Genomic DNA, 115343 nt, shown 5'->3' with positions numbered 1-115343 from the left:
AGCGTCGATTCCGGTCAATATGGCTCACCGCGGCCGCGTTGGCCGCCGCGCTGAGCATCGTCTCCGCGGCACCGGCCCACGCCGTCGCCAACGGCGTCGACGTACCGAACGGGAGATACCAGTTCGCGGTCAAGCTGACCATGACCGGCATCCCCACCGCCGACGGCGGACGCCGCAACAGCGCCTGCTCCGGCGCGCTGATCCACCGCCAGTGGATCGTCACCGCCGGTCACTGCTTCCGGGACCTGGCCGGCGTACGGGTGGAGCGCACCGTCGCCGACCAGACGCTCGCCACCATCGGGCGGGCCAACATGTCCTCCCCGATCGGCGAGCAGGCGCAGGTTGTCGCGGTGCGCCAACGCCCCGACCGGGACCTGGCACTGGTCAAACTCGACCGTCCGATCACCACCATCGGATCGGTCCCGCTGAGCCACCGGCTGCCCCAGGCCGGCGACGTGGTCCGGCTCGCCGGGTTCGGCTCCACCCAGGGCACCAACCCGGTTCCGTCCGACCAGTTGCGGACCGGCCAGTTCACCGTCACCTCGGTCGTCGAGCCGACGGTCGGCATGACCGGCCTGGCCCCGTTCCCCGACACCAGCGCCTGCGCGTACGACTCGGGCGCCCCCTACTTCAGCGAGGACCGGCGACTCAAGCCCACCCTCGTCTCGATCGAGAGCGGCGGCCCGACCTGCCCGCACGCGCTGGAGGAGACCACCGTCCGGATCGACAACATCACCGACTGGATCCGGAACATCACCGGCCACGAATACAGCTGAGCACCCGATCCCGCTGATCGCCGGTTGTCCGGTCGGATCGATCGCCGGATGGATCGGATCCGGGCAACCAGCGGTCGGGGTCAGAAGTAGGTCGGGTAGAGGTTCCCGGTCGGCCAGGCGGTCACCTTGGCCGAGGCGGCCCAGAGCAGGGAATCGATGTCGTCGTAGGACAGGGCCGACGCGTCGTCGCGCTGGTTGAACAGCACCGCCCAACTCCGCCCCTGGTACGTCCGGACCACCAGCGAGTACGTCCCCGGCAGGCTGCCGGTGTGCCAGGTGTTGCGGCCGGTGCCGCCGGTGGTGACCGGGCGGACCCGCCAGCCCAGCCCGTAGTACCAGCCGGACGGGTTGACCCCGATCCCGGCGGGCGTCGCCCAGACCCGCCCCAGCGAGGTGCTGTTGAGCACCGGACCGGCGGCGTCGAAGGCCGACGCCCAGCGCACCAGGTCCACCGCCGAGGCGATCCAGCCGCCGTTGGCGTCCTGCAACCGCATGCTGAATGTCCCGTACGGCGCGGCGACGGTGGCGCCGGTTCCGTTCAGCACCGTCGGGCCGGTGTACTGGGAGCGGTAGTGCACCTCACCGCTGTGCGGGGCGATGCTCCAGCCCTGTGCCATCCGGCTGATGCCGAGCGGGGCGAACAGCTTCTGCTGCACGTACGTGGCGTAGGGCAGACCGCTGACCGCCTCGATCACCCGTCCGGCCAACTGGTAGCCGAAGTTGCTGTAGGCGACGGTCGTACCGGGGTCGTGTTGCAGCGGCTGGCCGGACATGTAGCGGATCACGTCGGCCGGGTACAACTCCATCGGTACGCCCAGCGCCTGCGAGATCGTCCGGTCGGCGAAGTTCGGGTCGAACGCCAGCGTTCGGTCCCACCCGCCGGTGTGCTGGAGCAGGTGCCAGAGCGTCACCCTCGACAGCCGGGGATCGGCGGTCCGCCCGGCCGGCGGGGTGAGGTCGAGCAGCGAGGCGACCGGGGTGCCCAGCGCCACGGCACCGTCCTGGGCCAGCCGGGCCAGGGCGGCGGCGGTCACCGACTTCGACAGGCTGGCGATCCGGAACAGCGAGGTCGGCGCGACGGTCTGGGCCGGGTCGTCGCTGTAGCTGTAGCCGCGGGCGAGCACCAGGCGCCCCTGGTGGGTGACGGCCAACTGGCCGGCGGAGATGTTCCGCGCCTGCATGAAGCTCTTCATCGTGTCGTCGAAGCTCTTCAGCGCGGTCACCGTCGTACCGCTGGTCTTCCAGGTCGGTGCGGCGGCCCGGACGGGCGCCGCGGCCAGGGCCCCGCCGGTCAGCGTCCCGGCACCTGCCGCTCCGATCAGCCGGCCGAAGGTCCGCCGGTCCACCCGTGTACCCCGCATGCCCGTCCTCCCCGTGAACGTCGAGCCCTGAACGTCGCGCCGTGGTCATCGGGCCGCGATCGTCGCGCCGCAACCATCGACCAGGGTCAGGGTAACGGAGAGACGAATTTTCGTCCGCCGGGCCGGGGACTACGGTGTGGGCCGTGGATCTCACCGTCATCCTCGGCCCGATGAAGAGCGGAAAGTCGCTCGAACTGGTCAGTCTGCTCTCGCCGTTGCAGTACACCAACGTCCGGCACCGGATCTACCAGAGCGCCCGGCACGTGCGCGACGTCGGTGTCGTCTCCCGCAGCGGCGCCGCGCTGGCCACGGTGAAGACCACCTCGCTCACCGCCGCGCTGGCCGAGGAGGTGGAGGTGGTCGGCATCGACGAGGTGCACATGTTCACCCTCGCCGACATGACCGTGGTCCGGACCCTGCTGGGGCGCGGCACCCGGGTCGTGGCGGCCGGCATCGACCTGGACCACCGGGGGGAGATGTTCGCCCCCGTACGGGCGCTGCTCGAACTCGGTCCGGCGACGGTGACCTACCGGCGGGCGGTGTGTGACATCTGCCGGCACTTCACCGCCGTCTACACGCAGGTGCTCGAACACGGCGAGCCGATGATCCGGGTGCTCCCGCCGTCCACCGCCCTGCCCGACGACGGGACCTACACCTACGAGGCACGCTGCCGGGACTGTGTCGTACTGCCGGTCGGTGTCGCGGTCCCGACCGCCGCCTGACGGCCGACGGGCACCCGCACCGACCCTGGTCCGTCTACGGTAGACACCTTCCGACTCGCCGCCCGGCGTCCGGCGCGGCGCATCCGACCGGCACCGGCAACGCATCGGCAACGATGATTGCCGGTTCATGGCATGGTGGTTACTGTCGCGCCCACCACCGGAGGTGAGGTCCACGTTACGGCTGCACGAACTCGTCGTCGCGCCGCACACCACACCGGTCTCGGTCCGGGTCGAACCCGGCGGGCTCGTGGCCGTGGTCGCGCCGCCGCCGATCGGCACCGCGCTGGCCCGGGTGGTGGCGGGCCTGGCCGCACCGCTGGACGGGCGGATCTGGGTCGGCACGCGAGACGTCACCGACCTGCCGCCGGCCCGGCGCCAGATCGGGTACGTGCCGGCCGGCTCGGCGCTGCTGCCGCACCTCACTGTCCGGCGCAACATCGAGTACGGCCAGCTCCGCCGGGTACGGGTACGCGCCGTCGCCGACGACTGGGTGGCGACCGTGATCGACCGGCTGGAACTGCGCCCCACCCTGGACCTGCTGCCGCACCTGCTCTCCGACGCGCAACGGTTCCGGGTGGCGACCGCCCGTGCCGCCGCCTGCCTGCCCGAGGTGCTGGTGATCGACCTGCCCGGCCCGGCCGGCGGCACCGACCGACTCGGTGAACTGCTGCCCCGGCTGTCCGCGCCGACCGACCGGGGCTTCGCCACCCTGGTCTGCTCCGCCGACCCGGCCGTACTCGACGAGATCCCGGACCGGGTGACCGTCGGGGTGACCGGGGCACCGGCACCGGCGACCGGATGACCGGGACCGGGCGGTTGACCCGCCGTACGCTGCTGCGCGCCGGCGCGGCCACCGTCACCGCGACCGCCGCCACCGGCTGTGCCGAGCCGGACCGGGCGATCCAGGTGGCGGTGGTGTGGAACGCCGAGGAGCTGGACCACTTCCGCGAGGTACTGGCCGGCTACCCGCGTCCGGTCCAGCTGATCAGCGCCGGGGACGACCTCGACGCCTTCCTCCGGGCCCGGCACCTCGCCGGCACCAGCCCGGACGTGGCGATCCTGCCCCGACCCGGACTCGTCCGCGAGTACGCCCGGCTCGGCTGGCTGGCCGCCCTCGACGCGCACGGCCCCACCACCCCGCCCGCCGGTACCCCGCCGAACCTGCACGACCGGCTGCGCGACGACAACCGGCAGTACGGCGTCTGGGTGAAGCTCGCCCACAAGTCGCTGTTCTGGCACCTGCCCGAGCCGGCCTTCGACCCGCCGGAAACCTGGGAGAAGCTGGTGGAGCTGACCACGGGGCTCGGCCGGGAGGCGATCCGCTCCGGCGGTCCGGCGCCCCTGGCGATCGGCGCCGCCGACGGTTGGGTGCTCACCGACTGGTTCGAGAACGTACTGGCCGACATCGCCTCCGGCGCCACGTACGACGCGCTGGCCGGCGACACCCCGAACTGGCGTGGCCCCGAGGTACGCGAGGCGCTGGATCGGCTGGCCGGGCTGTGGAGCATCCCCGGCGCGTTCCCCGGTGGCGGCCGGCGGGCCCTGCTCACCCAGTTCGCCGAATCCGTGATCCAGGTGATGACCACCCGGAAGGCGCTGCTGGTGTTCGAGTCCGACTTCGTCGAGGGGGTGGCCACGACGTTCCGGCCGGACGTGACCCCCGCCTGGATCCCGTTCCCACGCGGACCGAACCGGACCACCCACCCGCTGGTCGTCGGCGGCGACGCCGCGGTGGTGTTCAAGGCGTCCCGGTACGGCGACGAACTGGTGCGCTGGCTGGTCGAGCCGAACAGCTTCGCGCCCTGGCTCGACCGGGGCGGCTACCTCTCCCCCAACCTCGACCTCGCGCCCGACCCCGGCCGCGACCAGCTCCGGCGCAAGCTCGCCGCCCAGATCTCCGCCGCCCGCGACAACCTGCGCTTCGACCTGTCCGACCAGTTGCCCGGCTCGTTCACCGGCTCCGACGGCGTCGGCATCTGGCGGATCATGCAGGACTTCTTCAGCGACGTCACCGGCGACCGGCTCGAAGGCGCCGTGGGCCGGGCCACCGACGCGCTCGCCGGCGCCGCCCGGACAGCCAGGATCGGCCGATGAGCGAACCCCGGATCCTCGGCGAGATCGCCGTACTCGACGACGTCGGGCCACCCCGGCGCGGCCGGGCGTACCCGACCGCCGGCGGTACCTCGGCGCTGCTGCTGGCCCCGGCGGTGCTGCTGCTCGGCGCACTGGTGGTCTGGCCGGTGCTGCGAACCGTGCAGGGCAGCCTCTACGCCGCCGACGGCCGGTTCGTCGGGCTGGACCACTACCGCACCGCGCTCGGCGGGCCCGATGCCTGGCCGGTGGTCGGCCGTACGGTGCTCTGGGCGCTGGTGGTGCCGGCGGTGGTCACCGCCCTGGGCTACCTGCTGGCCGCCGCGTCCCGCCGCTCCCAGGAGGGTCGCCTGGCCGGGCTCATCCTGGTGCTGCCGATCGCGATCCCGCTGGTCGTGACCGGGGTGACGTTCCGGCTCCTCTACGACCCCGAGCCGGACCGTGGCATGGCCACCCTGCTCGCCGCCCGGCTGCTCGGCCGCAGCGCCGACGAGGCACCACAGTTCCTCGGCCCGACCCTGGCGACGATCGCGCTGATGTCGGCCTTCGTCTGGGCCTGGGTGGGGCTCGCCGTGCTGGTCTTCCGGGCCGCACTGGACGCCGTACCGCCGAGCCTGGCCGACGCCGTACGCGCCTACGGCGGCAACCGCCGGCACGTGTTCTGGGACGCCCAGTGGCGCCCGCTGCTGCTGCGTACGGTCGCGGTGGTCTTCGCCCTGGTCGCGCTCGGCACGGCCCGTACCTTCGACCTGATCCTGGTCATGCTCCCCGGCTCGGTACGCGACGACGCGTCCGTGCTCGCGGTCCAGGTCTGGCAGACCTCGCTCGGTACGACCAGCGGCCCCGGCGCCGCCCTCGGGGTGGTGTGGCTGGTCTCGGTGGCGATCGGCATGTTCGTCGCCGCCGGATTCGTCCGGCAGTCCTGGCCGCCACCGCGCCGCTCCGACCGGCCCGAACCCGCCGCGCCCCCGGCCCCGTCCGGACGCCTGTTCCGGCTGGTGGCCGTCGGTGCCGCGATCGCCTGGCTGGTGCCGCCGGTGGTACTGGTCGCGACCTCGCTGCACGACCAGGTCGACGCCGCCACCCGGGGCTGGTGGGCCGCACCGGTGCGCTGGGGCTCGTACCGGGACCTGTTGGGCAGTGCCGAACTGCACCGTGCGCTCGGCTTCACCCTGGTCCTGGCGACCGTGGTGACCCTGGCGGTGCTGGTGATCGGGCTGCTGGCCGCGTACCCGTTGGCCTGGCTGACCGGGCCGAGCGCCCAGCTCACCGGCCTGCTGCTGATGGCCGCCGCGATCGTACCGGTCCAGGTGATCTCCGGGCCGATCAACGAGGTGCTCGGCTTGGCGCTGTCCACCGGCACCACCCGGGGGCTGGCGCTGGTGCACATCGCCCTCGGCCTGCCATTCGCGATACTGGTGCTGCGCAACGCGTTCGCCGACCTCCCCGCCGACGAACTGCGCCGGGTCCGGGTCGGCGGCCGGCGCTGGTGGCACATGCTGTGGCGGCTGACCCGGCTCAACCTCCCCGCGGTGGTCGCGATCGGCGTGCTGGAGTTCGTCCAGGTCTGGAACGACCTGGTGGTCGGCCTGCTGTTCAGTGGCCCGGACGCGGCACCGCTGGGCATGTTCCTGCACGGCCAGACCCGGCAGTTCCTGTCGAACAGCGGCACCCTGGCCGCCGGCTCGGTGATCACCTCGATCCTGCCCGTGCTGCTGGTCGTCCTCAGCCGCCGCCACCTGGTCGCGGGACTGGTCTCCGGCGGTGTCCGGTGACACCGCCCGCCTCGCCCGAGGGTGGCCCCGGCCGTCCGGCCCGCTGGCCGGCGCTGCTCGCCATCGGCACCCTGGTCGGCGGTGTGCTGGTCAACATCGCCAGTAACGAACTGTCCGTCCTGGCCCGACAGGTGCTCGGTCCGGCGAGCATCGCGGTCACGGCGGTGGCCGCCGTCGCCTTCGTACTGTTCGAGGTTCGTCGGCGGCGGGCCGAACGGCTGGTCGGCCCCGACACCGGCGCCGGTTCGTCGGGCGGGGCACCGACGCTGCCGTATCTGACCGGGTTCACCGGACGGGCCGAACAGGTCGGTGCGATCGTCGGCGCGGTCAAGCGGGAACACGCCGTCGCGGTGGTGGGCCGGCGGGCGGTCGGCACCTCCTTCTGCGCCGTCCAGGCGGCGAACGTGTTTCGGGACGACTACCCCGACGGCCAGTTCTACCTGGACCTGCGGGCCGGCGGCCGGCGCCGGACGACCCGGAGCACGCTGACCGCGCTGGCCCGGATCCTCGGCACCACCGCACCTCGGTCGGGTCGGCCGGGCGACCTGCTCCGGGCCGCCGACGCGCTGCGCGGCCACCTCGACGGCAAGCGGATCCTGCTGGTGCTCGACAACGTGGACGATCCGGCGCAGGTGTGGCCGCTGCTGCCGCCGACCGCGCGGACCTGCCGGCTGCTGCTGGTCGGGGCACCGGCGCTGGCCAATCTCGGCGGGGTGGTCGCGCACCGGCTCACCGAACCGGACCCCGACGACGCGGTGGCGCTGTTCGCCGCCGCCGCCGGGAACACACACGGGCCGCGGGCCCGCCGACCCGATCCGCGTACGGACCTCGCCGTCCGGGAGATCGTCGAACTCTGCGGCCGGCAGCCGCGAACCATCTGGACGCTCGGCTCCCAGGCGGCCCGACACGGTTGGCCCTCCACCGAACTGCTGAAGACACTGCGCCGGGCCGCCGAGGCACCGCCGCACCAGCATCTGCCGTACTCACCGGCAGTGAGCCTGCTGACCGAGCGGGACACCGCGTACGCGGCCCTGTCCGGTGGGGCCAGGCGGCTGTACCGGCTGATGTCGCTCAGCCCGGTGGCCCTGGACCGGCCGACGATCGCGGCGCTGGCCCGGCGCGGCCGGCACCGGGTCGCCGCCCTGCTCGACGAGCTGGCCGGCGGGTTCGTGGTGGGTGCGCCCGGCGACCGGTACGAGATCCGCCCCCTGCTCACCGGCTACGCCCGACTGCACCTGCGCAACAGCGAACCGGGCTGGCGGCGTACCACCGCCCAGGCCCGGCTGGCCCGACACCTGGCCCGCCGCGCGGAACGGCACGCCGCGAGCCTGGCCGTGACCTCCTCGCTGGCCGGTCGGGACCAGCCGCTGCCGCTGGACGACCCGGCCGGCTGGTTCGAGCTGAACCAGGAACTGCTGCTGGCGACCGTACGGGTGCCGGCCGGTGCGGCACAGACCCTGCCCCGCTGGGTACGCCGCTGGTGGTTCCGGGTAGCGGTCGCCCTCTGCGGCTGGTACGCCCACGAGGAACGGCTCGACGAGTGGGCCGCCGTGTGCCGGATGGTGCTGGACACCCCGACCGCCGACGACCGGCCGGAAATCGCCGGGTGGGCGCACAACGAGCTCGGGGTGCTCCGGCGCCGCCAGCACGACCCGCAGGGTGCCGCCGTCGCCCTCACCCTCGCGGTCGCCGAACGCGGCCGGCGCGGCACCGCCCAGGCCCGGATGAACCTGGGACTGGCCCTGCTCGACCTGGGTCAGCTCGACGACGCGATCGAACACCTCGAACTGTCCCGGCGGCACCGCTCGACCGTCGACCGAGCCGGACACGCGCTCACCGACCTCGGGCTCGGTGCCGCCCACCTGGCCCGGGACGAGCCGGAAACCGCGCACCACCACCTGGTCCGCGCCGCCAACACGTTCCGGTCGATCGGCGAGATGCGCGGGTACGCCGCCGCCCTGACCAACCTCGTCCTGGTCCACGGCCGGCTCGGCGAACATCTCGACGCGGCCCAGGCGTGGCGGGCGGCGCTGCGCGAGTACGACACCACCACCACCGACCTCGGCGCCCGCGCCACCGCCCTGCTCAACGCGGGTGCCACCCTGATGACCACCACCCCGGCGCGGGCCGGTCAGGCGTACGAACTGCTCGGCGAGAGCCGGCGGTTGCGCGAACAGTGGCGTCCCACCGCCGGGCTCGGCCGGACCCTGCTCTACCTCGGCGACGCGGCGTACGCCCTCGGTCGCACCGACGAGGCGCGCCGGCACTGGGCCGACGCGGCGGGGGTGTGCGAGGCGGTCGACGATCCCGCCGGGCTGGCCGCGGCCGACGCCCGCCCGCTCGTCGGAGGACCGCCGTAGCCCGGTTCGACAACTCAGGTGGCTGCGTTGATCAGGGGTGCGGGTCGGACCCGGCTCGCAGCGCGGTCACGAAGCCGGACCAGGCCGACCCACCGAAGGCGAGCACCGGCCCACCGCGGTCCTTGGTGTCCCGTACGTCCACGACACCGTCGACGAACCGCACCTCGACGCAGCTCGCGTTGTCCGAGCTGTAGGAAGACTTGAACCAGTCCTGGCCAGGGGCATCGTCGCTGGAAGTCATGTCATCTCCTTGGCGATTTGCCGAATCAAGGCGAGCGAGTCACCCGAGCTTAGCGTCCGCTCCAGCGTCTCCGCGAAGGTCACCGCGTAGTCCGTGACGCGCACGGACTGGTCGATGATGTCGATAGAGGTCAGGATCTCCTGCCAGACCAGGTCGGTGAGTCGAGGTGACGGGAAGGACAACACCTGGAACGGGCCACCGAGTGCGGGATGTGCGCCGGCGGAGAACGGCATGATCCTGACCTGGATTTGTTTCGGCCTCTCGCTGATCAGCCGCGCCAGGTAGTCGAGCTGCTCGCGCATCACTGTCGGTCCACCCACTTGCTGGCGGAGCACACCTTCACTCAACACGGCAGTGATACGGATTGCCGGATCGGTGTCGAGGCGAGCCCGACGTGCCATCCTCGCGGCGACCCGCCGCTCCACCTCGGTGAGACGGATAACCGTTGTACCGCCCCGGATGACCGCCCGCGCGTACTCCTCGGTTTGCAGCAGACCGGGCACGACCTCCGTGCTGTAACACCGGATGTGGTCGGCGCCGGATTCGTAGCCGAGGAAGCGGAGGAACTCGGCGGGGAAGAGTTGTGAGTAGTCGTGCCACCAGCCTCGTCGGGTGGCACCCACCCGCAGCTTCTCCAGCTCGGCGGCATCGTCGGCCTCCAGCTCGTAGACCTCGACGAGTTGCGCCAGACGATGAGCCGGCAGTTTGACCCGGCCCGCCTCCACTCCCGACACGTACGCCTGGATGATACCGACGGCGCGGCCAGCCGCGACCGCGGTCAAGCCGATCTCCTCGCGGCGCTGGCGCAGACGCATGCCCAGCTCCCAGGCATCGACTATGGGCGACGACTCGGCTTTCAACGGTGATCTACGCGTCTTTGATGACCTTGGCGAAGCGACCGGCACGACAATGACCCTCCAGCTCCTGGCTTTCGACCGACACGACGAGTATCTATTGCGATTGGGTTGATATCAAGCTCTTTGGCCGCCATTCTGTAGGCGTTGAACCAATAACATGATCAATTGGGGAGCAGCAATGCTTGGTGATGGGAAGTGGACCTACCAGGAGCCCGACGTACGGCATGCGTTCTCCCCGTGCCGGGTGGTCGAGGCCGGGACGGCCGACGAGCGGTACGACCTGCTCGGCGTGATCGAGGTCAGGCCCGACCGTCGCGATCCGGAGAAGTTGGGCGAGCGGTTGCGCCACTGGGCGCTGACCACCCTCACGGCGGGCGGGTACGGATTCGGTCGTTACTACGCCGCATTGGGCACCCTGGACGAGCATGGCGAACCACACCTGGCCACCACACACGTGGACATCGACTGGTCGGGCAGCGCGGTCCTGGTCCCCGCGTCGATTCAGCCCACCGCCAGCGACAGCGACTGAACCGGCATCGGCCCAGTCGCCACGGGCGCCCCGAGAGGCTCCAGCCACAGCCACGATCGATTCCACCACCGTCCGGTGTGGACATTCGGAATTCAGCCTTGCTTCGGGTAAATTCCCGCCCCGACGTACTACGGGTCCATCCGGCCGGACGGACCCGTAGAAACACGGATTTTCAACGCATGGCGGAACCGTCGGCGTCGACGCACCCGCCCGGTACGGTCGGCGCCGGCCAGCCTTCATCCCGTAGGTTTGATCGATCATGCCGATCGAGAGATCACTCTCTCGACAGGTGGCGAATCACTATCGACATTGCTATCGATCGATGTCTGGTAGGAGAAGTAGCGTATTGTGGATCGACGGCTCACACTCGGTCAACGGGGAGACACTGAATGAGTCTGCGACTCCTTGGTCCGGTGGAACTGATAAGTGGTGACCGGTCGGTGAACCTGGGAGGAGCGCGCCAGCGCATCGTCCTGGCGGTGCTGGGTCTCAACGCCAACCGCGTGGTCCCGGTGGACCAGCTCATCGACGCGGTCTGGGGCGCGGTCCCGCCCACCACCGCCCGCAGCCAGATCCAGATCTGCATCTCCATCCTGCGCCGTCTGTTCGACGAAGCCGGTCGTCCCAAAGCGATCAGCACCCGCCCGCCGGGCTACCTCCTCCAGTCCGACAGCGCGGAAGTGGACAGCCTCCGCTTCGCCGCGCTGGTCGCCGAGGCCCGACGACAGGTTGACGCGGGCGCGAAAGCCGAGGCCGCCGACACCCTGCGCACGGCGCTCGCCCTGTGGCGCGGCGCCGCCCTCGCCGGCGTGCCCAGCGAGCAGGTCCAGCGGGCCGCCACCGTACTGGAGGACCAGCGACTCGCGGCCATCGAGGAGCGCATCCAGCTCGACCTGGAACTGGGCGCGCACCAGAAGGTGGTCAGCGAGTTACAGGGCCTGGTCGGAGAACACCCGCTCCGCGAGCGACTGCACGCCTTCCTCATGCTCGCGCTCTACCGGTGCGGCCGGCAGGCCGACGCGCTCAAGGCGGCACGCCAGGCCCGGGAGGTGCTCACCGAGGAACTCGGGCTGGACCCGGGTGAGGAACTCCAACGCCTGGAGCGGGCCATCCTGCAACGCGATCCAGCACTCGGTGTCACCGACGAACGACCGCCGGCAGCCCCACCGCCGGCGGCTCCGAAGTGGAGCCCGCCACAGCCGCGTACGTCGATGGTGGTCCTCCCCCACCAGCTTCCGGCGAGCATCACCGACTTCGTCGGCCGGGAGCAGCAGCTCGACCAGATCCGCCGGCTGCTCGGCCCAGAGCCAGACGGCGACCAGGCGTTCCGGGGCATGCCGATCGTGGTCATCTCCGGCATGGGCGGAGTCGGCAAGTCCAGCCTCGCCGTCCGCGCCGCCCACGAACTCAGCGCCCGCTACCCCGATGGGCAGCTCTACGCCGACATGCGCTCCTGGGACCGGCAGGACCACACCGCCAAGCTGCTCGCCCGGTTTCTCCGCGCCCTCGGCGTGACCGGGTCGGCCATCCCCGACGGAATCGAGGAACGCGGCGAGCTGTACCGCAGCATGCTCTCCGGCAAACGACTGCTCTTGGTCCTCGACGACGTCCCGCCCGATGTGCAGGTGCTGCCCCTGCTGCCGGGCAGCTCCTCCTGCGCGGTCGTGATCACCAGCCGGGTACGCCTCACCGGCCTGCCCGGCGCGCGCCAGGTCGACCTGGACGTCTTCGACCTGTCGCAGTCGCTGGAGATGCTGACCGCGATGATCGGACGGGACCGGATCGACGCCGGCCAGGACGACGCCGCCGAACTGGCGAACCTGTGCGGCGGCCTGCCGCTGGCACTGCGGATCACCGGCGCCCGGCTGACCTCCCGACCGCACTGGCGGCTCGGTGGGCTGGTGCACCGGCTACGGGACGAGGCGCGTCGACTGGACGAGTTCGCCCACCACGGGCTGGAACTGCGCTCCAACATCGAGCTGGCGTACCAGGCCCTGGACGACGCGGCGCAACGACTGTTCCGGCTCTGCTCGGTAATGCGGGCCCCGGACTTCCCGAGCTGGACCGCGGCGGCCCTGCTGGACAGCAGCGCGCTTGAGGCCGAGGACATCCTGGAAAGCCTGGTCGACGCCCAGCTCGTCGACATCGTGCAGTACCCGGACGCCTCGCCGCGCTACCGCCTGCACGACCTGATCCGGGTGTACGCGGCCGAGAAGCTGCACGAGGTGGAGCCGGAGCGGGAGCACCTCGCGGCGCTGAACCGGGTCCTGAGCGGCTGGTTGGCCCTCGCCGAGGAGGCGCACCGCAGCGATTACGGCGGCAACTACACCACCCTGCACGGCACCGCGCCCCGGTGGACCATGGACCCGGCCGACGCCCGCAGGCACATCGGCGACCCGGCGGACTGGTGGGAGGCCGAACGGCGGGCGCTGATCGTCGCCGTCCGGCAGTCCGCCGACGCCGGCCTGGCGGAACTCTGCTGGGATCTCGCGCTGACCGCGGTCAGCCTCTTCGAATCCAAGGGGTACTTCGACGACTGGCAGGAGTGCGCCAACACGGCGTACGCCGCCGCCGAGCGGGCCGGCAACCGGCTCGGCCTGGCGGCGATGCGCTACTCGCTGGGCACCCTGCACATGTTCCAGACCCGACTCGCCGAGGCCGACGACTGCTTCTCCACCGCGCTGAGGATCTTCGCCGAGGTGGGGAGCGAGCACGGCCGTGCCCTGGTGCTGCGCAACGCGGCGCACATCGACAGCCTGCGCGGGGACACCCCGTCGATGCTGACGAAGTACGGCCAGTCGCTGGAGATCATGCGCCGGGTCGGCGACCGGATCGGCGAGGCGCACATCATGCGCAGCCTGGCCCGGCACCGGATGGACGACGGTGACCACCACGGGGCGATCGAACTGCTCGACCAGGCCCTGACCATCTGCCGGGAGACCGGCTGCCTACGGGTCGAGGCCCAGGTGGTGCACCGGTTCGCCGAGGTCTACCTGGCCACCGACCAGATCGATCTGGCCCGACAGTCGCTGCACCGGGTGCTGCGCATCGTCCGGGACACCGGCGACCGGATCGGCGAGACCCACGCCCTGTACGGCCTGGGCATGCTCCGGTACCGCGAGGGACGGCCGGAAAACGCCGAGATGATCCTCGTCCACACCCTGGACCGGTCCCGCCGGCTCGGCGAGCGGCTGATCGAGGCACGGTCCCGGTACTCCCTCGGCGAGATCGCCCTGGCGACCGGCCGGATCACCGTCGGGGTGGGCCACCTGCGCGAGGCCCGCGAGCTGTTCCGGCAGCTCGGCTCGACCGTCTGGCACGAGCGGGCCAGTTCGCTGCTGGCCGAGGCGGATCTGCTCTCCGCCGGCCCGATCCCCGAAGACGGCACCGGCACCGGCCGTCAGGTCCCGCTCCCGGCCTAGCCGCACGGCAACCCTCCGCCCCGCGGTGGGGCGGGCGCACCGGCACCGCCCCCCACCCGGAACACGACGCGGTCCCGGCGTCACCCCCCGTCGGGGTGACGCCGGGACCGAAGGGCCGAGGCCGGGTCGTCAGGGGGTGTCGCGGACGCAGACCCCCAGCGTGACGCTCCAGTGCGTATCCGCGGGGCACACCACGGTGGCCAGCGTGAGGTCCTGCCCCGCGCCGCCGGCGATGGCGGCGCCGATGCTGACGGTCGCGGCGAGCACGGCCGCGGCGAGCACGGACTTGACGGCGGTGGCGGCGGTGAGCTTGCGGGTGACGGACATCTTTGTTCCCTCCGTGGTGTGTTCTCCGCTGTGGCGGTGTGCCATCACCAGACCGTCCGGCGCTATCGAGCCGGCCTCCGATCGCCTTCCGAGATCCGGTGCGGGTCGATAGCCCTTCAAAGGCGGCCCGATAGGGACGGCGGCCATCGTCTGGATCGCAGACGAACAGGACCACCGGAGGGAACGTCCCATGGACAGCGTCACGCCCCGCTCATGCACCGACCACTTCTGGAACACCGACGCGGTGGACCCGGTCGACACGGTGGCCGAGCGGCTGATGACCAGCGGGACATCCACCCTGCCGGCGGAGATCTGGGACCTGGTCGGGTGCCTGCGGGCCACCGACCCGATGGCCCGGGACCGGGCGGTGTACCGGGCCGCGGTGCTGGCCGCCCTGGCGGCCCGCTACCTGCTCGGTCCGGGGGTGGTCACCGCCTCGGTGATCGGCACCGGGCTCGCCGCCCAGTTGCAAACCGTGATCTTCGCCCGGCACGTGCCGTGCGTCAGCCACGTCTCGGTGTTCCTCACCGACACCCCGACAGCGCCCGCAGCGGCGCCGGAAACGGCACCAGAAAGGGCGATGGGGACGGTGTCGGGGACGACGGGACGACGGCGGGACGACGGCGGGACGGACCTGTTCCGGCCGGTCTTCGACCCGCGGGTGGTTGACGAACTGGACCTGGCCGGCATCGTACTGGTCGGTGCCGCCTCGCCCGCGGAGTCTGCCTTCGGGGCGAACCTCGTGGTCGTCGGACCGGCCGGGTCTGCCGCCGGGTCGGACAGCGGGGTCCGCCGGCCGGGCGCACCGATCCACCTCGCGAAGGGCGCGTTGCTGGTCAACGCCTCCGGCCGCGACCTGCCACCGGCCCTGGCCGACCAGGTCGGTCAGGTGTTCGTCGACGACCTCACCCTGGTCGAGACGGCCGCCGACCACGGCCTGGCGCGACCGGCGAACGCCCGCCTCCAGCCGCAGCCCCGCTACCGGCTCGTCGGCGACCTGCGTGAGGTGGTGCTCGGTAGGCACGTCGGACGGACCGACCAGGAGCAGGTGCTGCTCGTCGAGCTACTGAGCAGCGCCGTGCCGGCACGCTGCTGACCGGCATTCGTACCTCGCTGCCCAGCACGCGGACCAGGGCAGCGCCAGCACCGCGGTGACCCGCCACGGTGATCCACCCCTGCAACCGCCGCCCGGCTGTACTGCCGGCGGCTTGAGAGAAGGGAACCCACATGGCCCACGAGGCCGAGATCCGGCAGTTCATCGTCACCGCGTTCGCCCCCGACATTCCCGCCGACCAGCTCCCGGACCACCTGGACCTGCTCGACAGCGGGGTCGTCGACAGCCTCGGGCTGTTGCGCCTCATCGCCTGGGTCGGCGACCGCTACGACATCCCGGTCGAGGACCAGAACATCTCGCCCGTCCAGTTCAGCTCGGTGGCCGCGATCGCCGCCTTCGTCCGGGACACGCACAGCCTCGTCTGATCCGCCACCCCGCGCCCACCACGCCGCATGTCCCGTCCCGGATACGCAGCAACGCAGAACTCCGTGACCAAGCCAGCAGGCTACAGAAGGGAAACGATCATGATCGTCAAGACCAGGTCCCAGGTTCCCGCCGTCGACTGGGGCAACGGCACCAGCTTCCGGCTACTCGTCGAGGGCGACAACATGGGCTTCGCCATCGCCCACACCGTCGTCGCCGCCGGCTCCAAGTCGCCGCTGCACTACCGCAACCACCTTGAGGCCTGCTACTGCGTCTCCGGCCGCGGTCAGGTGATCGCCGGTGGCGTCACCCACGCCATCGAGCCCGGCGTCCTCTACGCCCTCGACCAGCACGACGAGCACTTCCTGATCGCCGATCCGGAACAGGACATGGAGCTGATCAGCGTGTTCAACCCGCCGCTGCGCGGCGACGAGCGGCACAACTTCGACGCGAACGGGTTCTCCGAGTACTAAACCGCCTCCGGCGCGGGCGGGTGCCCACCCCGCCCGCGCCGGAGGGGCCCGCCCCTCCCGTCCGGCACGCAGTCAAAGGGAGCACGACATGAACGAGTACTTCTCACTTTCCGCCGAGGTCGCCGACGCGCTGGCGTCCGGTCGACCCGTGGTGGCCCTGGAATCCTCGGGCGTCGTCCACGGCCTGAGCTACCCGCTCAACCTGGAGACCGCTCTGGACATGGACAAGGCGATCCGGGCCAACGGCGCGGTACCGGCCCGGACCGGAATCGTCGACGGTCGGTTCGTCGTCGGCATGTCCGAGGAGCAGGTAGCGCTGTTCGCCACCACGAAGGACATCCCGAAGGTCAGCACCCGGGACATCGGCCCGGCCCTGGCCGGCCGCGGTCACGGCGGGACCACCGTCTCGGCCAGCATGGTCGCCGCCGACCAGGTCGGCATCGACGTGTTCGCGGTGGCCGGGATCGGCGGTGTGCACTTCGGCGCCGAGCGGAGCTTCGACATCTCGGCGGACCTGGTCGAGTTCACCCGGCACCGGATCGCCGTCGTCTGCGCCGGCGCGAAGTCACTGCTGGACCCGGCGCTGACCATGGAGTACCTGGAAACCCTCGGCGTGCCGGTGGTCGGCTACCGGTGCGACGACTTCCCGGCGTACTACAGCGTCTCCAGCGGCGTACGCAACCCGCGTCGGCTCGATGACCTGGGCGAGCTGGCCGAGGCGATCCGACTGCACTGGGCGCTCGGCAACGACGGCGGGTTCCTGGTCACCCACCCGATCGACGAGCTGGACGCGCTGCCCTCGGAGGAGATCTACGCGCTGGTCCGCGAGGTCCAGGCCGAGGCGGAGGCGGCCGGGGTGCAGGGGCCGGCGATGACCCCGTACATCCTGAGTCGGGTGTCGGTGGCGACCTCGGGTCGGACCGCCGCAGCGAACCGGTCGGTGCTCCTGTCCACCAGCGCCCTCGCCGCCGAGGTCGCCGTCGCGCTGCGGGAGCCGTCGTGACCACCGCGATCCTCTTCGACGTCGACGGCACCCTGGTCGACACGCCGGGCGGGATGACCACGGTGCTGCGCATGGTCGTCGCCGAGCACGGCCGCAGCGCCACCGACAACCAACTACGCCGTACGGTCGGTCGCCCGCTGACCGCGTCGTTCGCCACCCTGCTCGGGTTGCCCGTCGACCACCGCGAGGTGGACCGGGCCGCGAACCGGGCCCGTGAGCTGTTCACCGAGACGGTCATCCCGTCCGCCAGCCGCCTGGTCTTCCCCGGCGTACCCGAACTGCTCGCCGCCCTGCGCGACCACGGTCATCCGCTGGCGGTGGTCACCAGCAAGGTACGCCCCAGCGCCATCGAGCTGCTGACCGCGACCGGGCTGCTCGACGCGTTCGACACGCTCGCCTGCCACGGCATGGCCGAGCGCGGCAAGCCGCACCCCGACCTGGCGCTGCTGGCCGCCGACGCGCTCGGCGTGCCGCCCGCCCACTGCGTCGTCGTCGGCGACGCGCTGGACGACATCCGGATGGCCAACGCCGCCGGTATGACCTCGTTCGGTGTCACCACCGGCGTGTCCAGCCGGGCCGAACTCCTGCTCGCCGGTGCCCGCGCGGTCTACGGCGGACCGGCCACGCTCGGCCCGGCGCTGCTCCCAGACGAACCCGCTTTCCGTCCCGTCCCGCTCGACCTCGGCCAAAGGTGATCCGACCATGACCAACCCCACCCGATCCACACCGGCACCCGGCAGGTCGGCGTCCCCCGCCGCCACCCTGACCATTCTCGCGATCGCCCAGTTCCTGATCGCCCTCGACTACTCCATCGTCTACATCGCCCTGCCTCGCATCGGCGCCGAGTTCGACCTGACCGAGAGCTCCATCCAGTGGGTGGTGAGCGGGTACGCGGTGTTCTTCGCGGGCTTCCTCGTCGTCGGCGGGCGGGCCTCCGACCGGTTCGGGCCCCGGAACCTGTTCATCGTGGCGATGGCGGCGTTCGGGATCGCCGCGCTCGCCGGCGGCCTGGCCACCGCCCCCGCATTGCTGCTGGTGGCCCGCGCGTTGCAGGGCATCGCCGCCGCCGCCCTCCAGCCGGCGGTCATCTCCCTGATCAACACCTCGTTCGCCGCCGGTCCGGCCCGCAACCGGGCGCTCGGCGTCTGGGGTACGGTCGGCGCGTCCGGCCTGGCCGCCGGGGTGGTCGTCGGCGGGCTGCTGAGCACCGCTTCCTGGCGCTGGGTCTTCCTGATCAACCTGCCGCTCGCGCTGATCTGCGCGATGGGCGCGCCCCGGCTGCTGCCCCGGATGCGTCCGCCGACCACCGGACACGGTCAGCTCAACGTGCCCAGCGCGATCCTGTGCACCGGCACCGTGCTCTCCACCGCGCTCGCCCTGACCTGGGCATCCAGCCACGGCTGGACGGACGGCGGCACGCTGGCCGCGTTCGCCACCGCCGCCGCCCTGCTGATCGGCTTCGTCCTGCGGGAACGGCACAGCACCCAGCCGCTGGTCGACCCGCTGCTGCGACGTACCCGGTCACTCCTGGTCGGCTGCGGGGCCACCGCGCTGTACATGGCCAGTGTCGGTAACCAGTTCTTCGTGCTCACCCTGCTGCTCCAGCAGCTTCGCGGGTACGGCCCGATCGCGGCCGGCATGGCGTTCCTGCCGATGGCGGTGGCGATCGCGGTCGCGAACTCGGTGGCGGCCCGGATCGTCGCCGCGCTCGGCGTCCGGCTGGCCCTGACCCTGGCCTTCGTCGGCAACGCGGCCGGTCTGCTGTTGCTGGCCATTCAGGTCCAGGGCGACAACTACGTGCTGCACCTGCTGCCCGGCCTGCTGATCACCGGTTTCGCGCACGGCGTCACGTACGTGTCGATGTTCATCGCCGGCACCGCCGACGTGGAGGACCGCAACCAGGGTGTCGGCAGCGCCCTGATGACCACTGCCCAGTACATGGCCGGCGCCCTCGGGATCGCCGTGCTGGTGCTGGTACTCGGCACCGACCCGGACGCGGGCAGCTTCGGCGCCGCCTTCGTCGCCACCGCCCTGGCCGCCGCCGCCGGCGCGGTCCTGGTCTGGTTCGGCCTGCACCGGCGCGGCAGCACCGGCAGCACCGGCAGCACCCCGGCAACCGGCGACACACCGGCGACCGGCAGCACCCAGACGATCGGCGGCACCCCGGCGACCGGCGACACACCGGCGACGGGCAACACGCCGGATCGGTCGGGCGCGGCCGATCGACGCGGTGCCGGGACGCTCGACCGGCCGGCGCACGTCGTGGCCGCCGGCCCCGAGCGGAGCCGATCGTGAGGGCCTCGGCCTGGGTCGCCCAGCTCGGCGTACTGGTGGTGCACAACGACCCGGTGGTGGAGGCGGAACTGTGGAGCCGAGCCCCGGCCGGGGTCACCGTGCACACCGCCCGGTTCGAGAGCCCGACCAGCGCCGGCGAGGAGTACACCGAGGAGACCTGGCAGCGCCTGATCGCCCAGCCGGACATTCGGCGCGGCCTGGTCCAGCTCGGCCAGATGGATCTGACCGCGATCTGCCTCTGCTTCGCCTCGGCGAGCTTCTTCGGCGGCCTGGAGTTCGACGCCGGTTTTGTCGCCGCCGCGACCGAGCTGGCCGACGGCACCCCGGTCTACACCGCCGGGCAGGCGATCCGGACCGGGCTGACCGAGATGGGCGTACGCCGCCCGCTGGTGCTGGTGCCGCCGTGGTTCACCGCGCCGACCTTCGCCGCCACCCAGCGGTACCTGGCCTCGGGCGGGTTCGAGGTCGCCGGCCTGCTGCACTACCGGCTCGACACCGACTGGGACTCGGTGGAGCGGCACCGGATCTTCGACCGGGGTGGGCGGTGGATGGTCGACCCGGACGAGGTGTGCCGGCAGGTCGCCGCCCGCTTCCCGGCGGACGCCGACGGGGTGCTGATTCCCGGCAGCGGCTTCCGCTCCTGGGACGCGGTGGCCCCGCTGGAGCGGCGGCTCGGTGTTCCGGTGGTCACCTCCAACCAGGCCTGCCTGCGCCGGCTGCTCACCGTCGCCGGTCTCGACGAGACGGTGCCGGGCGGCGGTCGCCTGGTCGACGCCGGCACCTGACTCCACCCGCCCCACGCTCTGATCCCACCCGATCCACGCTCTGATCCCCCCGACCCACGCTCTGATCCCCCCGACCCACGCGCTGGGCCCTCCCCGAGCCCCCGCGCGCTCGACTCTGCCCGCATTTCACCGTCGCGACACGAACGGCAGGAGAGACATCGTGCCCACCAGATCGTTCTGCACCGACTTCACCGAACAGTCCCTTATGAGACCCGACGCCCCGGCCCTGTCCTGGGCTGGCCGGGAGGTCAGCTACCGGGAGCTGGCGGACCGGGTACGGGACGCCGGGGAGGCGCTCGCCGCCCTCGCACCCGACCCGGAACTGCCGCTCTGCATCCCCGCGGTCAAGTCCCCGGAGACCATCGCACTACTGATCGCCGCGTTCGCGGCGGACCGCCGGGTACTGCTGCCCTCGTCGTCCCTGGGCGCGGACGCGCTCGCCCGGCTCTGCGCCGAGGTTGGCTGCGCCCAGGTGCTGGCCGCCTCCGCCGACGGCGTGACGGTACGGGCCAGCGGGGCGCAGGGCCGCCCCCTGCCCGGTGCCGGCCTGCTGCTCACCACCTCCGGCTCGACCGGCACGCCGAAGGTGGTCGACCTGACCGCCGAGGGTGTGGACGCGTTCCTGACCTGGGCGGCGCAGACCTTCGGCATCGGGCCCGACGCCCGGGTGCTCAACTACGCACCGCTGAACTTCGACCTGTGCCTGCTGGACGTCTGGGCCGCACTGGCCGCCGGGGCCTGCGTCGAGCTGCCGGACCCGGAGCGGGCCGTCGAGGGGGCCTGGCTGGCGGCGCTCTGCCGGGACCGGACGCCGACCGTGATCCAGGCCGTCCCGCTTTTCTTCCGGTTGGTCACCGAGACCGGCGGCCGGTTCCCGGGGGTTCGCGACGTCCTGTTCACCGGGGACGTGGTACCGCTGTCCCTGCTGGAGCGAGTGATCGAGGCGTTCCCGAACGCCCGGCTCTGGAACGTCTACGGCTGCACCGAGACCAACGACAGTTTCCTCTACCGGGTCGAACCGGCCGAGGTGTACGCGGAAGGCGTCATCCCGATCGGCCGCCCGATCGACGGCGTGGCGGTGTCCATGGTGGACCCCGACGGCGCCGAGGTGACCGGCGCGGGAGCCGGCGAGCTGGTGGTCCGTACCCCGTTTCGGGCCAGGGGCTACCTGGACTCCCGGCTGGACGACCAGCGCTGGCGGGACGGCTGGTTCCGCACCGGCGACCTGGTCCGGCGGGACGCCTCCGGACTGTTCTTCCTCACCGGCCGCAACGACCACCAGGTCAAGGTCCGCGGGGTCCGGACCAACCTGCAAGAGGTGGAGCAGGTGGTGCTCGCCCACCCGGAGGTGCTGGAGGCGGCCGTGGTCGCCGTTGCGGACCCGAACGCCGGCAACGTCCTGCACGCGGTGGTCCGCCGCGCGGCGGCTTCCGAGATCAACGGGCTGCACCTGCGGCTGCACTGCGCCGCCGCGCTGCCCCGCACCGCCATCCCCGGCGCGTTCGAGCTGGTCGACGAGGCGCTGCCGCGTACGTCCACCGGGAAGGTCGACCGCAACGCGCTACGCGAGCGCCGCAGCCTGGCCCTGGCCGCCTCGACCGAGCGGAGTTGACACCATGATCACTTGGAGCGAGGAACAGCGTGAGCTGCGCGCCCTGGCCGAGGAGTTGGGCCTGGCGGCGGGCGAGGGGCATCTCGAACGTGACGCGGACCGCGAGTTCGGCAGCGCGGCATGGAAGCTGATCCGGGAGACCGGGCTGCTCGGCCTGCCGTTCGACGAGCGCTGGGGCGGTCTCGGCCGCGACCTGCTCACCACCATGTACGTCCTTGAGGGGCTCGGCTACGCCTGCCGCGACGGCGGATTCAGCTTCTCCGTCTCGACCCACATCGTGAGCACCGGCGTCCCCCTGCAACGCTTCGGCTCGGCATCGCTCAAGGACCGCTACCTGAGCCGGGTCAGCGACGGCTCGATCATCGGGGCGCACGCGATCAGCGAGCCGTCCGGCGGCTCGGACGTGATGGCGATGCGCACCACCGCCGTACGCGACGGCGACGAGTACGTGCTCAACGGCAGCAAGGCGTTCGTCACCAACGGACCGATCGCCGACGTGATCGTGGTCTACGCGCTGACCGGCAAGCGGGGCAGCCCGGCCGCCCTGACCGCGTTCCTGGTGGACCGGGACACCCCCGGGCTGGTGGTGGGGCCGCCGGTGTCGAAGATGGGGCTGAGCACCTCCCCCTTCTCCGAGCTGTTCTTCGACGACTGCCGGGTTCCGGCGGCGAACGTCGTCGGCTCGCCCGGCGCTGGTTTCCTGGTCATGGACCACGTCATGAAGTGGGAGATCCTCTGCTCGTTCGTGATCAACCTCGGTGAGATGCAGCACCGGTTGGCGCGCTCGATCGACTACGCCCGGTCGCGGGTGCAGTTCGGCCAGAAGATCGGCGCCTTCCAGTCGGTGTCGAACCGGATCGCCGACATGCACATCGCGGTGGAGACCGCCCGCAAGTGGCTCTACGACACCGCGCAGCGACACAGCAGCGGCGAGAACGTCACGATCGACATCGCCGCCAGCAAGCTGATCACCAGCGAAAGCAACATCAACACCGCGCTGGCCGCCGTCCAGATCTTCGGCGGGTACGGCTACACCAGCGAGTACGGCCTGGAAAAGGACCTGCGCAACGCGGTCGCCGGAACCATCTACTCCGGCACGTCCGACGTCCAGCGCCAGCGAATCGCCAAAATGCTCGGCCTCTGACCCTCGCCCCCAACCCCTCCGGAGGACACCCCATGTCTGCGCGCGTCATCGACAGCACCCTGCTCGACCCCACCGAGTTCCTCGACCACGACTCCGACATCGTCCGCGACTTCGTCGCCCGGACGCTGCCCGACGGCGGTGCGGGAATGACCCCGACCGAGCGGGCGATCGCCCTCTACTACGCCGTCCGCGACGGCATCCACTACGAGGTGTACGGGGCGGACCTGTCCCGCCACGGCCTGAAGGCCAGCTCGACGATCACTCGGGGAATGGGCTTCTGCGTGCACAAGTCCATCGTGTACGCGGCCGCGGTGCGCGCGGTGGGCGTACCGAGCCGGATCTACTACGGCGACGTACGCAATCACCTCGCCTCGCCACGGCTGGAAGAGCTGATGGGCGGCCAGATCTTCACCTTCCACAGCCTGACCACGGTTTTCCTGGAGGACAGGTGGGTCCGGGCGACCCCGGTCTTCAACAAGATGCTCTGCCGGCTCTACAAGATCAAACCGTTGGAGTTCGACGGGCGGACCGACTCGATGTACCACCCGTACGACGACGAGGGTCAGCGGCACATGGAGTTCCTCCGGGAGCACGGCGATTTCGACGACGTCCCGTACGACATGGTCGTCGACGGCATCCGCGCCAACCACCCGAAGCTCTTCGCCAGCCAGCACACCACCGCTCGGGGATCCCTGGTGACCGACGCGACGCCCCAGGGAGGTGTGTGATGAGCCCACTGACCCCACCGAGCCCGACACCCCTCGGCCGGTACGTCCCGATCCGTCTGGGCGAAGTCGACCTGGAGTTGGTCGTACCGGCGTTCAACGAGGCCGCCCGGCTGCCCGCCACCCTCGCCGAGGTGACCGAGTTCCTGGCCGCGCAGCGCTGGCGGTCCCGGGTGGTGGTGGTCGACAACGGCAGTGCCGACGACACCGCCACCATCGTCGACGCGCGGGACTGGAACGCCGAGGTGGTCGTCGTCGGGTGCTCCCGGCCCGGCAAGGGCGCGGCGGTCCGCCGGGGCATCGCCGGCAGCATGGCCCGGTTCGTCGGATTCATCGACGCCGACCTGTCCACCCCGGTGCCGACGCTGACCCGCGCGATGGCCGAGCTGGAGGCGGGCGCGGCGGCGGCGATAGCGTCCCGGCACGCTCCCGGTGCCGAACTGGCCCACCCGCAGCCGGCCACCCGCCGGCTCGGCGGCGCGGTGTTCCGGGCGCTCGCCCGGCAACTTGTCCCCGGCGTGCACGACACCCAGTGCGGCTTCAAGATTTTCAATCGGGTCACCGTGCAGTGGGCACTGGAGCACTGCCAGGTCAACGGGTTCGCCTTCGACGTGGAGCTGCTGCGGCAGATCCGCCGGGCCGGGGGACGGATCGCCGAGGTCCCGGTCACCTGGACCGACGACGAACGGTCCACGTTCCGCCCTCTGCGCGACGGCCGGGCCGCCTTCGTCGACCTGTTCCGCCTGTACCGGGCCGACCTGCTCGCCGCCAGGGCGGGTACCCGGTGAGCGCGCCCCGGCCGGTCCCGACCGGTCGCCGGGTCCTGGTGGTCAGCCGGTACGACGTGGGGCATCCCCGGGCCGGCGACCCGGAACGGTACCTGCACGAGATCACCCGCCGGTGGGTGGCCGACGGTGCCGAGGTCACCTGGGTGGCGACCCGATCCCCGGACGCACCCGCCGACGAAACCCTCGACGGGGTACGGCTCCGGCGCGGCGGCAGTGCGCTCGGCACCGCCGCCCGGTTGGTCCGCGGCGGTCATCGCTTCGACGCGGTGCTGGACGCCACCGGCGGATCGACCATCGCGCTTCCGCTGCTCACCGGACGGCCCGTGCCGGTGGTCGAGGTGGTGCACCGGGTACCGCAACGGACCGCCGGCCGGCGCAGCCGGCTGCTCGCCGCGGCGGCACGCGGGTGGAGCCGGTCGAACCGGTCAGTGGTGGCACTTTCCCCCTCGGCCCGGCACGACCTGCGTCGCCGCCACCGTCTCCAGGGACCGATCTTCATAGTTCCGCCCGGCGCGCCGACACCCGTACCGGTCGAGGCCGGGCAACGGGCCGACGCACCGACCATCGTGGTCGACGTCGACCTGGTCGCCGAGGAGCGGACCGAGCTGTTGCTCGGGGCGCTGCCGGCGGTCGTCGCCGCCCTGCCCGACCTACGCGTCGAGATCCTCGGCGACGGGCCGGAACTGGCCCGGCTACGTCGGCTCGCCGACACCGCGCGACTGGCCGGGACGGTAACCCTGCACGGCCGGGTCACCGACGACGACCGGGACCGATGGCTGCGCCGCGCCTGGCTGACCGTTGCCACCGCCGACGGGCCGGGGTGCCGGACCCGGCTGCTCAACGCCGCCGCGTACGGGATACCGAGTGTGGTGCTACAGGCACCCGGCGCGCGGGAGTTCCTGCGCACCGGCCACACCGGACACCTCGTCGAAACTCCCGACCACCTGCCCGCCATGCTGGTCGGTCAGCTGACCGCGCTGGGCGACGACGAGGTCGCCCGGCGGGTCGCCCGAGCGTGCCGGAGCTGGGCCGACCGGTTCACCTGGGAGCGCAGTGCCGCGCTGCTCGCCGGCGTGGTCGAGCATCAGATCCGGGCGGTCGGGTACGACCCGGCCCGACGCCGGTCGGCCCGATCCGACATCGCCACCCTGGTCCGGTTGCCGGCTGGCGGGTCGGTACCGGCCGGCGCACTGCGCCCGACCGACGAGGTGGTGGCGGCGAACGGGCAGGTCAACCTCCTGCTCAACGGCTGCGACGAGTTCGACGCGCTCGGCGTACTGGCCCGCCTCGGCGTGACCGGGGCCCAGCTGCACCTGGCCGGACACGACGACCTGCTGATCGGCCCGCACCCGCTCCCACCGGTCCTGACCGGCCTACCCACCCGCCGCGCACTCGCACTCGCACTCGACAGGAGCTGAACCATGCAGACAGCAGATATCCGAGCCGAGCGCCCGAGCCGCAGACTCACCATCGCCACGGTGGCGGCGGTGGTGGTCAGCGCGTTGGCGTTGGCCGTGCTCGCCGAGGCGATCTTCACTCGGGATCCGTACTGGGCGCTGCGCTGGACCGTGGACCTCAAGGTCTACCTGGCCAGCGGCGAGGCGATCCGCGACGGTACCTCGCTCTACGACGTGGCGATCCAGAACCCGATGTACGGGCCGATGCCCTATCTCTACCCACCGTTGACCGCGATCCTGTTCTTCGTACCCCTGTCTCTGCTGCCGATCGGTGCGGCGAGCCTGGTGTGGAACACCGCGTCACTGATCGCCCTGGGCGCGGTCGCCTGGCTGTCGCTGGGCATCGCCGGGGTCCGTACCCCCCGTACGCGCGCCGTCCTGACCCTGGTCGTCCTGCTCCTGGCCACCTGGCTACTACCGGTCCGGATCCAGCTCATCGCCGGCCAGATCAACATGTTCCTGCTGCTGCTGGTGCTGCTGGACTTCCGCGGCTACACCGGCCGCTGGCGCGGGGTGGGCATCGGTATCGCCGCCGGCCTGAAGGTCACCCCGCTGATCTTCATCGGCTACCTGGTGGTGACCCGGCAATGGCGGACGGCCGGCACCGCGCTGGCCGCCTTCCTCGGCACTGTGCTCGCCGGGTTCGTCCTGATGCCGGCGGACGCGGTGCGGTACTGGGGTGGCCTGGTGCTGCACTCGTCGCGGGCCGGCGGGGTCTGGGACACCCCGAACCAGTCCGTTGCCGGGGCCCTGTCCCGAGGGGTGTCCGGTACCCAGTTCGCGTCCTGGTGGCTGGTGGTGTTGGCGGTCCTGGCCCTGTTCGGCCTGGCGGTGGCCCACCACGTGCACCGACACGGCTCGGACTTTCTCGGCTTCTCGGCAGCCGCCATCACCGGCCTGCTGGTCTCGCCGGTGAGCTGGGAGCACCACTGGGTGTACGTGATCCCGTTGCTGGTCTTCCTGGCCGTCCGGGCGTACCAGACCCGCTCCGCCGGTCTGGCGGTGGCGACGGCGGTGCTGGTCACGGTGTTCTCGGTGCGGATCTTCTCACTGCTGGGCATCGAAGAGTCGCCGCCGTCCCCGATGGCCCTGGCCGGCTGGGAGCAGGTGATCGCCGCGCTGTTCCCGCTGACCGGGCTGCTGCTGCTCCTGGCCGCCCCACTCTGGGTACGTCGCAACGCCCCGGTCCCGGCAACGCGGCCCGCCACCCGGCTGCCGCTGCGCGAGCCGGTGCACGCCCTGGCGGACTGAGCCGGTACGAAGGTGCGGGGGACGACGCGTCCGGCGTCGTCCCCCGCACCACGCCGTCCGTACGCGTGGGGCGGGGCCGGCGCCGGTCGCATTCCCCCGGGTGACCGGTCATCCCGATGTGGAGGAGGCGCCGGGTCGGGCCGGACCGGTGCTCAGCCGGCCGGCGGTGGCGCGGTGCTGTCCCGAACGACCAGCTCGGTGGGGAGCAGAATGTGCTCCGCGGTGGCCGACCGGCCGCGACGGGTCTCCTCGACAGACCGGCTGAGCGCCGCCGCCGCCACCCGCCCCTTGGCCTGGACATCCTGCCGGACGGTGGTCAGGGCGGGTCGGATCTGCGTCGCCAGCGGATTGTCGTCGAAGCCGACCACCGACAGCTCGTCGGGGACGCGGATACCGAGGTCCTCGGCGGCCTGGATGGTGCCGTAGGCCACCGCGTCGGAGAAGCAGAGTATCGCGGTGGGGCGGTCCGGACGGTCGAGCAGCAGTCGGGCACCAGCCTTCGCCTGCTCCAGGTTGGCCCCGCCCTGGCGGGCCATCAGTGGGGTGATGCCGGCCGCGTCGAGTGCGTCACGCCAGCCGAGCAGCCGCTCTTTCGAGGCGTGCCCGTCGACCTTGACGTCCTCCGGAGCGATGAGCCCGTGCGTGCCGTGCAGGCCGGACAGCAACAGCCCGATCTTCCGGTGACCGAGGTCGACGAGGTGCTGGGCGGCGGCGCGGGCGCCGGAGCGGTCGTCCACATTGACCGCCGGGATGCCCGCGACCGGTTCCTGGTCGACATAGACCAGCGGGAGCCGGCGGCGGGAGAGGTACTGGACCGCGGTTGACGTCGGGTCACAGGAATAGATCAGCGCACCGTCGATCGCGACATCACGGGCGGGAATGACCTCGCCGTCGTCGGACGAGGTCAGCAGGGTCAGCGCGAGCCCGGTCGGGCCGAGCTCCTCGGCTATCGCGCCGAGGAAGCTGGTGGCGACGAGGTCGGTGAAGGCGAAGCGGAGCGAGGAGGTCAACACGATCCCGACGGCACCGGTGGTGCCCCTGGCCAGTGCCCGGCCGGCGGGATCGGGGCCGACATAGCCAATTTCCTGGGCGGCGGCAAGAATGCGCTCGCGAAGTGCCGCGGAAAGTTGGTCGGGCTTGGAGAAGGCATTCGACACGGTCATTCGACTCACCCCGACGCGGTCGGCGATCGTCTGCAATGTCACCCGTGGTGCCACGTAACCACCAGTCGCTAGATCTGCTTCCGCCGCCGGCGACCCGGAGGGCGGGGCACCGGCGGCGGTCGGGTCGGATCAGGCAAGGCGTGGGCCGACCAGGGCGGCGGACGCCGGTTGCTCATCGAGTGCTCCAGCGTATCAAACGGCGGGCCGGGCCGGCCTGATCACGTGGGCGGCGCGGGTGAGGCCCTTGGTCAGCGCCGCACGGACGACCCGGGTGCGCTGCGGCTTCTCGACGTGCGGAACGACCGGGGCGTTCGGCCGGGCGCTGTTGAACTCGTAGTCGACGCCATTGACGGCGCTCACGAAGGCGGCGGGCATTTCCATGGCGATCTCCTGACTGTCCGGTGCTTTCTTCTGTACCGATACAGTAGCGAGAACCTTCTGTACCGGTCAAGAGGTTTCCTTGACCGGTACAGAAGATTTTTTCCACGCCCCGAGCACAGCGTCGCCGCAGGCCGTTACGACCGGCCCGCCGCCCCATGGCCGACACCCGGCCGGTGGCCACCCCGCCGCGTGGGTGCCACCGGACGTTCAGTGGAATCACGTGCGCCAGATGTCAGCGGCGGAGAGTTGGGCGGAGGCGAACTCACACCCGTCGAGGACGCCACTGAACAGCTCCGCCCTGCGCGCCTTCAACACCATGACCTTCTCCTCGATGGTGTCCCCGCCAACCATCCGCGGTACGCCATTCACGTTGCGGGTCTGGCCGATCCGGTGGACCCGTCGACGGCCTGGGCCTCGGTTGCCGGGTCCCACCACGGGTTGAGCAGGATGCAGTAGAGCGGTCACGGGTGGACCCGTCGAGATAGGACCATCGGACGCGATGTGGTGCGGGGCCGCGCCAGCGACCTCGTTCGGGGTGCGGCGAGCAGCCATCCTGTGGGAGGTTGTGATACAAAACAGGCCGGTTGCCTGGTCGAAGATCACTTGACCAGGCTGCCGGCCTGCCGTACGTAGGGTGGAGCCGAGGGGACTCGAACCCCTGACCCCCACACTGCCAGTGTGGTGCGCTACCAGCTGCGCCACGGCCCCCTACTTGCCGGCCCGATCTCTCGGGCACTCGCGATATATTACACACGCCCGGCCGCCAGGTCATATCCGAGGGGGTCGCCGCCGAGAACCCGCCCCCGACCAGCTAGTTCAGCGCCACGTCCGGCGGGAAGTGGGCCACCGCGGCCATCATGCCGCCCTGGCGGCGCAGCACCATCGGCCACAGATCGTCCGGCCGGTCCACGAACGCGTCGCCGGGCAGGGCGTCCAGGACGAACCAGGAGCCGCTCTCGATCTCCGCCTCCAGTTGTCCCGGCGACCAGCCGGAGTAGCCGGCGAAGACCCGGATGCCGGAGACCGCGTCGCCGATCCGCTCCGGGTCGACCGAGAGGTCCACCGTGCCGACCGCGCCGGAAACCTGGTGGAAGCCCTTCACACGGCGTACCGGGGTGCGCATCCGGGCCAGGCAGATCGCCGACTCCGGTTGCACCGGCCCACCCTCGAACAGAACGGCCGGTTCGCCGGCCAGGCTGCCCCAGGCGCCGAGCACGTCGGCGACCGGGACCTCGGTGGCGCGGTTGAGCACCACCCCGAGGGCGCCGCCGGGCTCGTGCGCGACCAGCAACACCACCGTACGGTCGAAGTTGGGATCCTTCAGTGACGGGGTCGCGACCAGCAGTTGCCCGGTCATCGACGCCATGGCGCGCCCCCCGATCGCCTGGCCCTCACCCTGTACGCCGGACATCTGCTACTCGGGGGCGCAGTCACGGGAGGGACCGAACACCGTCGGCCATACCGGATCCACACCGTCAAACGCGACCATGCGCGCAGTCAACGCCATGCCTCGCACCATAGCTTGCACGACTGTCGCTGGCTAAGGTCTGGACGGCCAGTGCGAGTTGAGCAATTGGCAATATGCCAGGCCGTCCGGATCATCCAAGTACGCCCGGCTCCCCTGTCGACAGCCGGGAACCGGTGGGCGGCCGGGGCTACCGGACGGCGGGGCGGCCGGGGATGGCAGGGTAGGCCCCGTGAGTGCACACGCAGAGCTTGCCGTCATCGGAGGCTCCGGCCTCTACGCCCTCCTCGACGGGGCTACCGAGCACACCGTGCAGACCCCGTACGGCGCTCCCTCCGACCCGATCACGATTGCCGAGATAGCCGGCCGACCGGTGGCCTTCCTGCCCCGGCACGGGCGCGATCACCGGCATCCGCCGCACCGGATCCCGTACCGGGCCAACCTGTGGGCGCTGCGCTCGCTCGGCGTACGGCAGATCCTCGCCCCATGCGCGGTCGGCGGCCTGCGGCCGGAACTGGGACCGGGTGCGTTCGTGGTCCCGGACCAGCTCGTCGACCGGACCAGCGGCCGGGAGCAGACGTTCTACGACACCGGTGCGGTGCACGTGTCGTTCGCCGACCCGTACTGCCCGGACGGGCGGCGGACGGTGCTGACCACGGCGCAGCGGCAGGGCATCGAGGTGGGTGACGGCGGCACGATGGTGGTGGTCGAGGGTCCGCGCTTCTCGACCCGGGCCGAGTCGCGCTGGTATACCTCCATCGGCGGCTCGGTGATCAACATGACCGGGCATCCGGAGGCCGTACTCGCCCGTGAGCTGGCCCTCTGCTACACCTCGATCGCCCTGGTCACCGATCTGGACGCCGGGGTGGAGGGCGGCGGGGGCGTGACCCAGGAGGAGGTGTTCCGGGTCTTCGGGGAGAACACCGAACGGTTGCGGGAACTGCTGCTCGACGCGGTCGCCACCCTGCCGCTGGAGCGCTCCTGCGCCTGCGCGCACAGCCTGGACGGGATCACCCTACCGATCGAACTGCCCTGATCCGCCGGCGGCAGGGAGACCGCCGGCGGATCAGGACGCGCCGCGCGAGCGCGGCTGCCCGGACCGGGCCGCCGAGGAGGATCAGCGGGCCGTGGTCAGGATCAGCGGCCGCCCGGAGACGGCGTCGAGCACGGTACGGGCGGCCAGCGGTGCCTCCAGGGTCACCGTGACCGGTTGCAGCAGCAGTTGTTCGGTGCACATGCCGTCGGAGCGGACCGCCGTACCGCCGACCAGCACCAGGTCGCCCTGTTCCCGTACGAGTGGGGTGATCTCTTTGTCGCAGGCGCCGACGCCGAGCCGGTAGGTGAGCCCGAGCCCGTCGACCCCGACCATGTCCTGCGCGCCCACCAGACCCTCGGCCGGGGTGCCCGCCGGTACGGCCGGTTCCGGTACGGCCCCGGTCGCGCTCGGCGCGACGGCCACCCGGGCGATCCGGGCGCCGATCTCGTCGACCGTGAACAGCCAGGCCGGCACCGTCGCCTCGCCCCGGCTGGTCCGGATGGTGGTGGTGCCCGGTTCGACCCTGGTGACGGTGAGCGGGGTGCAGGCGGTCGTCGCCGGCCCGCTGACCGACCCGTCCGGCCCGGTTCCGGCCGGGGCCGGCGGCGGTTGCGCCGGCTGGTCGGGGCACGGCGGCGGGTCGCCCTGGTCGAGCTGGCGGTACGCGTCGGCGGCACTCACCAGCGGCACGGTGAGCGTGCCGTCCGGGAAGGTGATCGTCCCGTCCGCCGGTACGGCCGCCGGCAGCGCGACCCGCTCCCGGTACCAGCCGGCGGCGAACGCCTGTTTCGTGTCGTCACCGAACCTGGCCCCGGCCGGTACCACGGTCGGATCCTGCAACGGGACGTACCCGCCGCGCCAGTCCGGGGCCGACTGCGTCTGCCAGGCCGTCGCGACCTCGGTCGCCCGCTGCTGGAACGCGTCCTCCCGGCTTTCGGGCGGCGCGGAACCGGTGGACGGGTCCGACTGCGCGCACGCGGCGAGGGTCACCATCATCGCCAGGCCCAGCGGGGCGGAGGAACGTCGCATATCGATCAGACGTCGCCGGACACTGTCGGGTTCCGTACACCGGGTCCCCGGCCGGCGCCGGATCGGTCAGTTCGGGCGGCCGATGTCGGTGCCGTACGCCCGGTAGACCAGGTCCGCTCCGCGCTGCCGGTGCCGGGACAACCGGCCCAGCAGGTCCCCGGCCGAACCGCGCAGCTCCTCGGTGGTCGCCTCCGGCAGTGCTGCCCGCCGCTGCAACGCGGCGAGTACGGCGGCCACGTCGGCATGCTCGCGCAGCAACGCGTGTACGGTCCGGGCCAGCCGGGGTGCCCGGTCGAGCAGTTCGGCGTAGAGCCCGGACCGGCCCTCGGTCAGCCTGACGTGCTCGGTGAACTCGCCGCGCAGCCCGTCGAGCCGCAGACCGAAGCGCGGTCGCCACTGCGGGTCGCCGGCCGGACCGGCCAGGGCCTGTTCGAAGGCGTGGATCTCGCGCAGCAGCGTGACCCGGTGCCGTCGCGCCGCCCGCAGGGCGGCCGGGTCGTCGATCGGGAACGCCGCCACCGGGTGCTGGATCGGGCCGGTCACCATGACGCACCTCCGTGAGCGCCTACCGCCTGAGCTGATGGTGAGTCCAGGACCCCGCCGGTGTCCAGCCCCAAAGTTGCCCTATCCGCCCCAACCCGGACCGGATCAGGCGGGCAGGCAGGTGGGTGGGCAGGCAGGTGGGTGGGCAGGCAGGTGGGTGGGCGGAAACGACTCTGCGCCCCGGTCCGGGGACCGGGGCGCAGATCGCTGGTGGAGGTGCCGGGAATCGAACCCGGGTCCTTCGTCGGATTGTCAGGACTTCTCCGAGCGCAGCTCGCTATGCCTCTACTCGGCCCCACCGATCACGCGAGCGAGTTGGTGTGACGGGCCCAGTCGCTGATTAATCTCGCCGCACGAACCCCGCGACCGGGTTCGCTTGGCCAGCCTTCTAGCTGATGCCGGCAGACTGGGACGAAGGCACTCCCAGGCCGACAGACTTGCTACTCGCCTCAGGCGGCGAGAGCGAAGTCAGCGCGATTTTGCTTGGCGCTTATTGGTTTCCGACGACCGATTCTCGAGACGACGTCGGCTTCCTCGGCTCGCTTCCCCTGACGCAGCGTACGAAGTCGAAACCAGTCACCCCCTAGACGGGGCCACCTGACGTGGCAGCCACACCAACCTTAACGCCTCGCGCCAGCGAGTTGATTCCGGATCCCCGCCCCGGCGCGTCTGCCCAGGTCAGGTCAGTCCATGCCCTTGCCACGGCGACCGGCCACCTTCGCGATCTCGCGGTCGGCGTCCCGCTTGGCCAGGTCCTGGCGCTTGTCGTACGACTTCTTACCCCGGGCGAGGCCGATCTCCACCTTCGCCCAGCCGTCGTTGAAGTAGACCGACAGCGGGACCAGGGTCAGGCCGGTCTCCTTCAGCTTGCCGAGCAGCCGGTTGATCTCGATCCGGTTGAGCAGCAGCTTGCGGGTCCGGCGCGGCTCGTGGTTGGTCCAGGTGCCCTGGGTGTACTCCGGGATGTGCATCCCGTGCAGGAACAGCTCGCCGCTGCGTTCCTGGGCGAAGGCGTCGACCAGCGACGCACGTCCCGCCCGCAGCGACTTGACCTCGGTGCCGGTCAACGCCATGCCCGCCTCGTACGTGTCGAGGATGGCATAGTCGTGGCGCGCCTTCCGGTTGGAGGCGACAACCTTGCGCCCCTTCTCCCGTGGCATCCGCGCCACCCCTTTCCGCTGTTCGACGGCCGCCGGACTGGCGTTGACGACCGCGCAGAATGCTACCCCGTGCACGAGGGCCCCCGGTTAGCGCTTTTCGCGCCACCGGGAGCCCTCGTGTCCGACTGTCCGACTCGTACCCGGAACCGACGGATCCGCCGCCGATCGCCGTACCGGAAGTTAGACCCGCAGGTAGAAGCGGAGGGTGACCCAGGCGGTGACCGCGCTGATCAGCGACCCGGCGCCGGCCATCAGCGGCAGCATCAGCAGCACCCGGCTCCACTCGATCGGGGTGAGCAGGTCGGTCAGGTCCCGCAGCGAGCCGTCCAGCAGGAAGACCTTGCCCAGGACCAGCGCGCCGAAGCCGATGAGGGAGCCGATGAGACCGGCCACCACCGCCTCAAGCACGAACGGTGCCTGGATGAACCAGTTGGAGGCACCGACGAGCTTCATGACCGCGACCTCACGCCGCTTGCTGTACGCGGCGACCTGGATCGTGTTCCCGACCAGGAGCAGCGCGGCGATCGCCATGATCGTGGCGGCCACCAGGCCCATCTTCTGCACCGCGCTGAGGATGTTGAAGATCTTGTCGAGAAGTCGCCGCTGGTCGACGATCTCGTCGACCCCCTCGGTGTCCTTGTACTTCTCGTAGACCGCCTGGTATTCCTCCGGGTTCTTCAGCTTCACCCGGAACGACTCGGGAAGCTGTTCCGGCTTGACCGCGTTCACCAGGTCCGGTGCGTCCTGGAACATGGTCCGGAACTTGTTGTAGGCGTCCTCACCCGACTCGAAGATGACCTCCTCCACGAGCGGGTCGCTCTTCAACTCGCCCTCAAGGCCCAGCCGCTGCTCGTCCGGGACGTCGACCTTCAGGAAGATCGCGACTTCGATCTTGTCGTAGTAGAAGTTCTTCATGGTGTCGACCTGGAGGTACATCAGGCCACTGGCGCCCAGCATCGTCAACGACACGGCCATCGTAATGATCATCGCGATGGTCATCGTCACGTTGCGCCACAGTCCGACCAACACCTCGGACAGGACGTATTTCACGCGCATCGGGGGTTCCTTCCGGATCTCCGCAGAGGGTCGTTCGTCGTCAGGTCAGGGCCGGTACGGCCGTCCGAGCGCCGGGGCTCAGCCGTAGACGCCACGGGCCTGGTCGCGCACGATGCGACCACTCTCGATCTCGATAACGCGGCGGCGCATCTGGTTGACGATGTTGGAGTCGTGGGTGACCATCACGACCGTGGTACCGGTGCGGTTGATCCGGTCCAGCAGACGCATGATCTCGATGGACGTGTCCGGGTCGAGGTTTCCGGTGGGCTCGTCGGCCAGCAGGATCAACGGCCGGTTCACGAACGCCCGCGCCACCGCCACCCGCTGCTGCTCGCCACCGGACAGTTCGTGCGGGTAGCGGTGCTCCTTGCCGCCGAGGCCGACCAGTTCCAACACCTCGGGCACGACCCGACGGGCGACCGCCTTGGTCTTGCCGATGACCTCAAGGGCGAAGGCCACGTTCTCGTACGCGGTGCGGTTGGGCAGCAGCCGGAAATCCTGGAAGACGCAGCCGATCGAGCGCCGGAAGTTCGGGATCTTCCAGGAGCGCATCCCGGTGACGTCGCGGCTGTTGACCACGACCTTCCCCTTACTGGGAGTCACCTCGTGCAGCAGCAGCTTGATGATCGTCGACTTGCCGGATCCGGAGGGACCGATGAAGAAGACGAACTCACCCTTCTCGATCGAGACCGACACGTCGTCGAGCGATGGCCGGGACGCCTTCGGGTACGTCTTCGTCACTTGCTCAAGCTGAATCACGGGTCGTGAGTCTACGCGGTGTAACGAAAAGTCCAAGCCCCACGGGCCCTCAATCGGCCCGCAATGTCGGAAAGGAGTGGCCCGCCGCCGACGCGCCGTGCGTCTCGGCGGGCCATCGCTCAGGCCGCCTCGCCGGCCAGCTGACGCTGCTTGCGCCAGCGGATCCCGGCTTCGATGAAGCCGTCCAGCTCGCCGTCGAAGACCGCGGTCGGATTGCCGGTCTCCTGCTCAGTTCGCAGATCCTTCACCATCTGATAAGGGTGCAGCACGTAGGAGCGCATCTGGTCGCCCCAGGAGCCGGCCGCGTCGGTCTTCAGACCGGCCAGTCGAGCCTGCTCCTCCTGGCGCTTGCGCTCCAGTAGCCGTGACTGCAAGACCCGCATCGCGGAGGCCTTGTTCTGGAGTTGGGACTTCTCGTTCTGACACGTGACCACGATGCCGGTGGGGATGTGTGTGATCCGTACCGCAGAGTCGGTCGTGTTCACGCTCTGTCCACCTGGCCCGGACGACCGGTACACGTCGACCCGGATCTCGTTCTCCGCGATGTCGATGTGGTCGGTCTGCTCGGTCACCGGTAGCACCTCGACACCGGCGAAGCTGGTCTGCCGCCGCCCCTGGTTGTCGAACGGGCTGATTCGGACCAGTCGATGGGTGCCCGACTCAACACTCAGAGTGCCGTACGCGTACGGGAACTTGACCGCGAAGGTGGCCGACTTCAGCCCCGCCTCCTCGGCGTACGAGGTTTCGTAGACCTCGGTCGGGTACCCGTGCCGCTCCGCCCAACGCAGATACATGCGCAGCAGCATCTCGGCGAAGTCGGCCGCGTCCACCCCGCCCGCACCGGCCCGGATCGCGACCAGCGCCTGACGCGAGTCGTACTCACCGGAGAGCAGGGTGCGGACCTCCATCTCCTGGATGGCCTTGCCGAGCCCGCCGATCTCGGTCTCGACCTCGCCGAGCACACCGGGGTCGTCCTCCGCCTCGGCCAGCTCCAGCAGGACGTAGGCGTCGTCGAGGCGGCTGCGCAGGCTGCCCAGCCGCTCGATCTCGCTGTTGACGTAGGAGAGCTGGGAGGTGACCTCCTGGGCCTTGACCTGGTCGTCCCACAGGTCGGGCGCGGAGGCCGCCTCTTCGAGCTTGACCTTGTCCTGGCGCAGCCGGTCGACATCGAGGACTGCCTCGATGCTGCGGAGCGTGGCATCGAGGTCTTTGAGCTGGTCGGCGTAATCGGCAGCGGTCACAACCGTCAACAATAGCGACCGTCAGCGCAACCGGCCCACTCCCAGGGCAACCGCTTCCCGTACGAGATCAACTGGCCGGTGCCGTCTTCAGCCAGGACAGGGCCGCCTTGTGGTATTGGACGGCGAACTCCAGCGCCGCGGCGCCGTACGAGTCACCGGCCTTCTTGGCGTCCTTGGCCTGCTCCCTGGCCATCGCGAGGGCTTCGGTGTGGTACTCGTTCGCCCCGCTGTAGAGGTTGCGCAGCTGGTTCGCCGAGTGCTGCTCGCCGAAGGCGACCCGCAGCGCGGTCGGGTTGCGCACCGTGTCGCGCCCCGGCACGTCGGTCAGCCAGCGGGAGAAGGTGCGCTTTCCGGCCGCCGTGATCGCGTACGGCTGGCTGGAGCGCGGTCCGGGCTTGCCGAGCCGGACGAGTCCCTGGTCAGCGAGGACCGGCAGCTCCCGGTAGACCTGGCTCCGGGTCATCGACCAGTACGGCATCAGCCGTCGTTCGGCGGCGGCCATCAACTGGCCGCCGGTCATTGGTCCTTCGTGGAGCAGCCCGAGCAGGGCTGCCGCCGTTGGGTTGATTCCTGAATCCGCCATGCCCTTTACGCTGCCACTTTGGCGCCGTCGCGTCTAGGATTTGGCATGATCTGCGGCAGGTTGTACTCCACTGTGCACTGTCCGTGGCAGACTGTCCAGTGAGGATGCTCGATATCCTCACCGATTCGCACCCCCTCACGCACCCCACCACCCCACACGCCCCACCACTCCGCCGGCACCCCACCCACCCGAGCACCCACGCTGCCGCGTAGAGTACGCCACAATTCCGGCATTCCGCACAATCTTCCAACAACTCCCCGAAAGACCTCCTCCCCCTCCTCCCTCTCCCTCCCCCTCTCCCCCTCCCTCCCCCCTCACCCCTCTCCCGCGCCGATCTAGGGCAAATACGTGTGATTGGAGATCAACAAGCACGTATTTGCCCTAGATCGCGGACGGGAGGGGCGGGAGGGGGGCGGGGTATCAGGGGGGAGGGAGGGAGGGAGGGAGGGTTTAGTGCATGTGGGGGTAGCGGTGGTCGGTGGCGGGGACGAAGGTTTCCTTGATGGTGCGGGGGGAGATCCAGCGGGCCAGGTTGAGCCAGGAGCCGGCCTTGTCGTTGGTGCCGCTGGCGCGGGCGCCGCCGAAGGGCTGCTGGCCGACGACGGCACCGGTCGGCTTGTCGTTGAGGTAGAAGTTGCCGGCGGCGTACCGCAGCGCCTCGCTGGCCCAGTCCAGCACCCGGCGGTCGGTGGCGAAGATCGAACCCGTCAACGCGTACGGGGCGACCGACTCGGCCTGGGCCACCACGTCCTCGAACCGGGCGTCGTCGAACACGTGCACGCCGAGGATCGGGCCGAAGTACTCGGTGGTGAAGACCTCGTGCCCCGGATCGTCGCACTCCAGCAGGGTGGGGCGGACGAAGTAGCCGACCGAGTCGTCGGCCGTGCCACCGGCCAGCACCCGGCAACTGTCGGCATTGGAGATCATGTCCAGGGCGGTGGTGTGCCGGGCGAACGCCTTCGCGTCGATCACCGCGCCGCCGAAGTTGGCGAAGTCGGTGACGTCGCCGTACGTCAGTGACTCGACCGTGGCCGCGAGCCGGTCCCGCAGGCCGCCGTCCCACAGCGACCGGGGCACGTACGCCCGCGACGCCGCCGAGCACTTCTGCCCCTGGTACTCGTAGGCGCCCCGGACCAGCGCGGTGTGCAGGGCGTCGACGTCAGCGCTGCTGTGCGCGATGACGAAGTCCTTGCCGCCGGTCTCGCCGACCAGTCGCGGGTAGCCTCGGTAGCCGGCGAGGTTCTCCCCCACCGTCTTCCAGAGCTGCTGGAAGACCTTGGTCGAGCCGGTGAAGTGGATGCCGGCGAGGTCCGGGTCGGCGAGGACCACCTCGGAGACCTCGACACCGTGCCCGGTGACCAGGTTGATCACGCCCGGCGGCAGGCCGGCGGCCTCGAACAGTTGCATGGTGAAGTGGGCCGCGAACTGCTGGGTCGGCGCCGGCTTCCAGACCACCGTGTTGCCGAGCAGCGCCGGGGCGGCCGGCAGGTTCGCCGCGATCGCGGTGAAGTTGAACGGGGTGACCGCGTAGACGAAGCCCTCCAGCGGCCGGTGGTCGAACTGGTTCCACACCCCGGCCGACGAGTTCGGCTGCTCGGCCAGGAGGTTGCGGGCGAAGTGCACGTTGAACCGGAGGAAGTCGATCAGCTCACAGGCGGCGTCGATCTCGGCCTGGATCGCCGTCTTCGACTGGCCCAGCATGGTCGCGGCGTTGAGCGTGTCCCGCCACGGCCCGGCGAGCAGGTCGGCTGCCCGGAGAAACACCGCAGCCCGGTCGGCAAAGGACAAACCGCGCCACATCGGGGCAGCTTCCTTGGCGGCCGTCACCGCCGCCTGAGCATCCGCGTTGGTTGCGTTGTGGGTGACCCCCAGCACATGCTGGTGCCGGTGCGGCTGTACGACGTCGATCGCGGCACCCGCAGCCATCCGTTGCCGACCGCCGATGGTCATCGGCAGGTCCAGCCGCTCCGCGGCCAGTTCGCCGAGCCGCCGTTGCAGGCTGTCCCGCTCGGCGCTCCCCGGCGCGTAGTCACGGACCGGCTCGTTACGCGGCTCGGGTACGGAAAGTACGGCGTCCATCGCATGCTCCTGAACGATCTCGACAACGACGGCGAAATCGGACCCACCTGTTCCGGCCGGTCGGCCGGTCGCCGTGGCCCGTTCGCCGGTGGTGCCGGTTGTCCGGGGGTGGGACCTGCGCCAATCCTCCCACGCACCCCGAGCGAAGACGATCACGGCACGACCGGGACGGCCGCCGGCGGGGACGGGCCACGCAGGTGGCGCGCGGCCCGCACCGGCGCGCCACGTACGCTGAGAGGCCCGGCGACCCAGCCACGCCGCGCCCCCTCCCGCCGTTGTACCGGCGCGGCGGGCGGGTACCCGTTGAAGGGGAGACGATGAGCACACAGTCCGGCAGCACCGCGGTCTCGCCCCCGGACCGGTCGGCCACCGACGCGGCCGAGTCGGACCCGGCCGGCGGCACGGCGGCGCCCGCGTACGCGCCGGCGGCACTCGGCCTCGGCGTGCTGGCGCTCGGCTGGCTCGCCGCGATGCTCTGGATCGGCCAGGCCGAGATCACCTCCTCGGACATCAACTCGATAGTGATCGCGATGGCCGCGCTCGCCCTGCCCGGGTTGATCTCGGCCAGCATGGTCGGCGGCGCCGCGGCGGCGGTCGTGGTGGCCAACCTGCTGACCCGGCGCGGGGTACACCGCAGCACCCCCCGGTTCGCCGCCTCGGTCGGTGCCGGGCTGCTCGTCGGGCTGCTGGCCGCGCTCACCGTGACCCTGAGCTATGGCAACGGGGATTCGATCACGGTGTTGGCCGGCACCGTCGCCGCCGCGGCCACCGTCGGCGGGATCGCCGGTGGCGTACGGGCGGTGCCGGTGGTCGGTGCCGTGGTCGCCGCCGGGCTGACCGTTTTCGTGATCAACACGGTTCTGAACATCTTCAAGGACCCGCTGCTCTCGCTCTACGGCTACGGCGACACCGACCAGTCGCAGACCAGCGCCCTGGAGTGGTTCTCCCGCACCGGTTCGATCGGCGGCGGGCTCGTCGCCGGCCTGCTGGTTTTCTTCTACCTGGGCCTGGCCCGGCGCCGCACCATCGCGCTCGATCCCGACGCCAGCCTGCCCCGCTGGCCCGCCTACCTGCTCGCGGGCGCCGGACCCGGCCTGCTGCTGCTCGCGGCGGAACTGCTCACCCAGACCGCCGGCGCCCGGCTGCTGGCCGCCGCCGGATCGCTGAGCGACGTCGACCGCGGCCTCCAGGACCAGCTCAGCGAGTACCGCTCGAACCAGGCCCTGTGGGTGCTCTTCGTCGGCGCGCTCACCGCCCTCATCGCGTTCGGCCGCACCCTGCGCCCGGCCACCGCCGAGCCGGAAGACGAGACGGACGCCGAGTTCAGCGACGACGAAGAGTTCACCGACGAGGTGGCGGGGTCCGTCGGGGGCGACGGGCCGGATGCTGCCGAGGGTGGGCGGCCCGAGGGTGGGCGGCCGGACTCGGCGGACGACGACGAGATCGGATGGGACGAGGGCGGGACCGACAGGCGCCCCGCCGACCGCCGACCGGAGCCGGACACCGCCCGCTCCTGACCATCGCCACCAGCCTGACCATCGCCACCGGGCGCGCCCGCCCCGACCCGAGGGCCGCCGGCGGGGTCAGCCGAGGACTGCCGACGGGTCAGCCGAGGTCGTCCAGCTCGGAGATGTCGTACCAGGCAAGCTCGTGGTCCTCGACGCCGTCGACGGTGAACTGGGCGTCCGGGTCGCCGGCGAGCGCCTCGGACACCACCGCGACCGCCAAGCCCACGTCCTCGACCGCCTCGTCGTCGTCGAGGTGAATCGCGGCGACCGCCGCCACCGGGACCGGCCCGTCCAGGCGTACGGTGCTGGAGCCCAGCTCGACCTCGGTCCGCTGCACTGTGGCGGCCGGCAGGTCGGCGGAGACCACCACCCGGCGGCGCGGGGCGGCGGGATCCTCACGGAGCAACCGCAGCGCGTCCTGCGCGGCCCGGGTGAAGGCGACGTACTCCAGTTCCTCCTCGTCGCCCTCGGCGTACCACTCGCGCAGGGTCGGGGTGACCGCGTGCGCCTCGCCGGCCGGCAGCTCACCCTGCTTGCGCAGGAGGGCCAGCATCGGCACGGTAGCCGGGAGGTACACCCGGACCAGTTCTGCGCGCACGGTTCTCGTCTCCCCCACTCGGCGACGCCACCGGCGTCGCTGACCCGCAGGACACCGGCTCGTCCGGCGCCGTCCCTGTCATACACCCCGCCGCCCCGGACCGGAAGCGTGCCCCTCCCGGCTGTGTCCGATCAGCAACCCGCCCCGGTCGACCCGGTCCCGGCGGTACGGCTGGCGACCGGGGCGGAACCGTGGTCGAGCGGGACCGGCAGTCGATGGCAAACTGAGTCAAACACGACCCACCACCGGGAGTCGCTCGTGGAGCCCAGGTTCCTGCTGCTGTCCGACGTAGCCGCCGAGCTGAACGTCTCGGACTCGCAGGTCTACCACATGGTGCGCAGCGGCGAACTTCCGGCGATCAAGATCGGTGGCCGGGGCCAGTGGCGGGTCGAGCGGGCCCAGCTCGAACAGTACATCCAGCACAAGTACGCCGAGACCGCCGACTGGGTACGCAGCAACCCGCTGGTCGAACGCGACCCGGAGTAGTCCGGATCTGCCGCCGCGCCCCCTCGACCCGGTGCCATCCCCCACGGTGACGCCCGCCCGCTTCGTGCTGCCCGCGACACCTTGACGCCACATCCATCGTTCGCTACTAATGTAACCGGTCGGAGGCAAACGAAAGCAAACGCAAGATCAAGAGAGGACCCAAATGCCCGCCGTACGGACCAGGCCACTCGCCCGCCCCGCCGTACGGTTGCGCCCGGTGCCGCCGCTCGACCCACCGTTCGACGACGAGTTGGCCGGGCCGGCCTGGGCGACGGGACTCGACGGGCAGCTCTCGCTGCCACTGGGCGTCCCGCTACCGCCACGATCCGGGTCCCGCGGCACCGAGCGGGGCCGACCGACACCGGCGGACCGGGCTCCGGCCGCCCTGCCACCGGAGGCGTTGGCCACCGCCTCGGCCGAGGCCCGGCAGGCGGCCCGCCGGTTTCTGGGGACCTGCCTGGAGATCCTGAACGGCTACCGGCCGGCCGCACACGTCCGACCGCTGTCGGTCGGCGCCGACGCCACGGCGATCACCGAGCAACTCGTCGCCGCCACCCGACGACTGGCCGAGCAACGCGCCCGGCGTCCGGGCCTACGCCCACGGGAAGCGGCCCCGGCCGGCGGCGGGACGAGCGGGGTGCGTCTGCGGCTGCTGCGGGTCAGCGAGCCGCACGAGGGGATCGCCGAGGCGGCGGCCGTACTCGGGTGGGGCGAGCGGAGTTGGGCGCTCGCGTTCCGGCTGGAGCGGCGGCGCGGCAGTTGGCTCGCCACTGTCGCCCGGGTGCTCTGAACGACCACCGCTGCCCGAGAGCCGTTCGAACGGGACCGGGCCCGGTCCCGGCCACCTGTCGGTGATCGGGGCCGGGCCCGGAACGGCTGTTGCCCACCGGCCACCACCGCTGGCGGCGGCCGGTGGTCGGTCAGGAACCGGTCGGAGAGCCGTGGCAGCGCTTGTACTTGCGGCCGGAGCCGCACGGGCAGGGGGCGTTGCGGGAGGGACCCTCACCGCCGACCGACTGGCCCGGTGCCGGCGTACGCCGGGCGGCCGACGGCGGCGGCGGACCCTGCCGGCCGACACCGAGGGCCGGTGCCTGCGGCTGCGGCTCCTGGCGCTCCAGGACCACACCGCCGGCGCCCGCCTCACCGTCGATGGTCGGCGCGGAGTATTGCAGGCCCTGCCGACGCGGCGGGCGAGCCAGGCCCTTGGCCCGTATCTCCACCGGTGCCTGGTCGAGCACCACCTCGGGGGTCGAGGCGGCCGGCGGGGTCTCCTGCTCGACCTGGACCTCCAGGTTGAACAGGAAGCCGACCGTCTCCTCCTTGATGCCGTCCATCATGGTGGCGAACATGTCGAAGCCCTCGCGCTGGTATTCCACCACCGGGTCGCGCTGGGCGTAGGCCCGCAGGTTGATGCCCTCCCGCAGGTAGTCCATCTCGTAGAGGTGCTCGCGCCACTTGCGGTCGATGACCTGGAGCAGCACCATCCGCTCCAGCTGGCGCATCGCCTCGCTGCCCAGTTCCTCCTCGCGCCGGGCGTACGCGGCCTGCGCGTCCTCCTGGATCTTGCTGAGCAGGAAGTCGCCGTCGAGGTTGTTGCGCTCGCCACCGGCCTCGTCGATCAGGTCGTCGACGGTGACACCGACCGGGTAGAGCTGCTTGAGGCTGGACCAGAGCTGGTCGAGGTCCCAGTCCTCGGCGTAGCCGTCGGCGGTAGCGCCGGTCACGTACGCGGTGACGGTGTCCTGGATCATGTGCTGGACCTGGTCGCTCAGGTCCTCACCGTTGAGCACCCGCAGTCGCTCGGCGTACACCACCTGGCGCTGCTTGTTCATCACGTCGTCGTACTTCAGGACGTCCTTGCGGACCTCGGCGTTCTGGCCCTCGATCTGGGCCTGCGCGCTCTTGATCTGCCGGGTCACCATCTTCGACTCGATCGGCACGTCCTCGGGGATGTTGAAGCGCTCCATCACCGCTTCGACCGCCCCGGCCCGGAACCGCCGCATCAACTCGTCCTGGAGCGAGAGGTAGAACCGCGACTCGCCGGGGTCACCCTGCCGGCCGGCCCGACCGCGCAACTGGTTGTCGATCCGGCGCGACTCGTGCCGCTCGGTGCCGAGCACGTACAGGCCGCCGGCGTCGGTGACCTCCTCGGCCTCCTCGTCGCACGCCTGCTTCCAGCGCGGGAGGATCTCCTCCAGCGCCTTGGCGTACTCCTCGTCGTGCTCCACCGGGTCGAGGCCGCGCTGGCGCAGCTCGTTGGCGGCGAGGTATTCCGGGTTCCCGCCGAGCAGGATGTCCGTACCACGGCCAGCCATGTTGGTCGCGACGGTGACCCCGCCCTTGCGACCGGCCTGCGCGATGATCTCGGCTTCCCGGGCGTGGAACTTGGCGTTCAGGACCGCGTGCGGGATGCCCCGGCGGCGCAGCAGCTGCGACAGGATCTCGGAGTTCTCCACCGAGACGGTGCCGACCAGCACCGGCTGACCGATCGCGTGCCGCTCGGCGATGTCCTCGACGACGGCGTTGAACTTGGCCTTCTCGGTCTTGTAGATGACGTCCGGTTTGTCCATCCGGACCATCGCGCGGTGGGTCGGGATGGACACCACGCCGACGTTGTAGACCTTCTGGAACTCGCCGGCCTCGGTCTGGGCGGTACCGGTCATCCCGGACAGCTTGGTGTAGAGGCGGAAGTAGTTCTGGAGGGTGACCGTGGCAAGAGTCTGGTTCTCCTGCTTGATCTCCACGCCTTCCTTCGCCTCGATGGCCTGGTGCATGCCCTCGTTGTACCGGCGGCCGTGCAGGATGCGACCGGTGAACTCGTCGACGATCAGGACCTCGCCGTCGCTGACGATGTAGTCCTTGTCCTTCTTGAAGAGTTCCTTGGCCTTGATCGCGTTGTTCAGGTAACCGACGAGCGGGGTGTTCACCGACTCGTAGAGGTTGTCGATGCCGAGCCGGTCCTCGACCTTGCCGACGCCCCGCTCGGTGACCGCGATGGTCCGCTTGGCGTAGTCGACCTCGTAGTCGCCCTCGCCGTCCTTGCCGGACTGGAGCCGGGCCACCACGCCCGCGAACTCGCCGTACCAGCGGGCGGAGTGCTCGGCCGGACCGGAGATGATCAACGGCGTACGGGCCTCGTCGATCAGGATCGAGTCGACCTCGTCGACGATCGCGAAGTTGTGCCCGCGCTGGACCAGCTCCTCCTGTGACCAGGACATGTTGTCCCGCAGGTAGTCGAAGCCGAACTCGTTGTTGGTGCCGTACGTGATGTCGGCCGCGTACGCCGCCCGGTGCTCGCTGGCCGGCCGGTTCGGCAGGATCACGCCCACCGTCAGCCCGAGGAACTCGTGCACCCGGCCCATCCAGGCGGCGTCACGTTCGGCGAGGTAGTCGTTCACCGTGACGATGTGCACGCCCTTGCCGGACAGCGCGTTCAGGTACGCCGGCAGCACCGAGGTGAGGGTTTTGCCCTCACCTGTCTTCATCTCGGCGATGTTGCCGAAGTGAAGTGCGGCGCCGCCCATCACCTGGACGTCGTAGTGACGCTGGCCGAGCACCCGGGCGGCGGCCTCGCGGGCGGTGGCGAAGGCCTCCGGCAGCAGGTCGTTGAGGGACTCGCCATCGGCGATGCGCTGGCGGTACTGGTCGGTCAGGCCCCGCAGCTCCTCGTCGGTGAGATCGACATAGTCGTCCTCGATCGAGTTGATGGCATTCGCGACGGCCTTCAGCCGCCGCACCATGCGGCCTTCGCCGGCGCGGAGGAACTTTTCGAGAATCGACACGGATCAACGCTCCCCTAGACGGTCTGCCGAACCATCGTAGGCGCACCGTCGGGGCAATCGGGAGCCGCGTTGACGACCGGTCCCATCGAACCGGACAATTCACCCTATAGGTTCGAGCAGACGCGCCGAATCCGGTTACGCCCAGGGCGAACTCTCCGGCAAGATGGCCGGCGTGAAGCCCGTGGAGATCATCGAGAACGGCCTCTTGCTCCGCCCCTGGGAGGCGGCGGACGCGAGCGCCGTACACCGGGCCTGCCAGGATCCGGACATCCAGCGGTGGACCACCGTTGCAGCCCCGTACCTGCCAGAACACGCGGAAGGCTTCGTCACCGCCGTCGCACCGGCCGGCTGGGCGGCCGGCACCGCGGCCCCGTTCGCGGTCTGCCACGCCGGCACCGGCGAACTACTCGGCTCCTGCGGCCTGGTGACGATCGACCAGACCCTGCGCTCCGGCGAGGTGGGCTACTGGACGGCTCCCTGGGCGCGCGGTCGCGCCGTCGCGGTCCGGGCCACCCGCGCCGTCGCCCGGTGGGCGTTGCGGGACCTCGGCCTGCGCCGGCTGATCTGGCAGGCCGAGGTCGGCAACCACGCCTCCCGGCTGGTCGCGCTCCGGGCCGGGTTCCGGGTCGAGGGCCAGCTCCGACTGGCCCAGCCGCACCCGCACGGCGGACCCGACGGCTGGATCGGCTCACTGCTCCCCGACGACCTGGTCGAGCCGGACACCGACCCGACCGGGGCCGGCGGTCCGGCCGGGCCGGGTTCGCTCGTCGCCCGCCGGGCGGCGGTCTTCGGCCGCCCGCAACCGGTGCTGTTCGCCACCGCCGCCGACGGGGAGATCCGGCTGCGTCGGCCGGAGCAGCGGGACCTGGATCCGATCGTGACCGCCTGCCGCGACCCGTTGGCGCGGCGCTGGCTCGGCCTGCCGGATCCGTACCAGCGCTCCGACGCGGAGTTCTTCGTCCACCGGCACGCGGCGGGGCGGTGGGGGCGCGGCGACGGGGCGGTGTTCGTCATCGCCGACCCGGACGACAACTTCGCCGGCACCATGGAACTCCGACTCAACCGCGACGATCCGGCGGTGGCCGACGTCGGTTACCTGGTCGCACCGCACGCCCGAGGGCGGGGCTACTGCCCGGCCGCACTCGCCGCCGTCTGCGCCTGGGGTTTCGCCAGCCTCGGCCCGGCCCGGATCGAATGGCGGGCCCACGTCGGCAACGACGCCTCCCGGCGGGCCGCCGAGAAGGCCGGGTTCGTGGTCGAGGGCATCAACCGGCAGGGCATCGCGCACCGGTCCGGCCGGGTGGACGTCTGGGTCGGGGCACTGCTGGCCGGAGACGGTCCGGGCGGCGTACGCGGCGCGGGCGCGGCATGAACCGGGAGACCATCGAGGCGGCGGGCGTACGGCTGCGGCTGTTCCGCGATGCCGACCTCGACGACCTGATGGCCGGCTGCTCGGACCCGCTGACCAGGCGATTCCTCCCGCACCTGCCCGTTCCGTACACCGGGGCCGACGCCCACTGGTGGATCAGCGAGGGTACGGCGACGGTCTGGACCCGCGGCGGTGCGGCGTACGCGATCGCCGACCCGACCACCGACCGCCTGCTCGGCGGAATCGGCATCGACCACGTCGCGCCGTCGCGGCACCAGGGCGAGGTCGGCTACTGGGTGGGTCCCTGGGCCCGTGGTCGTGGGGTGGCCACCGCCGCCGCGACCCTGCTCGCCGGCCGGGCGCTGACCCACGGCTTCGCCCGGCTGGAACTGCTCACCGAACCGGAGAACGTGGCCAGTCAACGGGTGGCCCTGGGCAGCGGGTTCAGCCGGGAGGGGATCCGGCGCAGCGCCGGGAACACCCCGGACGGCGGCCGGCACGACCTGGTGGCCTGGGCCCGGCTGGCCACCGACCCGCCGGGTCCGGCGGCCCGGCTGCTGCCGGACCTGCCCGGCGGCACGCTGACCGACGGGGTGGTCACGCTGCGCCCGCTGACCGCCGCCCACACCGGATTCGTCCACCGGTTGCAGAGCCTGCCGGACGTGGTCGCGTCCAGCGTGCCGCCGGTCGCCCCGAACCGGGCCGAGGTGGCGGCGCGGTGCGCCGGGGCGCCGGGGCGTTGGCTGGCCGGCGAACGCGCCGACCTGGTCATCCTGGACACCACCAGCGGTACGCCGACCGGCGAGATCGGCCTCTACTACCAGGAACCGCAGACCGGACAGGCGATGATCGGGTACGCGATGAGCCCGGCCTGGCGGGGCCGGGGCTACCCGACCCGGGCCGTCCGGCTGCTGGCCCGCTGGGCGTTCGCCGACGCCGGCATCGAGCGGTTGATCGCCGGCGCGTTGCCGGACAACGCCGGCTCGCGGCGGGTGCTGGAGAAGGCCGGCTTCCGGCGGGAGGGCGAGTTGCGGGGCCGGCTGCCCGGTCCGGCCGGACAGCGCCTCGACGACCTGCTCTACGGCCTGCTGCCGGAGGATCTGGACCGGTGACCGGCGGTCCCGGCCGAGCGGTACGGCGTCCGGCGGATCCGGGCCGGCCGGCGGGGCGAACTGGCGCTGCGCCCCGCGCGGCCGGCCCACGCCCTACTCGGTGAGCGCGATGATCCCGTAGTCGTAGCCCTTGCGCCGGTAGACGACGCTGGACCGCCCCGTTTCCTTGTCCAGGAACAGGTAGAAGTCGTGCCCGACGAGTTCCATCTGGAACAGTGCGTCATCGACGGTCATCGGCTCGGCCGGGTGTAGTTTCGCTCGGGCGATGTGCCCCGGTTCGTGAACCTCGTAGTCGTACGGGTCGTCGGCGAACTCGGGCTCGTCCCGCGTTTCGGGCTCGGCGGTCAGGGTGGCCACGGCGGAGTCGCCGAAGGGCGCCACCGGCAGGCCGGCTGTCGCGGCGGCAACGGATATCGGCGCGTGCCTGCCCCGGTGCACCCGGCGGCGGTCGGCGGCCCGGCGCAGCCGGGTGTCGAGCTTGGCTATCGCCACATCCAGGGCGCTGTAGAAGTCCTTGGCGCACGCCTCGGCGCGCACTACTGGCCCACGAGAGACGCAGGTAATCTCTACTCGCTGACAGTTGTCAGCCTGTCGCGGATTGCGTTCGTGGGACAACTCGACGTCGACTCGAATGAGCTTGTGATCGTAACGCTCGATCTTCGCGAGCTTGTCGGCTACATGAACCCGGTAGTGTTCCGGGACTTCGACGTTACGGCCCTTGACCACGACATCCATGCGTGACCTCCTGTGTTCGGACGGTCCGGAAACCAGAAAACCCGGTCAGCCTGCCCCCAGGAATCGCCCTTCGGCACCGACCGGTCGAGAATGACGCCGCCTCCCTCCTTTGCCCGGGGCGGGTGAGTCCCTCATACCCCCGGTGAACAAAACGCTAACTCCTGTCTCGTCTATAGTCACCCCTCGCTACCAAGAACCTTTAGAAACCATCGCTTGTGGCACGATCGTGTGAAATCGCCTGCACGGACCGTTACCGTCGACCGCGTCGGGTCGTTGCCGCGAGAACCGCGGCGGCATCCACCCGTACCCCGTGGGCGCGCAGCGAGCGGGTCACCGCGGCCAGGGTCACCCCGGTCGTGACGATGTCGTCGAGCACCACCACGAACCGGCCGGCGGCGCGGCGGCGTACGGCCGGCAGCCGCCCCGCCCGTACGGTGAAGGCGTGCTCCGCCGCCGCGGCCCGGCCGGCGGTGTCCAACGTGGCCGAATCGGGCCGGGGCAGGGCCCGCAGCGGCGCCCCGAGCGCCACCGGCCAGCCCGCCGCCCGCAACCGGTGCCCGGCGTACCGGGCCAGCCGGCGCAGGTGGTCACCGTGCCGCTCGCGGACCGCCCGCGCGGTGGTCGGCACCGGGATCAGCAGCACCGGCCGCGGTGCGCCGGCGGCCTCCGCGACCACCTCGGCCAGCAACCGGCCCAGCGGCCGGGCCAACGAGTGCCGGCCCCGTTCCTTGTACGCCAACAGCATCTCCCGCAGCTCACCCTGGTACGCCCCGAGCGCCACGCAGCCCGGCAGGCCCGGTGGAGCCGGGGTGGGTCGCGCCGGGGCGGGACGCAGCGCGCCGAGCGCCTCAACACAGGCCGGACAGACCCCGTGCCGCAGCGCGGTCCCGGTGAGCCGGCAACCGGCGCACTCGGCCGGCAGCACCAGGTCGGCCAGCTCGGCCCAGACACCGGTCACGTACGCCGCCCGTCCCGTACTCAGTAGCGGAAGAACGGCGCGCTGGGCTTGCTCGACGGGTTCGTCGAGGGCGGTAGGCCGGGGTTCGGTGCTACCTGCTCCCGGCCGATCAACCGGTTCGACGACGAGGCGGCGCCGTTGGTCTCGTACATCACCCCGAGCTGGGTCCGGCTCAGCGGGTTGTCCGGGTACGCGGCCAGGTGCAGGACGTCGCCGCGGGTGTTGTCCACCAGCAGATTCTCCAGCACCCCGTCGACCCCGATGTTCTCGATCACCGAGCGCCGGTCCGGCTGCGCCCCGGCCACCGCGAGCCCGCTCTCGCCGCTCCAGTCCACCGCGGTCACCGTGGCCAGGGAGGTGACCAGCCGGCGGGCCCGGCCGACGGAGACCGTACCGCCGTCGGTGCTCAGCGCGGCGACGTAGAGCGCACCGTCGGCGATGACCGCTATCCGGTGCCCGTCCGGCGCGGCGCCGACCCCGGTCACCCGGCCCGGCACACCCGGCAGGCTGATCCTGACCAGTTGGGCGTTGGAGTCGAACCGGTAGAGGTTCCCGTCCGCCACCACCAGCCCGATCGGTGCCCGCGGGTCGGTGCCCTTCAACCAGATCGGCCGCTCCATGCTCGGGTACGAGGCACTGGCGGCGAAGATCCGCAACGGTTCGGCACCGGTGGCCACCCGCAGCCGCCACCGGTCCCCGTCCGCACTGACCAGCGCGGCGCCGACCTGGTTTCCGTTGCGCGACAGCGCGGCCGACCGGATGTTGCGGTTCTCCTCCGGCTCGATCGGGACCGACTCGACCGCCTCCTCACCGTCGCGCAACTGGTGCACCGCGCCCTCGAAGACACAGAACCGGATCGGACTGTCGGTCAGCGCGTACGGCTGGTTGGCCCGCCGGTACTCGTCGACGTCGGCCACCTTCCGCCGCTGGCTCTGGATCTTCAGCTCCAGTTCCCCGTCGTCGCCGCCGACGCCCTCCGGGTTCGGTGGAAGCAGGGACCAGGCGAGCTGGGTGAAGAGGCGGTCCAGGTCGACGTTGTCGTTCACCTCGCTGGCGGGCATGGAGAGGTTGACCTCCAGCCGACCGCCGGACATCGGCGCGTTGCCGATCCGGCTGGTCCCCTCCGGCAGCGGTACGGCGGCCGGCGACAGCCATGGCGCCGGGCCGCCGATCAACCAGCCGAGCAACTCGGTGGCCTGCGACTCCTTCGGCACCGACCGGGGCAGGTAGCGCAGGTCCGGCACCAGCGCGGTCCGGCCGGCGTTCCAGAAGTAGATGGTCCGCTGGCTGTAGTAGCTGAACAGGGCACTGGTGCTCATCAGCAGCACCGGCGGCGGGTTGACCACCCACATCCCACCGGCCGGCTGAGCCTGGCCGCCGGTGGTGCTGGCGAGGGCCGGGCCGACCTCGAAGACGTAGCTGCGCTCGGTCAGCTCGGGCTCGCCGACCGAGCCGTCCATCCGCAGCACGCCGACCTGCTGCACCTGGATGGTCACCAGGAAGCTGGCGGTGCCCTCGACGCCCTTCGCCTGCGGTTGGCCGATCAGCCGGACCAGGTTGATCGCCGGTTCGCTGCCGACCTTCAGCTTGAGCTTGCCGCCGCCCTCCGGGATGTAGCTGTTCACCCGCTGGTAGATCTCGTTGGTCTCACCACCGGCGGCGGCCGTCAGGTAGTTCGCGGCGACCTGCTCGGGGAGGTCGCTGTCCTGCCGCTGCGGCAGCCGCTGGGTGAGATCACCGCCCGAGTCCTGGCCGGACTGGGGTCCCTTGCCGTCGACCCGTACCTCGCTCTCGCCGGGGATGCCGCAGCCGACCAACCCGACACAGAGCAACAGGGCCACCGTCGCGGTGGGCAGGACTCTGCGACTCACGTGGTCACCTCCGTACGCTGCGCGCCGACCCCCGGCGCGGCCGGGTCCACCGGCCCGTCTCCGGCGGCCACCAGCGGCGCCGCACCCGAACCGATCGCCAACCGCGCCCCGGCCGGCACCGGCACCAGCCCCCCGACCTCGACGTCACCGGGCACCAGGCGCAGCGGCGCGGAGGTGAGCCGGTCACCGGCCCGCACCGGCAGGGTGAGCCGGAACTGGGCGCCCTGACCCGGCGCACCCCACGCCTCCAGCCAGCCGCCGTGCAGCCGGGCGTCCTCCAGGCTGATCGACAGGCCCAGGCCGGTGCCGCCGGTCTGCCGGGCCCGGGACGGGTCGGCCCGCCAGAACCGGTTGAAGACGAGCTTCTCCTCGCCGGGTTTGAGCCCCACCCCGTGGTCCCGCACGGTGATCGCCACCGCCTGCTCGTCCACGCCCAGCACCACCTCGACCGGACGACCCTCGCCGTGCTCTACCGCGTTGCCGACCAGGTTGCGCAGGATCCGCTCGACCCGGCGCGGGTCCACCTCGGCGATCACCGGCAGGTCGGGCGCGCTCAGTCGCAGCGGCACACCGAGCCGGGCGGCCAGCCCGTCGAGCCGATCGACCACCCGGTGCACCACCGGCACCAGGTCGGTCGGCTCGGCGTCGAGCATGGCGAAGCCGGCGTCGAACCGGCTGATCTCCAGCAGGTCGGTGAGCAGGCCCTCGAAGCGGTCGAGTTCGGCCTGGAGCAGCTCGGCGCTGCGGGCCACCGCCGGGTCGAACTCGTCCCGCTCGGCGAAGATCAGGTCGGCGGCCATCCGTACGGTGGTCAGCGGCGTACGCAGCTCGTGCGAGACGTCGGAGGTGAACCGCCGCTGCAACCGGGACATCTCCTCCAGCCGGACGATCTGGCGCTGGAGGTTGGTCGCCATCTGGTTGAACGAGGCGGCGAGCAGGGCCAGGTCGTCCTCCCCGTTGACCACCATCCGCTGGTCGAGCAGGCCGGCGGAGAGCCGCTGGGCGGTCCGGGCGGCCACCCGTACCGGGTTGACCACCAGTCGGGTCACCAGTGCGGAGAGCAGCCCGAGCAGCAGCACCAGGGTGATGCCGGTGGCCACGACGGTCGAGCGCGCCTCGTCGGCGATCTTGTCCCAGCGGGTCAGCGGTACGAAGTAGTAGAGCTCCACCTGGCCGAACTTGGTCGGCACCGGGGAGCCGTAGACGAGGTACTTGGCCATCCCACCGTCGAGGTTGCCGGTCCTGAACTGGTGTGCGACCTCGCCGCCGGCCACCCTGGCCCGCAACTGGTCGCTGATCATCGGGCTCACGTCCACCCCGACCGGCGAGGTGGCGGGCTCGATCGTCCGGTACCCGTCCGCCTGGAGCGCCACCACCACCCCGGCGACCTGCTCGGGGTCGTTGCCGGCGAGGTAGCGGACGGTGGTCTCGAAGGTGGCGCTGAGCTTCGGCGCGTACGACACGGTGTAGACGTTGATCTGGTCCTCGGCGTAGTCCCGGCCGTTCTCCAGTCGCTGCTTGACGTCGGCGGTGGCGTTGTCGAGCAGGATGTTGGTGATCCGCTCGGCGACCAGCACGGCGAAGCCGCCGACCAGCAGGCTCGACGCGACCAGGGTGATGCTGACCACGCGCAGTTGCAGCGACCGGCGCCAGGTCTGGTGCAGGCCGGCGGCGAACGCCCGGGACCGGGCGAACGCCGCGCGCCGGAGCACCCGGGCCGAGGTACGGGCACGGGTCAGTACGGGGGGAAGCGCCGGGTGAGCCACAGTGAGCCCCAGGCTATCCGGTGCCCGCCTTGTAGCCCACGCCCCGCACGGTCAGGATGATTTCGGGTCGCTCCGGATCTGGTTCGATCTTGGCCCGCAGCCGCTGTACGTGCACGTTCACCAGCCGGGTGTCGGCCGCGTGCCGGTAGCCCCAGACCTGTTCGAGCAGGACCTCACGGGTGAACACCTGGCGGGGCTTGCGGGCCAGGGCGACCAGCAGGTCGAACTCCAGCGGGGTCAGCTTGACCTCTTCGCCGTCCCGGCTGACGGTGTGCGCCGGTACGTCGATGTTGATCTGGTTGCCGGGCGGACCGATGGTCAGCATCTCCGGCGCGGCGTCCTCGCCCCGGCGCAGCCGGGCCCGCATCCGGGCCACCAGCTCCTTGGGCTTGAACGGCTTGACCACGTAGTCGTCGGCCCCCGACTCCAGGCCGAGCACGACGTCCACGGTGTCGCTCTTCGCGGTCAGCATGACGATCGGCACGCCCGACTCGGCCCGGATCGACCGGGCCACGTCGATGCCGCTCATCCCCGGCAGCATCAGGTCGAGCAGGACGATGTCGGGCCGGCTGTCGCGGAACGCGGCCAGTGCCCGCTCTCCGTCTGCGACAAAGGAGGGCAGGAATCCCTCGCTGCGCAGGACGATGCCGAGCATCTCGGCCAGCGCGGGGTCGTCGTCGACCACCAGTACCCGGGCTCTCATGGCACCAATATTCCATCCCTGTTCATACTCATGGGACCGGCACCACCCGGACGATCAGGCAAAGAGTACGCGACCCCAGAAATCACCCTGGTCGCGTACGCCGGGCGGGCAGGCAAAGAGCCCACTGGATACGTGACGTAGGTACTCGTTCAACACATCGTGACGAGCGAGCCGGGTCTGGATCGGCACGAACTGCTTGCGCGGGTCCCGCTGGTACGCGATGAAGAATAGTCCGGCGTCGAGCCGACCGAGCCCGTCCGAGCCGTCGACGAAGTTGTAGCCGCGCCGCAGCAGCCGGGCCCCGTTGTTCAGGTCGGGGTGGGCCAGCCGGACGTGTGCCGTCTCGCCGATCGCCGGCCTGCCGTCCGGGCCGGTCGTGTCGAAGTCGATCTCCTCGAACTCGTCGTGCTGCCCGAGCGGCGCCCCGCTGCCCTTGGTTCGGCCGACCAGTTCCTCCTGCTCACCCAGGGAGGTCCGGTCCCAGGTCTCGATGATCATGCGGATCTTGCGGGTGACCAGGTACGAGCCGCCGGTCATCCAGTCCGGTCCGTCGCCCGGCTGGACCCACAGGTGGTCCCGCAGCAGCTCGGTCTCCTCGGCCTTCAGGTTGGCCGTGCCGTCCTTGAACCCGAACAGGTTGCGCGGGGTGGCCTGCTCCCGCGAGGTCGACGAGGTACGCCCGAAGCCGAGCTGCGACCAGCGCACGCTGACCACGCCCATGCCGATCCGGGCCAGGTTGCGGATCGCGTGCACCGCCACCTGCGGGTCGTTGGCGCACGCCTGCACGCAGAGGTCGCCACCGGAGATCTCCGGTTGCAGGGCGTCACCGGGAAAACGGGGCAGTTCGGCCAGCGCGGCCGGGCGGCGGTCGGCGATGCCGAACCGGTCCCGGCCGTCCGCGTCGCGGAACAGTGTCGGGCCGAACCCGACGGTCAGGGTCAGCCCGGACGGCGGCAGGCCGAGCGCCTCGCCGGTGTCGTCCGGTGGCGCCTCCGGCATCCCGTTGACCGCGCCGACCACCCCGGCGTCCTGGCCGGCGGTCATCCGGGCGGCCGCCACGGTCCAGTCCCGGAGCAGCTCGACCAGCCGGGCCCGGTCCTTGGTGATCACGTCGAAGGCGACGAAGTGCAGCCGGTCGGGCACTTCGGTGGTGATGCCCGCCTGGTGCTCGCCGCGGAACGGCACCGCCCCGGAGGCGGCGGAGGCCGCCGTCGGCTGCGGGTCGAGCACGCCCCGCAGCAGCGCACCCGCGCCGGCGGCGACCCCGACACCCGCGGCGCCGGCCGCCCCGGCGAGCCCGATCGCCCGCCGACGCGACACTCGATTGTCCGTCACACCCAACCCCCAACCCACCGGTACGACCGACCGCTCACCGTTCCCGCCGGGCCGGGCGCCGCCGAGAGCGGCACCGGGCCCGGCCGGTCAATGGTTCGACCGTTACTTGGCGACGACCGCCGCGACCTTACTGATCGGCTCGGCGAGCGCGTTGATCGCGTCCGAGAGCTCCTTCAGGTCGGCCGGGCTCAGCTCGGTGTGCAGTTTCCAGCCGTCGCCGGCCCGGTGCTTCGCCAGCGTGGTGTCGACCGTGGCGAACCCGGCGTCAAGCGAGGTGACCAGGTCGGGGGCGCGCTCGGTGAGCACCGGGCGGAGCGCGGCGATGGCCGCCTTCGAGCCCTCGACGTTGGCGTTGAAGTCCCACAGGTCGGTGTGCGAGTAGCGGTCCTCCTCGCCGGTGATCTTGCCGGTGGCGACCTCGTCGAGCAGTTCCTTGGCGCCGTTGGCCAGGTTCAGCGGGGAGAGCTTCTCGGCGTTCGCCTTGGCCACGATCTCCTTGACGTCGGTCAGCAGCCGGTCCGCGATCGGGCCGTCCTGGCTGATGTCGCCGGTGGTCCAGAGGTCCTTCTCCAGGCGGTGGAAGCCGGTGAACTCCATGCCCTCCTCAAGCACCTCCTCCCGGCCGTCGATCTTCGGGTCGAGGTCGCCGAAGATCTCCGCGACCGGTTCGATCCGCTCCCAGTAGGTGCGGGCCACCGGGAAGAGCGCCTTGGCGCCCGCCACGTCGCCGGCCTTGACCGCGTTGACGAACTCCGTGGTCTTGTCCAGCAGCGCACCGGTCTGGCTGCGCACGTACCGCTGGTAGCTCTCGGTCGCGCTGGCCAGGGCGGCGTCCTCGGTGAGCGGCGCGGCGGAGCCGCTGACCGTCAGCCCGCCCCGGATGCCCTTGCCGATCATGCCCGGCTTGCAGGCCGTCTCGTACGTGCCGGCGGGCAGTTCGACGTGCAGCTCGCGACTGAGGCCGGGTACGACGTTCTCGACCTCGCCCATCACCCGGTCACCGGCGGCGTAGACGTAGAACTCGGTGACCTTGGCACCGGAGTTCGTCACCTTGAACACGACCGTGCCGGCGCCGACCTCGGTCGAGCCGACCTCGCAGGCGGTGTCGGTGGCCTTGACCGCGATCGGACCGCCGGCGGCGGCGTCACCGGCGCTGTCGTCCTTGGCGCCACAGCCGGCCAGGCCGGCACCGGCGAGCGCGCCGACGGCGGCCAGCACCAGGAAGCGGGTGGTACGCATTCGGGTTCTCCTTGCGGTTCGGGTGATCCGGCGCGGTCAGGCCGACTGGGCCGCGGACGCCGGTGCGGCGGGCGCGGTGGTCCCGGACGCGCGGCGTCCGGGCAGCAGGAAGAGGATCAAAACCGGGATCGCGTACGCGGCCCAGGCGACCACCTCCAGCACGGTCGACTCGGCGGTGACGTTGAACATGCCGCTGAGCAGGGTGCCGTACCAGGTGGACGGGTCGAACAGGCCGGAGTACGCCAGGTTCCGGATGCCGGGCAGGACGCCGGCCTCCTGGAAGTCGTGGGTGCCGTACTTGAAGATGCCGGCGGCGACCAGGATGAGCAGCACGCCGGTCCAGGTGAAGAAGCGGGTCAGGTTGATCCGGACCGCGCTGGCGTAGATCAGGTAGCCGATCGCTATCGCGGTGGCGATCCCGCCGATCAGCGCGTACAGCGGGCCGCCGTTGACGTCGGCGCCCTGCACGGCGGAGTAGAAGATGAGGGCCGTCTCCAGTCCCTCCCGGACCACCGCGAGGAAGGCCATCAGGGCGACGGCGAGGGAGCCGACGGCGAGCGCGTCGGTGAGCTTTCCGCGCAGTTCGCCGCTGAGCGAGCGGGCCGCCCGGCGCATCCAGAAGATCATCGCGGTGACGAAGGCGACCGCGGCCACCGAGGTCACCGCCTCGAACAGCTCCCGGTCCGACGACCGGGCCAGCAGGGTGGTGCTGGTGTATTCGAGCAGCCAGCCGAAGACGACGGAGAGTACGACCGCGAGTGCCACCCCGCCCCACACCTGCGGTAGCCGGTCCCGGCGCTCGGACTTGACCAGGAACGCGACCAGGATGCTGACCACCAGGGTGGCTTCCAGGCCCTCGCGCAGACCGATCAGGTAGGTGGCGAACATCAGGACTCCGGGTCACTCGGTTAGGCGTCCCTAAGTTAGGACAGCCTACCTTGCGCCTAACTTCTACTGCTTGTCAATGTGGCACCGCACACCGGCTCTCTGGTCCAATGGCCGGATGAAGGCCCTCGTACCGTGGTTCGTCGTACTCGCGGTCATCTTCGCGCTGAGCGCCCTGAAACTGCGCCCGCTCGCCACCGCCGTGGCGCTCGGCTGGCTCGGCTACTGCGTCTGGACCTGGGTACGCGCCGCCCGCACCCGGTAACGGCAACGGCCGGGTCGGCTGGCGCTGCGCGCCAGCCGACCCGGCCGTTGAATACGGCGGGACTCAGTACCGGTAGTGGTCTGACTTGTACGGACCCTCGACCGGAATGCCCAGGTAGGAAGCCTGCTCCTTGGTCAGCTCGGTGAGCCGAACCCCGAGCGCGTCCAGGTGCAGCCGGGCGACCTTCTCGTCCAGGTGCTTCGGCAGCACGTAGACCCCGACCGGGTACTCGTCGGTCTTGGTGAACAGCTCGATCTGGGCGATCGTCTGGTTGGCGAACGAGTTCGACATGACGAAGCTCGGGTGCCCGGTCGCGTTGCCCAGGTTCAGCAGCCGACCCTCGGACAGCACGATGATCGAGTGCCCGTCGTCGAACTTCCAGACGTCGACCTGCGGCTTGATGTTCGTCCGCTGTACGTCCGACCGCTTCTGCAACCCGGCCATGTCGATCTCGTTGTCGAAGTGACCGATGTTGCCGACGATCGCCTGGTGCTTCATCCGGGCCATGTGCTGGTTGGTGATGACGTCGAAGCAACCGGTCGCGGTGACGAAGATGTCGGCGGTCTCGACCACGTCGTCCAGCGTCGCGACCTGGTAACCGTCCATCGCCGCCTGCAACGCGCAGATCGGGTCGATCTCGGTGACGATGACCCGCGCACCCTGACCGCGCAGCGACTCCGCGCAGCCCTTGCCGACGTCTCCGTAGCCGAGCACGACCGCGACCTTGCCGCCGATGAGCACGTCGGTGGCCCGGTTGATGCCGTCGATCAGCGAGTGGCGGCAGCCGTACTTGTTGTCGAACTTGCTCTTCGTCACCGAGTCGTTGACGTTGATCGCCGGGAACAGCAGCGAACCGGCCTGCTGCATCTCGTACAGCCGGTGCACGCCGGTGGTGGTCTCTTCGGTCACACCCTTGATGCCGGCCGCGACCCGGGTCCACCGGGTGTTGTCCTCGGCCAGCGACCGGTGCAGCACGCCGAGGATGACGGCGTACTCCTCCGAGTCGGCGGACTCGATCGGCGGCACCTCGCCGGCCTCCTCGAACTGGGCGCCCCGGTGCACCAGCAGGGTGGCGTCACCGCCGTCGTCGAGGATCATGTTCGGGCCCTGCCCGTCCGGCCAGAGCAGCACCTGCTCGGTGCACCACCAGTACTCCTCCAGCGACTCGCCCTTCCAGGCGTACACCGGGACACCGGCGGGGGCGTCGACGGTGCCCTCCGGCCCGACCACGATCGCGGCGGCGGCGTGGTCCTGGGTGGAGAAGATGTTGCACGACGCCCAGCGGACCTCGGCCCCGAGGGACGTCAGGGTCTCGATCAGCACCGCGGTCTGGATGGTCATGTGCAGCGAGCCGGTGATCCGGGCGCCCCGCAGCGGCTGCGCGGCGGCGAACTCCCGACGGAGCGACATCAGGCCGGGCATCTCGTGCTCAGCCAGCTGGATCTCCTTGCGTCCGAACTCGGCGAGCGACAGATCCGCCACCTTGAAGTCGCCACCGGCGAGGGTCGTGGGTCGGGCCTCGGTCGACGCGCCACCGGAGGGCGCCGGGAGAGTGCTGGTCATGAAAGCTCCTGTCGTACGGGGTACGGGGTCTGCTGCGCGACCCTCCACATTACGCCCGACCGCACCCGTGCCGGCACAGGCGGTGCCGTCCGCTCCCGGACAAGCACGACATTTGGCGACGGCGACCGGTGCGGGCGACGGCCGTGGTGGGTGGTGTTGACACCAGCGATGGTCGCACAACTCGCGGGGCGGGGCGCAGCCGACGGACGCACAGCGCGCGGGGCGGTGGGGCATGGACGGCTTCCCGTCCAGCACCCTCCGCCCCGCGCATCCCCCCGGTTTGGTACCCCCGCGCGCGCCTCACGACCCCCATCGCGATGACGCTGCGTGGTTATAGATTCACACTCCGTGCATGACCTGTCAAGCCGATCCGGGAATGTCCGATCCGCCGGCCGTGCCGACGTAGACCTCACCCCGGCCGGAGAAGACCAGCGGCCCGCCGTCGGCCGCACCGATCGCCGCCCGGCCGGGCTCGACCGTCACCGCACCGGCCGCGTCCCGAACCAGCACCGCCCCGGCCCCGCCGAGCACCACCCTCGGCCCGGTCGGGCGCAGCCGGGCCTCCGGCACGTCCTCGTCCAGCCGCACCCGGTAGAGCGCGAAGTCGTCCACCGGCACCGGCCAGGTGACCACACCCGGCGCCACCGCCTCCGGCACCAGCAACGGGTCCTCAAGCACCTCGAACCGCAGCACCCGCAGCAACTCGGAGATGTCCACGTGCTTCGGCGTCAGCCCACCGCGCAACACGTTGTCACTGGCCGCCATGATCTCCACGCCGGCCCCACGCAGGTACGCGTGCAGATTGCCGGCCGGCATCCAGATCGCCGTACCCGGTTCCAGCCACACGTGGTTGAGCAGCAACGCCACCAGCACACCGGGATCACCCGGATACCAGCCGGCCAACCGCCGGACCAACTCCTGCTCGTGGGCGTACCCCGGCCCCAGGTCGGCGGTCCGGACCGTCTCGACCAGTGCGCCCCGGTCCACCGCCGGCCAGGTCAGCAACCGCGCCACGGCGTCCCGCAGCCCCTCCGCGCCGGTACGCAGGCACGCCACCACCGGCTTCAGCGCCGGAATGTCGAACGCCTCCAGCACCGCCGCCGAGAGCCGGGGATTCCGAAAGCCGCACAGCGCCTCGAACGGCGCGATCGCCACCAGCACCTCGGGCTTGTGGTACGGGTCGACGTAGTTGCGGTGCGCGGTCGGCGGCCGGGACTGGTCGGTTGCGTACCCGTGCCGGGCCTGCTCGGCATCCGGATGGGCCTGCAACGACAGCGGCGCCTCCGGCGCCAGCAGCTTCATCAGGAACGGCAGCCGCCCGTCGAACCGGGCCGCCACCTCGTCGCCCAGCCAGCGCCCCGGCTCGGCGGCCAGCAGCTCGACCAGACTGACCCGCGCGTCCTGCCGGCACACCATCGCCGGCGCACCGGGATGCGCGCCGAGCCAGAGTTCGGCCTCCGGCCCGGCGCTCGGTACGGACCGGCCCTGCAACCCGGCGATCACCGAACGGGATCCCCAGGCGTAGTCACGGATCGAGCCGTACAACGGTTCCACGGTCAGCCTTTCCCACCCGTTTCGTCGGCGGCCGGCACCTCGGCGTTCCCTTGGGCGCGCTGCGGACTCGCGGCCCGCGCACTGTAGATGTCCGGCTCCAGGTAGATCACCTGGGCGATCGGCACCGCGGTCCGGATCCGCGCCTCGACCGTGTTGATGTCGTGGGCCAGTTCCTCCGCCGAGGCGGCCGGCGGGACCGCGATCTTCGCCGCGACCAGCAGTTCCTCCGGCCCCAGGTGCAGGGTGCGCATGTGGATGATCCGCTCGACCTCGGACCCCTCGTTGACCGCCCGCTCGATCGCGCTGACATCCTCCGGGGTGGCCCCCTCGCCGAGCAGCAGGCTCTTCGTCTCCATCGCCAGGATGACCGCGATGGCGACCAGTAGCAGGCCGATCGCCAACGTGCCGGCCGCGTCCCACCGGCCGTTGCCGGTGGCGAGCGTCATCGAGACCCCGACCAGGGCGAAGACCAGGCCGAGCAGCGCGCCGAGGTCCTCCAGCAGCACCACCGGCAGCTCCGGCGCCTTGGCCCGACGGACGAACTGCACCCAGCTCGCCCTGCCGCGTACGTGGTTCGACTCGACGATCGCGGTCCGGAACGAGAACGACTCCAGGGCGATCGCGACGAGCAGCACGGTCACCGGCACCCACTGGTGCTTGTCGATCGCGTGCGGGTCGCTCCACTTGTGGTAACCCTCGTAGAGGGCGAACAGGCCACCGACGCTGAACAGCACGATCGACACGATGAAGGCGTAGATGTAACGCTCACGCCCGTACCCGAAGGGGTGTTGCGGGGTCGCACCGCGCTGGGCCCGACGGCCGCCGACCAGCAGCAACGCCTGGTTGCCCGAGTCGGCCACCGAGTGGACCGCCTCGGCCAGCATCGACGACGACCCGGTCAGCAGCCAGGCCAGGAACTTGGTGATCGCGATGCCCAGGTTGGCCAGCAGCGCGGCGATGATCGCCCGCGTCCCCCCGCCGGCACTCATGTCCGCGTCCCCTGCTGGACGCTCCGCGCGTTCACGGGTTCGACAGCTCCTTCATCTCGCTGACCGCGGGCACGGCCATCGGGTCGAGCCCGTGCGCCAGGGCCAGATAAACCGACGCGAAATCGGGTACGGCGATCAGCGACGCCAGCCGCTCCAGCGCCGAACCACCCTCGGCGGTGACCACGTCGCAGCGCACCCCGCGCCGCTCGGCCAGGGTCTGCAACGCGTCGGCCCGCCGCTCCTCGACGGCCAGCGGCTCGTCGCTGTCGTCGTCGGCGTTCAACCCGCCGTCGCGCAGCAACACCACCCGCAGGCGGGTCCAGTCGGACTCCTCCTCCGGGTCGGCGAAGATGTCCCGGGTCGATTCGGCGAGCCCGCCGAACACCCCGTCGAGCAGCCCCACCCGGCCCCGCCCGGCCTCGCCGAGCGCACCGGCGACCACCGGGTAGCGGGCGTTCGCCGACAGCGTGTCACCGAACCGGCGGGCGGCCACCGTGGCCAACGGGGACGAACCCCAGACCACCGGCACCGAGCCGGCCAGCGCCAGGGCCAGGGACTTGGCCGGGTTGACGAACGACTCGGCGGTGGGACGACTCCGGTCGGCGTCAGCGTCCAGCCGGGCGGCCGTCTCGGCCAGATCCGCCTCGTTGACCTTCACCAGCCCGAGCGCACGGGCGGCCAGCAGCACCGGCACGGTCAGCCCCCACAGGCTGGCCCGCGCGGGGGCTCGCCGGGGCACCGGGATGAACGGCGCCCGGACCCCCTCGGCCACCGACTGGAGCTGCGAGTCCGGGGCACCGACGGCAACCAGCCGGGCCCCGCGCCGGGCCGCCGCCTCGGCCGCGCCGAGCGCCTCCGGGCTGCGCCCGGACGCGCTCACCGCGATCACCACGTCGGCGGCACCCACCCAGCCCGGAACCCCGGCGCTGCGGTGCGCGATCACCGGCACCGGGCAGCGCGGTCCGGCGACCGTGGCGAGGATGTCACCGGTACGTCCGGCGGTGCCGATGCCCGCGATCACCACCGCCCGAGGGCGGCCCTCGTCGGCCAGCACACCCAGGTTCGCCTCGGCGGCCAGGGCCACCGACTCGCGTACCTGGGCGCCGGCCGAGGCGGTGAACCGCAGCATGCCGCCCGGATCGGCCTCGGCCAGAGCCGCCGCGTTGTCGAGCAGCCCCTCGTCGGGGACCCGTCGCCCGCTCACGCCGGCGTGGGCGTCCATCACTTCTCCTCCTGAGCGGTACCGCCGCGGGCCTCGTCGAGCAGGAGCACCGGTACGTCGTCGCGAACCTCGAAGATCCGCTGGCATTCGGTGCAGGTCAGGGTCTGCCCCACCGGGTCATAGTCGAGCGGGGCGTGGTGTGTGTCCGGGCAGGCGAGAATCTCGATTAACTGCGGATCAAGGGCCACGATGCGGCTCCTTCCACGTCATCCGGGCGGCCGGATCGGCGTTCCGGCCGGCGCACGGGATCTTATCGGCGTACCAGGTCGAGCACCTCGTCACGGAGCGCGGTCATCCGGTCCCGGGTCGGCCCCTCCACGTTGAGCCGCAGCAGCGGTTCGGTGTTGGAGGGACGCAGGTTGATCCAGGCACCGTCCGGGAAACGCACGGTCAGGCCGTCCAGCTCCTCGGTCTCGGCGCCCTGGTAGACCCGCTTGACCTCGGCCAGCTTCGCCGCCTGGTCGGCGACCGTGGAGTTGATCTCGCCGGAGCAGACGTACCGCTCGTACTCGGCGGCGAACTCCGACAGCGGGCGGTCCTGCTCACCGAGCGCGGCGAGCAGGTGCATCGCGGCGAGCATGCCGGTGTCGGCGAACCAGAAATCACGGAAGTAGTAGTGCGCCGAGTGCTCGCCGCCGAAGACCGCGTTCGTACGGGCCATGTCGGCCTTGATGAACGAGTGCCCGACCCGGCTGCACAGCGGCTTCCCGCCGTGCTCCCGGATGATCTCCGGCACCGCACTGGAGGTGATCAGGTTGTGGATGACCGTGGAGCCGGGGTGCTTCGCCAACTCGCGTACGGCCACCAGCGCGGTGATCGCGGACGGCGAGACCGGTTCGCCGCGCTCGTCGATCACGAAACACCGGTCGGCGTCGCCGTCGAAGGCGAGCCCGAGGTCGGCGCCGTGTTCCAGCACGGCTGCCTGGAGGTCGACCAGGTTCGCCGGGTCGAGCGGGTTGGCGTCGTGGTTGGGAAAGGAGCCGTCCAGCTCGAAGTAAAGCGGCACGATGGTCAGCGGCAGGGCCGGCAGCACGGCGTCGCCGAGCACCACCGGCACGGTGTAACCGCCCATCCCGTTGCCGGCGTCGACCACCACCTTCAGCGGGCGGATGGCGCTCAGGTCGACCAGGTTGCGCAGGTGGGCGGCGTACTCGGGGAGCAGGTCGCGGCGCTGTAGCGGCTCGCTCGGCTCACCGGCGGGGTGCGACTCGTCCTTGTCCAGCAGGGCCTGGGCCCGGTCCCGGATCTCGGCGAGGCCGCTGTCCTGGCCGATCGGCCGGGCGCCGGCCCGGCACATCTTGATCCCGTTGTACTGCGCCGGGTTGTGGCTGGCGGTGAACATGGCACCGGGCAGGTCGAGGCTGCCGGAGGCGTAGTAGAGCAGGTCGGTGGAGCCGAGGCCGGTGTCGATGACCGACATCCCCTCGGACCGGACCCCGGCGGCGAACGCGGCGGCGAGACCCGGTCCGGTCTCCCGCATGTCGTGGGCGAGCACCACCGTGTCGCGGTCGCCGGTCGGGTCGTCGCCCGGGTCCGCGCGCACCACCTGTGCGAAGGCCGCGCCCAACGCCTCGGCGACCCGCTCGTCCCACTGTTCCGGGACGGTACCGCGGACGTCGTACGCCTTGACGATTTGGGACAAATCAGACAACGGTCTCGCTCCTCAGATATGCGCCGCCAACGGCCTGAGCGTATCGGAGCCGACGCCCCGAGCCGGGCGCAAGGCCGGTTGCCGGACAAGGCTCAGCGTGGTCGGGCGCGGGTTCAGGCTCGGCAGATAGTGGATCAGGGACGGGTACCCGGGGCCGGAACCGGGCTCAGGGGCGAATCCGGGGCATCACCACGGTCGCGTCGCCACCCGCGCCGGCCGGCGGCGGGAACGGCGGACGCGGCCCGGCGCCCGGCGTACCGCCGGCATCCCGCTCGTCCCGACCACCCCTGGAGCGACGGAGCAGCAGCACCAGCAGGGCGATCCCGATCGCCACCATGCCGACCCCGACCACCATCACCATCGAGCCGACCCCACCACCGCCACCGTCACCGGCACCGGCGCCCAGACCGGGCTGCCCGGTCGGTACGACGGCCACGACCTCGGTCGGTTCCGGCTCCGGCGCGAACGTCGTCTCCTCCGGCGTCGGGGTCGGGCTGGCCGACTTCGACGTCCGGCTGCTCGGGGTGGGAGTGCCCTTGGCCCCGTTCACCTTCCGGGCCTCGGCCGCACGCGCGATCAGGTCACCACCGGCCGTGTACGCCTCGGCCACCAGGTTCAGCCGACCGGCCGGCGTGCCGGCGGCGAAGGCCAGCCGGTAGCGGACCGAGACGCTCTTGCGCTCGCACAGTTCGGGCTTCTCCGGGGCGACCCTGCCACTGCGCAGCAGGCCGTCGCCGGCCGCCGAGACCGGCACCGGCACCCAGCGGCCATCGCGGGCGACCAGCAGGTCCACGTCACCCGCGGACAGCCCCGGCAACTGGATCAGCAACGCCGTCCGGGCCGAGACACAGCCCCGGGACCGCTTGGTCACGGCCACCGTCACCGAGCCGGCCGAACCGCCGGCGGTGAAGCTGCCGGGCGAGCCGAGCCGGACCGAGTCCTCGTCGTCGGCGAACGCCGGTGCCGCGCCGACCGTGACCAGGCCGGCCAGCAGCGCGCAGACAGTCGCGAACCGAACCGCACCGCGCCGTACCAACATGATCACCTCGCCGCTTCGGGATGGGGTACGGCCGACAGGCTACCGTGCCCCACCACCGGTACCCCGGCCCCGGCGGCCACCACGCCGTCACCGCGCGTACGGGTCACGGCAGTTCGGCGGCCAGCCGAGCCAGCCACTCCCGCGACTCCTCGCAGGTCAGGGCGTCGGTACGGAGGTTGTCGAAGACCATCCGGTAGCGGGCCAGGCCGGGTTCCTTCTCCACGTAGATGTCACCCGCCTCGTTCTCCACGTAGACCACGTCACCGTCGGCCGGCTCCCCGGCGTCCTGCACGCCGTCCGGCGACGAGAAGCCGAGCAGCAGGAACGGGCCGGTGTTGCAGGCGTACGCGCCCCGGTCGAACGGCAGCACCTGGAGCTGGATGTTGGGCCGCCCGGACATCTGCACCAGGTGACGCAACTGCGGCCCCATCACGTCCGGGCCGCCGACCTGCCGGCGCAACACCGCCTCGTCCAGGACCGCCCAGAGCCGCACCGGATCCTGGGCGCGGGTGAGGATCCGCTGCCGGGCCAACCGGACCACGAGCTTCTCCTCGGCGGCGGCCCCGGCCTGTTCCAGCAGCGTCTTGCGGAGCACGGTACGGGCGTACTCCTCGGTCTGGAGCAGGCCCGGCAGCACCGACGACTCGAACGTACGCAGCTCGGTGGCGTCGTGCTCCAACGCGATGAGCGTCGAGTATTCCCAGGTCAGGGCGTCACTGTGGGCCTGCCACCAGCCCGCCTCCTGGGCCTGGCGGGCGAGCGCGACCAGGCGCTGCCGCTCGGCCCCCTCGACCCGGTAGACGTCGAGCAGTTCGTGCACCGTGCCGGGCGTGATCCGTACCCGGGCCGTCTCGATCCGGCTCACCCGCGACGGTGAGCAGCGCACCTCCAGGGCGACCTGCTCCGCCTTGAAGCCCGCGGCCTCGCGCAGCTTGCGCAGTTCGCGGCCGAGCTGCCGGCGTCGCACGGTGGGTGGTGATCCGACGACCATTCGGTGCCTCCCTGTCCGAATTCCCCGAGGCAGTCTCCCGCACAGCACGTGCTTTGTCAGCAACAGATCGTTGTCTTTCCTGGATGATCGATCGACATGACTGTGTGTCGTCACCGGTCGGGCGGTCCCGGATTCCCGTACCCGATGGCCATCAGTCCAGGTCCGCCGCCTGTGCAAGATCCAGCGCCACCCGACACAACCGATCCGCCTGGCGGGTGGTCTCCGGCAGCCGGTAACGCGGAGTCAGGTCGAGTACCCGAGCGCACGCGTTCGCCAGACCCATCCGGTGTCCCACCGACACGAACACCGGCTTGATCCCGTCGCGGGTACGCAGCACCCGGCCGACAACCTCGCCGCCGTCGACCAGCGGCGACCAGGCGCCCCGCTGTTGCGCGGGCGGATCCCACGCGCCGACCAGCGGGGTCTTGCCCACCCCGATCGCCGGCAGCCCGGTCAGCACCCCCAGGTGGCAGGCGAGCCCGAACCGTCTCGGGTGGGCCAGCCCGTGCCCGTCGCAGATCAGCAGGTCGGGGGTTACGGCCAGGCGCCCGAGCGCGTCCAGCAGCGCGGGCAGCTCACGGAACGCGAACAGTCCGGGAACATAGGGAAAGGCGGCTCGACCGACGGTCACCGCCGTCTCCACCACGGTCAGTGTCCGCGCGTCCAACACGGTCACCGCCGCCGCCAGCCGGTCACCATCCTCGGCGTACGCGACATCCAGGCCGGCGACCGTACCCGGCCGCTCCGGTCCCGGCCCCACCAGGTCGACCAACGGCCGCAACCGATCCTGTACGGCCTCCGCCTCGGCGACCGTCGCCGGCCAGACCCCGTCCGTCATCCGAGCGCACCTCTGTTCCCCCGCGGGCCGCCCCGACCACGGCGATCACAGTGGCGGCGGGAAGCCCATTCCGGTCTTGATTCCGGTGGCGACGACCGACTCACCGAGCGCGATGAGGAGAAATTGTACGTAACGCTCGGCAAGGGTGGCCCGGCCCACTAAAGGTCGATGCCGGTGAGCACCAGGACGCGGGGCTCGGTGTAGTCGTCCATCGCGCTGCGTACGCCCTCACGGCCGACGCCGCTGCCCTTCACCCCGCCGTACGGCATCTGGTCGGCCCGGTACGACGGAACGTCGCCGACGATCACCCCGCCGACGGTGAGCGTGCGGTGGGCGGTGAACGCGGTCTGGATGCTGTGCGTGAAAACCCCCGCCTGCAAGCCGTACGCCGAATCGTTGACCTCGGCGAACGCGGCCCGGTCGTCGGCGACCGGGGCGACCACCAGAACCGGCCCGAACACCTCCTCGGTCCACACCCTGGCGTCGGCCGGCACCCCGGTCAGCACCGTGGGCGGGTAGGAACTGCCCGCACGCGGTCCGCCCAGCACCGCCGCGCCACCGGCGGCGACCGCCTCGCCCACCCACTCCTCGACCCGCACCGCGGCGCTCTCGCTGATCAGCGGCCCGACGTCGGTCGCGTCGTCGGCCGGGTCACCGACCCGCAGCCCCTCGACCGCGCCGACCAACCGGGACAGGAAACGGTCGTGGAGTGCCTCGTGCACGAACACCCGCTGCACCGCTATGCAGCTCTGCCCGGCCTGGTAGTTACCGAAGGTAGCGATCCGCTGCGCCGCCCAGTCGAGATCCTCGTCGCTCGCCCAGTCCGCGCAGATCACCGCGGCGGCGTTCCCGCCCAACTCCAGGGTGACGTGCTTGTCCGGTACGGCCCGCCGGATCGCGGCACCGACCGGCCCGGAACCGGTGAACGACACCACCGGCAGGCGCGGGTCGCCGGTCAGCTCGGCGGCCCGCTCGTTGGGCAACGGCAGCACCGAGAACGAACCCGCCGGCAGCCCGCCGCGCGGCTCGGTCACCTCGGCCAGCAGCTCGCCGAGGAGCAGGGCGGTCAGCGGGGTCGCCGGGGCCGGCTTCAGCACTATCGGGGCGCCGACGGCGAGCGCCGGGGCGACCTTGTGGGCGACCAGGTTCAGCGGGAAATTGAACGGTGTGATGCCCAGCACCGGCCCGCGCGGCACCCGGCGGACCAGGGCGATCCGCCCGTTAGCGGCCGGGTCGGTGTCCAGCCGTTGCAGCTCGCCGGAAAACCGTCGGGCCTCCTCGGCGGCCCAGCGGAAGGTGGAGATCGCCCGGGTCACCTCGATCCTGGCCCACTTCACCGGCTTGCCGCTCTCGGCCGTGATCAGCCGGGCGAACTCCTCCGACCGCTCCGCCAGCCGGCGGGAGACGTGGTCCAGCGCGGCGGCCCGGACGTGCGCCGGCAGCGCCGCCGCCCGCGCGGCGACGTCGTGGGCGGCGGCCACCGCCTGATCGACCTGGTCCGCGGTGGCATAACTGGTACGGCCGACCTCCCGCCCGTCGTACGGGTGCGAGACGACCACGACGTCGTCGCCACTGGCCGGCGTACCGGCGACGTAGAACGGGGCTGCCTTCATCCGTGCAGCGTAAACGACCGCACCCCTGCACTAAAACAGTCGCCCGAGCCCTTGTCTGCCGCGAATTCAGTAGCCAGGATGGCAGACAGGTTGCGATTACCTCCGCGACACCGCCTCCTCCACGACAGCGCGCAGGCCACCCCCGGGAGACCCGACATGACCGACAAGCAAGTTCTGCGCAACTTCGTCAACGGCGCGTACGTCGACCCGATCGACGGCCACACCGTCGACCTGATCGACCCCTGCACCGGCGAGGTGTTCGCCCAGTCGCCGGTGTCCGGGGCGGCCGACGTCGACGCGGCGATGACCGCCGCCGCCACCGCCTTCGAGAGCTGGCGGGACACCACCCCGGCCGAACGGCAGCGGGCGCTGCTGAAGCTGGCCGACGCGGTGGAGTCGCGGGCCGCCGAGCTGGTCGACGCCGAGGTACGCAACACCGGCAAGCCCCGGCAGCTCACCGCCGACGAGGAGCTGCCGCCGTCGGTGGACGAGTTCCGGTTCTTCGCCGGCGCCGCCCGGCTGCTGGAGGGCCGCTCCGCCGGCGAGTACATGGCCGGGCACACCTCCTACGTACGCCGTGAGCCGATCGGCGTCTGTGCCCAGGTCACCCCCTGGAACTACCCGCTGATGATGGCCGTCTGGAAGATCGCCCCGGCGCTCGCCGCCGGCAACACGGTGGTGCTCAAGCCGTCGGACACCACCCCGGTCTCCACCCTGCTGCTGGCCGAGATCGCCGCCGAGTTCTTCCCGCCGGGGGTGTTCAACGTGCTCTGCGGCGACCGGGACACCGGCCGCGCCCTGGTCTCCCACCCCACCCCGCGAATGGTGTCGATCACCGGCTCCACCCGCGCCGGCATCGAGGTGGCCGCCACCGCCGCGACCGACCTGAAACGGACCCACCTGGAACTGGGCGGCAAGGCACCGGTAGTGGTCTTCGACGACGCCGACATCGCGGCGGCGGCCGAGGCGATAGCGGTCGGCGGCTACTTCAACGCCGGCCAGGACTGCACCGCCGCGACCCGGGTCCTCGCCGGACCGGGTGTGTACGAGGACTTCGTCGCCGCCCTGACCGAGCAGGCGCGCAACACCCGCACCGGGGCGCCGGACGACCCGGACGTGCTCTACGGCCCACTCAACAACGCCAACCAACTGGCCAGGGTGAGCGGCTTCCTGGACCGGCTGCCCGACCACGCCGAGCTGCGCTCCGGCGGCAACCGGGTCGGCGAGCGGGGCTACTTCTACGCCCCCACCGTGGTCTCCGGGGTCCGCCAGGCCGACGAGATCATCCAGGACGAGGTGTTCGGCCCGGTCATCACCGTGCAGCGCTTCACCGACGAGGACGAGGCGGTCCGCTGGGCCAACGGCGTCGAGTACGGCCTCTCCGCCTCGGTCTGGACAAAGGACCACGGCCGGGCGATGCGGATGACCCGGCGGCTCGACTTCGGCTGCGTCTGGGTGAACACCCACATCCCGTTCGTCTCCGAGATGCCGCACGGCGGCTTCAAGCACTCCGGCCACGGCAAGGACCTCTCCATCTACGGCCTGGAGGACTACACCCGGATCAAGCACGTCATGCACAACATCGAGAGCTGACCCCGATGACCGACACAGCCCGCCCCGCATCGGCAACCAGCTCCGAGGAACTGCACAAGCGACGGGTCGGCGCGGTCGCCCGTGGCGTCGGCAGCGTCATCCCCTCCTACGTCGACCACGCCAGCGGCGGCACCATCGTCGACGTCGACGGCCGGGAGTGGATCGACTTCGCCGCCGGAATCGCGGTCACCAACGTCGGCAACTCCGCCCCACGGGTCGTCGCCGCCATCCGCGAGCAGGCCGAACGGTTCACCCACACCTGCTTCATGGTCGCACCGTACGAGTCGTACGTGGCCGTCTGCGAGCAGCTCAACACCCTCACCCCCGGCACGTACGAGAAGCGGTCGGCACTGTTCAACTCCGGCGCGGAGGCGGTGGAGAACGCCGTCAAGATCGCCCGCCACGCCACCGGCCGACCGGCCGTGGTGGTCTTCGACCACGCCTACCACGGCCGAACCAACCTGACGATGGCGTTGACCGCGAAGAACATGCCGTACAAGCACCGATTCGGCCCGTTCGCCGGGGAGATCTACCGGGTGCCGATGTCGTACCCGCTGCGCGACGGCGGGTTGACCGGTGCGGTTGCGGCGGCCAACGCGATCGAGCTGATCGAGAAGCAGGTCGGGGCGGACAACGTCGCCGCGCTACTGATCGAACCGATCCAGGGCGAGGGCGGCTTTGTCGTACCGGCTCCGGGTTTCCTGCCCGCGCTGCGGGAGTGGGCGACGGCCGCCGGGGTGGTCTTCGTCGCCGACGAGATCCAGACCGGCTTCTGCCGCACCGGCGACTGGTTCGCCCTGGACCACGAGGGCGTCGAGCCGGACCTGATCACCCTCGCGAAGGGGATCGCCGGCGGACTACCGCTCGCCGCAGTCACCGGTCGCGCCGAACTGATGGACGCCGTACACATCGGCGGCCTCGGCGGGACCTACGGCGGCAACCCGATCGCCTGCGCCGCCGCACTGGCCGCCATCGAAACCATGCACGAACTGGACCTCCGCACCGCCGCCCGTCACATCGAAGCCACCATGCTCCCCCGCCTGCACGCCCTGGCGGCCCAGGACCCCAGGATCGCCGAGGTACGCGGCCGAGGCGCCATGCTCGCCGTGGAACTGGTCCTCCCGAACACCCTCACCCCCGACCCCGCCACCACCGCCGCCATCTCAGCCGCCTGCCACCGCCTGGGCCTACTCACCCTCACCTGCGGCACCTACGGCAACGTCCTCCGCTTCCTCCCCCCACTGGTAATCGACACCCCCACCCTCCTCCACGCCCTCAACCTCCTAGAAACAGCCCTCACCACCACCCCCTAACCCGCTCCCCACTCCCCGCTCCCCACCCCGCTCCCCGCTCCCCACCCCGCTCTCCGCGTCGATCTTGCAGTTGTGGTCGTGTACACAAACCACAAAAGGGATGGATCGGGCGCCACAACTGCAAGATCGGCGACGCTTGGCGGGGGTGGGGCGGGGGTGGGGTGGGGGTGGGGCGAGGGCGAGGGCGAGTTAGGGGTGGAGGGCGGCGCGGACTGTGGCGGCTATGTGGGCGGGGCGGCGGTAGAGGTCGTGGGCGGTGAAGTAGCGCATCTTCCAACGGTTGGCGGCGAGCCAGTTCATCCGGGCGCGGTCGTATCGGAGCCGGTTGCGGTCGAGGTGGGATGCGCCGTCGTACTCCAGGCCAACCCGGCGCTCCCGGTAGCCCAGGTCCAGCCGGTAGGTCGGCGAACCGTACCGGTCCAACACCCAGATCTGCGGCTCCGGCACCGGCAGCCCCGCGTCGATCAGCACCAGGCGCAGTTGGCTTTCCTGCCTGCATTCCGCGCGAGAGTCAGCGATCGACACCAGGCTCCGCGCCTGGCACACCCCCCGCAGCCCGCCATGCAGCCCCACCTCGGCACGCAACTCCTCGGTACGGCAGGCGCCGGAACGGAGTACGGCGTCGAGTAGTGGCAGGGCATCCATCCGACGCAACTGCCGCGCCAGGTCGATCGCACACCGGGCAGCCGGTACGCAGGGCACGCCGGCCAGTTCAACCGGCCCGATCACCGGCAGCACCGCCTCGTGCGCGATGACGCCCTGAATCCTGGGCACCGCCACACCCGCCGGTACGATCACGTGAATCGCCTCCGGAGCCGACATCCCGAATCCGTGTAATGCGGCAGCGGACTGGTAGCCGAGCACCGCCCCGATGGGAAGCCGCCGGAACACCGCCCGCAACAGGTCCAGCCGGCCCGGGTCCGGGACGTAAATACCCCGGGTCACCCGTCGCAAATCACCGCGCGCGACCCGATGCCGGACCACCGCCCGCGACATGCCAGCGGTACGCAACTCCGGATAGCGAAACGTCCCCTCAATCTCCACCCAAGCAACACTGACCACCCCTCCCCCGCCCTAACCACCTCCACCCCCTCCCCTGTGGACAACCACCCCACCTGTGGAAAACCCCCTGATCAACCAAACACCTGCTACACCCCGCCCCCGCCCCCGCCCCCGCCCTCCCTCACCCTCCCTCACCCTCCCCGCCCTCCCCGCCCTCCCCGCCGATCTTGCAGTTGTGGCGCCCAGGATGCCGGATTCGAGGCCTTTGTGAGCCACCACAACTGCAAGATCGGCGGGGGAAGGGGGGGAGGGGGCGGGGAGGGAGGGGAGGGCGCGGGGTGGGAGGGCGGGGAGGGTGGGGGTGGGACGGGTTAGCGGTCTTCGATGCTCCAGGGGGACCCGTACGCGGTGAGGAGGTTGAGGAACGGCTTGGGTGGTAACGCCTCGGGGCCGAGTACGCCGACGCCGCTCCACATTTCGCTGGCGAGCAGTTCGAGGGCGATCACCGGGTTGATGGCGGTCTGCCAGACGACGGCCTGGTGGCCGTACTCGGCCATCGACCATTCGTTGTCGACCACGTGGTAGAGGTAGCTGCGGCGGGGTTTGCCGTCCTTACCGGTGCCGGTGATCCAGGTGCCGGCGCAGGTCTTGCCGCGCATCCGGTCACCGAGGCTGGCCGGGTCGGGCAGGCAGGCGGCGACCACGTCCCTCGGCGAGACCCGGGCACCCCGCACCGATACCGGGCTGGTCGAGTCGAGGCCGAGTTTGTGCAGCGTACGCAGCACGTCGATGAACTCGGCGCCGAGCCCGTACTTGAAGGTGACCTTGCGGGCCGGGACCCAGCGCGGGATGAGCAGCACCTCCTCGTGTTCCACGTGCACGCACTCGACCGGGCCGATGCCCTCGGGGAAGTCGAACATCTCCGGTTCGGCGAACGGTTCGGTGGTGTACCAGCCCCGGTCGGCCTCCCAGATCACCGGCGGGTTGAGGCACTCCTCGATGGTGGTCCAGATGGAGAACGACGGGGCGAAGTCGTAGCCGTCGACGGTCAGGTTCGCGCCGTCGCGTACGCCGATCTCGTCGATGTCGGAGAAGAGTTCGTCGGCGGCGTAGCGGGCGAAAATGTCGGACAGGCCCGGTTCGACGCCGATGCCGAGCAGCGCCAACCGGCCCGCCTCGGACCATTTCTCGGCCATCGCGAACTGGTCGTCGCCGAGCTTGACCCCGCATTCGGCATGGGGACGGTCGGGGTGCGGAGTGGACAGCGACATCGCCATGTCGAGGTAGTCGGCGCCGGCCGCCAGCGCGCCGGAGAAGATCGGCATGACGAAGCGCGGGTCGACGGCGTTGAGCACGTGCGTGATCCGATGTTCGCGGCAGAGGGCGGCGACCGCGTCGGCGTTCGAGGCGTCGACGGTGGCGGCGACGAAGCGGGGCCGTCCGGCCACCGCGCGTTCGGCGCGAGCCGGGTCGTAGTCGGCGACGACGCAGAGGTCGAAGAAGTCGCGGCGGTCGGCTATCGCGGCAGCGGCGGAGCCGACCCCGCCGGCGCCAAGGAGGAGGATGCGCATGAAAAACCCTTTCCGGGTACGGATGGTCAGCGCCGTACCCGCAGCCGCCGCCCGACCGAGCCACCGAGCACCAGCAGTACGGCGATCGCGAACATCGCCGTGCCGATCACGTTGACCTGCGGTGGGATACCACGCTGGGCGGCGCCCCAGACGTACATGGGGAAGGTGACGGTGGTGCCGGAGTTGAAGTTCGTGATGATGAAGTCGTCGAACGAGAGCGAGAACGCCAACAGGGCGGCGGCGACGATGCCGGGCAGCACCAGCGGCAGGGTGATCCGGCGGAACGTCTGCCACTCGTTGGCGTACAGGTCCATCGCTGCCTCTTCGAGCCGGCTGTCCATGCCGGCGAGCCGGGCCTTGACGGTGACGACCACGAACGAGACGCAGAACATGACGTGTGCGATCAGCACGGTCCAGAAGCCGAGCGGCACCCCGCCGGCCACGAACAGGGCCAGCAGCGAGGTCCCCATCACCAGTTCGGGGCTGGCCATCGGCAGGAAGACCAGCAGGTTCACCACCCCCCGGCCCCGGAACCGGTGCCGGACCAGGGCGAACGCCATCAGCGTGCCGATCACGGTGGCGACGACGGTGGCCAGGAACCCGATCTGCGCGCTGCGGGCGACGGCGGCGCACAGGTCGGCCGGGCCGCACGGGTTGGCCCAGTTGTCGAGCGTGAACTCGTTGAAGTCGTACGACACCCGGCTCGACGGGCGGTTGAACGACAGCGCCCCGACCACCGCGATCGGCAGGGACAGATAACCGAGTACGACCAGCGCGACCACCATCACCCAGTGGTCCGCGACCCAGCGCCCGATCCGGTGACCCATGTCAGATCATCTCCTCGGTGCCGGAGCGGCGCAGGTAGACGAAGACGATCGCCAGGATCGCCGCCATCAGCAGGAAGGAGAGGGCCGCGCCCTGCGGATAGTCGAGCCGGACCAGGAACGCGGAGTCGATCACGTTGCCGATCATGTACTCGTTCGGCGTACCGAGCAGTTCGGCGTTGATGTAGTCGCCGCTGGCGGGGATGAAGAAGAGCAGGGTGCCGGCGACCAGTCCGGGCATGGACAGCGGCAGCACAACGGTACGGAAGGTGCGTACCGGGCCCGCGTACAGGTCCTTCGCCGCCTCCAGCAGCCGACCGTCGAGCCGTTCCAGGCTGGCGTAGAGCGGCAGCACCAGGAACGGCAGGAAGTTGTACGTCAGCCCGAGCACCACCGCGAACGGGGTGGCCAACAGCCGCCCGTCGGCGCCGAGCAGGTGCAGGTCGCGCAGCAGCCCGACCAGGGCACCGTTGTCGGACAGGATGGTCTTCCAGGCCAGGGTGCGGACCAGGAAACTGGTGAACATCGGCGCGATGACGCAGACCAGCAGCAGGTTGCGCCACCGCCCGGCGCGCTGCGCTATCGCGTACGCCAGCGGGTAGCCGAGCAGAATCGCGAGCACGGTGGCGATGCCGGCGTACGCGAACGATCTGACGAACTGCGGCCAGTAGGCGACAAGCACGTCGGAGTAGTTGCCGAACGCCCAGGTCATCGCGTACCCGGTGGCGAGCGAGCCGGCCGGATCGTAGAGGCTCGCGGCGCCGAGTTGCAGCACCGGTACGACGAAGAACAGCAGCAGCCACAGCCCGCCCGGCAACAGCAGCAGGTACGGCAGCCACTTCCTGTTCATGACGGAGGCTCGGCGGGAGTGTCGAGGATCGGTGCGGTCTGGTCGGCCGCGCCGGGTTCGCGGGGCAGCAGGAAGGCGTGTTCGCCGCGCCAGTGCGCCACCACGTCCGAGCCGACCGGCAGCACGCTGGTGGCGCCGCTGTTCGCCACGAAGACCGACAGTTCGGTGCCCCATCCGGTGCGCACCTGGTACTGGGTGCTCACCCCGAGATAGGCGGCGTCGCTGACCACGCCACTGATCTGCTGATGGCCGGCGGGGACCGGATCCTCGGCTCCGACCAGGTGCAACTTCTCCGGACGTACGCCGAGGTAGACCGGTCCCCGGTCGACCCGTGACCTGGCCGCGGGCACCGAGAAACGCGAGCCGTACGCCTCGACCGGAACCTCGTCCCCGGCGGCCCCGGCGGCCTCGCCCGCCAGCAGGTTGGACTGGCCGAGGAAGTTCGCGACGAACGCGGTGGCCGGGAACTCGTAGAGGTCGGCCGGGGCGCCCAGTTGTTCGATTTTCCCCGCGTTCATCACCGCGACCGTGTCGGCCATCGTCATGGCCTCCTCCTGGTCGTGCGTGACGTGCACGAAGGTGATACCGACCTCGGTCTGGATCCGCTTGAGTTCGAGCTGCATCTGCCGGCGCAGCTTGAGGTCCAGCGCACCGAGTGGTTCGTCGAGCAGCAGCACCTGGGGCCGGTTGATCAGCGCTCGGGCCAGCGCCACCCGCTGCTGCTGCCCGCCGGAGAGCTGCGCCGGCTGGCGCTTGGCGTAGCCGCCGAGCTGCACCAGGGCAAGCATCCGGTGCACCTGCTCAGTCACCTCGCGGACCTTGCGGCGGCGCAGGCCGAAGGCGACGTTCTCGAAGATGTCCAGGTGCGGGAAGAGCGCGTAGCTCTGGAACACCGTGTTGACCGGCCGCCTGTACGGCCGCAGCCGGCTGATGTCCTGCTCGCCGAGCAGCACCTGCCCGCTGGTCGGCTCGGTCAGCCCGGCGACCATGCGCAGGGTGGTGGTCTTGCCGCAGCCGGAGGCGCCGAGCAGGGCGAAGAACGACCCCTGCGGCACGGTCAAACTGAGGTCGTCGACCGCGGTGAAGACGCCGTACCGCTTGCTCACGTTGACCAGGCGCAGGTCGCCGGCCGCCTGTTCTGTGGTTTCTTTGGTCATCGCCGGTTACGCGCCGATGACCTGCTGGAACTTGCCCTCGTAGGCACGTTCCTGGGCCTCGGTCAGCGCCATGAAGACCTTCGCCTTGGCCAGCAGCGCCGCGTCCGGGAAGATCAGCGGGTTGGCGGCCAGCTCCGGGTCGATCTTCTCCATCTCCGCCTGGGCACCCTCGACCGGGCAGATGTAGTTGACGTACGCGGCGACCTGGGCGGCCACGGCCGGGTCGTAGTAGTAGTCGATCAGTGCCTCGGCGTTGCCCCTGTGGGTCGCCTTGTTCGGCACCTCCATGTTGTCGGAAAAGAGCATCACGCCCGAGTCCGGCGCCACGAACTGGATTTTGTCGTTCTCGGCCGAGAGCTGGATGACGTCACCGGACCAGCCGATGCACGCCGCCACGTCACCCTTGGCCAGCTCGGGCGCGTAGTCGTTGCCGGTGAACCGGCGGATCTGCCCGCTGTCGACGGCCTTCTGCAACTTGGCCAGCGCGTCGTCGAACTGGGCGTCGGTGAACTTCGCCGGGTCGTGCCCGTTGGACTGCAACAACAGGCCCATGGTGTCGCGCATCTCGCTCAACGCGGTCACCTTGCCCTTGAGGTCGGGCCGGGTGAGCAGTTCGTCGACCGTACGGATCTCCTTGGTGACACTGCCGTTGTAGGCGAGCCCGGACAGGCCGGACTGCCACGGCAGGGCGTACTCGTTGTTCGGGTCGAAGGAGCGCCCGCGCAGAGAGGCGAGCAGGTTCTTCTCGACGTTGGGCAGCTTGGTCTTGTCCAGCTTCTGCACCCAGCCGAGCCGGATCACCCGGGCGGCCATCCAGTCGGTGAGCACGATGATGTCGCGCCCGGTCGACTGGCAGGCGGCAAGCTGGTTCTGCACCTTGCCGAAGAACTCATTGTTGTCGTTGATGTCCTCGGTGTACGTGACCTTTATGCCGGACTTGGCCTGGAACGCGTCGAGGGTGGGCCGCTTCGACTCGTCGGCCTCGTCAACGTCGAGATACTGCGGCCAGTTGGAGAAGGCGAGCGTCTTCTCGCTGCCGGAAAGGTCCTCGCTGACACAGCCGGCCTCGGTCTGCTGCGCGCCCTTGGTGCCGCAGGCGCTGAGCGCGCCACCGGCGGCGAGCAGCGCCGCCGAGCCGGCGGCACCGTGCAGCAGGGTCCGGCGGGAGACACCGGGCAGCAGCGTCAGACCGGAAACGCCGGGCGGCGGTGGGCGGAAACGGTTACGCATGACGGCTCCTCGGGGGTCGAGCCAGCGTGCGGAACGTGGGGGGTGGCGCCCGCCGGCCGGATGTCATCGCGACTGATCCAATGTGACGACGATCCTGGCATGCGGCACCGCTTGTTACAAGGGATTCCGTCGCGGAAGTAGCTGTTCGCAACGAAATGCGCCAGACTCACCGTGGTAACACAACAGGCATCCAATGCCTGGTCAGCGACTGGGGGAAAGATGGTCAACGGGCCCGCCGACGATCGCCGCGCACGACGAGTCACCGTACGCGAAGGTGCCAATCATGTGCTGCTCGACGACGTCGCGAAACAGATCATCGAGCAGTTGCAGGAGGACGGGCGCCGGGCGTACGCGACCATCGGCCGGGCGGTCGGCCTCTCCGAGGCGGCGGTACGCCAGCGGGTGCAACGCCTGCTCGACGCCGGGGTGATGCAGATCGTCGCCGTGACCGACCCACTCCAGCTCGGCTTCCCCCGCCAAGCGATGATCGGCCTGAAAACCGACGGCGACCTGGAACAGGTGGCGGATCGCCTGGCCGAGCTGGACGAGGTCGACTACGTGGTCATCACCGCCGGCTCATTCGACCTGCTCACCGAGGTCGTCTGCCGCAACGACGACCACCTCCTGGAGATCCTGCAACGCCTACGCGCCGTCCCCGGCGTCGTCTCGACGGAGGCTTTCGTCTACCTAAAACTCCGCAAACAAACCTACTCCTGGGGCACCGCCTAACCCCCCACCCCCACCCCCAACCCCACCCCCACCAAACCCCGTTGATCATGAAGTTAGCGACGGTTTCAAGGCCGATTTCTGTCGCTAACTTCATGGTCAACTTCGCTCGGCGGGGCGGGGCGGGGCGGGGGCGCGGCGGGGCGGGGCGGGGGCGGCGTGTTGCGCGCTGGGAGGCGTGACGCGTTTGGGACGTACATCGGAGATGGTGTACGTACGCAATCTCTGATGTAGGAACTTTCCGCGTTATGCGGCCCGGTCGCGGCGACACGCGGACGGTAACGCTCCCGGCACGGCGACGCCCCCGCGCCGAGGGGTCGGCGGCGGGGGCGTGCGGTGGAGATCGAGGGGTCAGTGCTGTTTTGTCAGGGCCACGAAGGCTTGCCATGCGGCGGGGGCGAAGCTGAGGATGCCGCCTTCGCGGTTCTTGGTGTCCCGGACCAGGACCCGTCCGGGCAGGTTGTCCGCCACTTCGACGCAGTCCCCACCGTTGTTGCTGCTGCGGGTGGAGGTGCGCCAGCGGGCGTCGGTCATGTCCATGTCTGCGCCACATCCCTGATCAGAGCGATCGTCTGCCGTCGAGACAGCGCTTCACCGGTCAGGCTGTCCCAACGCTTTTTGAGCATAACAATGTCGGACGCCTCCTTCTCGATCTGACCTCGGAGCTGATTGTCCAGGTAGGCCAACTCCTTGCCGTCCCTGAGCTGGGCGAGGACGAACGGACCAGCCAGCCCGGTGTGCCACGGTGTGTCGCTGGGGATGACGCGGAGCTGGACAAACGGCTGCTCGGCCATCTTCGCCAGGTGTTCGAGCTGCTCGCGCATGAGGTCCCGGCTGCCGAGCAGCCGCCGGAGCACCACCTCGTCGATCACTACGTGGAACTGCGGCGGCTGGTCGCGCGACAGGATCCACTGCCGCTTGAGTCAGCTCGCCACGATCTGCTCCACCGTCTCCGGCGGCAGCACCCGGCCCACGTTGAGCATCGCGCGGGCGTACGCCTCGGTCTGGAGCAGGCCCGGCACGAGCAGCGGCTGATACGCCCACATCGCGACGGCGTCTGGTTCGACCTCGGCCCACTGGCGGAACCATGGCATGTCCCGCCGCCGGAACGGGTCGGGCCACAGCTCGGCGGGGTCCCGGCCGAGAATCTTCGCCACCGCCACCCTGGTACGTGGATGCGGGATCCGCCCCACCGCCACCCACCGCGCCGCCGTCTTCGGATCGACCTGCACCCGCCCGGCAAGCGAGTCGGCGGTCACGCCCGCCTTCGCCATCGCCAACCGCAGAACCTCGTTCATCGCCCGGCCCCTCTCTCGGTTTTGTGAACGCCCCCAGCACCAGATCGATGACGGAGATCAATATCCGTCCCGCCGAGCAACACGCCGAACATCGATCATTTATGGGGCAGGAGCTGGGCATTCATGGATCAGACCGGATCAGCCGGGAGCCCACGAACCGCCCCACAAAGGCCCTACAGGTGTCCAGACGGACATCTCTCAACAGCGACACCCAGCCCTTCACCAGCACCTACGGATTTCGTTGCCGACAACAGCGCAACCCACAGAAACCGTTGCCGTGATCGCGAATGAGTGGCGTTAACCCTTGCGTCACGGCCGGGACCTGTGCGATAACCGTGGTCACAGCGGCCGGGATCCGGCCCGATCACGGAACAGGGGCAGGCAGCCATGGCCAACGCCACCGACCACCTCTGGATGCACTTCACCCGGATGTCGAGCTACCGCGACGCGGAGGTGCCGACCATCGTCCGGGGCGAGGGTGCGTACGTCTGGGACAGCCAGGGGCGCCGCTACCTCGACGGGCTGGCCGGACTGTTCGTGGTCAACGCCGGCCACGGCCGTACCGAACTCGCCGAGGCAGCCGCCAAGCAGGCCGCCGAGCTGGCGTACTTTCCGCTCTGGTCGTACGCGCACCCGACCGCTATCGAGTTGGCCGAGCGGATCGCCTCGCTGACTCCGGGCGACCTGAACCGGGTGTTCTTCACCACCGGTGGGTCCGAGGCCGTGGAGTCGGCGTGGAAGCTGGCCCGCGCCTACTTCAAGCGCACCGGGAAGCCGAACAAGTACAAGGTGATCAGCCGGTACATCGCGTACCACGGGACGTCGATGGGGGCGCTGTCGATCACCGGGCTGCCGGGCATCAAGACCGACTTCGAGCCGCTGGTGCCGGGCGCGATCAAGGTGCCGAACACCAACTTCTACCGCGCGCCGGAGCACGGCGACGACCCGGAGGCGTTCGGCCGCTGGGCCGCCGACGAGATCGGCCGGGCGATCGAACGGGAGGGGCCGGACACCGTCGCCGCAGTGTTCCTGGAACCGGTGCAGAACTCCGGCGGCTGCTTCCCGCCGCCGCCGGGTTACTTCGATCGGGTACGCGAGATCTGCGACCAGTACGACGTACTGCTCGTCTCCGACGAGGTGATCTGCTCCTGGGGCCGGTTGGGTGAGTACTTCGGCGCCCAGCGGTACGGCTACCAGCCCGACATGATCACCACCGCCAAGGGCATCACCTCCGGGTACGCCCCGCTCGGCGCGATGATCGCCAGCGACCGGCTGATCGAACCGTTCCTCGCCGGCACCGAGATGTTCGCCCACGGCGTCACCTTCGGCGGGCACCCGGTCTCCTGTGCCGTCGCGCTGGCCAACCTCGACGTGTTCGCCCGCGAGGACCTGGTCGGCCACGTACGGAAGAACGAGGACGCATTCCGGTCCACTCTGGAGCGGTTGAACGACCTGCCGATCGTCGGCGACATCCGGGGCGACGGCTACTTCTACGGCATCGAGCTGGTCAAGGACAAGACGACCAGGGAGACGTTTGACGAGGCGGAGTCCGAGCGGCTGCTACGCGGTTTCCTGTCCACCGCGCTGTTCGAGGCCGGGCTCTACTGCCGGGCCGACGACCGGGGTGATCCGGTGGTGCAGCTCGCCCCGCCGCTGATCGCCGACCAGCGCCAGTTTGACGAGATCGAGCAGATCCTGCGCGGCGTGCTGACCGAGGCGTGGCGGTTGGTGTGAGCTACCGGGACATCTCCTACTGGATGTCCACAGTAGAAGGCGAGCTGGCGCCAGACGACCCGCTGACCGGCGACCGGGACGCCGACGTGGCCATCGTCGGCGCCGGTTACACCGGGCTCTGGACGGCGTACTACCTGGCCGTTGCCGATCCGTCGCTGCGGATCGCCGTACTGGAAAAGGAAATTGCCGGCTACGGCGCCTCCGGGCGCAACGGTGGCTGGTGCTCGGCGCTGTTCGCCACCACGACGGCGAAGCTCGCCCGCCGGCACGGGCGGGACGCGGCGATCGCCATGCAGCGGGCGATGCAGGCGACCGTGGACGAGGTCGGGCGGGTGACCGCCGCCGAGGGCATCGACTGCGACTGGTTTCGGGGCGGCACGGTCACCCTGGCCCGCACCCCGGCCCAACTCGCCCGAGCCACGGCCGAGGTGGACGAGGCCCGCGAGTACGGCTTCGACGAGTCCCACCTCGCCCTGCTCGGCCCGACCGAGGCGGCCACCCGGTGCAACGCCGAGGGCGTGCTCGGCGCCACCTTCACCCCGCACTGCGCCGCGATCCACCCGGCCAAGCTGGCCCGTGGCCTGGTCCGCGCGGTGCGGCAACACGGCGTACGTGTCCACGAGCGCACCCCGGTCACCTCGATCGGGCCGGGCCGGGTGCGGACCCCCGCCGGCACGGTCAGGGCGCCGATCGTGATCCGGGCGACCGAGGGCTACACCGCCGGCCTGCCCGGTCACCGGCGCACGCTGGCCCCGATCTACTCGCTGATGGTGGCCACCGAGCCGCTGCCGGCGCCGGCGTGGGACCGGATCGGGCTGGCCGAGCGGGAAACCTTCTCCGACTTCCGGCACATGATCATCTATGGTCAGCGGACCGCCGACGACCGGCTCGCCTTCGGTGGTCGCGGTGCGCCGTACCACTTCCGGTCGCGGGTGCGGCCCGAGTACGACCGTGAGCCACGGATCTTCGACGCGCTGCGGGACTGCCTGGCCGAACTCTTCCCGGTGCTCGGGCCGGAGGTGGCGATCAGTCACCGGTGGGGTGGACCGCTCGGGGTGGCCCGGGACTGGTCGACCTCGGTCGGGCTGGACCGCTCCACCGGGCTCGGCTGGGCCGGCGGCTACGTCGGCGACGGGGTGGCGACCACCAACCTCGCCGGGCGTACGCTCGCCGACCTGATCCTCGGTGTGCCGAGCGAGCTGACCGCGCTGCCGTGGGTGGGGCACCGGTCGCGCCGCTGGGAACCGGAGCCGCTGCGCTGGCTCGGGGTGAACGCGGGCCTGCGCCTGACAAACGCGGCGGACGCGGCCGAGAGCCGCAGCGGTAGCGCCTCCCGCCGGGCCGCCCTCGTCAACCGTCTCCTGGGCTGAGGGAAGGGCCCCTCGCCAACGGACGGGAGCGGGCATGACCAACCCACGGGTGGGGAGCGGGACAGCTCAGTGGGTGGGCGGGATGACCCGGAGGTGTCCGCGCCGGCCGGTCTGCTGCCCCGGCGGCAGGTCGATGTCGACCTCGTCCTGACGCGGCTGGATCGGGCGGGCCGCCTCGCGGACGGCCTCGGCGAGCGCGACCAGGTCGTCGGTGGTCGGCGGCGGTGGCTCGAACTCGCCCTCGTGCCGAACCACCTCCCAGCCGCGCGGGGCGGTCAGGCTGCGGGCGTGCTGCTCACAGAGGTCGTACGTGTGCGGCTCGGCGAAGGCGGCCAGCGGTCCCACCACGGCGGTCGACTCGTTGTAGACATAGGTCAGCGTGGCGACGGCCTGCCGGGGGCAGCCGTTGCGCGAACAACGCCGTGGTGACCTCACGGCGGCACGGTATCTCTCTTACCGCCTCCAACACACCGCTTGCCGGTACGACACGCCGACCGTCCTGGCCACAATTCGGGCAACGGCGCGAACCGGACTCGATCCCGGTCCCGACACGAGGTGATCCGCAATCCGGGATCCACCCAACCTGGGTCTACCCTGTGCACATGACCAGTCCGGAGCATCGCCGGCCGGGCCCCGGGCGGCGTACCCGCCGGGACCGCCACGGCCGGGGCCTGCGCGGTCGGCTGGTGCCGGCGACGGTGCCGCTGGCGCGTACCAAGGCCGAGATCTTCGACGATCTCGTGCTGGACACCGTGGAAACCCTTGAGCGGCGGTTCGCCAAGGAGCTGGCGGGTGTCGAGTTCGCCGTCGAGGACGTACCCCCGGATCTGAACGTGTACGACTCCGACGTGCTGGAGGACGGCGAGGTGCCGCTGGCGCGGCTGCTGCCGGGCCGTCCGGGTCGGCAGGAGGTGCCGCCCCGGATCGTGCTGTACCGCCGACCGCTGGAGTTCCGGGCCATGGACCGGGAGGACCTGGCCGACCTCGTCCACGACGTGATCATCGAACAGGTCGCGAACCTGCTCGGCGTCGATCCGGACGAGCTAGCCTGAGCCGGGCGGCCCCCACCGCCCGGCCGGCGTACGTCAGGCCACCCGACGCTTGAGCTTGCGGCGCTCCCGCTCGGAGAGTCCGCCCCAGATGCCGAACCGTTCGTCGTGCCCGAGCGCGTATTCCAGGCATTCGGCCTTGACGTCGCAGCGCGAGCAGATCCGCTTTGCCTCACGGGTCGAGCCGCCCTTCTCGGGAAAGAACGCCTCCGGGTCAGTCTGCGAGCAGAGCGCTCGCTCCTGCCACTCCGGCGCATTCCCGAGCAGGTCGGCCACCTCGAGTCGGCCGTCCATCAGATGCCTCCTTATCGCGCGCCGGCAACGAGGCCGGCGCAACCCCCCACGCGGAAGGCGTGTTTTTGTCCGTACGGTGGCAGTTTGATGCGCTCCGTTCGAACGACCCCACTGAAATTACACGGGTGTAATGCGTGCGTCGTCAAGCCGAACCTGATAAATGGGGTCACCCTTCCGGTACGGCTCGGACGACCTGCGGGGCCTTCCGGTCTCGCCGCCTGCCCTACCGATTGAGACCGGCGGGAGTAACGCCTCATCGGCGAGTTGCCGCCGAAATCCGGCGTGGCGCGATGGGACACGCCAAGGAGTCGGTCGGCGTGTCGCCCGCGAAGTGTCGGATATCCAACCCTGGATCCGACCGTCCCCGTCCAGTCATCGGGACGGCGATCCGGGCAGACCCGGTCGGGAATCAGGCAGTGTGCCCGTAGGCCGTGGTCCGCCGACGGGCCGGCCGCCCGGCCGCCGCCGCGATGGCCTCCAACTGCGCCACCGTACGGGCGGAGCCGTTGTCGGAACCGGCCATCCGGGAGATCGTCTCCTCCATCAGCGTGCCGCCGAGGTCGTTGCAGCCGCCCCGGAGCATCTCCACCGTGCCCTCGTCGCCGAGCTTCACCCAGGAGCACTGGATGTTGTCGATCCGCCCGTGCAGCAGCAGCCGGGCCATCGCGTGCACCACCCGGTTCTCCCGCCAGGTGGGGCCGGGGCGGGCGATGCCGGCGAGGTAGATCGGGGCGTTGGTGTGCACGAACGGCAGGCCCACGAACTCGGTGAAGCCGCCGGTACGGTCCTGGATCCCGGCCAGCACCCGGAAGTGCCCGAGCCACTGCCCGGGGTGGTCGACGTGGCCGTACATCATGGTTGAGCTGGACCGGATGCCCAGCTCGTGGGCGGTGCTGACCACCTCGACCCAGGTGGCGGCCGGCAGTTTGCCCTTGGTCAGCACCCAGCGCACGTCGTCGTCGAGGATCTCGGCGGCGGTGCCCGGAATGGTGTCGAGCCCGGCGTCGCGCAGCTGGGTGAGCCAGTCCCGTACGGACACGCCCGCCTTGGCCGCCGCGGTGACGATCTCCATCGGCGAGTACGCGTGCACGTGCATGCCCGGCACCCGCGCCTTGACCGCACGGACGATGTCGGCGTACACGCTGACCGGCAGTTTCGGGTCGATGCCGCCCTGCATGCAGACCTCGGTCGCGCCGGCCTGCCAGGCTTCCTCGGCCCGGTCGGCGACCTGCTCGACGGAGAGGCGGAACGCGTCGGCGTCCTTCTCGCGTTGGGCGAAGGCACAAAACCTGCACCCGACATAACAGACATTACTAAAGTTGATGTTGCGGTTGACGACGTACGTGATGTCGTCCCCGACGGCCGACCGGCGTACGTCGTCGGCCAGCCGGCACAGCTCGTCCAGGGCCGCGCCGTCGGCGCCGAACAGCGCCATCGCGGCGTCCTCGTTCTTCGGCTCCAACAGGGCGGCCGGGTCGTTCGCGGCCAGCCCCAGCCCGGCCAGCAGGTCGGCGGGCAGCCGGGACGCGGCACCCCCGGACTGCCCGGCCACCGCCGCCGCGCTCTCGTTGACCTGGGCCGCGAGCTGCGCCCAGTCGCCGTAGACGCTGTCGAAGTCGCCGCGCCGGTCCTCGGTCCGCCCGCTGGTGTCGATGGTGGTGTGCAGGTCGGTCCGGCCGCCCGGCACGTACGCGTCGTCCGGCTCCTGCCAGGGCCGACCGACCGGCAGCGCCGCCTCGACCGCGAGCCCGGTCGCCGGGTCGGCCAGCGCGCTCACGTGCGGCCCGATCCTCGGGTCGAGCCACGGGTCGCCGCGACGGACGTACTCCGGGTAGATGGTGAGCCGTTCCCGCAGGGTGAAGCCGGCGGCGGCGGTACGCCGGGCCAGCTCCTCGATCTGCGGCCAGGGGCGCTCCGGGTTGACGTGGTCCGGGGTCACCGGCGACACGCCGCCCCAGTCGTCGATCCCGGCCCGCAGCAGCAGGTCGAACTCGCCGGCGATCAGGTTCGGTGGGGCCTGGATCCGGGCCTTCGGGCCGAGCAGCACCCGGGCCACCGCCACCGTCGCCGCCAGGTCGTGCAGCTCGGCGTCGGGCATTCCGCGCATCGCCGTGTCCGGCTTGGCGCGGAAGTTCTGCACGATGACTTCCTGAATGTGGCCGTACTCGCGGTCGCTGCGGCGGATCGCGAACAGCGCGTCGACCCGCTCGGCCAGCGTCTCGCCGATGCCGATCAGCAGACCGGTGGTGAACGGGACCCCGACCCGGCCGGCGTCGTCCAGCACGCGCAGGCGGACCGCGGGTTCCTTGTCCGGGGAGCCGTAGTGCGGACCGCCCGGCTCGGACCAGAGCCGGGTGGCGGTCGTCTCCAGCATCATGCCCATGCTCGGCGCCACCGGCTTGAGCCGCTGCAACTCGGCCCAGGAGAGCACGCCGGGGTTGAGGTGCGGCAGCAGGCCGGTCTCCTCCAGCACCGCCACCGCGCTGGCCCGCACGTAGTCGAGTGTGGAGTCGTAGCCGCGCTCGTCCAGCCACTGCCGGGCCGCCGGCCAGCGCTCCTCCGGGCGGTCGCCGAGGGTGAACAGCGCTTCCTTGCAGCCCTGCGCGGCGCCCTCGCGGGCGATCGCCAGCACCTCGTCCCGGTCGAGGTAGGCGGCGGGCAGCCGGTGCGGCACGGTCGCGAAGGTGCAGTAGTGGCAGCGATCCCGGCACAGCCGGGTCAACGGAATGAAAACCTTTTTGGAGTACGTGACCACGCCGGGTCGCCCGGCATCGCGCAGACCCGCGTCCCGGATCGCACCGGCGACCCCGAGCAGTTCGTCCAGCAGGTCGCCGCGCGCGGTGAGCAACGCGACCGCCTCGTCGGTGTCCACGGCCCGGCCGTCGGCGGCGCGCCGCAACGCCCGCCGCAGGCTCGCCTCGGTCGGACCGGAGTCGATGCGATCAGCCACCTGTGCAGCCTAGGCCGTGCCGCCGACATGACCGCATGGTCCCGGTCACATCGGCGGGGTGGACACCGCTGCTCGGTGTCCACCCCGGCCGACGATCATCGCTGGTACGGCTCGTCGCCGTCGATCATCGCTGGTACGGCTCGGTGGGCTCGTCGCCGTCGATCCGGCTGGCCGGCGGCTGACCGCCGGCGGTCGGCTGCTGGCTCGCCGGGTTGATCAGCTGGGTCCGCTCGGCGTTGTCGTCGCCCGACGGGGCCTGTCCGATCACCTGGGTCGGCTCGCCGGTGGCCGGCGGCGCCGAGGTCGGGGCGGCGAACGGCGATCCGACGGGTGCCTGCGCCTGGGCCGGCGGAACCGGTGCCTGGGCCCCGGAGGTCGGAGCCGAGGGCGGCGCCGAGACCGGCGGTGCCGATGCCGGCGCCGGTACGCCGAAGCCGCCGGTCGGCTGGCCGTAACCGGGCTGCGGGTACGCCTGCTGCGGGTAACCCTGCGGGTAGCCCGGCTGCCCCGGCTGCGGGTAACCCTGGGGGTAGCCCTGCGGCTGACCCGGCTGGGGCTGGCCCGGCTGCGGGTAACCCTGGGGCGGGTAGCCCTGGGGGTAGCCCTGCTGCGGGAACCCCTGCTGGGGAAAACCGGGCTGGCCGTAGTAGCCCTGCTGCGGCTTGGGCTTGGGCACGTAGTAGAGCGTCCGCCAGACCTTGAAGACCAGGAACGCGGCGACCCCGAAGATCATCAGGAAGGCGATCTGGGTCAGCAGCCCGGTGAAGGCCTGCCGGAACTCCCCCTCGGCCAGCGTGCCGACCAGCCAGGCGAGCACGGTGACGACCGCGAACAGCGCGGAGACGGCGTACTCGACCAGGGCGATCTGGGTGATCAGCTTGGCCTGGCCGACGATCGGTTGCAGGTGCGTGGCGATCAGCACGGCGAGCAGCGGCAGCAGGATCGCGGTGAGCCCGACGAAGTCGCCGAAGCTGCCCCCCGCCCGGCGGGTGAACTCGTCGCCCTCGCCGCGCGGGATCAGCAGGTTGATCACCGCGACGAAGAGCAACAGTGCGTTGGCACCCACCAGAGCCAGTGCCGCCGGCTCCCGCAGTGGATGCGTTATCTGTCGGGCCTGCGTCGAGTCGGTCGGCGCGGGCCCAGGCTGACTGGTCAAAGCTCCCCCTGGGGCGGTGTGCGGACGGGTGCCGCAGGTGAGCCTAGCCGCCAACCCGCTGCACGGCTCGGCGCGCGGGGTGAGCGAGGATGGACCCATGCACATCGTGGTACTGACCGGCGGCATCGGCGGGGCCCGCTTCCTGACCGGCGTACGGGCGTACGCCGCGCAGTCGGGCGACGAGGTGACCGCGGTGGTCAACGTCGGCGACGACGTGATCATGCACGGGCTGCGGATCTGCCCCGACCTGGACAGCGTCATGTACACCCTGGGTGGTGGCGCCGATCCGGAGCGCGGCTGGGGACGGGTCGGCGAGACCTGGACGATCAAGAGCGAGCTCGCCGCGTACGGCGCCGAGCCGAGCTGGTTCGGGCTGGGTGACCGGGATGTGGCCACCCACCTGGTCCGGACGACCATGCTCAACGCCGGTTACCCGCTCTCCGCGGTGACGGAAGCGCTCTGCGCCCGCTGGCAGCCCGGCGTACGCCTGCTGCCGGCCACCGACGACCGGCTGGAGACGCACGTTGTCGTCGACGTGCCGACCGAGAGTGGGGCCGACGGCGGCGGAACGCGGGCGATCCACTTCCAGGAGTGGTGGGTACGCCACCGTGGTGCTATCCCGACCCACCGGTTCGTGTTCGTCGGTGCCGAGGCGGCGAAACCGGCGGCTGGCGTGCTGGACGCACTCGCCGGGGCGGACGTGGTGCTGGTGGCGCCGAGCAACCCGGTGGTGAGCATCGCCCCGATCCTCGCGGTGCCGGGGCTGCGGGAGGCGCTGACCGCCGGCCGGGCCCCGGTGGTCGGGGTGTCGCCGATCATCGGCGACGCGCCGGTACGCGGCATGGCCGACCGTTGCCTGTCGGTGCTCGGCGTGCCGGTCACCGCCGCCGGGGTCGGCGCCCTGTACGGCGCCCGCGCCACCGGCGGGATCCTCGACGGCTGGCTGGTGGACACGACGGACGCGGAGACGACGGTGCCGGAGCTGACCGTCCGGGCCGCTCCGCTCTGGATGACCGACGAGGCCGCGACGGTGGCGATGGTCCGGGCCGCCCTGGAACTGGCCTGAGTGTGTATCCGACCGGCATGACCCCCCTGGAGCTGGCATGAAACTGGAGATCCTGCCGGTGCTCGGCATCGGTGACGTGACCGAGGGCGACGACCTGGCGGCGATGATCACGACCGCCGCGCCGTGGCTGCGCGACGGAGACGTACTGGTCGTCACCAGCAAGATCGTTTCGAAGGCGGAGGGCCGGCTGGTCGACGTACCGGCGGCCGACGGGCCGGAACGGGAGGCGGCGCGGGAGGAGATCCTGACCGCGGAGACCGCCCGGCCGGTGGCCCGGCGCGGACCCACCCGGATCGTGCAGACCCATCACGGCTTCGTGATGGCCTCGGCCGGCATCGACGCGTCCAATGTGGACCCGTCGCGGCTGGTGCTGCTGCCCAAGGACCCGGACGCCTCCGCCCGTGGGCTGCGCGCGGCACTGCGCGAGCGGCACGGCGCGGACGTGGTGGTGATCGTGTCGGACACGATGGGGCGGCCGTGGCGCAACGGGCTCACCGACGTGGCGCTCGGCGTCGCCGGCCTGAGCGCGATCCGGGACCACCGGGGCGAGGTCGACCCGTACGGCAACGAGCTGAGCATCACCCAGATGGCCGTGGTCGACGAGCTGGCCGGCGCGGGCGAACTGGTCAAGGGCAAACGCGACCAGGTGCCGGTGGCGGTCATCCGGGGCTACCTCAACGCGGTCGACCCGGTCGACGGGGCGGGTGCGGCGGTCCTGGTCCGCAACGCCGAACAGGACCTGTTCTCGCTCGGCACGGCCGAGGCGCGGGCCAGCGGTCTGCGCGCGGCGGCCACCCTGGCCGAGGCGACGCCGACCGGGGCCGGGCCGGACGGCACCGGGGTCGACCCGGCGGTGGTGGACCGGGCGATCGCCATGGTGGCCGACGTGGTGGCGCCCGGCACGCTCTTCTCTATGGTCACCCACGAGGAGGTACGCGACCGGCTGGCCGGCGCCGTACCGGACTGGCCGGCGGGCGCCACCGCGATGGTGCTCTGCACTCCCCCGGACGACACCGCCGCGACGGGTTCGGCCGCCGGCACGCTCGTCCGGTTCGGCGCTGACCTGCACCGGTTGCGTGCCGCACTGGCCGCCGAAGGGGTGGCGTCGTCGGTGACCGCGCCGCCGTCCGGCAGCACAGCGGTGGCCGCCCTCGCCCTCTGAACCCACCCGAGCACCGGCAGCCGGCGGCGTACGGCTTCACTGGTGCAGCATCGCCCTGCCCAGCGGGGTGAGCGTGTGCCGTACGGTGTTGCGGTCCCGCTGGCTGACCAGCAGTCCGGCGTTGCGCAGCACGGTGGCGTGCTGGCTGGCGGCGGCGGGCGAGATGTGCAGCCGGCGGGCCACCTCCCCGGTCGAGCAGCCCTCGTCCACCACTTCGAGCACGTTGGCCCGGGTCCGGCCGAGCAACGCGGCCAACGCCTCCCGGCCGCTGCCCTGGCCGACGGCGGGCGCCGGACCGGCCCCCTCACCGGGTGCGGGAGTGAGCCCGCCGAGCCGGTCGACCGGGTAGACCAGCACCGGTGGCAGGTCCGGATCGAACAGGGCCACCGGCGTACGCGAGCAGAAGAACGACGGGATCAGCGTCAGTCCACGGTCGCCGAGGTGCAGTTCCCGGCTGTACGGGTAGTCCAACACCTCCAGCACGCCGGCCGAGTAGCGGACCGCCGGTCGCAGGCTCGCCAGCAGTCCCTCGGCACCGCCGTCGAGCAGGGCCCTGGCCCGGCGGATCCGGTCCGCCTCGACGGCCGCCTCGACCCGGTCCCAGTAGGGTCCGAGCGCCACCGACTGGTACTGCCGCATCGAGTCGGTGAGGTGGCGCAGCACCTCCGGCTCGCCACGGGCGAGCGGGTGGGCCGAACCGGGCAGGGCGTTCTCGGTGGCGAGCACGGACAGGTCGTGGTGCAGCAGTCGGGCCGGCGTGGAGCGGATCGCGTCCAGACCCGCTTCCAGGCCCTGGGAACTCTGCACCGGGGTGAGGAAGTCGGGGAAGTAGCCGCGCGGCGGGTTGAGTGCGAAGAGCAGGCGCTGCTGGCCGGCGAGGTTCTCCCGGCGCAGGCCCCGGTAGACGTCGCGCCGCCAGCCGGACATCACCGGGTCGTGGGTGCGGCTCTGCAACATGTGCAGGCTCAGGATCAGTTCCCAGATCGGATCGGCCGCGGCGGCGACCCGGGTCCGGGCGATGTCCTTACTGGAGAAGAAGATTCTCAGCATCCAGGCGGCTCCCGGTGGTGGCGGCCAGGGGGCATTCCGACACCTGTCGCATCGTACCCGGCTCGATCCACCTGCATCTTTCAGCGTGAACTGAAAGACCTCGACTGCCCCGGTGCCGTCCCGGCATGCTCGCTATTGCCCAGCGCGACGCAGGTCTTGCCGGGTCATGGGGAGGAACGGACGTCCGGGCAGTTCACCACGAGGGTTCGCGGCCGCTGGTCCGCGAAGGTGTCGCCCGGACGTCCCACTCCAGCGAGGGACTGGACCAGAGCCCGATCCGCTGGTCCTCGTCGGTCACGTAGAGGTGCCCGCCCGCCGCCTCGGCCAGTCCCTCCACATTGCGCAGTGGGGCGAGGTCGGCCACCAGTTCCCCCGGAACCTCCCGTCGACCCGACCCGGCCGACCCGTCGGCGTCCGACGGCAGCGGCCCGGCGTCGGACGGCAGTCGGAAACGTACGTGTCGGGAGGTCACGTCACCGCCGGCCGGGTGGTCGTCGAGCAGCACCGAACCCTTGCCGAGCGCGTCGATCGAGCCGATCACCGCCGAGTACGACCCGTCGGCGTCGGCCGACAGCGCCCGGAACCCGGTCAGCGCACCGGGCGGGGTCACCCCGGTCAACGCGTACGCCCGGATCACCCGTGGCCAGGAGCCCGACTCGAACATCCCGGCCATCCCGGTCACCTCGACCAGGATCGGTTCGCCCCGGTCGGTGACCGGGAACCGGAGCCCGAGCAGCAGGGATCCGGTCGGGGTGAAGGCGGCGCCCTCCACGTTGAGCGGGTGGTCGTCCGGGGCGAGCCGGCTCACCCAGGTCTTCGCCCGCGCGCTGCCCCGGGCCACCGTCTCGGCGATGAACCGGTGCCGGACCCGGTCGCCGGGCGGCAGGACGGTGATGTCCGCGCCGGCCAGTACGTCGTTGACCGCGCGGTGCAGCCGGAACTGGTTGCGCACCACCTGCAACCGGAGCAGGCCGGTGGTGGCGTCCGCCTCCCGGAACCGGGCCACGAACGCGCGGCGGGGACGCAGCGGCCCGGCCTTCGAGCCGAAGTGCGACCCGAGCACGTAGATCCACTCACCGAACCGGGCCAGCGCCTCGGCGTCCTCGGTCCGGCCCTGCTCCGGCCCCGCGTCCCCGGCCAGCGGATACGCCGCCCACCCGCCGCCGTGGTGCTGCACCAGCAGGCCGACGCAACGCTCGACCGGCGCCTCGTCGAGCACCGTCCAGAACGCCAGTCGGGCGTCGTACGCGGCGAGCACCTCGGGTGCCCGTACGGGCAGCAGGTCACTTGCCTCGTTACCGCCGAGGGCCAGGTCCACGGTGTGCACGGCGCCGGTCATGTCGATCAGCGTACGGACCGGCGCCAACGCCGTTCGGCTCAGATGTAGTTCTCCTCGTCGCGCTGCTTCAACTCGTCGACGAGCTTCTTCACGTCCTGGGCCCGGTCGCGGGGGCAGATCATCAATGCGTCGGGCGTGTCCACCACTATCAGGTCGTGCAGGCCGAGGGTGGCCACCAGCCGGCCGGAGTGCGGCACCACTACCAGATTGGTGCTGTCCCAGAGCAGGACGCCGGGCTTCTCGGTCTCGTCGCCGCCGAGCACCACGTTGCCGTCCGAGTCCGCCGGCAGTACGTCCCCGAGGGTGTGGAAGTCGCCGATGTCGTTCCAGCCGAAGTCGCCGGGGACGGTGGCCACCCGACCGGCCGCCGCCGCGCCCTCCATCACCGCGTAGTCGACCGAGATCTTGGTCAGCGTGGGCCAGATCCGGCCGAGTACGTCCTCCCGCTCCGGGGTGTGCCAGGCCCGCGCGATGGCGGTCACCCCGGCGTGCAGTTCGGGCTGCTGGCGGGCCAGCTCGGTCAGGAACACGTCCACCTGCCAGACGAACATGCTGGCGTTCCAGAGGTAGTGCCCGGACCGGACGTACGCCTCGGCGACGTCGGCGGCGGGCTTCTCCTTGAACTCGTCCACCTTGCGCAGCGGGCCGCCGTCGATCAGCGGGCCGCACTGGAGGTAGCCGTAGCCGGTCTCCGGGCGGGTCGGGGTGATGCCGACCGTCATCAGCAGGCCCTGCTCGGCGCCGGTGATCGCCAGCCGGACGGTGTCGACCCAGCGGGCCGGGTCGCCGATCAGGTGGTCCGCGGCGAACGAGCCCATCACCGCCGTCGGCTCGCGCAGCGCGATCACCGCCGCGGCCAGGGCGATGGCCGCGCAGGAGTCCCGGGGCGACGGCTCGACCAGGATGTTCTCCTCCGGCAGCTCGGCGAGCTGGCGGGCCACGGCGGTGACGTGGGCGACGCCGGTGACCACCAGGGTCCGGTCGCCGGTGGTGAGCGGACCAAGGCGGTCGACCGTCGCCTGGAGCAGTGACGCGTCGGTGCCCGTGAGCGGGTGCAGGAACTTCGGGTGTCCGGCGCGGGACAGCGGCCAGAGGCGGGTGCCACTGCCGCCGGCCGGGATGACGGCGAAAAACATCAACACATCATGCCGGACGTTTTGCCCCTCATATGCATGCTTGCCCTCACCCTGGACGTCGGGTTCATCCGCTGATCCGGGTCCAGGCCGCCAGGTGCACCTCGGCGCTGGACTCCCAGGTGAACTCCTTGGCCCGGTCGAGACCCGCCTTGGCCAGCGCCAGCCGGCGCGCCTCGTCGTCGAGCAGCGCGGCCAGGTCGGTGGCGATCTGCTGCGGGTCCTCGCTGGTGTACGCGACCGCGTCGCCGCCGACCTCGGGCAGCGACAGCCGGGGCGTGGTGAGCACCGGTGCGGCGCAGGCCATCGCCTCCAGGATCGGCAGGCCGAAGCCCTCCCCGTACGACGGGTAGGCGGCGACCAGGGCACCGCCCAGGAAGCCGGGCAGGTCGGCGTAGCGCAGATAGCCGGGGCGGAGCAGCCGCAGGTGCGCCGGTACGTCGGCGACGGCCTGGTCGATGTCGTCGTCGTGCCCCTGACCACCGGCGATGACCAGGGCCGGCGGATCGGCCCGGTCCTGTACGGCGAGCACCCAGCCCCGGATCAGGTTCGGTACGTTCTTGCGCGGCTCCTTGGCCCCGAGGAACGCCACGTAGTTGTGCCCGCCGAGGCCGAGCCGGGCGCGTACCCGGGCCTTCTCCTCCTCGGTGGGGGCGTGGAAGGCGCTCTGGTCGACCCCGTGGTAGGCGACGTCGATCTTGGTCGGGTCGGCGTCGAGCAGCCGGATCAGCTCGTCCCGGGTGGCCTTGCTCGGCACGATCACCCGGTCGGCCCGGCGCAGCGAGGTCTTGATCGCGCTGCGGAAGAAGGTCCGCCGCGACTTGTCGTAGTGCTCCGGTTCGGTGAAGAAGGTCGCGTCGTGCACGGTCACCGTGACCGGGGCGCCGGCCCGCAGTGGGCAGGTGTAGAACGGCGAGTGCAGCACCTGCGCGCCGACCTGCTGGGCGAGCAGCGGCAACCCGGTCTGCTCCCAGGCCAGCCGGGCCGGGCGGTGGGCGACGGCGGCCGGCGCGGAGATCACCTCGGCGGCCGGCAGCATCCGCGTGTACCGCTCGGTGTCGGTCCGCAGCCCGACGACGGCGAGATCGACGCCACCGGATGCGCACAGCTTGCCCAGCGCGCCGAGCAGTCCATCGACGTATCGACCGACGCCGCCCCGGTCGGCGGGGACGCTGGTGGCGTCGATGAGCACGCGGGGCGGGCGACCGGGGGTCACTTGGCGACTCCTCAAACTGCGGGGTTGTGGGGAACAACACTCTTGCCAAGCCTACGCCGCCCCGCTGTCCCGGCGTCGACTGCGACCCGACAGCCCGCTGTCTTTCCGGCGACTGACGTGAGCCGGCGGCCGGACCCGGACCCAGCCGCGAAGGCTATCCTCAGTGGCGATGACGGACAAAACCACGACGGCCGACAACATCGCGCGGGTGCTCGCCGCAGCGGTCGCCGCCGACCCGACCCGGCCCCTGCTGACCTGGTACGACGACGCCACCGGCGACCGTACGGAACTGTCCGGGGCGACGCTGGCCAACTGGGTCGCCAAAACCGGAAACCTGCTGGTCGACTCGGCCGGGCTGGCTCCCGGCGACCGGGCCGGTGCGCTGCTGCCGCCGCACTGGCAGTCCGCCGCCGTACTGCTCGGCTGCTGGTCGGCGGGGTTGGCGGTGCACGGTGCCGGGCTGGCCGTACCGGCCGCCGGGGCGGCGTCGGACAGTCCCGAGCCGCCACGTCCGGTGGACGTGCTCTTCGTGGCCGCCGACCGGCTCGACACCGCGTCGGCCTGGTCGGCCGGTGACCGGTACGCGTTGGCGCTCGCCCCGATGGCCGCCCCGTTGCGTACGCTCCCGCCGGGCTTCGCCGACTACGTCGTGCAGGTCCGTGGGCACGGCGACCACTTCACCCCGCAACCGGGCGGTGGCCCGCAGGACGCCGACCTGACCGGGCTCGCGGCCCGATCCGCGGCGACGCTCGGGATCACCGCCGGCGCACGGGTGCTGATCGACGCGGCCACCCACCCGGATCCGGTGGACTGGCTGCTCGCGCCCCTGGTCGCCGGGGCGAGCGTGGTGCTCTGCGGAAACCTCGACCGGGCCCGGTTGGCCGGCCGGCTGGCCTCGGAACGGGTCACCCTCGACCTGTCCTGAGCCGACACCGGGTGTTCACAGTTCAGACGGGAACACTTCACGCAGCACGCCGTCCGGACCGCAGCGGTAGCAGCCGGCGACGTCACCGAGCCAGGGCCGGGCCCGCGCCTGTGCCGGGGTCAGCACCGTGGCCTGGACCCGCAGCACCACGAACCGCCCCCGGTACGGGGTCCGCCCCGGACCCACCAGCCGGTCGACCAGTACGGCGCGCCGCCCGGAGGCGAGTGCCCCGTCGACCACCCAGTCCGCCGGCAGGTGACACCAGGCGGTACGCACCATCCGGGCGAACGGGCTGAGCGCCTCGCCTCGGCCGGTGCTCGGGTCGACGGTGTCGGTAATGGTCAGCTGTAGGTAGGCGCCCACGAAAGATGAGACGCTCTGGCGGCGTACTCACGTTGTCGGTCGAGCGGATCAAGTACGCCGCCCGTTCGTCAGCCCCGGGCCCGGTTCTTGGCGAAGAGTTCGAAGGCGAGCAACGACTCCGGATTCACCAGCGCCCCGGTTGCGGCGGCCGCGGCTACCGGCGTACCGGTGAGGATCTTCTTGACCGGGACCTCAAGCTTCTTCGCGGACAGTGTCCGGGGCACCGCCCGGACCTGGTGGATCTCGTCCGGTACGTGCCGGGGCGACAGCGCGGTCCGCAGCTCACGGGCGATCTTCGCCTTCATCGGGTCGTCGAGTTCGAGCCCCTCGGCGAGCACCACGAACAGCAGCAGCTCGCCGGCCCCGCCCTCGTCGTCCTCCAGGTGCACCACCACCGAGTCGGTGACTTCGTCCAGCCCCTCGACCACCGAGTAGAACTCGGCCGTGCCCAGGCGTACGCCGCCCCGGTTGAGGGTGGCGTCGGACCGACCGGTGATCACACAACCGCCGCGCTCGTTGATGGTGATCCAGTCACCGTGCCGCCAGACACCCGGATAGTGGTCGAAGTACGCCTCCCGGTAGCGGCGCCCCTCCGGGTCGTTCCAGAAGCCGACCGGCATGCTCGGCATCGGCGCGGTGATCACCAGTTCGCCCAGTTCACCGACGACGGGGTGGCCGTCCGCCGAACGCGCCTCGACCCTGGCGCCCAGGGCCCGGCAGGCGATCTCACCGGCGTACACCGGCAGCAGCGGCACACCGCCGACGAAGCCGGTGCAGACGTCGGTGCCACCGGACAGCGACTGGAGCTGCAAAGTGGTGCTGACCTCGTCGTACACCCAGGTGAAGCCCTCGGCGGGCAGCGGCGCCCCGGTCGAGCCGAGACCGCGCAGCCGACTCAGGTCGGCGATCTCCTTCGGGCGTACCCCGGCCTTGCGGTTGGCCAGCAGGAACGGCGCCGAGGTGCCGAAGTAGGTGGTGCCGGACTCCGCGGCGAGCCGCCAGAGCGCACCGAGGTCGGGCTCGGCCGGGCGACCCGGTTCGGCCCGGACCGCCGGGTTGCCGTCGTAGAGCACTATCGCCGCGCCGACCGCCGGCCCGGAGACGAGGAAGTTCCACATCATCCAGCCGGTGGTGGTGAACCAGAAGAACCGGTCGGCCGGTCCGAGGTCGTGGTGCAGGGCGAGCATCTTGAGGTGTTCGAGCAGGATCCCGCCGTGCCCGTGCACGATCGGCTTCGGCAGCCCGGTGGTCCCCGAGGAGTAGAGCACGTAGAGCGGGTGGTCGAACGGCACCGCCTCGAAGGCCAGCGGCTCGTCCGTCTCGGCCGCCAGGTCCGCCCAGGCCAGGGTGCCGTCGGGCGGCGCCGCGTCCGGGTGCAGATAGTTCAAAACCACCGCCTGTACGAGCGACGGCAGCGCGGCCCGAATCGCCGCCACCTCGCCCCGCCGGTCGACCGGCTTGTCCCCGTAGCGGTAGCCATCGACGGCCACCAGCACCTTCGGCTCGATCTGCTGCCAACGGTCGGTCACACTCCGGGTGCCGAACTCGGGCGCGCAGGACGAGAAGATCGCGCCGAGGCTGGTGGTGGCGAGCATCAGCACGAACGTCTCGGGAACGTTCGGCGCGTACGCCGCCACCCGGTCCCCCCGGCCCACGCCGAGCCGGCGCAGTCCCGCCCGCACCCGTCGTACGTCCTCGCGGAGCCGTGCGGCGGTGAGGGTGACCGGCGCACGGGTCTGGCTGTACGCGATCACCACCGGGTCGTCGTCGGCCAGCCCCGGCATCCGGAGTACGTGTTCGGCGTAGTTGAGGGTGGCGCCGGGGAACCACTCGACACCGGGCATCCGGTCCCCGCGCAGCGTTTCGCTCGGCGGGGTGTGCGCGATGACGTCGAAGTAGTCCCAGATCGAGCGCCAGAAGCCGTCGAGGTCGTCGACGGACCACTGCCACAGGGCCGGGTAGTCGGCGAAGTCGAGCCCCCGGTGCTCCTTCAACCAGCGCAGGTAGTCACCGATCCGCGTGGTCTCGCGGACGTCGACCGGCGGCTCCCAGAGCACGTCACCCATGGTCCTCCCCTCCCCGGGCCCTGCCACAACACCGCCGCGTGACCCAGCCGCCATCCTGCCGTACCCCAGGCTGCCATTCTCCGCACCACCCACCCCACCCAACGCGTGCCCACCCCACACCCTTTCCCCCCACCCATGTGCCCCACCCCCACCCCCTCCCCTCCCCCCTCCCTCTCCCCTCCTCCCCCTCCCCCCTCCTCCCCCCCTCCCCCCCGCGTGCCCACCCCTCTGCGCGCCGATCTAGGGCAAATACGTGCTTGTTGATCTCCAATCACACGTATTTGCCCTAGATCGCGAGGAGGGGTGAGGGCGCGGGGGAGGGTGGACAGGGGAGGTATGGGGTCATAGCGTGTGGTCGATCGCTTGTGGCATCGCCCTGGTCAGCCCTGACCAGCCGCGGGCGGTTCGAGAGGACCCATCATGGATATCGGTACCCGTAGGCCAGTCGCCGGAAGAAGACTGGTCCGACTCCTCGCGCTGTTCCTGGCGCTGATCTGCGTATCGTCCAGCCCGGCGATCGGAAATGCGAAAGCGGCCGCCGCCGCACCCGCATTCAACGTGATCGCCTTTTACAATGGCACCTGGGACGCGGCGCACATCAGTTTCGTCCGGGAAGCCAACCAGTGGTTCCCGCAGATCGCGGCGCAGAACAACTTCACCTACACTGCGACGACCGACTGGAGCCGGCTCAACACCAGCAACCTGGCCCAGTACCAGGTGGTACTTTTCCTGGATGATTTGCCGCCGGCGGCACAACGGCCGGCATTCCAGCAGTACATGCAAAATGGTGGCGCCTGGCTCGGCTTCCACGTCTCCGCGTTCAACACGAATCCGGGCGGCTGGGACTGGTACCACAACCAGTTCCTCGGCACCGGCGCATTCCGCAACAACACCTGGGGTCCGACCACGGCCACCCTGCGCGTCGAGGACCAGACACACCCCTCGACCGTACGGCTGCCGTCGACCTTCACCTCCTCGGTCAGCGAGTGGTACAGCTGGAACAACGACCTGCGCAACAACCCGAACATCGACATTCTGGCCTCGGTCGACCAGAGCAGCTTCCCGCTCGGCACGGACCCGAACCAGACCTGGCGCAGCGGCTACTACCCGATCATCTGGCGGAACACCAACTACAAGATGCTGTACGCGAACTTCGGCCACAACGCGATGAACTACGAGAACAACACCCCGCTCTCGTCCACCTTCGCCAGTGAGGTGCAGAACCGGTTCCTCATCGACGGGCTGCTCTGGCTCGGTGGCGGCGGCGGCACCACTCCCCCGCCCACCGGTCCGATCTCCCCGACCGCCTGGTACACGGCGGTGAACGCGGGCAGCGGCAAGTGCGTCGACAGCCGTGCCGCCGGCACCGCCAACGGGACCGCGATCCAGCAGTACACCTGCAACAACAGCAACGCGCAGCAGTTCCAGTTCCAGCCGACCAGCGGCGGCTTCGTACGCGTCAACAACCGTGCCAACAGCGCCCGGTCGATCGACGTGACGAACGTGTCCACGGCCGACAACGCGCCGATCCAGCTCTGGACGTACAGCGGCGGCAACAACCAGCAGTGGCAACCGGTCGCCGAGACCGGCGGCACCTACCGACTGGTCAACCGCCTCAGCGGCAAGTGCCTCGACGTCCCCGGTGCGTCCACCGCCAACAGCGTCCAACTCGTGCAGTACGCCTGCAACGGTTCGGCCGCCCAGTCGTTCCGCCTGGTCCAACAGCCCTGACCCGTCCCTGACGATCCAGGGGCCGGCGCCGGCGACGGCGTCGGCCCTTCGTCGTCGGGTCCTACGCCTCGCTGAGGTCGATGACGCCCCACCCCGGCGCCGCCCTCGTCGGGACACCCCCGGGCGGACAAACAAACGCGTCAATCTCGTACATCGTCTTTGATGTATGCACATCAGAGGCGATGTACAAAGCGAAGGCGTTGGTTTTCACCGGAGGCGCCAGCGACACCACCGCCCCACGCATGCGAGACGACGGCCGCGACCCGTACCAGCGGGTCACAGCCGTCATCGATCGTTTCGGGGTTCAGCGGGTACGGGTCACGTCCGCGACGAATGCGCTCCACGCGGTCGGTTCGAAGGTCAGGGTGCCGCCGTCACGGTCCTTGGTGTCCCGCACGTACACCCGACCGGGCAGGTTGTCGGCCACCTCGACGCAATCCCCGCCGTTGGAGCTGCTCTTCGTGCTCTTGTGCCAACGGGCACCGGTCATCTCATCCATGGGCGCGCCTTAATCAGCTCGATGGACTGGTCACGCGGGAGTGCTACGGATCTCACAGTGTCCCAGCTGTGCCAGAGCGGGGCAACGTTGTCGGTCACCCGTCCGGCCTCCTGGTCGTCCAGGTAACCCCGGTCGTCCATGCCCTCGATGCACGCGATGATGAACGGTCCGGCCTGTCCAGGGTGGAACCCCGCCCGGAGGGGCAGTACGTGAAGCAACAGGTTTGGCCGGGTGGCCATGGCCTCCAAATGGTCGAGCTGGGGGTGCATCACCTCAGGCTCGCCGCGCTGGAGAGCCGCCTCGTCCACCACGAAGACGCACATTGGCGGGCGGGCGCGCTCGAACACCGCCGCCTGCCGTTCGATGCGAGCGGCGACGAGCGACTCGATGTCTTCGTTGACAAGCGGGCCGCTCATCAACACCGCACGGGCGTAGTCCTCGGTCTGGAGCAAACCCGGAATCACATTGGCTTGGAACGCCCGGAGGGATGTCGCCAGTTCCTCGACGTCGCTCCAAGGGCGGAACCACGAGATTTGTTTCGGTCGCATGACCTCCGGCCACAGCTCGCCGACCTCGCGGCCCAGCGCGGCAGCAACCGCGACGCGGGTCTTCGGATGTGGGATGCGGTGGATGAGGCTGACCCACCGGACGGCTGTCTTCGGATCCACGCCAACAGCCGCGGCCAGGGAATCAGTGGTGAAGCCCTTCTCGACCATGGCCAGGCGCAAAATTTCGTTCATGATTGATCTCTCCTTGTGAGGAGGCCCGATGACGCACCCTATCGATCACCTCAGGGACACCAACAGGACAGACGGATATGTCCGCACCGACGTACACCCGACAATGCGAGGCAGCCGCGCGTGAGGCCGGTAGGTTGGATCGGTCTTCCATTCGTGCCGGAGACCGTGGAGCGGATGAATGTCCTCGACAACATCAAGTCCGGAACGGTTCGCCGACGAGACCAAGGCACTCCCTCAGTCCGAGCCGGTACGGCAGTCCAGTCGGTTCGCGATCACGACGCCGCGAGTAATCCTCGGCTTGGCGATGTTGATCGTCGTAGTGGTCCCGGTCGTACTGGCCGCTGTTTCGGGGAGTCTTTCCATTCCGCACAACGACGCGTGGTCCTACAGCCGAATCGCGCAGGAGTACGGGCGGACCGGTGAGATCCGGTTGCTGGGGTGGAACCGTTCGGCACTGGTCGGCCAGATCGTCGTACTCGGGCCGCTGGGGGCCTCGATCACCGTGCAGCACGTGTTCGTCGCCCTGCTGGCGGCGGTGGCGGTGCTGGCCTGTTACGACCTGCTGGCGGCGGCGCTCGGCCGGCTGCGGGCCGCGTTCGCGGCGCTGGTGCTGGCGGTGTGGCCGGAACTCGGGCTGCTGGCCACCTCGTTCATGAGCGATGTGCCGGCGCTGGCCGCCGCCCTCGGTTGCCTCGCGCTGGGCCGCCGGGCGCTCGCCGGATCGTCGTTGCCGCTGCTCGCGGCGTCGCTCGCGGTGGGGCTCTGGGGGACGACCGTCCGCGAGCAGGTCCTCGCCGCGCCCGCTGCCGTCCTGCTCACCGCACTGTCGCAGGGGATGACGAGGGCCCGATCCGCGCAGGATTTGACGGGGGCCCGATCCGCGCAAGGGTTGCGGTGGGCCCGATCCGACACCGGAGGCGATGGCCGGAGGCCCTTGCGCTGGGGACGGCGCTGGGCGGTGGTCGGGCTGGGGGTGCTGTTCACCGCCGGGTTTGTCGGGTTCGAGTGGTGGCGGCGGTCGCTCGCCGGGGACGATCCGCCGGTGCCCCGGCCGGGCGGTCCGGTGCTGCCGGACGTACTGGACGTGACGGTTCGTGGGTACTTCCTGCTGGCGCTCGCCGTAGCACCCGCCGTGCTGGCGGTCGCGCGGCCGTGGCGGTGGGGCGGTCTGGCCTGGCTCGCCGCCGCGGGGACCGGCGCGGTCGCCGTACTCGGGTGGCATGACTACCGGTGGGGCTTCCTGATGAGCGACTACCTGCTTGCGGGCGGGCCGTACCCGGCGGTGTTCCGGGGTGAGCGCGAGATGTTCGGCGACCCGGTGTTCCAGGTGCTGGCACTGCTCGCGGCGGCTTCCGGCGTACTGCTGGCGGGGTTGATCGTGCGGCGGGGCCGGCGGCTGGCCCCGCTGCTGCGCTGGTTCCTGCTGCTCACCGTGGCCGGGCTTCTCGCGACCCGGGCCGCCGGGCAGGCGGTCTTCGGGCGCTACCTGATCGTCGGAGTGCCGGTCCTGCTCTTTGTCGTCCTGTCCGGGCGGCAGCAACAGCAGGGGGCGCGGTCCGGAAAAATGCGCAGGATCGGGCCGGTGGTCGGGGTGGTGGCCGGAGGGTTCCTGGCCGTGCTGTCGCTGGCCGTGACCGCGTACGGGTCGGCGCTCGACGCGGCACGGTGGCACGTTGCCGAGCGGTTGGTGGCAGCCGGCGTCCCGGCGACCGACATCGACGCCGGCTTCGAGTGGTCGGGTTACCACTCGCCGGACGGGGTGCGCTGGGCGCAGGCCGGCGCACCACGGGTGAACTGGTACGCGAACAAGTTCGCCGACAACCGCCCCTGCTTCGTCCTCGCCTCCTCGGCGCGGACCGAGCCGGACTGGCGCCTGCTGCGTACGGAGACGTACCGCGAGTACCTGCTCACCGGCAGCGCCAGGATCTGGGTGTACGAGACCGGCCTCTGCCGCCCGTCACCCTGATCGTCCGCCAAGGGGCGATTTCCCGGTACGCGCACCAGCGGCCCCCGGCTTGCCTAGGTTGGGCAGGTGTGACGGACGAGAGCCGGGCCGGGTTGATCCGGAGTTCCGACGCACCGGAGCGGGCCACCCTGCTGGAACTGCTCTTCGACGTGGCGTACGTCGCCGCGCTCGCCCTGACCTCGATGCGGCTGGCCGAGGAGGTGACCCCGACCGGGGCGGTGCGGCTGCTCGTGCTGGTGATGGCGATCTGGTGGACCTGGGCGATCACCGCCCTGCTGACCGACTTCTACGACCCTGAGCGGCTGCCGATCCAGGCGATGATCGCCGGGAAGCTGCTCGGCAGCATCCTGCTCGCGGCCACCATGCCGCACGCTTTCTCGCACCTGGGCTGGCTGTTCGCGACCGCGTACGTCGTCATGCACGTCGGTCGCGGGATCGTGCTGGTGAGCGTACTGCGCAGCAACACCGCGCGGACCCGGGCGGCACGTTTCCTGTTCTGGTTCGTGATATCCGGGATCCCGTGGATCGGGGGCATCTTCGTCGAGGGTTGGCATCGCTTCGGTCTGTGGGCGTTGGCGATCACGATCGACTATCTCGCGGCGGCGGTGCGGTACCCCACGCCCGTTGTCGGCCGGGTGCCGCTGGAGCAGTACGAGAAGGCCAGCGGGCATCTCGGCGAGCGTTACCAACAGTTCCTGATCCTCGCCCTCGGCGATCTCCTGCTGGTCCCGACGCTGCGGATCGGCGGCAGCGAGTTCACCGTGATCCGGGTCGGCGCCTTCGTGCTGGCCTTCGTCACGACCCTGCTGTTCTGGCAGATCTACGTCTACCGGGCCGGCGCCTTCCTCCAGCTGGTGCTGCACGCGAAGCCGGGCCGGATCACCCGCTGGGCGCCCTACACGCACCTGCTGATGGTGCTCGGTATCGTGGCCAGCGCCGCCGGTCTCGACCTGGTCATCGGTCGGCCGGACGGCTCCACACCGGCCGGGCTGGTCTGCGTCATCTTCGGCGGGCCGGCGCTGTTCCTGATCGGCCGGACCGCCTTCGAGTACGAGGTGTTCCGGACCGTCTCGTGGTCCCGGCTGGGCTGGCTGCTGGTCCTGGTGCTGGTCGCGCCGACGATGGTGTTCCTGCCGCCGGTGCTGGTCACGGCCACCACGTGTGCGGTCCTGCTCGGCGTCGTCATCTCCGACGCGGTACAGGCCGGGCGCGGTGCTTCGGACGCGCCCGACCTCGCCCTGCGCGAGAGCTGACCGGTCAGGCCGGTGCGCGGAGCTGCTCGGCGATCCGCCGGCAGTTGGTCATGCCGTAGTCCCAGCCGAGGGCGATCGGGTAACGGGTCATCACGCCCATCGTCCAGTCGCCGGAGATGGCCAGGCAGTTGACGTGGTACTCCTGCTCCTTGGTCCGTTCGACCCAGCCGTTCTTGATCGCGATGGTCCTGCGTTGCGCGGCCGGGAAGGCCTGCCGGATGCCGAAGTCGCCGGCTCCGCGTACCAGGCGCATCTCGTTGAGCAGCCAGCTCGTCCACTTGCTGCCGGCCGCCCGCCCGTCGGCGATGCAGACGCCGAGCCGGGCGGTGTCCCGGGCCGACAGCGCGGTACGGCTCCAGCCGCCGTCGCCGGCCGGGCTGCTGTCGGTGAGCCGGCAGGTGTCGAGCAGCCGGTTGATCGAGTCGACCCGCCCGATCTCGGTGTAGAGCGCCTCGGTGCGGGTGTTGTCGCTGTCCCGAATGATCTTGGTGAGGTCGGCGAGTTTCGCAGCCGTCGGGGTCACCCCGTCGGCGGCTGCCCGGCGCAGGTAGTCGGCGGTGATCCACGCCTTGATCAACGACGCGGTGGTGTTCGTCTGGCCCATGTTGGCGGAGCCGGAGATCGCACCCGTACGCCGGTTGACGATGCTCCAGGACCACCAGCCCTGTAGGTCGAGCTTGACCGTCGTCGGGCGTACGCCCAGCGGCGACAGCGGCGGGCCAGCCTTGCCGCTCGGCGAGCCGGACGGCGACTTCGCGCCCGACTTCGCCGGGGAGGCGGACGGCGTCACCGACGGCGACCCGCTCGGCGCGGCGGTCGGCGTCGGCACACCGCTCGGCGTCGGCGCGGCACCGCCGGCCGCGGCCGGTGCGGCGGGTCCGCCCCACTGGGCCACCACCTCGTTCTCCGTCGAGCCGCCGGGCAGGACCCGGATCCCGACCAGCACCAGGAGGACCAGTACGCCCGCGATCGCCGCCAGCCACCAGGGCGAGCGTCGGGCCGTACGGTGCGAGCGGGTGGTGGGGGTGGTGCTTTCCAACGTGTCAGCTCCCGGTCAGGGGTCGGGGAATCGTCAGCGCGGCGCCGACCCCCGGGGTGACCAGTTGGGCAGCGATGTTCGCGCAGACCCGCGCACCATAATCCAGACCACGCCGGTCGGGGTAGCGCTGTTGCACCGCGAGCACCCAGTTGTTACCTATCGCCAGGCAGTTGACGTGCCAGTTCCCGTCGTAGAGCAGGCTGGTCCAGCCGTTCTTGATGCTCACCGGGTCGTGTTTGACGAGTTCCTTCGGCAGGCCGTCGATGATGCCCCAGCGACCGCCGCCCCGGGTCCGCTCCTGGTCCTTGTCGGCCGTCGTACCCCAGACGTTGCGCATCTCCTCCAGCACCCATTCGGTCCACTTGGGACCGGCCGCGGTGCCGTCACGGACGCACTCACCCAGCCGGACGGCGTCCTGCGCGGTCATCTCGGTGAAGCTCCACCAGCCGACGTAACCGGGGATGGTGCCGAGCCGGGTGTTGGTGAGCTTGCACATGCTGATCATCCGCTTGGTCACCGCCGTGCCGCCGGCGGCGTCGTAGAGCGCCGAGGTCGCGTTGTCGTCGCTGTAGCGCAGCGCGGCACTGCCCCGTTTCAGCCAGTCGGCCGAGGGCGGCTTGCGCGCCTCCTCGGCCCGGCGCAGGAAGTCCGAGACGATCCACACCTTGATCATCGACTCGGTGGAGTTGGTCGACTTGGCGCTGTTGGGCGAGCCGGCGATCTGTCCGCTCCTGCGGTCGAGCAGGGCCCAGGCGACAAAACCGTCGTCCGGCACCGAGACCGGCGCCGTGGCCAGGGTCGGTGGCGGCGGCGGGGTGAGCACGGCCGGCGCCGCCGTGGTGGTGACCGGGTCGGGCTCGGTCGGGTCGGTCGCGGTGAGCTTGCCGTACGCGGCGGGGACCAGCAGGGCACCACCGAGGAAAATCAACGCGGCGGCGAACACCATAATCACGCGGGGGCGCATGAGTGACGGGCTCCAGGGGGGCCGAGAGGGGGGATGCCGACGAGATCGGCGCCGCAAAGACTACGGAGCGACGACTCCCCGGGCCGCCCATCCGAGCCCCGGCCCCGGTCCATTCGGCCAGAGCCGAATACTCCCCCCGACCGTTACTCGGTCGCCGCCCGGTTGGCCTGGATCGCCTTCCGCTTGGCCAGCCGGTGTGCGCGGCGGATCTCCGCCTCCCGCCACCGCCGCAGGTCCTCCGGCGTCTCCGGCAGCACCGGGCGCACCTCGCGCGGGTTACCGGCCACGTCCACCGCGACGAACACCAGGTAAGCGGTGACCACCCGCAGCGGCTGGTCCTCGGCGCTGTCCCAGCGCTCGGCGACCACCTTCACCCCGACCTCCATCGAGGTGCTGCCGGTCCAGTTGACCTGCGCGTGCGCGTGCACGAGGTCGCCCACCCGGACCGGTTCGGAGAAGACGATCTCGTCGATCGCGGCGGTGACCGCCGTACCACCGCTGTGCCGGGCTCCCGAGGCACCGGCCACGTCGTCGACGAACTTCATCAGCACCCCGCCGTGCACGGTGCCGTACAGGTTGACGTCGACCGCGGTCATGATGCGGCTCAGCGTCACCCGCGAGTACGAGGTCGGCTTGCCCGACAGCGGGGCCGTGGTCTGCTCGGTCATGCCCCGAACGGTACGGCCCCGCCAAATCGACCGGTACGGCCACCGGCGGGTGGATGACCTGCGTCTCCGCTGGCCAGCCACCCGCCGGGTGATCGCTACCGCTGCTTACTGGTAGACCCGTACGTAGTCGACGAGCATCCGGGACGGGAACGGTGTGGTGCCGTCCACCGGTCCGGGGAAGTCGCCGCCGACAGCGAGGTTGAGGATGATGTAGAACGGGTGGTCGAAGACCCACGGGCCGCGGGTCGCCTCGACGGTGGCCTTGCTGGCGTAGAAGACCGTGGTGCCGTCGAGCTTGAAGGTCATGCCCCGGCTGTCCCACTCGACGGCCCAGACGTGGTAGTCCAGGGACAGGTCCGCGCCACCGGGTGCCGGGTACTTCTGGCCGTACCCGCCGCCGCCGTTGTAGGCCGGTGCGTGCAGGGTGGAGTAGCCCTCGAAGGTGTTGCGGCCGAGGACCTCCATGATGTCGATCTCGCCGTTGTAGGGCCACGGGCGGCCGGTGAGGAAGTCGGCGCCCATCATCCAGAAGGCGGGCCAGAGTCCGTTGCCCTTGGGTACCTTGACGCGGGCTTCGACGCGGCCGTACTGGGTGGTGAACTTGCCGCCGGTGTTCATCCGGTGCGAGGTGTAGTCGCGTCCGCCGGCTGTTTCGCGTCGGGCCTCGATGACGAGGGAGCCGGTGCCGTCCATGTTGGCGTTGTTGTTGTTCGTGTAGTACTGGATCTCGTTGTTCTGTCCGGTGCCGGGGTCGATGGTCCACTTCGCCGGGTCCGGCTTGCTACCGGCGGCACCGTTGAACTCGTCACTCCAGATCAGCCGGGTGGCCGGGAACGTCGGGTCGGCCGGCTGCGCCGGGGGCGTGGTCGGCGCGCCACCGGTGCCGTAGACCTGGAACTCCCAGAGCGAGTAGCCGTACGCGGTGCCCCGGGCGGTGCCGTACATCCGGACGTAACGCCCGGTGCCGGAGACGTTGAGCGTCTCCTTGAAGCCGGCGCCGGTGGTGGTGGAGTAGATGGCGGTCCACGGCCCGGTGGCGGCGGCCGCGACCTGGATCTGGTACGCCCGGCCGAAGGCCGGGTCCCACTGGAGCACCACCTGCGAGATCGTCGCGGTGGCGCCGAGGTCGACGTAGATCCAGCCGGGGTCGACCCAACCGGTGGTGGAACTGGTCGCCCAGCGGCTGGCCGGATCGAGGTCGAACGCCCTGGCCGGCGTGCACTGGTAGCAGTTCACGTCGCTCTGGTCGCTGGAGGCGACCGCCGGCTTGTTGTACGACAGCAGTCGGGTCCCGCCGGCCGGCGGGGTGGTCGGCGGCGGAGTCGTCGGCGGAGTGGTGGTGGGCGGAGTGGTCGGCGGGGTGGTGGGCGGGGTCGTCGGCGGGGTGCCGGTGCCGGTACGCACCTGGAACTCCCAGAGCGAGTACCCGAACGCGGTCCCCCGGGCGGTGCCGTACACCCGGATGTAACGGCCGCTGCCGGAGACGGTCAGGGTCTGCACCCCGCCGGTGCTGGTGGTGGTGGAGTAGATGCTGGTCCACGGGCCGGTGGCGGCGGTCGAGACCTGGATCTGGTACGCGCTGGCGTAGGCGGCCTCCCAGCTCAGGGTCACGCCGCAGATCGACTGGACCGAGCCGAGGTCGACCTGGAGCCACTGCGGGTCGGTGAACAGGCTGCCCCAGCGGGTGGCCGCGCTGCCGTCGGTGGCGGCTGCCGCCGGGGTGCCGACGGCCTGGATGGTGGAGGCGGTGGTCGGCCGGTTCAGGGCCGCGTTGGTGGTGCCACAGGCACTGGGTACGTCCGGACCGTAGACCTGGAACTCCCAGAGCGAGTAGCCGTACGCGCTGCCGCGTTGGGTGGCGAGCAGCCGGACGTAGCGGCCGGTGCCGGAGACGGTCAGCGACTGCGTCCCACCGGTGCCGGTGGTGGTCGAGTAGACCGAGGTCCAGGTGGTGCCGTTGGTCGAGACCTGGATCTGGAAGGCGCGGGCGTAGGCGCCCTCCCAGACCAGGTCGACCCGGCTGATCGGCACGCTTGAGCCGAGGTCGACCTGGAGCCACTGCGCGTCGCTGAACGTGCTGGACCAGCGGGTGCCGGCGTCGCCGTCGACGGCCGCCGAGGCGGGCATCGCCGCCGACTCGACCGAGGACGCGGTGGCCGGGCGACCCTGGGACAGCAGTGGCTCGGCCGCCCCGGCCCGGTCGGCGGAAATTGCCACGTACGCGCTGAGCAGCGCGACGAGAGCGCTCAGCACGACGATCGGGCGCCACCGGGTCAACCGGCGGCGCTGGACGTCGGGCAGCAACACGGCCCCATCCATCGTTCCTCCTTGGAGCTGGCGTAACCGCATCGATGAGTCGATGCGGTTACGCGGGCATGTCGAACATGTGTGAGAGCGCTCTCTTACTCGACACTTTCGCCCTCATAACGAGAGGAGTCAATGCCCCGCCGGTTCCGGAACTCGACCGAGGTGCCCATGTCGGGGCACGCCCGGATGATCGCCATCAGACAAGGGCAGATCTGGACACGTAGCGCAACATCCCCATCACGGGACCGGGTCGTCCTTTCCCGGCAGCCGGGCGTCCTCGGCCCGCCCGGACCGGAACCGGTACGGTGCGCGGATGCGACATCTCTGGAGCTTGCTCGCCGGAGTGGTGGCGGCACCGTTGACCTGGGCCCTGATTACTCTCGGTCAGGACGGGTCGACCCGCACAGTCACCCGTTGGCTGGAAATCGGCAGGTACAACACGGCCAACCTGATCGAGCCCTCGGTCTACCTCGCGGTCGCCGGGATCCTGCTCGGTCTGCTCGGCACGCTGCGGGTGTCACCGCTCGGCCCACTGATCGCCGGGCTGGCGCTGATCGCCCCGTACGTCGGGCTGTTCGTCGACCCGTTCTGGCTACGCGACAACGTACCGACGAACTGGCGGGTCTTCGGTGATCCGCTGCCGCTGCTGCATCCGGTGGAGAACGGCACCCTGTTCTTCATCGGGGCGCTGCTGCTGATGGCGGTGTTCAGCGGCCAGCGCTGGCGGCGGTGGCCGGCACCGGTACCCGTACCGGAGACGGCCACGGCGACGACGGTCGACGAGACCGACGACGCCGAGGGGTTCACCCGCGACTGGTCGGCGTTGCAGCCGGACCTGGTCGAACGGGACACCGCACCGCTGACCCTGGGCTACCCGGACCCACCGGCGCCGACGCCGACCCCGGCGCCCACCGCGCCGACCCCACTGCCCCGCCGGGCCGACAGCGAGAGCCCGTGGTCGGCACCGCCCCGCAGCACCGCGAAGACCGAAACTCCGCCGAAGTAACAGTCCCCCATCCCCCACTACGAAAAGCGTGGCTGCCCTCGTCGGGCAGCCACGCTTTTCCGTGTACGAAGTGCGGCCGGGCGGTGAGCCGGCGGCGGGTCAGTCGCCGTCGCCGCAGGCGGTGCCGTCGCTGTTGCGGTCCAGCCCGTGCCGGTCCCGGCCACCGGTGATCTCAAGCGGCTTGAAGCCGTGCGTCTTCAGCCACTCGCACTTGTCGGTCACCCCGGCCGGGAACTGCCACGGTACGCAGATGCTGCGGTCACCGTACGCGTGGTCGCAGCCGTCCGTACCCTCGGCGATCTCGACCCCCGCGCTGGAGGTCGACTGCGGACGCTGCGGTGCGACGCCCGGCTGCTGGGCGAACGGCTGGACGTACGGCGGCGGCACGGCGGCCGGGCCGGCGGGCTGCCCTCCGTCGGTGTCCGTCCCCGGACCGGCCGGATCGTCCGGCCCGGCCGACGGATCCGGCTCGCCCAGTTCGGCCGAGCCGGAGCCGTCGGCACCGGCGGACCAGCGCGCGTCCCCGCCACCACCGATCGCCCACCAGCTCGCGACTCCCGCCACGGCTACCAGCACGACCAGTCCGGCGACCAGCCACCACCGCCGGCCAACGAGCTGACGCAGGCGGTTCATCCGAGCTTGACCCACTTCGCCACCGACGGCACGCCGTCGGGACCGTGGACGAAGAGCATGTACCAGCCCGCCGGGGCGATGTTCGGGTTGCTGGTCACGTTGAGCCCGATGTTGTTGCCGTTGACCGTCATCGGCAGTTCCACGAACCGCTGGTTCGGGTCGGACGAGTGGGTCACCGCCGCCGGCCGGATCAGCGAGGCACGCACCACGGGCGCGTTCACGGTGATCTGCTGGGTGCTGCCGTACGCCCACTGGGTCGAGGAGACCGACTGGATCTGCGGACGGTTGCCGTGGAACAGGTACGGCGGCGAGTAGATCGAGATGCGGGTGTCGAACGTACCGTTGCCCGGGTTCTCGCCGACCGCCATCACCCGTCCGTCGGGCAGCAGGAACGCCGACGAGTGGTACGTGCGCGGCACCGGGTCGGTGGCCATCCTCGGCCGGAAGGTGTTGGACATCGGGTCGAAGATCGACGCCTCGTAGACCGGGTCGGCCCGGTTGTGCAGCGCACCACCGGTCTCGAAGACCGTGCCGTCGGGCAGCAGCACCGCGGAGACGTACATCTTGCCCTGGTTGGGGGTCTGGGCCGCGCCACCGGTCAACGTGCCCTGCGGGATCAGCGGCCCCGGCTTGTACGTCGGGTTCGCTGCCTTGAGGTCGATGATGTCGGTCAACCGGTTGGCGTCGACACTGGTGTGTCCGTTGCCGCCGCCGAGGGTGAGCACCCGCTGATCCTGCGCGGGCGGCAGCAGAACGCTCATCGACTGGTCGCGGTAGTCCTTGTTCTGGAGACCGGGTACGTCGGTGATGGTGCCGGTGCCGTAGTCGTAGATCGACGCCCCGGTGCCCTTCAGCCCCTCGCCGAAGGTGTGGCTGCCGGTGTAGAACAGCCGACCGTCCTGCATCAGGACCATCGTGGGGTACATGCCCCACCACTTCCAGGTCTGCTTGACCTCGTTCCAGGCCAGCCAGCGCTTCTCGGAGGACTTGTAGTACTCGGTGAAGGCCGTGCCCTTCGAGTCCTCGCCCAGGCCGCCCAGCGAGATGACGTCGCCGTTGCCCAGCGCGGTCGCCGACGGGTACCAGTGACCGGCGGTCATGTCGTTGGTACGGGTGTAGGCGTTGGTCGCCGGATCGAAGATGTACGAGTTCCGCAGGCCCTTGAAGCCCACCGTGCCGTCCGGGGTCGGATAGTCCTTGTTGCCGCCCATCACCAGCACCCGGCCGTCGTTCAACTGGACGTGTCCGGCGCAGAAGAGGTCGACCGGGGTCGCCACGTTGGTGAACGCCCCGGTCACCGGGTCGTAGACGGCGGTCTTGAAGGTGCCGGCCCGGAAGGCGGCGGTGTCGTTGCCGGAACCGGCGACCAGCAGCACCTTGCCGTTGTGTAGCACCACCGCGTGGATGCCACGCACCGGCGACTCGTACGGCATCACCTTCCACTGGCCCTTGGTGCAGGCGACACCGGCGTTGCAGGTCGGCGTGGGGACGGACTCGGTCGCGTCGATCATCTGGTAGTCGTCGGTGATCAGGGTGCCGGCGCCGTACAGGCTGACGCCCCAGGTGATCTGGTCGGTTCCGGCCGGGATCGGCGGCGTACGCACCGTCTTCTGCTTGAAGCTGTTGCTCGCCGTGAGCGTCGCCAGGTCGGTCCAGTACTGCCAACCGGCGGTCACGTCGCGGCGGAACACCGTCATCGCCGCCGCGACGGTGGTCGACTTGTACCAGACGGAAAGATCGTATTGGCGACCCGCGGTGACGGCCGGAGCACACGGTCCGGTCTTCAGCATCATCATCTTGCGGTCGCCGGAGGTGTGCGAACTAATGTCGATCTTCAGTGCCACGTTTCCGGTGCGGGCGTCCGAAGTGACGCCCGAGGTGTAAACCTGGTCGCCATAGCCCGACCGTTCCCAGCACTCCGGGAAACCGGCGGTGGAAGTTTCCAGGCCGGGATTCTTCACCAGGTTCGTCGCAGCCTCGGCCGGCGTCGCTGCGAAGCCGATCGAGAACAGCAGGACGAGGGTGAGAATTCGACCCAGCGTTCGACTGAGTTCCGGACTGA

At 70.9% G+C, this 115343-nt stretch carries 101 protein-coding genes, 1 tRNA gene, 1 other RNA gene and 2 pseudogenes (2 of these 105 only partly in view); 41 read left to right on the top strand and 64 right to left on the bottom strand.

Translation table 11 applies throughout. The features are described from left to right. Positions 1-776: the 3' portion of a S1 family peptidase gene (locus OG792_RS04700; RefSeq protein ID WP_329107662.1), read on the top strand. The gene continues 10 nt to the left of window position 1, outside the view; only the last 776 of its 786 coding nucleotides appear in the window; its start codon lies off the left edge, out of view; its stop codon occupies positions 774-776. Positions 777-856: 80 nt separating this feature from the next. Here the strand turns inward: OG792_RS04700 and OG792_RS04695 are convergent, their stop codons facing one another. Continuing rightward, positions 857-2137 carry a serine hydrolase domain-containing protein gene (locus OG792_RS04695; protein WP_329107660.1) on the bottom strand — a complete coding sequence of 427 codons (1281 nt, stop codon included), beginning with the start codon at positions 2135-2137 and terminating at the stop codon, positions 857-859. A 143-nt stretch (positions 2138-2280) separates the two neighbouring features. Between OG792_RS04695 and OG792_RS04690 the strand changes: the two genes are divergently transcribed. The 5 genes from OG792_RS04690 (at position 2281) to OG792_RS04670 (ending at position 9085) form a co-directional block, all read left to right on the top strand. Further along, complete coding sequence (locus OG792_RS04690) at positions 2281-2859, top strand: thymidine kinase (protein WP_329107658.1); 579 nt, start codon at positions 2281-2283, stop codon at positions 2857-2859. 163 nt (positions 2860-3022) lie between these two features. Then, a complete protein-coding gene (locus OG792_RS04685; RefSeq protein ID WP_329107657.1) occupies positions 3023-3661 on the top strand; it encodes an ATP-binding cassette domain-containing protein in 639 nt (212 codons plus the stop codon). Further along, positions 3658-4953, top strand: a complete 1296-nt coding sequence (locus tag OG792_RS04680; RefSeq protein WP_329107655.1) for an ABC transporter substrate-binding protein — start codon at positions 3658-3660, stop codon at positions 4951-4953. Before OG792_RS04685 ends, OG792_RS04680 begins: the two co-directional genes overlap by 4 nt. Beyond that, positions 4950-6725 carry an ABC transporter permease gene (locus OG792_RS04675; protein WP_329107654.1) on the top strand — a complete coding sequence of 592 codons (1776 nt, stop codon included), beginning with the start codon at positions 4950-4952 and terminating at the stop codon, positions 6723-6725. Before OG792_RS04680 ends, OG792_RS04675 begins: the two co-directional genes overlap by 4 nt. Next, the gene (locus OG792_RS04670; RefSeq protein WP_329107652.1) at positions 6722-9085 is read left to right on the top strand and encodes a tetratricopeptide repeat protein; all 2364 of its coding nucleotides are present in this window, start codon (positions 6722-6724) and stop codon (positions 9083-9085) included. Before OG792_RS04675 ends, OG792_RS04670 begins: the two co-directional genes overlap by 4 nt. A 31-nt stretch (positions 9086-9116) precedes the next feature. Here OG792_RS04670 and OG792_RS04665 read toward each other — a convergent pair whose 3' ends face one another. Continuing rightward, positions 9117-9326 (bottom strand): DUF397 domain-containing protein, encoded by a 210-nt coding sequence (locus OG792_RS04665; protein ID WP_329107650.1) that lies wholly within the window; start codon positions 9324-9326, stop codon positions 9117-9119. Beyond that, entirely contained in the window at positions 9323-10141 is an 819-nt protein-coding gene (locus OG792_RS04660) for a helix-turn-helix domain-containing protein (RefSeq protein ID WP_329107648.1), read from the bottom strand. Before OG792_RS04660 ends, OG792_RS04665 begins: the two co-directional genes overlap by 4 nt. A 220-nt stretch (positions 10142-10361) precedes the next feature. Between OG792_RS04660 and OG792_RS04655 the strand changes: the two genes are divergently transcribed. Together OG792_RS04655 and OG792_RS04650 are read left to right on the top strand one after the other, a co-directional pair. Next, a complete protein-coding gene (locus OG792_RS04655) occupies positions 10362-10712 on the top strand; it encodes a hypothetical protein (RefSeq protein WP_329107647.1) in 351 nt (116 codons plus the stop codon). Between the two features lie 389 nt (positions 10713-11101). Continuing rightward, entirely contained in the window at positions 11102-14134 is a 3033-nt protein-coding gene (locus OG792_RS04650; RefSeq protein ID WP_329107645.1) for an AfsR/SARP family transcriptional regulator, read from the top strand. A 129-nt stretch (positions 14135-14263) separates the two neighbouring features. On the opposite strand, the gene OG792_RS04645 is transcribed toward OG792_RS04650, so the two are convergent. Further along, positions 14264-14461: a hypothetical protein gene (locus tag OG792_RS04645; protein WP_329107644.1), complete on the bottom strand. Its 198-nt coding sequence runs from the start codon at positions 14459-14461 to the stop codon at positions 14264-14266. 190 nt (positions 14462-14651) lie between these two features. Between OG792_RS04645 and OG792_RS04640 the strand changes: the two genes are divergently transcribed. The 13 genes from OG792_RS04640 to OG792_RS04580 all read left to right on the top strand — a co-directional run bounded on the left by OG792_RS04640 (position 14652) and on the right by OG792_RS04580 (position 27471). Continuing rightward, positions 14652-15557 (top strand): hypothetical protein, encoded by a 906-nt coding sequence (locus OG792_RS04640; RefSeq protein ID WP_329107642.1) that lies wholly within the window; start codon positions 14652-14654, stop codon positions 15555-15557. A gap of 131 nt (positions 15558-15688) precedes the next feature. Next, entirely contained in the window at positions 15689-15940 is a 252-nt protein-coding gene (locus tag OG792_RS04635) for an acyl carrier protein (protein ID WP_329107640.1), read from the top strand. Positions 15941-16039: 99 nt separating this feature from the next. Beyond that, positions 16040-16411, top strand: coding sequence for an ectoine synthase (locus OG792_RS04630; protein WP_329107639.1), 372 nt, complete (start codon positions 16040-16042; stop codon positions 16409-16411). Between the two features lie 88 nt (positions 16412-16499). Further along, positions 16500-17414, top strand: a complete 915-nt coding sequence (locus OG792_RS04625; RefSeq protein ID WP_329107637.1) for a pseudouridine-5'-phosphate glycosidase — start codon at positions 16500-16502, stop codon at positions 17412-17414. Beyond that, positions 17411-18109 carry an HAD family hydrolase gene (locus OG792_RS04620; protein WP_329107636.1) on the top strand — a complete coding sequence of 233 codons (699 nt, stop codon included), beginning with the start codon at positions 17411-17413 and terminating at the stop codon, positions 18107-18109. The genes OG792_RS04625 and OG792_RS04620 overlap by 4 nt, the downstream gene beginning before the upstream one ends. A gap of 7 nt (positions 18110-18116) precedes the next feature. Further along, on the top strand, positions 18117-19709 hold the full coding sequence (locus OG792_RS04615; RefSeq protein ID WP_329107634.1) for an MFS transporter: 1593 nt from the start codon (positions 18117-18119) through the stop codon (positions 19707-19709). Further along, positions 19706-20494, top strand: coding sequence for a maleate cis-trans isomerase family protein (locus OG792_RS04610; RefSeq protein ID WP_329107633.1), 789 nt, complete (start codon positions 19706-19708; stop codon positions 20492-20494). Before OG792_RS04615 ends, OG792_RS04610 begins: the two co-directional genes overlap by 4 nt. 160 nt (positions 20495-20654) lie before the next feature. Further along, positions 20655-22106, top strand: a complete 1452-nt coding sequence (locus OG792_RS04605) for an AMP-binding protein (RefSeq protein WP_329107632.1) — start codon at positions 20655-20657, stop codon at positions 22104-22106. Between the two features lie 4 nt (positions 22107-22110). Continuing rightward, positions 22111-23250 (top strand): acyl-CoA dehydrogenase family protein, encoded by a 1140-nt coding sequence (locus tag OG792_RS04600; protein WP_329107630.1) that lies wholly within the window; start codon positions 22111-22113, stop codon positions 23248-23250. Between the two features lie 32 nt (positions 23251-23282). Continuing rightward, entirely contained in the window at positions 23283-23978 is a 696-nt protein-coding gene (locus OG792_RS04595; protein ID WP_329107628.1) for a transglutaminase-like domain-containing protein, read from the top strand. Next, the gene (locus OG792_RS04590) at positions 23978-24763 is read left to right on the top strand and encodes a glycosyltransferase (RefSeq protein ID WP_329107626.1); all 786 of its coding nucleotides are present in this window, start codon (positions 23978-23980) and stop codon (positions 24761-24763) included. The genes OG792_RS04595 and OG792_RS04590 overlap by 1 nt, the downstream gene beginning before the upstream one ends. After that, positions 24760-26181 carry a glycosyltransferase family 4 protein gene (locus tag OG792_RS04585; RefSeq protein WP_329107624.1) on the top strand — a complete coding sequence of 474 codons (1422 nt, stop codon included), beginning with the start codon at positions 24760-24762 and terminating at the stop codon, positions 26179-26181. The genes OG792_RS04590 and OG792_RS04585 overlap by 4 nt, the downstream gene beginning before the upstream one ends. Before the next feature lie 3 nt (positions 26182-26184). Further along, on the top strand, positions 26185-27471 hold the full coding sequence (locus OG792_RS04580) for a glycosyltransferase 87 family protein (protein WP_329107623.1): 1287 nt from the start codon (positions 26185-26187) through the stop codon (positions 27469-27471). A 152-nt stretch (positions 27472-27623) separates the two neighbouring features. On the opposite strand, the gene OG792_RS04575 is transcribed toward OG792_RS04580, so the two are convergent. From OG792_RS04575 to OG792_RS04555, 5 genes are all read right to left on the bottom strand, one after another. Then, positions 27624-28676, bottom strand: a complete 1053-nt coding sequence (locus OG792_RS04575) for a LacI family DNA-binding transcriptional regulator (protein WP_329111118.1) — start codon at positions 28674-28676, stop codon at positions 27624-27626. 150 nt (positions 28677-28826) lie between these two features. After that, complete coding sequence (locus OG792_RS04570; RefSeq protein ID WP_329107621.1) at positions 28827-29015, bottom strand: hypothetical protein; 189 nt, start codon at positions 29013-29015, stop codon at positions 28827-28829. Positions 29016-29231: 216 nt separating this feature from the next. Further along, positions 29232-29366, bottom strand: coding sequence for a hypothetical protein (locus tag OG792_RS04565; RefSeq protein ID WP_329107620.1), 135 nt, complete (start codon positions 29364-29366; stop codon positions 29232-29234). 284 nt (positions 29367-29650) lie between these two features. After that, positions 29651-29723, bottom strand: a tRNA-Ala gene (locus tag OG792_RS04560). A 103-nt stretch (positions 29724-29826) separates the two neighbouring features. After that, positions 29827-30426, bottom strand: coding sequence for a YqgE/AlgH family protein (locus OG792_RS04555; RefSeq protein ID WP_326560831.1), 600 nt, complete (start codon positions 30424-30426; stop codon positions 29827-29829). Positions 30427-30712: 286 nt separating this feature from the next. On the opposite strand from OG792_RS04555, the gene OG792_RS04550 reads away from it, so the two are divergent. Beyond that, complete coding sequence (locus tag OG792_RS04550; RefSeq protein WP_329107617.1) at positions 30713-31516, top strand: S-methyl-5'-thioadenosine phosphorylase; 804 nt, start codon at positions 30713-30715, stop codon at positions 31514-31516. An 81-nt stretch (positions 31517-31597) separates the two neighbouring features. Here the strand turns inward: OG792_RS04550 and OG792_RS04545 are convergent, their stop codons facing one another. The 9 genes from OG792_RS04545 to pruA all read right to left on the bottom strand — a co-directional run bounded on the left by OG792_RS04545 (position 31598) and on the right by pruA (position 39966). Next, the gene (locus tag OG792_RS04545) at positions 31598-32545 is read right to left on the bottom strand and encodes a hypothetical protein (protein WP_329107615.1); all 948 of its coding nucleotides are present in this window, start codon (positions 32543-32545) and stop codon (positions 31598-31600) included. Between the two features lie 66 nt (positions 32546-32611). Further along, complete coding sequence (locus OG792_RS04540; RefSeq protein ID WP_329107613.1) at positions 32612-33091, bottom strand: hypothetical protein; 480 nt, start codon at positions 33089-33091, stop codon at positions 32612-32614. Positions 33092-33296: 205 nt separating this feature from the next. Then, positions 33297-33672: a transfer-messenger RNA gene (ssrA, locus tag OG792_RS04535) on the bottom strand. A 99-nt stretch (positions 33673-33771) separates the two neighbouring features. Next, positions 33772-34248 carry an SsrA-binding protein SmpB gene (smpB, locus tag OG792_RS04530; protein ID WP_329107611.1) on the bottom strand — a complete coding sequence of 159 codons (477 nt, stop codon included), beginning with the start codon at positions 34246-34248 and terminating at the stop codon, positions 33772-33774. 180 nt (positions 34249-34428) lie between these two features. Beyond that, positions 34429-35304 (bottom strand): permease-like cell division protein FtsX, encoded by an 876-nt coding sequence (ftsX, locus tag OG792_RS04525; protein WP_329107608.1) that lies wholly within the window; start codon positions 35302-35304, stop codon positions 34429-34431. A 78-nt stretch (positions 35305-35382) separates the two neighbouring features. After that, a complete protein-coding gene (ftsE, locus tag OG792_RS04520; RefSeq protein ID WP_326560837.1) occupies positions 35383-36063 on the bottom strand; it encodes a cell division ATP-binding protein FtsE in 681 nt (226 codons plus the stop codon). Between the two features lie 119 nt (positions 36064-36182). Continuing rightward, a complete protein-coding gene (gene prfB, locus OG792_RS04515) occupies positions 36183-37304 on the bottom strand; it encodes a peptide chain release factor 2 (protein WP_329107604.1) in 1122 nt (373 codons plus the stop codon). Positions 37305-37371: 67 nt separating this feature from the next. Next, the gene (locus OG792_RS04510; RefSeq protein ID WP_329107603.1) at positions 37372-37887 is read right to left on the bottom strand and encodes a PadR family transcriptional regulator; all 516 of its coding nucleotides are present in this window, start codon (positions 37885-37887) and stop codon (positions 37372-37374) included. Positions 37888-38337: 450 nt separating this feature from the next. Further along, complete coding sequence (gene pruA / locus OG792_RS04505) at positions 38338-39966, bottom strand: L-glutamate gamma-semialdehyde dehydrogenase (RefSeq protein ID WP_329107601.1); 1629 nt, start codon at positions 39964-39966, stop codon at positions 38338-38340. A gap of 317 nt (positions 39967-40283) precedes the next feature. Between pruA and OG792_RS04500 the strand changes: the two genes are divergently transcribed. Then, positions 40284-41483 (top strand): hypothetical protein, encoded by a 1200-nt coding sequence (locus OG792_RS04500; protein ID WP_329107599.1) that lies wholly within the window; start codon positions 40284-40286, stop codon positions 41481-41483. An 88-nt stretch (positions 41484-41571) separates the two neighbouring features. Here OG792_RS04500 and OG792_RS04495 read toward each other — a convergent pair whose 3' ends face one another. Beyond that, the gene (locus OG792_RS04495) at positions 41572-42072 is read right to left on the bottom strand and encodes a DUF6912 family protein (RefSeq protein ID WP_329107598.1); all 501 of its coding nucleotides are present in this window, start codon (positions 42070-42072) and stop codon (positions 41572-41574) included. Positions 42073-42330: 258 nt separating this feature from the next. Between OG792_RS04495 and OG792_RS04490 the strand changes: the two genes are divergently transcribed. Then, the gene (locus OG792_RS04490; protein ID WP_329107596.1) at positions 42331-42558 is read left to right on the top strand and encodes a helix-turn-helix transcriptional regulator; all 228 of its coding nucleotides are present in this window, start codon (positions 42331-42333) and stop codon (positions 42556-42558) included. Positions 42559-42721: 163 nt separating this feature from the next. Beyond that, the gene (locus OG792_RS04485) at positions 42722-43348 is read left to right on the top strand and encodes an Rv3235 family protein (RefSeq protein ID WP_329107594.1); all 627 of its coding nucleotides are present in this window, start codon (positions 42722-42724) and stop codon (positions 43346-43348) included. Between the two features lie 130 nt (positions 43349-43478). Here the strand turns inward: OG792_RS04485 and secA are convergent, their stop codons facing one another. Then, positions 43479-46340 carry a preprotein translocase subunit SecA gene (secA, locus tag OG792_RS04480; protein ID WP_329107592.1) on the bottom strand — a complete coding sequence of 954 codons (2862 nt, stop codon included), beginning with the start codon at positions 46338-46340 and terminating at the stop codon, positions 43479-43481. Positions 46341-46503: 163 nt separating this feature from the next. Between secA and OG792_RS04475 the strand changes: the two genes are divergently transcribed. Next, complete coding sequence (locus tag OG792_RS04475) at positions 46504-47712, top strand: GNAT family N-acetyltransferase (protein ID WP_329107590.1); 1209 nt, start codon at positions 46504-46506, stop codon at positions 47710-47712. Continuing rightward, the gene (locus OG792_RS04470) at positions 47709-48821 is read left to right on the top strand and encodes a GNAT family N-acetyltransferase (protein ID WP_329107588.1); all 1113 of its coding nucleotides are present in this window, start codon (positions 47709-47711) and stop codon (positions 48819-48821) included. Before OG792_RS04475 ends, OG792_RS04470 begins: the two co-directional genes overlap by 4 nt. 93 nt (positions 48822-48914) lie before the next feature. On the opposite strand, the gene hpf is transcribed toward OG792_RS04470, so the two are convergent. The 8 genes from hpf to efeU all read right to left on the bottom strand — a co-directional run bounded on the left by hpf (position 48915) and on the right by efeU (position 58316). After that, positions 48915-49556, bottom strand: a complete 642-nt coding sequence (gene hpf / locus OG792_RS04465; RefSeq protein ID WP_329107586.1) for a ribosome hibernation-promoting factor, HPF/YfiA family — start codon at positions 49554-49556, stop codon at positions 48915-48917. Positions 49557-49806: 250 nt separating this feature from the next. Then, complete coding sequence (locus tag OG792_RS04460; protein ID WP_329107583.1) at positions 49807-50514, bottom strand: ComF family protein; 708 nt, start codon at positions 50512-50514, stop codon at positions 49807-49809. A 20-nt stretch (positions 50515-50534) separates the two neighbouring features. Continuing rightward, complete coding sequence (locus OG792_RS04455; protein ID WP_329107581.1) at positions 50535-52385, bottom strand: LpqB family beta-propeller domain-containing protein; 1851 nt, start codon at positions 52383-52385, stop codon at positions 50535-50537. Continuing rightward, positions 52382-54097, bottom strand: coding sequence for an MtrAB system histidine kinase MtrB (mtrB, locus tag OG792_RS04450; protein ID WP_329111117.1), 1716 nt, complete (start codon positions 54095-54097; stop codon positions 52382-52384). The genes OG792_RS04455 and mtrB overlap by 4 nt, the downstream gene beginning before the upstream one ends. A gap of 67 nt (positions 54098-54164) precedes the next feature. Continuing rightward, a complete protein-coding gene (gene mtrA, locus OG792_RS04445; RefSeq protein ID WP_326560851.1) occupies positions 54165-54854 on the bottom strand; it encodes an MtrAB system response regulator MtrA in 690 nt (229 codons plus the stop codon). A gap of 54 nt (positions 54855-54908) precedes the next feature. After that, complete coding sequence (efeB, locus tag OG792_RS04440) at positions 54909-56189, bottom strand: iron uptake transporter deferrochelatase/peroxidase subunit (RefSeq protein WP_329107576.1); 1281 nt, start codon at positions 56187-56189, stop codon at positions 54909-54911. 102 nt (positions 56190-56291) lie between these two features. After that, entirely contained in the window at positions 56292-57428 is a 1137-nt protein-coding gene (gene efeO / locus OG792_RS04435) for an iron uptake system protein EfeO (RefSeq protein ID WP_329107574.1), read from the bottom strand. A gap of 36 nt (positions 57429-57464) precedes the next feature. Beyond that, a complete protein-coding gene (gene efeU, locus OG792_RS04430) occupies positions 57465-58316 on the bottom strand; it encodes an iron uptake transporter permease EfeU (protein ID WP_329107573.1) in 852 nt (283 codons plus the stop codon). A 115-nt stretch (positions 58317-58431) separates the two neighbouring features. Between efeU and OG792_RS04425 the strand changes: the two genes are divergently transcribed. Beyond that, the gene (locus OG792_RS04425) at positions 58432-58578 is read left to right on the top strand and encodes a hypothetical protein (protein WP_329107571.1); all 147 of its coding nucleotides are present in this window, start codon (positions 58432-58434) and stop codon (positions 58576-58578) included. 63 nt (positions 58579-58641) lie between these two features. Here the strand turns inward: OG792_RS04425 and ahcY are convergent, their stop codons facing one another. The 10 genes from ahcY to OG792_RS04375 all read right to left on the bottom strand — a co-directional run bounded on the left by ahcY (position 58642) and on the right by OG792_RS04375 (position 70038). After that, the gene (ahcY, locus tag OG792_RS04420) at positions 58642-60141 is read right to left on the bottom strand and encodes an adenosylhomocysteinase (protein ID WP_329107570.1); all 1500 of its coding nucleotides are present in this window, start codon (positions 60139-60141) and stop codon (positions 58642-58644) included. A 360-nt stretch (positions 60142-60501) separates the two neighbouring features. Then, positions 60502-61695 (bottom strand): mannose-6-phosphate isomerase, class I, encoded by a 1194-nt coding sequence (gene manA / locus OG792_RS04415; protein WP_329107569.1) that lies wholly within the window; start codon positions 61693-61695, stop codon positions 60502-60504. 2 nt (positions 61696-61697) lie between these two features. Continuing rightward, positions 61698-62684 (bottom strand): cation diffusion facilitator family transporter, encoded by a 987-nt coding sequence (locus OG792_RS04410; RefSeq protein ID WP_329107567.1) that lies wholly within the window; start codon positions 62682-62684, stop codon positions 61698-61700. A gap of 31 nt (positions 62685-62715) precedes the next feature. Next, positions 62716-63909: an SIS domain-containing protein gene (locus OG792_RS04405; RefSeq protein ID WP_329107565.1), complete on the bottom strand. Its 1194-nt coding sequence runs from the start codon at positions 63907-63909 to the stop codon at positions 62716-62718. Further along, positions 63906-64094, bottom strand: coding sequence for a Trm112 family protein (locus tag OG792_RS04400; protein WP_329107563.1), 189 nt, complete (start codon positions 64092-64094; stop codon positions 63906-63908). The genes OG792_RS04405 and OG792_RS04400 overlap by 4 nt, the downstream gene beginning before the upstream one ends. A gap of 62 nt (positions 64095-64156) precedes the next feature. Continuing rightward, a complete protein-coding gene (locus OG792_RS04395) occupies positions 64157-65557 on the bottom strand; it encodes a phosphomannomutase/phosphoglucomutase (protein ID WP_329107561.1) in 1401 nt (466 codons plus the stop codon). A gap of 166 nt (positions 65558-65723) precedes the next feature. Beyond that, entirely contained in the window at positions 65724-66596 is an 873-nt protein-coding gene (locus OG792_RS04390) for a hypothetical protein (RefSeq protein ID WP_329107559.1), read from the bottom strand. 103 nt (positions 66597-66699) lie between these two features. Next, complete coding sequence (locus OG792_RS04385; RefSeq protein ID WP_329107557.1) at positions 66700-67587, bottom strand: helix-turn-helix domain-containing protein; 888 nt, start codon at positions 67585-67587, stop codon at positions 66700-66702. A gap of 151 nt (positions 67588-67738) precedes the next feature. Continuing rightward, positions 67739-68425 (bottom strand): deoxyribonuclease V, encoded by a 687-nt coding sequence (gene nfi / locus OG792_RS04380; protein ID WP_329107555.1) that lies wholly within the window; start codon positions 68423-68425, stop codon positions 67739-67741. 158 nt (positions 68426-68583) lie between these two features. Beyond that, positions 68584-70038 (bottom strand): aldehyde dehydrogenase family protein, encoded by a 1455-nt coding sequence (locus tag OG792_RS04375; protein ID WP_329107554.1) that lies wholly within the window; start codon positions 70036-70038, stop codon positions 68584-68586. A 156-nt stretch (positions 70039-70194) separates the two neighbouring features. Here OG792_RS04375 and OG792_RS04370 point away from each other — a divergent pair, with 156 nt between their 5' ends. Both OG792_RS04370 and gabT read left to right on the top strand, forming a co-directional pair. Continuing rightward, complete coding sequence (locus OG792_RS04370; protein ID WP_329107551.1) at positions 70195-71631, top strand: gamma-aminobutyraldehyde dehydrogenase; 1437 nt, start codon at positions 70195-70197, stop codon at positions 71629-71631. Positions 71632-71636: 5 nt separating this feature from the next. Continuing rightward, positions 71637-72944: a 4-aminobutyrate--2-oxoglutarate transaminase gene (gene gabT / locus OG792_RS04365; RefSeq protein WP_329107550.1), complete on the top strand. Its 1308-nt coding sequence runs from the start codon at positions 71637-71639 to the stop codon at positions 72942-72944. Positions 72945-73133: 189 nt separating this feature from the next. On the opposite strand, the gene OG792_RS04360 is transcribed toward gabT, so the two are convergent. From OG792_RS04360 to OG792_RS04335, 6 genes are all read right to left on the bottom strand, one after another. Further along, positions 73134-73988: a type IV toxin-antitoxin system AbiEi family antitoxin domain-containing protein gene (locus OG792_RS04360; RefSeq protein ID WP_329107548.1), complete on the bottom strand. Its 855-nt coding sequence runs from the start codon at positions 73986-73988 to the stop codon at positions 73134-73136. Between the two features lie 329 nt (positions 73989-74317). Continuing rightward, positions 74318-75517: a saccharopine dehydrogenase family protein gene (locus OG792_RS04355; protein ID WP_329107546.1), complete on the bottom strand. Its 1200-nt coding sequence runs from the start codon at positions 75515-75517 to the stop codon at positions 74318-74320. Positions 75518-75543: 26 nt separating this feature from the next. Then, a complete protein-coding gene (locus OG792_RS04350; protein WP_329107544.1) occupies positions 75544-76344 on the bottom strand; it encodes an ABC transporter permease in 801 nt (266 codons plus the stop codon). 1 nt (position 76345) lies between these two features. Continuing rightward, positions 76346-77191: an ABC transporter permease gene (locus OG792_RS04345; RefSeq protein WP_329107543.1), complete on the bottom strand. Its 846-nt coding sequence runs from the start codon at positions 77189-77191 to the stop codon at positions 76346-76348. Beyond that, positions 77188-78348 (bottom strand): ABC transporter ATP-binding protein, encoded by a 1161-nt coding sequence (locus OG792_RS04340; RefSeq protein ID WP_329107542.1) that lies wholly within the window; start codon positions 78346-78348, stop codon positions 77188-77190. The genes OG792_RS04345 and OG792_RS04340 overlap by 4 nt, the downstream gene beginning before the upstream one ends. Positions 78349-78354: 6 nt before the next feature. Next, positions 78355-79578, bottom strand: coding sequence for a polyamine ABC transporter substrate-binding protein (locus tag OG792_RS04335; protein ID WP_329107540.1), 1224 nt, complete (start codon positions 79576-79578; stop codon positions 78355-78357). 219 nt (positions 79579-79797) lie between these two features. On the opposite strand from OG792_RS04335, the gene OG792_RS04330 reads away from it, so the two are divergent. After that, entirely contained in the window at positions 79798-80307 is a 510-nt protein-coding gene (locus tag OG792_RS04330) for an Lrp/AsnC family transcriptional regulator (RefSeq protein ID WP_329107538.1), read from the top strand. Positions 80308-80655: 348 nt separating this feature from the next. On the opposite strand, the gene OG792_RS04325 is transcribed toward OG792_RS04330, so the two are convergent. Continuing rightward, positions 80656-80838: a DUF397 domain-containing protein gene (locus OG792_RS04325; RefSeq protein WP_329111115.1), complete on the bottom strand. Its 183-nt coding sequence runs from the start codon at positions 80836-80838 to the stop codon at positions 80656-80658. Further along, positions 80835-81602, bottom strand: a pseudogene (locus tag OG792_RS04320) (Scr1 family TA system antitoxin-like transcriptional regulator). Before OG792_RS04320 ends, OG792_RS04325 begins: the two are co-directional and overlap by 4 nt. A 387-nt stretch (positions 81603-81989) precedes the next feature. Here OG792_RS04320 and OG792_RS04315 point away from each other — a divergent pair. Next, the gene (locus OG792_RS04315) at positions 81990-83336 is read left to right on the top strand and encodes an aspartate aminotransferase family protein (protein ID WP_329107536.1); all 1347 of its coding nucleotides are present in this window, start codon (positions 81990-81992) and stop codon (positions 83334-83336) included. 23 nt (positions 83337-83359) lie between these two features. After that, positions 83360-84706 carry an NAD(P)/FAD-dependent oxidoreductase gene (locus OG792_RS04310; protein WP_329111114.1) on the top strand — a complete coding sequence of 449 codons (1347 nt, stop codon included), beginning with the start codon at positions 83360-83362 and terminating at the stop codon, positions 84704-84706. Between the two features lie 66 nt (positions 84707-84772). Here OG792_RS04310 and OG792_RS04305 read toward each other — a convergent pair whose 3' ends face one another. Next, positions 84773-85141: a DUF3499 domain-containing protein gene (locus OG792_RS04305; protein ID WP_329107534.1), complete on the bottom strand. Its 369-nt coding sequence runs from the start codon at positions 85139-85141 to the stop codon at positions 84773-84775. A 167-nt stretch (positions 85142-85308) separates the two neighbouring features. Between OG792_RS04305 and OG792_RS04300 the strand changes: the two genes are divergently transcribed. Then, positions 85309-85758, top strand: coding sequence for a metallopeptidase family protein (locus tag OG792_RS04300; RefSeq protein WP_329107531.1), 450 nt, complete (start codon positions 85309-85311; stop codon positions 85756-85758). A gap of 33 nt (positions 85759-85791) precedes the next feature. On the opposite strand, the gene OG792_RS04295 is transcribed toward OG792_RS04300, so the two are convergent. The 3 genes from OG792_RS04295 to OG792_RS04285 all read right to left on the bottom strand — a co-directional run bounded on the left by OG792_RS04295 (position 85792) and on the right by OG792_RS04285 (position 90155). Next, complete coding sequence (locus tag OG792_RS04295; protein ID WP_091555113.1) at positions 85792-86049, bottom strand: WhiB family transcriptional regulator; 258 nt, start codon at positions 86047-86049, stop codon at positions 85792-85794. Between the two features lie 409 nt (positions 86050-86458). After that, on the bottom strand, positions 86459-88999 hold the full coding sequence (locus tag OG792_RS04290) for a bifunctional FO biosynthesis protein CofGH (RefSeq protein WP_329107527.1): 2541 nt from the start codon (positions 88997-88999) through the stop codon (positions 86459-86461). Between the two features lie 124 nt (positions 89000-89123). Continuing rightward, positions 89124-90155, bottom strand: coding sequence for a hypothetical protein (locus OG792_RS04285; protein WP_329107526.1), 1032 nt, complete (start codon positions 90153-90155; stop codon positions 89124-89126). Between the two features lie 97 nt (positions 90156-90252). Between OG792_RS04285 and cofD the strand changes: the two genes are divergently transcribed. Both cofD and OG792_RS04275 read left to right on the top strand, forming a co-directional pair. Continuing rightward, a complete protein-coding gene (gene cofD / locus OG792_RS04280) occupies positions 90253-91221 on the top strand; it encodes a 2-phospho-L-lactate transferase (RefSeq protein WP_329107524.1) in 969 nt (322 codons plus the stop codon). A 37-nt stretch (positions 91222-91258) separates the two neighbouring features. Further along, positions 91259-92383: a coenzyme F420-0:L-glutamate ligase gene (locus tag OG792_RS04275; protein ID WP_329107522.1), complete on the top strand. Its 1125-nt coding sequence runs from the start codon at positions 91259-91261 to the stop codon at positions 92381-92383. Positions 92384-92419: 36 nt separating this feature from the next. On the opposite strand, the gene OG792_RS04270 is transcribed toward OG792_RS04275, so the two are convergent. The 4 genes and pseudogenes from OG792_RS04270 to OG792_RS04255 form a co-directional block, all read right to left on the bottom strand. Beyond that, a complete protein-coding gene (locus OG792_RS04270) occupies positions 92420-93433 on the bottom strand; it encodes an ArsR/SmtB family transcription factor (RefSeq protein WP_329107520.1) in 1014 nt (337 codons plus the stop codon). A 265-nt stretch (positions 93434-93698) separates the two neighbouring features. Continuing rightward, positions 93699-94772: pseudogene (locus OG792_RS04265) on the bottom strand (hypothetical protein); the annotation flags it as partial. A 38-nt stretch (positions 94773-94810) separates the two neighbouring features. After that, complete coding sequence (locus OG792_RS04260; RefSeq protein ID WP_329107518.1) at positions 94811-95908, bottom strand: mannose-1-phosphate guanylyltransferase; 1098 nt, start codon at positions 95906-95908, stop codon at positions 94811-94813. 64 nt (positions 95909-95972) lie between these two features. Next, positions 95973-97121 carry a glycosyltransferase family 4 protein gene (locus OG792_RS04255; RefSeq protein WP_329107517.1) on the bottom strand — a complete coding sequence of 383 codons (1149 nt, stop codon included), beginning with the start codon at positions 97119-97121 and terminating at the stop codon, positions 95973-95975. 169 nt (positions 97122-97290) lie between these two features. On the opposite strand from OG792_RS04255, the gene OG792_RS04250 reads away from it, so the two are divergent. Next, positions 97291-98046: a TIGR03089 family protein gene (locus OG792_RS04250; RefSeq protein WP_329107515.1), complete on the top strand. Its 756-nt coding sequence runs from the start codon at positions 97291-97293 to the stop codon at positions 98044-98046. A 15-nt stretch (positions 98047-98061) separates the two neighbouring features. On the opposite strand, the gene OG792_RS04245 is transcribed toward OG792_RS04250, so the two are convergent. Together OG792_RS04245 and OG792_RS04240 are read right to left on the bottom strand one after the other, a co-directional pair. Next, on the bottom strand, positions 98062-98409 hold the full coding sequence (locus tag OG792_RS04245; protein ID WP_329107513.1) for a hypothetical protein: 348 nt from the start codon (positions 98407-98409) through the stop codon (positions 98062-98064). A 68-nt stretch (positions 98410-98477) separates the two neighbouring features. Next, positions 98478-100475 (bottom strand): acetoacetate--CoA ligase, encoded by a 1998-nt coding sequence (locus OG792_RS04240; protein ID WP_329107511.1) that lies wholly within the window; start codon positions 100473-100475, stop codon positions 98478-98480. Positions 100476-100895: 420 nt separating this feature from the next. Here OG792_RS04240 and OG792_RS04235 point away from each other — a divergent pair, with 420 nt between their 5' ends. Continuing rightward, the gene (locus OG792_RS04235; protein ID WP_329107509.1) at positions 100896-102206 is read left to right on the top strand and encodes a ThuA domain-containing protein; all 1311 of its coding nucleotides are present in this window, start codon (positions 100896-100898) and stop codon (positions 102204-102206) included. A 304-nt stretch (positions 102207-102510) separates the two neighbouring features. Here the strand turns inward: OG792_RS04235 and OG792_RS04230 are convergent, their stop codons facing one another. Together OG792_RS04230 and OG792_RS04225 are read right to left on the bottom strand one after the other, a co-directional pair. Beyond that, positions 102511-102696, bottom strand: a complete 186-nt coding sequence (locus OG792_RS04230) for a DUF397 domain-containing protein (RefSeq protein ID WP_329111112.1) — start codon at positions 102694-102696, stop codon at positions 102511-102513. After that, on the bottom strand, positions 102693-103445 hold the full coding sequence (locus OG792_RS04225) for a helix-turn-helix transcriptional regulator (RefSeq protein WP_329107506.1): 753 nt from the start codon (positions 103443-103445) through the stop codon (positions 102693-102695). The genes OG792_RS04230 and OG792_RS04225 overlap by 4 nt, the downstream gene beginning before the upstream one ends. Positions 103446-103749: 304 nt before the next feature. On the opposite strand from OG792_RS04225, the gene OG792_RS04220 reads away from it, so the two are divergent. Continuing rightward, entirely contained in the window at positions 103750-105411 is a 1662-nt protein-coding gene (locus tag OG792_RS04220) for a hypothetical protein (RefSeq protein WP_329107504.1), read from the top strand. Between the two features lie 68 nt (positions 105412-105479). Then, on the top strand, positions 105480-106664 hold the full coding sequence (locus OG792_RS04215; protein WP_329107502.1) for a low temperature requirement protein A: 1185 nt from the start codon (positions 105480-105482) through the stop codon (positions 106662-106664). A gap of 4 nt (positions 106665-106668) precedes the next feature. Here the strand turns inward: OG792_RS04215 and OG792_RS04210 are convergent, their stop codons facing one another. The 4 genes from OG792_RS04210 to OG792_RS04195 form a co-directional block, all read right to left on the bottom strand. Continuing rightward, on the bottom strand, positions 106669-107703 hold the full coding sequence (locus OG792_RS04210; RefSeq protein WP_329107501.1) for a hypothetical protein: 1035 nt from the start codon (positions 107701-107703) through the stop codon (positions 106669-106671). A gap of 4 nt (positions 107704-107707) precedes the next feature. Continuing rightward, entirely contained in the window at positions 107708-108667 is a 960-nt protein-coding gene (locus OG792_RS04205) for a hypothetical protein (RefSeq protein ID WP_329107500.1), read from the bottom strand. A 143-nt stretch (positions 108668-108810) separates the two neighbouring features. Further along, positions 108811-109335, bottom strand: coding sequence for an acyl-CoA thioesterase (locus OG792_RS04200; protein WP_329107498.1), 525 nt, complete (start codon positions 109333-109335; stop codon positions 108811-108813). A 105-nt stretch (positions 109336-109440) separates the two neighbouring features. Continuing rightward, on the bottom strand, positions 109441-111654 hold the full coding sequence (locus tag OG792_RS04195; protein WP_329107497.1) for a discoidin domain-containing protein: 2214 nt from the start codon (positions 111652-111654) through the stop codon (positions 109441-109443). A gap of 301 nt (positions 111655-111955) precedes the next feature. On the opposite strand from OG792_RS04195, the gene OG792_RS04190 reads away from it, so the two are divergent. Beyond that, positions 111956-112648 carry a hypothetical protein gene (locus OG792_RS04190; RefSeq protein WP_329107495.1) on the top strand — a complete coding sequence of 231 codons (693 nt, stop codon included), beginning with the start codon at positions 111956-111958 and terminating at the stop codon, positions 112646-112648. 99 nt (positions 112649-112747) lie between these two features. Here the strand turns inward: OG792_RS04190 and OG792_RS04185 are convergent, their stop codons facing one another. After that, the gene (locus tag OG792_RS04185; protein ID WP_329107494.1) at positions 112748-113281 is read right to left on the bottom strand and encodes a hypothetical protein; all 534 of its coding nucleotides are present in this window, start codon (positions 113279-113281) and stop codon (positions 112748-112750) included. Beyond that, positions 113278-115343, bottom strand: partial view of a galactose oxidase early set domain-containing protein gene (locus tag OG792_RS04180; RefSeq protein WP_329107492.1) — the 3' portion only. The gene runs 46 nt beyond the window's last position; the window shows 2066 of its 2112 coding nt (coding positions 47-2112); its start codon lies beyond the right edge, outside the window; its stop codon occupies positions 113278-113280. Before OG792_RS04180 ends, OG792_RS04185 begins: the two co-directional genes overlap by 4 nt.

Origin of the sequence: Micromonospora sp. NBC_01699, assembly GCF_036250065.1 — a bacterium.
In the GTDB taxonomy this organism is placed as follows: Bacteria; Actinomycetota; Actinomycetes; order Mycobacteriales; family Micromonosporaceae; genus Micromonospora_G.
This window is presented reverse-complemented; position numbering and strand designations above follow the sequence as displayed.

Excerpts from the sequence above, each read along its gene's own strand:
- OG792_RS04385 (WP_329107557.1), bottom strand. The coding sequence starts at position 67,587 with ATGGTCGTCGGATCACCACCCACCGTGCGACGCCGGCAGCTCGGCCGC.
- OG792_RS04545 (WP_329107615.1), bottom strand. The coding sequence starts at position 32,545 with ATGCGACGTTCCTCCGCCCCGCTGGGCCTGGCGATGATGGTGACCCTC.
- OG792_RS04315 (WP_329107536.1), top strand. The coding sequence starts at position 81,990 with ATGGCCAACGCCACCGACCACCTCTGGATGCACTTCACCCGGATGTCG.
- OG792_RS04590 (WP_329107626.1), top strand. The coding sequence starts at position 23,978 with ATGAGCCCACTGACCCCACCGAGCCCGACACCCCTCGGCCGGTACGTC.
- OG792_RS04390 (WP_329107559.1), bottom strand. The coding sequence starts at position 66,596 with ATGTTGGTACGGCGCGGTGCGGTTCGGTTCGCGACTGTCTGCGCGCTG.
- OG792_RS04640 (WP_329107642.1), top strand. The coding sequence starts at position 14,652 with ATGGACAGCGTCACGCCCCGCTCATGCACCGACCACTTCTGGAACACC.
- OG792_RS04220 (WP_329107504.1), top strand. The coding sequence starts at position 103,750 with ATGTTGATCGTCGTAGTGGTCCCGGTCGTACTGGCCGCTGTTTCGGGG.
- OG792_RS04580 (WP_329107623.1), top strand. The coding sequence starts at position 26,185 with ATGCAGACAGCAGATATCCGAGCCGAGCGCCCGAGCCGCAGACTCACC.
- OG792_RS04345 (WP_329107543.1), bottom strand. The coding sequence starts at position 77,191 with ATGAACAGGAAGTGGCTGCCGTACCTGCTGCTGTTGCCGGGCGGGCTG.
- OG792_RS04615 (WP_329107634.1), top strand. The coding sequence starts at position 18,117 with ATGACCAACCCCACCCGATCCACACCGGCACCCGGCAGGTCGGCGTCC.
- ftsX (WP_329107608.1), bottom strand. The coding sequence starts at position 35,304 with ATGCGCGTGAAATACGTCCTGTCCGAGGTGTTGGTCGGACTGTGGCGC.
- OG792_RS04660 (WP_329107648.1), bottom strand. The coding sequence starts at position 10,141 with ATGCGTCTGCGCCAGCGCCGCGAGGAGATCGGCTTGACCGCGGTCGCG.
- OG792_RS04350 (WP_329107544.1), bottom strand. The coding sequence starts at position 76,344 with ATGGGTCACCGGATCGGGCGCTGGGTCGCGGACCACTGGGTGATGGTG.
- OG792_RS04475 (WP_329107590.1), top strand. The coding sequence starts at position 46,504 with ATGGCCGGCGTGAAGCCCGTGGAGATCATCGAGAACGGCCTCTTGCTC.
- OG792_RS04470 (WP_329107588.1), top strand. The coding sequence starts at position 47,709 with ATGAACCGGGAGACCATCGAGGCGGCGGGCGTACGGCTGCGGCTGTTC.
- OG792_RS04190 (WP_329107495.1), top strand. The coding sequence starts at position 111,956 with ATGCGACATCTCTGGAGCTTGCTCGCCGGAGTGGTGGCGGCACCGTTG.
- OG792_RS04665 (WP_329107650.1), bottom strand. The coding sequence starts at position 9,326 with ATGACTTCCAGCGACGATGCCCCTGGCCAGGACTGGTTCAAGTCTTCC.
- OG792_RS04555 (WP_326560831.1), bottom strand. The coding sequence starts at position 30,426 with ATGTCCGGCGTACAGGGTGAGGGCCAGGCGATCGGGGGGCGCGCCATG.
- OG792_RS04235 (WP_329107509.1), top strand. The coding sequence starts at position 100,896 with ATGGATATCGGTACCCGTAGGCCAGTCGCCGGAAGAAGACTGGTCCGA.
- OG792_RS04370 (WP_329107551.1), top strand. The coding sequence starts at position 70,195 with ATGACCGACAAGCAAGTTCTGCGCAACTTCGTCAACGGCGCGTACGTC.
- OG792_RS04205 (WP_329107500.1), bottom strand. The coding sequence starts at position 108,667 with ATGCGCCCCCGCGTGATTATGGTGTTCGCCGCCGCGTTGATTTTCCTC.
- OG792_RS04680 (WP_329107655.1), top strand. The coding sequence starts at position 3,658 with ATGACCGGGACCGGGCGGTTGACCCGCCGTACGCTGCTGCGCGCCGGC.
- OG792_RS04275 (WP_329107522.1), top strand. The coding sequence starts at position 91,259 with ATGAAACTGGAGATCCTGCCGGTGCTCGGCATCGGTGACGTGACCGAG.
- efeO (WP_329107574.1), bottom strand. The coding sequence starts at position 57,428 with ATGCGTACCACCCGCTTCCTGGTGCTGGCCGCCGTCGGCGCGCTCGCC.
- smpB (WP_329107611.1), bottom strand. The coding sequence starts at position 34,248 with ATGCCACGGGAGAAGGGGCGCAAGGTTGTCGCCTCCAACCGGAAGGCG.
- OG792_RS04675 (WP_329107654.1), top strand. The coding sequence starts at position 4,950 with ATGAGCGAACCCCGGATCCTCGGCGAGATCGCCGTACTCGACGACGTC.
- OG792_RS04655 (WP_329107647.1), top strand. The coding sequence starts at position 10,362 with ATGCTTGGTGATGGGAAGTGGACCTACCAGGAGCCCGACGTACGGCAT.
- mtrA (WP_326560851.1), bottom strand. The coding sequence starts at position 54,854 with ATGAGAGCCCGGGTACTGGTGGTCGACGACGACCCCGCGCTGGCCGAG.
- OG792_RS04185 (WP_329107494.1), bottom strand. The coding sequence starts at position 113,281 with ATGAACCGCCTGCGTCAGCTCGTTGGCCGGCGGTGGTGGCTGGTCGCC.
- OG792_RS04310 (WP_329111114.1), top strand. The coding sequence starts at position 83,360 with ATGTCCACAGTAGAAGGCGAGCTGGCGCCAGACGACCCGCTGACCGGC.
- OG792_RS04260 (WP_329107518.1), bottom strand. The coding sequence starts at position 95,908 with ATGTTTTTCGCCGTCATCCCGGCCGGCGGCAGTGGCACCCGCCTCTGG.
- OG792_RS04200 (WP_329107498.1), bottom strand. The coding sequence starts at position 109,335 with ATGACCGAGCAGACCACGGCCCCGCTGTCGGGCAAGCCGACCTCGTAC.
- OG792_RS04600 (WP_329107630.1), top strand. The coding sequence starts at position 22,111 with ATGATCACTTGGAGCGAGGAACAGCGTGAGCTGCGCGCCCTGGCCGAG.
- OG792_RS04270 (WP_329107520.1), bottom strand. The coding sequence starts at position 93,433 with ATGCTGAGAATCTTCTTCTCCAGTAAGGACATCGCCCGGACCCGGGTC.
- OG792_RS04595 (WP_329107628.1), top strand. The coding sequence starts at position 23,283 with ATGTCTGCGCGCGTCATCGACAGCACCCTGCTCGACCCCACCGAGTTC.
- OG792_RS04335 (WP_329107540.1), bottom strand. The coding sequence starts at position 79,578 with ATGCGTAACCGTTTCCGCCCACCGCCGCCCGGCGTTTCCGGTCTGACG.
- cofD (WP_329107524.1), top strand. The coding sequence starts at position 90,253 with ATGCACATCGTGGTACTGACCGGCGGCATCGGCGGGGCCCGCTTCCTG.
- OG792_RS04330 (WP_329107538.1), top strand. The coding sequence starts at position 79,798 with ATGGTCAACGGGCCCGCCGACGATCGCCGCGCACGACGAGTCACCGTA.
- OG792_RS04630 (WP_329107639.1), top strand. The coding sequence starts at position 16,040 with ATGATCGTCAAGACCAGGTCCCAGGTTCCCGCCGTCGACTGGGGCAAC.
- nfi (WP_329107555.1), bottom strand. The coding sequence starts at position 68,425 with ATGACGGACGGGGTCTGGCCGGCGACGGTCGCCGAGGCGGAGGCCGTA.
- OG792_RS04325 (WP_329111115.1), bottom strand. The coding sequence starts at position 80,838 with ATGACCGACGCCCGCTGGCGCACCTCCACCCGCAGCAGCAACAACGGT.
- OG792_RS04240 (WP_329107511.1), bottom strand. The coding sequence starts at position 100,475 with ATGGGTGACGTGCTCTGGGAGCCGCCGGTCGACGTCCGCGAGACCACG.
- OG792_RS04650 (WP_329107645.1), top strand. The coding sequence starts at position 11,102 with ATGAGTCTGCGACTCCTTGGTCCGGTGGAACTGATAAGTGGTGACCGG.
- OG792_RS04410 (WP_329107567.1), bottom strand. The coding sequence starts at position 62,684 with ATGAGTGCCGGCGGGGGGACGCGGGCGATCATCGCCGCGCTGCTGGCC.
- OG792_RS04485 (WP_329107594.1), top strand. The coding sequence starts at position 42,722 with ATGCCCGCCGTACGGACCAGGCCACTCGCCCGCCCCGCCGTACGGTTG.
- OG792_RS04230 (WP_329111112.1), bottom strand. The coding sequence starts at position 102,696 with ATGACCGGTGCCCGTTGGCACAAGAGCACGAAGAGCAGCTCCAACGGC.
- OG792_RS04635 (WP_329107640.1), top strand. The coding sequence starts at position 15,689 with ATGGCCCACGAGGCCGAGATCCGGCAGTTCATCGTCACCGCGTTCGCC.
- OG792_RS04355 (WP_329107546.1), bottom strand. The coding sequence starts at position 75,517 with ATGCGCATCCTCCTCCTTGGCGCCGGCGGGGTCGGCTCCGCCGCTGCC.
- gabT (WP_329107550.1), top strand. The coding sequence starts at position 71,637 with ATGACCGACACAGCCCGCCCCGCATCGGCAACCAGCTCCGAGGAACTG.
- ahcY (WP_329107570.1), bottom strand. The coding sequence starts at position 60,141 with ATGACCAGCACTCTCCCGGCGCCCTCCGGTGGCGCGTCGACCGAGGCC.
- OG792_RS04375 (WP_329107554.1), bottom strand. The coding sequence starts at position 70,038 with ATGAAGGCAGCCCCGTTCTACGTCGCCGGTACGCCGGCCAGTGGCGAC.
- OG792_RS04225 (WP_329107506.1), bottom strand. The coding sequence starts at position 103,445 with ATGAACGAAATTTTGCGCCTGGCCATGGTCGAGAAGGGCTTCACCACT.
- OG792_RS04565 (WP_329107620.1), bottom strand. The coding sequence starts at position 29,366 with ATGGTTGGCGGGGACACCATCGAGGAGAAGGTCATGGTGTTGAAGGCG.
- OG792_RS04195 (WP_329107497.1), bottom strand. The coding sequence starts at position 111,654 with ATGGATGGGGCCGTGTTGCTGCCCGACGTCCAGCGCCGCCGGTTGACC.
- OG792_RS04510 (WP_329107603.1), bottom strand. The coding sequence starts at position 37,887 with ATGGCGGATTCAGGAATCAACCCAACGGCGGCAGCCCTGCTCGGGCTG.
- OG792_RS04295 (WP_091555113.1), bottom strand. The coding sequence starts at position 86,049 with ATGGACGGCCGACTCGAGGTGGCCGACCTGCTCGGGAATGCGCCGGAG.
- pruA (WP_329107601.1), bottom strand. The coding sequence starts at position 39,966 with ATGGACGCCGTACTTTCCGTACCCGAGCCGCGTAACGAGCCGGTCCGT.
- efeU (WP_329107573.1), bottom strand. The coding sequence starts at position 58,316 with ATGTTCGCCACCTACCTGATCGGTCTGCGCGAGGGCCTGGAAGCCACC.
- OG792_RS04645 (WP_329107644.1), bottom strand. The coding sequence starts at position 14,461 with ATGTCCGTCACCCGCAAGCTCACCGCCGCCACCGCCGTCAAGTCCGTG.
- OG792_RS04425 (WP_329107571.1), top strand. The coding sequence starts at position 58,432 with ATGAAGGCCCTCGTACCGTGGTTCGTCGTACTCGCGGTCATCTTCGCG.
- OG792_RS04540 (WP_329107613.1), bottom strand. The coding sequence starts at position 33,091 with ATGGTGACCGGCCCGATCCAGCACCCGGTGGCGGCGTTCCCGATCGAC.
- hpf (WP_329107586.1), bottom strand. The coding sequence starts at position 49,556 with ATGGATGTCGTGGTCAAGGGCCGTAACGTCGAAGTCCCGGAACACTAC.
- OG792_RS04250 (WP_329107515.1), top strand. The coding sequence starts at position 97,291 with ATGACGGACAAAACCACGACGGCCGACAACATCGCGCGGGTGCTCGCC.
- OG792_RS04625 (WP_329107637.1), top strand. The coding sequence starts at position 16,500 with ATGAACGAGTACTTCTCACTTTCCGCCGAGGTCGCCGACGCGCTGGCG.
- OG792_RS04570 (WP_329107621.1), bottom strand. The coding sequence starts at position 29,015 with ATGGAAATGCCCGCCGCCTTCGTGAGCGCCGTCAATGGCGTCGACTAC.
- OG792_RS04340 (WP_329107542.1), bottom strand. The coding sequence starts at position 78,348 with ATGACCAAAGAAACCACAGAACAGGCGGCCGGCGACCTGCGCCTGGTC.
- OG792_RS04500 (WP_329107599.1), top strand. The coding sequence starts at position 40,284 with ATGAGCACACAGTCCGGCAGCACCGCGGTCTCGCCCCCGGACCGGTCG.
- OG792_RS04300 (WP_329107531.1), top strand. The coding sequence starts at position 85,309 with ATGACCAGTCCGGAGCATCGCCGGCCGGGCCCCGGGCGGCGTACCCGC.
- OG792_RS04695 (WP_329107660.1), bottom strand. The coding sequence starts at position 2,137 with ATGCGGGGTACACGGGTGGACCGGCGGACCTTCGGCCGGCTGATCGGA.